The following is an 85,428-nucleotide window of genomic DNA, read 5'->3' on the forward strand; positions in this document are numbered from 1 at the left end:
CGCAGCTAAGCTGAAACAGCGCAGCAGGGGCGTCCCGTGAAAACGCTCACGTCTGGTAGCGCCCTGAAGTTGAGCCTTGGCCCCGGTGACTTCCCAGGGCCAAGGCTCAACATGTCACGAGCGGCGCTTGCTCATCTTCATGTCCATGCCATCGCAGCAGCACTTGCCCTTCTTCATGGACATGCTCGTCTTCATGCACATGCCCTTCTTCCCGCAGCAGCTTGCAGCCATCGCTGGCGACGCGGCCATGACCACAAGCGCAGCAGTGGCGACCAGAAGCTTCTTCACGGTGTTCTCCATCAGTGAGGTGAGGGTGAAGCGCAGCGTCAGTGCTGGCGCTTCTTGTGCGGCCCAGATCGGACGCAAGGCTTGGTCGAGGATTTCGGCGAGAACTCCTCGGCGATGATCAGGTAGCCCTCGTCCAGGCAGGACAGCCCGTCATGCGGATGTGCGCCAGCCTCTCCAGCGAGGCATTCCAGGGCACGTAGTACGTGATCAGCCGCCTCGAACTCGCGCTCACGCCACGCCTTCTTGAGTACCGTAAGGAGCATGGCCTCAAGGGACCTGCGCGCCGGAGCGTGGGGCATGGCTCCCTCCCGATTGGCTGGCGATGGCCGGTCGCTCGGCGCGGAACAAGCTGATCGCCAGGAGGGCAAGCGCGAACTCGACCACGGCGAACAGGGTCAGCGCAGTGCCGATGCCGACGTGAAGCACCTCACCGAATACGAGACTGCCGAGCCCGAAGCCGAGGAACAGCGTGAACACGTTGAGGCCCATAGCCTGCCCCGGCCGGGGGCCACCGAGCGTGGTAACGATGCCCGCGAACAGCGGCTGCGTCGTGTCATATCCAAGCGAGAGCACCGTCACGGCTATGGCCGCCACGATAAGTGGCGTGTCAGGGATCAAGGCCGCAGCCCCGATGGCACCGAGGGCGAGACCGAGCGGCAGGAGCGGACCACGACCATGTCGATCGGCCATTCGGCCGATCATAGGACCGAACAGGAAACCTGGGATGCCATAGCCAAGCAGGGCCAGCCCGACACCAACCGGACCGAGGCTGTAACGCTGCTCGAAGTAGAGCCCGAGCCACGTGAACACCCCGGAGTGAAACATCGAGTTCGCCAGTACGAAGCTGTAGGTACGTGCGCCGCGCGGCGTCCGGAGTAGGCTTCCGTAGCCTTGAAGTAGCGCACCGAGACCTCCTCCAGCCGCTGGTGCGGCACCGACGAGGAGGTGGCGGCGGGGGATCAGGACGAGGAGGACGGCGAGCCCGGCGAGCCCCACGGCCAGGAAGAGGCCGCGCCAGCCGACGTAGGGCTCAAGCACGGCTCCAAAGGTTGAGCCGAAGGCCATGCCGCCCGCCATCGCCCCGAACAACCAACCGAGAGGTCGGCCGCGACGCTCGTAGGGGAACAGCTTGCCGACGAGAGTGAGGGCCAACGGCACCACGCCAGCGGCCCCCAGGCCGGTCACCACGCGCCAGAGCGCGAGTTCTTCCACCGAATGCGCCGTAGCTGTCAGAGCCGTGAGGATCGCGAAGGCCAGGAGCGAACCGGCCATGATGCGCGCGAGCCCATAGCGGTCCGCCAGAAGGCCGTAGATCAGCGTGGCGACTCCGTAGGGGACGAGGTACGCCGGTACGATCAGCCCGGCATCCTGGGGCGATACCTCGAATGCTCTGGCCAGCGTTGGAATGATCGGGGCGACCATGAACGCCTGGAAGAAGATCACGAAGGTGGCCGCCGCGAGCACCCGGATTAGGCGTTCCCGTTCGATGTCCTGCTGGGTCTGCGGTGTGGCGGCCATCATCACCTCTGCCGAAAATTCATCGGGCCCCGTCCTCAAGCGCGGCCATGATCGTGCAGTCCGTCAGCCCACCTTTGCCGGGGCAAACCGACACCACGGTTTCCAGGGCAGCGCGGACGCGCTGGAGGTCAGCGATCTTCCGATCCACCTCCTCGATCTTCTGCGCTGCCTGACGGCGCACGTCAGCGCAGTCAGCAGTCGGATCGGCGCGCAGGGACAGAAGCTCCTGCACTTCGCGTAGCGAAAAGCCGATCTGCTGCGCCTGACGGATGAAGCGGATGCGCGCGACCATTTCGGTCGGGTAGACGCGGTAGCCTTCACCTTTTGGCGGCTGCTCGATCAGACCTCTGCGCTCGTAGAAGCGGATCGTCTCGACGCTCACGCCTGCTTTAGCGGCGGCCCTTCCGATGGTCAGGTGCTGCATGGTCATCCTCGAACCTCCGTAACCTCCGTACCATGGTACGGAGTCAACAGGGTCGGTGAGGAAAGACAGCAGCGCTCCTAAAGCGTCACGGGTGTACCCTGAGGCGGCATGGGTGGCCCGGTCGGAAAGCCGATCAACTACTGGGGCAAGCTTCGATCCGCGTCAGCGAGTACCTCGATCACTCGGCATTCGGCGACCCGACCAAGCCCGCAGGCGTCGAACGAGTGTTGCAACTCTTGGCGCAGCGAAACGAGTTGGGCGATCCGTTGGTCGATATCTCTGACGTGACGACGGACGATGGTGTCCACCTCAGCGCAAGGCCGGTCGGGCTGCTCGCTTAGCGCCAGCAACTCGCGCACCGCGGTCAGGTCGAAACCCAACTCGCGAGCGTGACGGATGAAGTTCAACCGTGCCACTTCGGACACGCCGTAACGGCGCTGCCGCCCCTCGGTTCGGGCCGGGACCGCGAGCAGACCCACCTCCTCGTAGTAGCGGATGGTCGGCACCTTCACCCTGGTGCGCCGCGCCAGTTCCCCGATCGAAATACCGATCATACCCCTTGAACCTCCAGTGACTGGAGATCGTACATGTAGGGCGGAAAGAGATGGCCCCGATGACCGATACCTGCTGCCAGAGTTCAAACTCAACCTGCTGCGCCCCTCCTGCGCTTGTGCTCCCGGAGCAGTCCCCGCAAACCCCGGCGAGTGCAGGATGTAGCCGTGCGACGACAGACACTTGCGGCTGCTCCGGCGGCGTGCCGGTCTTCGACGGGATGAACCCGCGCTACAAGCGAGTGCTCTGGACCGTGATCGCGCTCAACGCGACCATGTTCGTGGTCGAGATGGTCATGGGCCATCTCGCTGGATCGCAGGCGCTCCAAGCCGACGCCCTCGACTTCCTGGGTGATACCGTCACCTACGGGTTGAGCCTCGCGGTGATCGGCGCGAGCCTGCGGGCGCGGACCACGGCGGCCATGTTCAAGGGCCTGTCGCTCTCCCTGATGGCAGCGTGGGTGCTCGGCTCGACGGTCTACCAGACCCTGATCCTCGGCGTGCCAAAGGCCGAGTTGATGGGCGGCATCGGCCTCCTGGCCTTGGCGATCAACCTGACCAGCGTCCTCCTGCTGCTGCGCTACAAGGACGGTGACGCCAACGTGCGCTCGGTCTGGCTGTGCTCGCCCAACGACGCGATCGGCAACGTGGTCGTGATGGTGGCGGCGCTCGGCGTGTGGGGCACCTCGACCGCATGGCCAGATCTGGCGGTCGCCGGGATCATGGCCGCGATCTTCTTCACCTCCTCGGCGCAGATCCTACGCCAAGCCTGGGCGGAATATCGCGAGAGCCACACCCTCCCGGCTCCGGCCGAGTAGTTGACGAAGCGACGGACCACAGGGCGGCGACGAGTAGAAGTGCAAGGATCGCCAAGGCCAGGAGGAGCGCGAAGGTCGTGGAGGCGTCAGCCGCCGCCAACAGGAAGGCCGCGGCGGGCGGCGAGACCGCCTGCGCGAGCAGACCCGGCGCTGCGAGCTTGCCGACGAGCCGGGCGTACCGCTCGGGACCGAACAGAACGAGCGGCACCGCCCCGCGGGCGATCGAGTAGATGCCGTTCCCGGCGCCTTAGAGCACCAAGGCGAACGCCATGCCCGAGATCCCGGACCAGAGCATCGTGATCCCGGTCACGATCAGGATCATCGCCGCCGTCAGGGTCCAGAGCGGGTGATACCGACCGCCTCCGGCCATCTCGATCACGCGCGCGGCCACCTGGGACGGGCCGATCAGCGCCCCGAGCGCTACGGCGTTCGCGAGGGTGATCCCGCGATCCTGCAATAGGGTGAGGAGGTGTACCGACACGATCGCCGTCGTCGCGCCCGCCGCGATCTGGACGGTGGCGAGGACGAGAAACGCGAGCCGTTCCCGGCCATGAACATCAGCAGGCGGCGCATCGACGGTCGGGTCTGTCCGGCGCGCAGGAACAGGCGGGAGGAGCCCGAGGAGAAGTGGTAGGGCGACGACAACGTCGATCGCGGCGAGACCGGCGCAGGCTTCCCGCCAGCCGAGGTGCCCGCTCAGGTACGCGGTGACCGGCCAGGACAAGGTTGAGGCGAACCCGCCGAACAGGGTCACCGTGGTGATCGTCGGCCGAGCCGCACTCCCGAAATACCGGCCGAGCGTCGCAAAGGCGGCATCGTAGAGCCCGGCCCCATCCCGAGCCCGAGCATCACCCACGCTGCGACGTAGATGGCGAGGTTGGGCGCGGAGGCGAGTACGAGCAGTCCGAGGGCGAGCACGACGACCGATACCGCCAGGACTGGGCGCCCGCCGTAACAGTCGATGAGCTTGCCGACTTGCGGGGAGATGGCACCCGCCACGAGGAGCCCCACCGTCTGCCCACCGACCACCCACGGCAGCGGCCAGCCAGTGTCGGCGCTGATCGGCGCCGCCAGCACGGCCAGGAGGTAGTAGGAGGACCCCCAGGCCAGGATCTGGGTGATCCCGACGACGCTCGTGATGATCCGGCGATGGTTGCCCGGACCGGACTTCACGGAACGCTGCGGGAAGCTTAGCCGCGATCGGAGCTCGCCCGCCGATGGCCCGGTCATCACCGCGGGAAGTCCGGACTACGCGCAGCCCTCGCGGTCAGCGGGTCAGCGCGTCTCCGGCTCAGCCGCGCTTGTCCGGGTTCTGCTGGCCGGACCCGCCCTGGTTCTGCCGGTCCATCATGGTCTGCATCATCTTGTTGCAGTTCCCCATCATCTTCGACATCTCCTGCATCATCGGCATCATGCCATCACCCTGCATCATGCCGCCCATCGTCCCTTTATCCGAGGGTGCGGGGTTCGTGGCGGGTTCGGCCGAGGCAGCGGCGATGCCGGCAAACAGAGCAATGCCGAGAGCAGCGGGTGCGAACTTCGAGATCTTGGACATGAGGTTCTCCTGTTGTCCGTGCGTTTCGACGTAATCCTGCCTTCGCGCTACTCGCGCGCAAAGACCTTCGGGGCGCCGTCGCCGATCTCATAGACCGTGAACGGCTCCGTCTTCTCTCCGTTCATGCCAGGCGAACCCGCCGGCATGCCCGGCAGCGATATGCCCCTGATGGCGGGCCGCTCGGCCAGCAGCCGCTTGACCGCGGCGACCGGCACGTGTCCCTCGACGACGTAGCCGTCGATGAGCAGCGTATGGCAGCCCTGGAGCGGCTCGGGCACGCCGTGCTCGCGTTTGAGTTCCGCAAGCGCGGGAGTCTGTTCGACGGTGACCGCAATCCCGCTGCGCTGGAGTACCTTGGCGTAGGCATCGCAGCACAGGCACTCCGGGTTCTTGTAGAGAATGGCAGTCTGGGCGCCTTGCGCCGCGGCCACGGATGGCGTGGACACCGCAAGAAGAACGCCGAGGAGCGTACGGCGGTGCATCAGGCTGGCCTCCGGTCTGTTTGCGCTACTGCGCCGGGGCGATCGACTGAACAGTGTAGGAGCCTTTGCTGCCGCTCAGCGTGAACTTGACCTTCTCGCCCGGCTTGACCTTCGAGAGATCGACCGATTGGGCCGCCGGGAATTCCATGTGCATGGCCGGCCAGTTGATCGCCGGGATCGGCTCGTGGTCGAAGGTCACCTTGTGCTGGCTCGCGTTCACGGCCGCGACGGTGCCAGTGGCACTGGCCGTCTGCTGCTTTGCGCCCTCCGCGCCAGCCTTGCCGCTCATGCCTGGCATGTCGTCCATCGGCGCGGCCTGCGCCTGAACGCCTCCCGCGAGCAGCAGCGCGGCGACGATCGCAGCGAGCGCACCCTTTCGATTCGACCGACCAAGCTCGGACATCGGTGTTCCTTCTTTCTGGTCCGGCTGGCCGGAACGCATTGGGCGCCGCCGTGCCGAGAGCCTGGACGCTCCTTGGAGGTGAGAGCACGCGCGTTGAGGCCCCTTCCCATCAAACTTCGGGCCCGGCGCGAGAAAGGTTACAAGCCGCCGTCGGCTGCAACAGCATGCAAACCCTAGCGGCGGCACCGACGTCGCCTTACGGCTTCCCGGCTCGGCCGGACCGGGAAATATGTTCGGAGCGGGCGGGTGCCCCTTCGACTGAGCCGGTCATCAGGACGCCATCGGTCGGTTCCGATGTCCGGGACAGGCTCCGGTTCGCGCCCGGGAGAAAACGGCCCGGGACGTTGTCCATCCAACCCGCGGAGGCGTAGCTCGCCGCAGTCGAAGTGATGAAAACTCCGAGGAGCAGGGCAGAAAATCTGGGTTTCATGGCAAGGTCTTTCTTGAATGTGCTGGGCGCTTGGTGCGTCGAGTATAAATTCGGGGTGGCCTGGCAAACGGTTACAGTGAGAATGCTTTTCGGAGAGAGCGGCAGGGCGGCTAAGCAGATCGGATGGGGCTGACGCTGGTGGCCGACGCGGAGGGCCTCTCGACGGGAGCATGCATGGGCGGCGGGGCGTGCGCGGGAACCGGCGTTCGCCCCGCGCCGATGTCCTCAACCGCTTTTCCGCGGGGGCTGCCGGTCCCCCCGGACCCGGTGATCCGGGGCCGAGTAGCAGCCACAGACCGCCCAGGAAGCCGACCACGTGGCGCCGACCCCGACCGCCCCAACCGGAGGCGCGGTTCCAGGACCACGATGGTCATGGCCGTGGCCATGCGCACCAGCCCGAACCCGCCGCGACGGCCGCGAGCCAAGGGCACGAGGCCGAGAATGGTACCGAGCCCGATCAGGAGGACCAGCGCATGGGTAGCAAGGCCGGCCACCTGGAAAGCGTTCGGCATGCGAGAACAAGCTCCGGGGTCGAGAGCGAGCGCTGACCAAATGGTCCGCCGCGGCGGGGTCGCGGACGCCGAGGGATTTCGCGTCCGGCCGGTCGCATCGCAACGTCGCCGGTGCTGGGGCTCAGTGCCTTCTTGCGTCGGGCCGCGAACAGCAGGTGCACAGGTCCTGGGGTGAAAACGAGAGGGTGTCGTCCGGAGCTCCCCTCGGCGACGGCACCCCGCGCAGGCGGTTGTGGATCGCCGTCGCGGCGATGGCGGCCTGGCCCATCGCGACGCTGATCTGGTCGAGGCTGCGCACCACGTCGCCGGCGGCGAACAGGCCGTCGGTCGAACTGCGCTGGTGCTCATCCGTGACCACGCAGCCCTTGTCATCCAGACGGGTGCCCAGACCGCGCACAAGGTCGGACCGGGCGTCGCTGCCCAGTGCCGCGTAGAGCACGTCGAACGACCGACACGCCCCGCCGAGCATGTCGAGCGCACGGACCTGATCCCCCTCGACGACCACGCGCCTGACCGGCTCCTCGACGATCGCGATCTCGGCCTGTGCCGCTTGCCGACCCTCCTCCTCCGTCAGCACCAGGGACCGACCCAGCGACAGCAGGGTGATGTCGGCGGTGTAGGTCCGCAGAAACAGCGCCTCGTGCAGCCCGCTGCTGCCGTGCCCGATCACCGCGACCCGCTTGCCCAACGCCTCGTAGCCGTCGCAGATCCCGCAATGGCGCACCAGCCCGCGCCGGATCACGTCCGGCACGTCGGGCAGGTCCGGCTCGCGGTCGACAACCCCGGTCGCCAGCAGGATGGTCCGGGCCGGGATCGGCTCCCCGTCCAGCGTGGCCAGGAAGACGCCATCCGGCCGGCGCTCCAGGCGCGTGACGGACCCCGGGACGATATGGGCACCGTACTTGCGCGCCTGCTCCGTCATCCGGCTCAGAAGCGCCTTGCCGTGAATGCCCTCAGGAAAGCCCGCGTGATTATGCGAGGTCGGGATCAGGGCGGCGCGGCTTGCCCCGGCATCGACCACCTGAAAGCGCCGGCGGAACCGGGCCAGATAGATCGCGGCCGTCAGGCCTGCCGGTCCCCCGCCGATGACGAGGCAATCCAAGACGTTTTCCGGCATGGTTCCGGCTTTCTCTCGTCGTGTGTGATGAAGGCTTTTCCCGCTGGACGGGGCGGCGACGCCGCCCCACACTCACTCGGCGGGATTGACCAGGCGCGGCTGCACGCGAACCAGAGCCTTGCCGGGCTTCGGAGCGCCGGAACTCGGAGGGCTTCGGTGCGGAAGCCCGCGCGCCTTGACCAGGCCGTAGATGGCCGGGATCACCACGAGCGTCAGCACGGTCGAGGAGACCATGCCGCCGATCATCGGCACCGCGATGCGCTGCATCACCTCGGAGCCCGCGCCGGTGCTCCACAGGATCGGGACCAGGCCGGCCATGATGGCGACCACGGTCATCATCTTCGGCCGCACGCGCTCGACCGCCCCGACCATGATCGCCCGGTACAGGTCCGCCCGCGTCGCCTCCCGGCCCGCGGAGGCGACCTCAGCCCGCTGCTCGTCCCAGGCGTGATCGAGATAGATCAGCATGATCACCCCGGTCTCGGCGGCGACGCCGGCCAGCGCGATGAAGCCGACCGCCACGGCGACCGACATGTTGAAGCCCATCCACCACATCAGCCAGACCCCGCCGACCAGCGAGAACGGCAGCGAGAGCATGACGATGAACGTCTCGGTGAGCCGGCGGAAGTTCAGGTAGAGCAGCAGGAAGATGATCAGCAGGGTGACCGGCACCACGATCTTCAGCCGCGCCTCGGCCCGCTCCAGGTACTCGAACTGCCCGCTCCATTGGATGCTCATGCCCTGCGGCAGCTGGACCTCCTTGTCGACCGCCGCACGCGCCTCGGCCACGTAGCCACCGAGATCGCGGCCGGTCAGGTCGACGAAGATGTAGACCGCGAGCTGGCCGTTCTCGGTCCGGATCGAGGTCGGGCCGCGGGTGAGCTGCACTTTGGCCACCTCGCCGAGCGGCACGGTTCCACCGCCTGGCAGCGGCACTTGCACCTCCCGTGCGATAGATTGCGGATCCGAGCGGAAGGCGCGCGGGTAGCGGACGTTGACGGTGTAGCGCTCGCGACCCTCGACCGTGTTGGTCACGGCCTGCCCGCCAAGCGCCGTGGCGATGACGTCCTGCACGTCCCCGACCATCAGGCCGTAGCGCCCGAGCGCCTCGCGGTTCGGCGTGATGTCGAGGAAGTAGCCGCCGATAACCCGCTCCGCGTAGGCGCTCGATGTGCCCGGAACCGCCCGGACCACCGCCTCGACCTGGCGGGCAATCTTCTCCATCTCGGTGAGGTCCGTACCGTACACCTTGATGCCGACGGGTGTGCGGATGCCGGTCGAGAGCATGTCGATGCGAGCGCGGATCGGCTGCGTCCAGGCATTCGAGACGCCGGGAAACTGTAGGGCCTTGTCCATCTCGGCCTTGAGGCTCGCGAGCGTCATGCCGGGACGCCATTCAGTCTGCGGCTTCAACCGAATGATCGTCTCGAACATCTCCATCGGCGCCGGGTCGGTCGCGGTACTTGCGCGTCCGGCCTTGCCGTAGACCGACGCGACCTCCGGGAAGGACTTGATGATCCGGTCCTGAGTGGCGAGGAGCTCGCCGGCCTGGGTCACCGAGATGCCCGGCAGGGTCGTGGGCATGTACATCAGCGTGCCCTCGTTGAGGTCCGGCATAAACTCCGATCCAAGCTGGCGTGCCGGCCAGATCGTCAAGCCGAGCACCACCACGGCCAACACGATGGTCAGGACCTTCGCCCGCAGCACGCCCTCGATCACCGGGCGATAGACCCAGATCAGGAGGCGGTTGAGCGGATTGCGATGCTCGGGGACGATGCGTCCGCGCACGAACAGCGCCATCAAGGCGGGCACCAGCGTCACCGACAGCAGTGCCGCGGCTGCCATGGAGAAGGTCTTGGTGAAGGCGAGCGGCCCGAACAGCCGGCCCTCCTGGTTCTCCAGCGTGAAGATCGGCAGGAACGAGACCGTGATCACGAGCAAGCTGAAGAACAGCGACGGGCCGACCTCCGCTGCGGCCTCCACCAGGATCTCGACCCTGGGCTTACCCGGCGGCGCCCGCTCCAGGTGCTTGTGCGCATTCTCGATCATCACGATGGCGGCGTCGATCATGGCGCCGACCGCGATGGCGATGCCGCCGAGCGACATGATGTTGGCGCCAATGCCGAGCAGCCGCATGGCGCCGAGCGCCATCAGGATCCCGACCGGTAGCATCAGGATGGCCACCAGCGCGCTGCGCAGGTGCAGCAGGAACACCACGCAGACGAGCGCCACGATGACGCTCTCCTCGACCAGGGTGTGCTTCAAGGTATCGATGGCCGCGTCGATGAGCTGCGAGCGGTCGTAGACCGGCACGATCTCGGTGCCCGAAGGCAGGCTCTTGGCGACCTCCGCGAGCTTCGCCTTCACACCCTCGATGACGTTGAGGGCATTCGCGCCGAAGCGCTGGAGGACGATGCCGCCCGCGACCTCGCCCTCGCCGTTCATCTCGGTGATGCCGCGCCGCTCGTCAGGCCCGAGTTCGACCCGGGCGACGTCGCGGATCCGCAAGGGGGTGCCGGCGTCGGTCTTCAGGACGATGTTCTCGATGTCGGCGACGCTCTTCAGGTAGCCGCGGCCACGCACCATGAACTCGAACTCGGAGAGCTCGACGGTGCGGCCGCCGACGTCGGCGTTGCTCGACCGGATCGCCTCCCGCAGCTTGTCGAGCGAGATGCCCTGCGCGCGCAGCCGGTTCGGGTCGACGATGACGTTGTACTGCTTGACGAAGCCGCCGACGCTCGCGATCTCGGACACACCCTCGGCGCGCGAGGCCCCGAAGCGCACGACCCAGTCCTGCAGCGAGCGCAATTCGGCGAGTGTCCGCTGCTTGGCCACGATGGCGTACTGGTAGACCCAGCCGACGCCGGTCGCGTCGGGTCCAAGCGTCGGCGTCACGCCGGACGGCAACTTGCTTCCCGCCGCGTTGAGGTATTCGAGCACGCGCGAGCGGGCCCAGTAGGGGTCGGTGCCGTCCTCGAAGATGACGTAGACGAACGAGACGCCGAAGAACGAGAAACCGCGCACCACCTTCGACTTCGGCACCGTCAGCATCGCGGTGGTCAGCGGATAGGTGACTTGGTCCTCCACCACCTGTGGTGCCTGACCCGGATACTCGGTGTAGACGATGGTCTGCACGTCCGAGAGATCGGGGATGGCGTCGAGCGGCAGGGTACGGACCGCGTAGAGGCCGGCCGCCACCGCAAACACGGTGCCAATCAGGACCAGGACGAGGTTGCGGGCCGACCAGCCGATGAGGCGGGCGATCATCGCGGCTTCTCCTCGCCCTGTGCCTGCGGAGCCGGCGGCGTTGGGGTCGCCATGCTCTGCAGGGCCGCCTTCAGATTGCTCTCGGCATCGATCAGGAAGTTGGCCGCGGTCACGACCTGCTCGCCCGCCTTCACGCCCTCGCGGATCTCGGTGTAGCCCTCGCCGCGGGCGCCAACCTTGACCTCACGCGGCTCGAAGCGGCCCTCGCCCTTGTCGATGAGCACGACCTGACGCGCGCCCGTGTCGATGATCGCGTCGTTCGGGACTGCGACGACGGGCTTCGTCGCGCCGGTCCCGATCTCGACGTCGGCGTACATGTCGGCCAGCAGCACGCCATCCGGGTTCGGTAGCTCGATCCGCACGCGCGTGGTGCGGGTCTGCGTATTCACCTGCGGGTAGATCAGCGCGACCTTGCCGGTGAACGTGCGTCCGGGCAGCGAGCGCACGTGCACGGCGACGGGCTGGCCGACCTTGACGCTGCCGAGGTCGTATTCGGGCACATCGGCCAAGACCCACATCACCGAGATGTCGCCGATCCGAAACAGGGTTTCTCCGGCCGCGGCCTTCATGCCCTCGATGGCTGTGCGTTGCAGGATCACCCCGTCGCGGGGGGATGACCAGGTGATGGCCATCGGCACCTTCCGGGTGCGTTCCATCTCGGCGATGACTTCGGCCGGGACGTTCAGGTTCTGCAGTCGTCGACGCGAGCCGTCGAAACCGGGGTTGGCGATGAGCTGGGCGGCGGCCGCGTTGATCTCGGGGGAGTAGACGTCCACGAGGGGTTGGCCCTTGTGGACCTGATCTCCGGTGGTGACGTTCTCGACGTGGTCTACGTAAGCGTCCGAGCGGGTGGCCACGATGGTGACGCGCCGCTCGTCCAACGTGACGGTGCCGGGCACCCGAACGGGTCGGCTGATGACGCGGCGCTCGACCGGCTCCGAGCGGACGCCGGTGCGCTGGACCTTGCCGGGCGAGATCTTGACGGTGTTGCCGTCCTCGGCCTCGCCCTCGTAGACGGGGATGTAGTCCATCCCCATCGAATCCTTCTTGGGCACCGGCGAGGTGTCCGGCAGGCCCATCGGATTGCGGTAGTAGAGAAGCTTCTTGTCCCCTGCCTGGGCCATGCCGGTCTGGCTGCCGCCGGCCGGCTCCGCCGGCTTGGGCTCGAAGTCCACATCCTCGCCGACGCGCACGGGCCGGTAGTCGCGGCCGTCGGGCGTTTTGGCCGGAGCCAGCGCGTAGAGCGCCTTGTCGGGATCGCGGTAGTAGAGGACGGGTGCGTCCGGTGCCGGACCCGCCTCGTCCCTGACGAGGAGCGTGGAGACCGGGGCCGGCAGCCAGGCCGGCAGGGACCAGCGGGCCTCGCCGGCCGCCAGGCCAAGCACGAGTGCGCCCACGAGCGCGGCTGGCACGGCCACGAGCCCGATGAACCAGGAGATGAGGCTTCGTCGGGTATCCCGGCGCCCGTGTGCCTCGCCGATCTCGAACCGTGTCATCTGGTCCATCACCGTACCGCCTTGAGCGCGAGCTTGGTCTGGACGGTGCCGATCTGGCCTTGCACCTTGGCGGCCAGCGAGAGCTGCCAGTCGCCCGCCATCGTGAGATCGGTCTTGAACCGATAGAGGCCGGGCTCGGTCGCGGGCTGCGGCTCCAGCTCCGTCGTCATGGTCGGCATACCCGCGGGCGCCATGTCGAGGCGGTGTGCGAACACAACCGCATCGGCGACCGATTTGCCCGTCGATTTGTTCACGAGGCGCACCGTCAGGACCGCCTCGCCCTGCTTCACTCGGGCCTCGGTCAGCTCGAAGGCATAGTCCTTGAGCGCGACCGGCGTGCCGGCGCTGGCGGGGGCAGCCCCCGAGGCCGGCAGCCAGCCGACGAGCGCGGCGGGCACGTGCGCGGTAATCGAGGTTGGGACCGCCCAGGTCCCACGCCCCAAGCCGTAACCGAGGCCGACGGCAGCCAGGAGCATCGTGGCAAACAGAGCGATGCCCACGATCCATCTTGCTCGACCGCCGCCGGGGGCGGTCTCGAACTCCTCGAAGTCGCGAAAGGGCGTGTTCTGATGCATCATGGCACTGCCTGCAGGACGAGCCTGCCTTGGACCGGGTCTGGAAGTCCGGGGATCTTGGCCGCGAGCGTGAGCGCCCAGCCGCCCTCCATCGAGAGGTCGGTTTCGAAACGGTAATAGCCAGGCAGCGCGTCGGCCTGGAGCTCCAACGGAGCGGTCATCGCGTTCATGCCGTCAGGCGACATGTCGATGCGGCTGATGAACAAGACCGCATCCGGAACCACTTTTCCGGTCCGCTCGTCGACGAGCCGGACCAGGATGGTTGTGCCGTAACCCTGCTTCACCTCGCGCTCGACGAGCTCGAAGGCGTAACGGCCCGAAGAGGCGCGGCTGAAGGGAGACGCGAGGGTCACGCCGGCGCCCATGAGAAGCAGCACCAGCGCGAGAGCACGCCACAATGGAAGGTGCCGGGGCACGAGAGTGGCCGCGGCGCGCGCTGCGGCCAGTGGAGGCATACGAGGTGAGGCGCTCAAAACTCAGGGCCACCCGCAGTGCCGCCGAGGTTCTGCTGAGCCGGCAGGCGCTCCGGGAACTGTGCGTTTCCGCGGGTGCTGCTGCGGAAGTCTCGTCCCTGCACGTCACGCAGGCCGCGCGTGCGGTTCAGGCTGCGTGCGAGGCTTCCCGTCGTCTCCGGATCCCGCAAGGCGGCCGTGGGATATGAGGGGTGGAGGCGCGGGCCGGTCCGCGTCTGCCAACTGGGCGCGGCCGAAGCCGTGCCGACGAAGGCCAGTGTTGCGAGAGCAATACCAACAAAAGGCTTCATGATCTTGTCCACCGTCCTGTGAGGGAGCGCCCTTGCCTCAGCGCCATTGCTCATGAGTTCGGAGGTCAAAATCTTTTCGTTACATTCGGATGTGCCGGATGCCCGGCGCCTTCCCGACAGCGCCGGGATCGAACAACGGCACGCCGATGCGTGGCCTTCTCGTATCGTCGTTCGAACTCGGCTCAGAATTGCTTCTCCTCACATCTCGCCAAGCCGACATAGAGCCGGACGATCAACGGCGACCGTGCCGCCATCGGAATGGCCGGCCTGGGGTGAGTTTGTGAGGGCTTGTTGCCGACGCTTACTTGACCCAGTCCAAACTGGAGTGGGCCCCTGACGGTGGGCACGATCAGGCGGCGGTTTTGACCGTCTGCCGGGCGTGTTGCTCCTCGAACTGCACGGGGCTCAGATAGCCCAGCGCGGAGTGCAGGCGGCGAGTGTTATACAACCCCTCAGCACAAGACCCATAGTCCCGACGCTGGCGACGACGGTGTCGTCGTCTACGGGTGGCATCCGTGTGTCCGTCGTCAGATGATTTGAGACGGTTCGGGACGCTCAGGAACAGAGGCTCTGGTCCATCTGGGTGGAGAGGTTAGGCGGCCTGCGCGTGATGGCGCAAGCGGCGATCGGCGAGGGTCTGACGCTTGATCCGTGCGCGCTCGCGCAAGATGTCCTCGCCGCGGCCGAAGTAGACGTCGGCAGGGGTGAGGTTGTCGAGGCTCTCGTGAGCCCGGAGATGGTTGTAGTGCTCGACGAAGGCGGTCACACGCGCCTCCAGTTCGCCGGGCATGGCCCGGCTGGCGTCGGGAAGACGCTGTCGGCCCGGCGTCATGCCCGATGGGATGCCGCCGAGCCCCTGTTGGCGGATTGGGGTCGGCCGGCGGATCGCCCCACCATCTACGCGGCGCTCGCTCGCGCCCGGACGGCCTTTTACACGCCCGCCGTCGGCGTGACCCTGCGCGAGCTGAAGCAGGACCTGCCCCGTCTGCTGGCCCGGACCGACCGGCTCATCGATGAGCACCCGCAGGGCGAGGATGCGCTGATCGCGCGCCGCCGCGTCGAACTGATGATCGTCGACGAGGCCGAGCGCCTGTCGATGCCGACGCTGGAGTATCTGCGCGATCTGTACGACCGGGAGGGCATCGGGGTCATCCTGATCGGCATGCCCGGGATCGAGCTACGGTTGTCGCGCTATCCGCAGCTGTTCAGCCGCGTCGGCTTCGCCCACGCCTATCGACCGTTGCGCAGCGAGGAGCTGACCTTCGTCCTGACCCGGCGTTGGCGTCAGCTCGGGCTCGACCTGGACGAAGCGGACTTCACCGACGCCCAGGCGGCCGCCGCCATCGTGCGGATCACGGGCGGCAACTTCCGCCTCGTGCACCGGCTGTTCGTGCAGATCGCCCGGATCATGCGCATCAACGAGCTGAACGCGGTCACCGAGGACGTGGTCGAGGCTGCCCGATCCGTCCTCGTCATCGGTGCCACATAGCGCTGATAATCAGTGCCAAACAGCGATCAAGGTCACAGTCCACCATCGACCAGAACCTCGACCTGCAGCGCGACGCGCTGACCAAGGCCGGGTGTGAGCGCCTGTTCGAGGAGAAGAAGTCCGGCAAGGCCGGAACCAAGCGGCCGGAGTTCGAGGCGGCACTTGCCTACCTGCGTCCCGAGGATGTCCTCGTAGTGTGGAAGCTCGATCGCCTCGGCCGCTCGCTCGTCGAGATGATGCGCACCATCGACGGCCTGCGGGTGAAGGACGTGCACTTCCGCTCGCTCACCGAGCAGTTCGACAGCGCCACCGCCCACGGCCGCTTCGCCCTGCAGATGCACGGGGCGATGGCCGAGTACTTCCTCGACCTCAACCGTGAGCGCACCATGGAGGGATTGAAGGCGGCGCTGGCCCGCGGCCCAAGGGCGGCCGGCCGAAGAAGCTCTCCGAGGCGGACATCGAGGCTGGCCGGGCGATGCTGGCGGCCGGCACGATCAGCGTGGCCGACATCGCCAAGCGCCTCGGGGTCAACCGGGACACCTTCTACACCTACTTTCCCCGCGCTCGCGCCAACAGCCGAGCGCGCCAGCCTTAGAGTGCCTAACAGAACCGTTTGATCTGGTTGAGGGTGATGAGGCTTGCAGCGAGGCTAGTGAAGGCCTCGTAGATGTCGGCGCGTCGCTCGTAACGGATAGGCAAGCGACGGAAGCGGTTGAACCAAGCGTGGGTCCGCTCCACCACCCAGCGGTGGCGCCCGAGCCTCGCACTGCTCTCGACGCCTCTGCGGGCGATGCGCGGCACGATCCCGCGGGCCCGGCATTCCTGGCGGCGCGCCCTGGCATCGTAGGCCTTGTCGGCGTGCAGCTTGTCGGGCCGCCGACGCGGCCGTCCGCGCCGACCGTTGCGCAGCGGCGGGATGGCATCGAGGGTCTGGGCCATCATCACGCTGTCGTGCCGGTTGGCCCCGCTCAGGCAGAGGCCGAGCGGGGTGCCGCGCGCATCCGTGACGAGGTGGCGCTTCGTGCCCGGCTTGCCCCGATCCGTCGGGTTCGGGCCGGTGTCAGGCCCCCTTTTTTGGCCGGGACGGAAGCACTGTCCAAGCTTGCCCGGCTCCAGTCGATCTCGCTGGCGGCGTGGAGACGTTCCAGCAGCACCTGATGCAGCCGCGCCCACACCCCCGCCTCCTGCCAGTCGCGCAGACGGCGCCAGCAACTCATCCCGCAGCCGCAACCCATCTCGGCGGGCAGCATCTCCCAAGGCAACCCTGAGCGCAGCACGAACAGGATCCCGGTCAGCGCCGCCCGGTTCTCGATCGGGCGGCGCCCGCCCTTCGGACGCGGCCGGGATGGCGGCAGGAGCGGGGCAATCGTGTCCCAGAGATCGTCAGGCAGAAGCGGGCGAGCCATACTGAACAACGCCTGCAAAGCCGATCCGTGCCCGTTCTGTTAGGCGCTCTTAGAGCCCGAGCTCGGCGTGAGAGCCGAGGCGCACGAGTTGCAGCGTCTGATCGTCCGGTAGCCTGTAGATCAGCACGAGGTCGGGGCGAACGTGGCAGTCCCGGTGATCACGCCAGTTGCCGGTCAGGGCGTGATCGTGGTGGCGCGGCTCGAGCGGCCGGTCTGCAACCAGAGCATCCAGGACCACGGTAAGATCCGCCACAAGGGTCGTGCGGTGCTGCCCTTTCATTTCCCGCTTGTAGTCGCGCTTGAACTGCCCGGTGCGCTCAATCGTCCGCATCGAGGTCAGCCATCAGCGCAGCCACGCTGTTGAAGCGAGGCAAGCCTCCGGCGCGCGCATCGCGCATCGCGGCGATCGTCGCCTCGTTGGGCACGAGCGGCTCGAACGGGAGTGCGCCCTCGCGTGCCACGCGCGTCAGCATCAGCCGAACCGCCTCGGATACGGTCAGGCCCATCGCCGCGAGCACGGTTGTGGCCTCTTCTTTCAAGGCGGGGTCGATCCGGGTTTGCACGAGAGCGTTGGCCATGACCTCATCTCCTGTCTGCATGACAATGTAATGCAGACAGGCGTGTCCCACCAGTGCCGCTCGACGTCAGCCGGAACAGCGCCTCAGACCGTGTGACCGCCCCGTCCTACCGGTGCCGGTATGGGCGCGGTAGGAAGGTCCGATGTCTGCCGCGCGTGCCGGTTCTCTGCTGAGGCACCCGCGTGTGGTTTGGATTACGACAGCCGCAGCGCCATGCCGATCAGCCAACGCCAGCTCGCTGCCTCCCTGCTCGCGGCCGCTCACATCGCCGAGCGGCATGCGATCGCCGCTTTCATCGCCGACGCGGCGACAAGGCAAGCACCCAACCCGTTTCCGCAGACCAGCGTTGGAGCCGTCCGCCAGGTCTGGCGACAGCGTGCTACAGAGTTTCGATCGTTCGACATCGCAACAGCGGGTCTCACCTGCCTGCTCACGGCCCTGTCCGGCCTGAGCGTAGACGAGGCGCTCGTGCAGGAGATCCTGCGGGCTGGGCCGCATACCGCTAACGTATTCCATCGCGGCGATGGCTGCGAGATCGTCGGTGCCGTCCTCTATGGCAAGCCGGACGTCGATCTCCCGACTCTTCTCACGCCGAGAGCGACGCGCCGAGCTCCGGGCCCGCACTCACGCGCTTGTGCCACATCGGGGCAACTCGACTTGTTCGTGCACGCTGTCCTGTGATGGCGGGCACGGTCTGGATCGAGCAAGTTCCGCTTTCCGATCCCATCCTCATCCTGGATCGGAACTGACGACCTGATAGTCGCGCGGGAGCGCGACAGGTTCGTCCCCGGCCTGATTGCGGATGTGGGGCGACCACCACCACATCCGGCCGTTCCGGAATTTGAAGTGCCCCCGCACGAAGTGCTCCGCTCGTGGGCGCCCATCGGCTTGCGGGACACCATCGTCGATATCGACCTGCCGCAGACGGGCGACGTCGAGGCGGATCCGTCGCAGGTTCGGCAGCGGCGGCCGACCTTCGGCGACGCGGCGCGCATCGGCCCGCTGCGTATCCGGCGCCGCGTCGATCGTCACGACACGCGAGGGCGAGTTGATGATCAGGAACATGCTAATGAGGTCGGCGGACGCCTGCTCGTGCGGGTTCGGACCGGGCCCGTTGCCGCTGGTCGCGGCCTCGGCCACGTTCTCGCAGCGAAACCCGCTCGGATCGACGTGGATACGGCCGAGGGTACACACCACGGGCCAGCCCGTCGCTCGCTCGATCTGTAGGGCGTGCAAGAACTGACGGAAGGCGAAGCCGGACGTGTCCTGCGCCTGTTCGACGAGATAGCCGAGATGGCCGCCACCGGGACTGCTCCACTCGATCCAGGTGAGGGGAAAGGGCGGCCGTGCATGATCGAGGGCGCGCAGCAGATCGGCGAAGGGCGTCTTCTCCATGCGCTGGACCGCATCCATCACGCTCTGGTCGACGATGAACCGACCGGCGTCAGGAATGAGGTCGTTGGCTCGCGTGATGCCCTCGACGAAGGGGCTATCGCGCCAGTCACGACATCTATAGATCAGTTTTGCCAATGTCATCTGTTCGTACACTCACGCTCGATCAGGTCCTACTTACCTGCAAACCGACAGACTGTTGTTTTCATTTTCATTCGGATTTGACTGCTTGCGAGATTACAATGAGCAAAATATTACCTGTTTTGCTAAAGGTCGCGCGCCACGCGTGACCTTCTCTCAGGAAAAAACGCATACACCGACGGCCTCATCCCGAGAGACACACGCGATGCCAGATTTTTCCAAGCTTCAGCAAACAATACTGAATTCTTCCAAGGCAGAATTTCCGTACAGGCTCTATAGAGAAATCGCGGCAAACTGCTTTATGCTGATGAGTTTTCTTGAGCTACACCACGAGCGCATTCAGTACGGCGACATCGCGCGGGATTTTGCGTCACAGAGGGACGTACCTTCCCTGGAAGACGACAAGCTGATCGCCGAGGAGCGCCTTCGCAACGTGATCAACGACGAGCTGAAGACCTCCGCGACCCGCAATCAGTTCGCCACTGGGTTGGGGTGTCTGTCTTATCTATCCCAGATCAGGCCCTTACCCGGCGATAAGGTCGATCCGCTCGCGCGTCTGGAGCGAGACATCCGGGCGTCGCTCTGAGGCTGCGCGCAAACCCAACATCGGCTCTTCTTCCCGATCGGCACGGCCTCACCGGCGAGGCCGTGCCGTCGCTCAGCTCCACGCGCGGCTGAGAGGGCAACCGTGCTCGAAGCGATGCCACCCGCCTCCCTCGTGATCGACCCGTCATGCGCATGCGTCTGGCCTTCATAGCCTTCCTCGCGACCGTGCTCCTGGCCTACCCGGTCGCGGGCCTGATCCAGAACGGGCTCGACCCGGCGTATTGGCCCGCGGAGGTGATGCGCCCCGGGGTTTGGTTCGAGACCCTGTTCTCCCGGCGCGCCAGCGACGCGCTCGCGATGCCCTACCTCATGATGATCGGCCACGCGCCTGATCTCGCGAACGGCGGCCATTCCCCGGCACCGTTCCTCGCCTTCGCACCGCTCCTGATCCTGTTCGGAGCCGAGCTGCTGCGGCGTGCCAAGCCCGAGCAGAAGCGGGACACCTCCGACCTGTTCGGCTCGGCCCGCTTCGCCACCCCGGCCGAGCGCGGGCGCCTGCGCGACGGGCTCGAACTCGGCCGGGATCCCCAGACGGGCCATCCGGTCCGCGTCGCCGTCCAGGGCACGCTCGTGACCATCGCACCGCCGCGCAAGGGCAAGACCTCGGGCCTGCTCATCCCGAACCTCGCCTTCCCCGAACCCCAGGGCTGGGGCGGACCGGCGGTGGTGCTCGACCCGAAGGGCGAGGTCTACCGCGCCGTGTCCGCTCGGCGCAGGGCGCTCGGCCGCCGCGTCGTCTGCCTCGACCCCATGGGTCTGGCCGGCGGCACAGATCGCTGGAACCCACTTCAGGACCGCGACCCGGACGACGTCCTCTACCTCCAGAGCACCGCCCTGGCGCTCCTGCCCGAGGCCACCGGGGACGGCGAGGCCTCCGCCTACTTCCGCAACCGCGCCGTCGATCTGATCACCGGCGCGATGCTGGTCGCGCTGCGCCGGCCGGGGGCGAGCACGGTGGTGGAGGTCCAGGATCTCATCACCGACGAGGGCCGTTTTCTCGGGCTCCTGCAGCAATACGTCAATCGCTGGCCCGAGCCCGCGGCCTACGCGGCCATGGAGATCCTGCAGGCCGACGCCAAGACCAAGGATCCGATCAAGTCCACCGCCCTGCAGGCGTTCCAGTGGCTCGCCGACCGGCGCCTGCGCGACCTCGTCGACGGGTCGACCTTCCGGCTGTCGGAGCTGTCCACGGGCGCCGTCGACCTGTTCGTCGCGGTGCCGACCGAGTACAAGGCGGTGCTCGCCCCGTTCCTGCGCTGGTTGTTGTCCGACCTGTTCGCCTCGGTGCGCCGCCATCGCCCGGCCGAGCGGTTGATGATCTTCGTCGACGAGGCCGCGGTGCTCGGTCGGTTCGACGCGCTGCTGACCGCGGCGAGCGAGCTGCCGGGCTACGGCGCCAGCCTGTGGACGATGTGGCAGGACCGCGCCCAGCTCGTCGGCCTCTACGGCGAGGCCGGGGCCGACGTGCTGCTCAACACCGCCGAGGTCGTCACCGTCTTCGACGTCCCGGCGGTCGACCCGGACGAGGCCGAGCGCTGGTCGCGGGCGGTCGGCGACTACACCGCCTTCGTCGAGACCCGGACGGCCCCGACCGGTGATGCCAAGGGCACGCCGTCCACGACCCGGGCCTCGCAGGGCGCACGCCTGATGACCAAGGAGGCGCTGATCGCGATGCCGGGCGACGAGCTCCTAGTGTTTCCCAACAGCGGCGGCCAGACCCGCCATCCGCTGCGCCTGAAGAAGACGGTCGCCCACACCGACCCGCGCTTCCGCAAGCTGATCACCGCCGTGCCGCCGGTCGGTCGGGCGCGGTGAGCCGGGCAGGCCGTAGGTTTGATGTGAGCCGTGACGGATCGAGAGGTCCGGATCTCAGCGCGCGGCTGGTCCGGAGCGGGTCACCAGCCAGTCTGACGGCACGCGCGTCGCGGCATAGCCCTCACCAGGACGCCAGTCGCGCAGCTCGGCCATGCCGTCAGTATCCCGCATCACCGCGTAGGCGCGTCCGGCCACGAGGCGGTCGCCGGCGGGCCGCCCGTCCGGCATGACCCAGGCGACGGCCACGTCTTGGCTGCCCCGAACCTCCGCCCAGGCGGCCGGCGTGCGGCGATAGGCCAAGATCAGCGCGAGCACGAGGCAGAGCCCGAGCAGCGCGTTCCGGGTGAGCCGGCGCACGCGGAACGGCAGGTGCCCGCGCCAGACCGCGATGCGGCTCGCATGGCGCGGCGTGGGCCGAGCGCTAGGCTCCCCGTCGTCGGACCGGTCGCGGATCGAGAGCAGGAGCTCGCGCCGATGTTCGGGTAGGAGCTGTGCTGCGCCCTCCTCCAAGGCCGCGAACCGCTCGTGGATCGGGCGCGTCTTCAGCCGGGTGAGCGCGGCGCGGCTGTCCCGCTCGAACCCGGCCGCGGCCTCGCGCGCGGCGCGGTCGGCCCGCGCGAGGCGGTCGTGCACGTCTTCAGGCGTTGCGGGCACGCTTGCTCCCCCCTACCGGCGTCCCGGCCCGACCTGCGACCGGCGCCTCCTCGACCAGCCACAGGGCCGCCGGCTTGACCGCTTCCATCAAGGCGAGGCGGAAGGCGGTGAGATCGCGCAGGATCCGCCCTGCCTGAGCCTGCGAGGTCTGCTTGACCAGGGCCGCCCGGTCGAGCCGTCCGACACCGCGCAACTGTCCGGCCGCCAACACCCCGCGCGTCTCATCCTCCAGCTCGAAGGCGCGCAGGTGCGTGACCGTCGCGTCGCCGACCACGCGCTCCAGGATCGTCGGGTCGATCGCGCCGCGCACGCCGTTGGCTACGACGAACCGGGCGCCGGTCCAATCCCGTGCTGACTGCAGCAGCTTGCCCGCATCCGCGAGCGAGCCGGCCTCGGCGGCCACCACCACCACGAGCCCGAGTTCGATCCCGGCCTTGCGCAGCTCCGGCGCCTCGTCCTTCAGGACCCCGAGCAGGCTCGCCGAGGTGTTGGCGCCGATGTCGACGAGGGTGGGAGCCGCGACCTCGTAGAGCGCGTTGATCACCTCGTCGAGCTCGGACCGCGCGGCCTTGCCGCCGCTGGCCTCGATCGCCTCGCGCGTGGCGCGCATCTCGAAATAGCGCACGCTACCGGGTTCGTTAGCGGCCGTCGCGGTCATGAACTCGGTCAGGCGGTGCACCGACTCGATCTCCAGGATCGGCGCGTCCGGCACCGCCTCGGCCAGGCCGCGGGTCACGGTCGACTTGCCGACGCCGCCGGTTTCCTGGGCGACGAGGAGGACGCGAGGCATGGGTGTCAGTCCTTCTTGAAAAGGTGGCTGTGCTTCTCGGCCTGCAGCCGTCGGATCTCCACCTCGGTGAGCGGCGCATCCGTGGCCGATGGGGCCGGCGTCTCGCGATCCGGACGGAGTTCCAGTGCGAGCCGTGACGCCCGGGGGGTCGAGCCGGTCGGGGGCGGTACGGAATGCGGTGGGGTCGGCCGATCGGGGCGAGCCGCCCGCGCCTCCGCCTTGGCCGCGCGGGCGGCGGCCTGACGCCGGACGCTGGAGATGATGCCGGTGAGATTGCGCCCGGTGATCGGCTGGCCGTCGGCGGTGGTGATGCCCTGCGCCGTGAGGCCGGCCGCGACCGCATCCCAGGTCAATCCGCCGGCCTGGAGGGCGACCAGAGCGTCGAGATTGCCGCGCACGATATCCATCAAGCCCGTGGCGGGCCGACCACCCGGAGCACCGGCCGTGCGGCGGCTGCCGGGGGTCGCGGCGGCGTCTCGGGCGAGGCGGCGTAGGTCGAGGCGGGGGCGCTGGGCCATGGCGACGCTCTAGCAGATCGGGGCTTGCCAGGGCGTGCAGCCGATCGCTCGAATGCCTGGGGCGACAGCAACTCCACGTTAGGGTCCGGCCGAAGACGGTAGGCTACGGCTTAGTACGGCAGATGTACGGTAACGCGTACGGCCAGAAGAAGGGCATCACACCACACGCACTGAAGTGGCTCATCGTTAACCGAGCGGCCATTCGAGCCTCGCCCGGCCGCCGCGATCGTGCCACGGCTGCCGCCCAGTTTCACGCGCAGCAGGTACGCCGATGGTCGACCAGGTCAAGATCACCGTGACCCTGGAGGCGACCCTCGCCACTCGGTTGAGTGCTGCCGCGACCGAGCGCGGCTGGTCCCCCGAGGCATTGGCGGCCGAGTGCGTCGTCCAGCACCTGGAGGTGGCGGTCCGCCACCGCGTCCTGATCGAGCGCCTGGAGCAGGTCGACGCCGCCATCCTCGACATGGCCGAGGCCGTGGGCGAACTCGGCGCGCCCGCAGCCGCCATCGATCTGTCGAAGGTCTGCCGTTTAGGCAGGGATGTCGACGCTGCAGATCCGACCCCATGACCGCCACGCTGCACCGCCTCGGGGCGGGCTCGCCGGCCGCGCTATACTACACCAACGACAGCCAGCACGAGGCGCGGCCGGACCGGCGCGACGAGTACTACGCCTCCGACGGTGCCGGGGTGTGGTGGAGCAGCGGCGAGACGGTCGTGCGCCACGGCGCGGCGATCGAGGCGTCCTCGTTTCGCGATCTGTGCGCGGGGTATCACCCCGGCACCGGCAAAGCGCTGGTGCGCGGCGCCGGCCCGGGGCACTGGGCCGGCCAGGATTGCACGATGACCCCGGGAAAGTCGGTCTCCGTCCTATGGATGGCCGGCACGGCCGAGCAGCGTGCGGCGATCGAGGCGGCGCATCGGTCCGCGGTGGAGCGGGCGCTCGCCTTCGTGGCGGCGGAGGGGCTCGTCACCGTGCGAACGGGTGCGGGCGGCGTGCAGCGGCATCAGCCGAGCGACCTGATCGTGGCGCGCTTCGATCACTACACGACCCGCGAGGGCGATCCTAACCTGCACTGCCACTGCGTTTTCTTGAACGTCGCCGGCGCCCCTCCGAATTCGACTTCAGGTCGCTACAAGACTCAAAAACATCTCACGATTGAGGTGGAGGGGCTGTACGCTCAACAGCTCGGCGTGGGGGCCGCGTACAGGGCGGCTCTCGCCGAGGAACTGCGCGCGCGGTTCGGGCTGCACTACCGCGAGGCTGGACGCGGCCAGTGGGAGATCGCCGGCGTGCCCGAGACGGTGCTGGCCGCTTTCTCCAAACGCTCCAGTCAGATCCTCGACTATGCTGGCGCTTACGCCACGTCTGCCCAGCGCGAGATCGCCGCGCTGGCGACGCGCCGGGGCAAGCACGAACTGCCGACCGGACCGGAATTAGAGGCACGGTGGCGCCAGGAACTCGCCGGGTGCGGGCTCGATCCCTGGCAGGCGGCGCGCCACCCCGAGCTCGATCCCATCCTCATCGCCGCCGCCGTACGCGACGCCGAGCGTGAGCCCCCCGTCGATCCACCCGAGATCCCCGGCGACGGCCCAGTGGCGCGTGCCGCCTCGGCCCTGTTCCGGCACGAGAGCGTGCTCGCGCGAAAGGACCTGCTCCAGCGTGCCCTGGAACTGGCCAGCCTGCAGGGCCTCGGGGTCGATACCGTGGAGGCGGAACTCGCCCAGTTGGAGCGGGTCGGCACATTGCTGCCGCTGGCCGACGCCGAGATGATCCCGGGGGCCAGCGCGTGCTGGACCAGCCCGGGCATCGCCGCGTGCGAGGCACGGATGCTGCGCGCCGCCGATCGGCCCCTGGAGCGGACCTGGATCGCCCCAGAGGCGGCCGCGGCCGCCCTAGCGCAGGCCAGTCATCTCAGTCCCGAGCAGGGCCTGGCCGTGAGCCACGCCGCCAACGCGGACGGGGTGTCACTCCTCCAGGCCGGAGCCGGCACAGGCAAAACAACCACGGCCGCCGCCCTGGTGGCAGCCGCGCACGGTGCAAAATTGCGGGTGATCGGCCTAGCGCCTTCTTGGGTCGCGGCCGATGAACTCGCGCGCTCCACCGGGATCCCGACGCAGGCGATCGCTCGCTGGCGCCACGACCAGGTCAGCGCGCCGGCTCCGGATGCCAGTCCCAGGGCTTTCAAGCGACAACCGGAACTGACCCCTTCGCGTCACGAGGATCTGACCCCCATGCCGGTTTCCTCGCCTAGACGGGCGTGGGGTTGGGGACGATAGCGGCCCTCTGTAGAAGTCCGCTGCGACGCTTCTCGCGCAGGCGGTAGCTGTCACCGCGGATGGTGACGACGTGGCTATGGTGCAGCAGCCGGTCGAGGATGGCGGTGGCCACCACCGCGTCCCCGAACACGCTGCCCCACTCGCCCACCGCCCGGTTCGAGGTCACCAGCATCGCGCCGCGCTCGTAGCGGCGACTGACGAGCTGGAAGAACAGGTGCGCGGCATCCGGCTCGAACGGCAGGTAGCCGAGCTCATCGATGATCAGCAGCTTCGGCTTGGCATAGTGCGTCAGCCGCTCCTCCAGCCGCCCCTCGGCGTGCGCCTTGGCCAACTGCGCCACGAGCGTCGTGGCTGGGGTGAACAACACGCCGTAGCCGGCCACGATCGCCGCACGCCCGATCGCCACCGCCAGATGCGTCTTGCCCACCCCGGGTGGTCCGAGGAGCAGCACCGCCTCACCGTTGGCGATGAAGCGGCCGGTGGCGATCTCGCGGATCTGCGCCTTGTCCAACGAGGGCTGTGCGCCGAAGTCGAAGCCGGTCAGGTCGCGCACGAACGGGAAGCGGGCCAGCCCGAAGGCCATGTCGATGCGCCGCTGATCGCGCCGGGCGATCTCCCGCTCGCAGAACAGCGTCAGCGCCTCGCGGATCGTCAGTTCGCCCCGGCCGGCCTCGTCGATCAGGCTGTCGAGTTGGTCACGCATGGCCGTCAGCTTCAGGCGGTCGAGCAGTACGGTGAGGTGATCGTGTTCCTCGCTCATCAGAAGCCTCCCCCGGCGACAGCCTCGTACTCGGCGAGCGGACGCAGCAGTTCCGGCGTCGCCACGAGAGGAGGCGGGTCGCGCCGATGAGCCGGTCGCTCACGGCTACCCACGAGCCCGGCCAGATGAGCGTCGTCGACCGCACGGCCGTGACGTCCCTTCAGTTCGGCATGCGCGGCGACCTCCCGTCCGCCGTGGTGGACGCGCACCACCGCTCCGCTCACGGTGACCCGCACCCGCTCACCGATCAGCCGCCAGGGTACCGAGTAAGCGTTGCCGTCGACCGCAACCGCGCAGTCCGCTCCGACCCGGCGCACGAGATCGCGCGCGGCGGAAAACGGCGGCACGCCCGCGAGCGGCCGTAGCGCCCGAGCCTCGTCGCGGGCGAACCGCTCGCCCGGCGCCTCGCCGGTCGTGCCGTGCACGCGCCGGTCGGCGACGTCCCGCGTCCAGGCATCGAGATGCGCCTCCAGGGCTGCGAAGCTCGCGAAGCGGCGGCCGGCCACGGCATTGTTCTTGACGTAGCCGACGCCGCGCTCGTCCTTGCCCTTCGTGCGCGCCCGGTACGGGGCGCAGGCCCGCACCCGGAAGCCCCAGTGGCGGGAGAAGGCGTGCAGGCGCGGGTGCAGGACGACCTCGCGGCTCACAGGGTCGTGGTGCAAGACCAGGGCGCGAGCGTTGTCGAGCAACACCTCGTGTGGCACGCCGCCGAAAGCCCGGAAAGCGCTCTCCAGCCCGGCGAACCAGTCCTCCTGCCGTTCGTGGCCGAAGGCACGCACGTGCAGGCGGCGCGAGTAGCCGAGCGTCGCTACGAACAGGGAGACCCGAGTCGGCACGCCGCCGATCTCGACGCGCCGTTCGCCAAAGTCGATTTGCATCTGCTCGCCCGGCCGCGTCTCGAACCGCACGCTCGCCCGCGCGGCGATCACCAGATCCCGCCGCAACGGCGCGACCGCCCGCTCCACCGTGCGCAGGCTGACGTGGATGCCCTTCTCGGTCGCCAGATCCTGGCGCACGACGTCGGCGTTGCCCGCATGCTGCCGGAAGCGTTCGACCAGCCAGTCCGCCAAGCCGTCGAGCTGCTTCGAGCGCGAGGGCGTCGCGCAGGGGCGCCAATCCCCCCGTCGCAGCCACTGCTTCACCGTGTTCTTCGAACAGCCAAGCTCGGCTGCGATCCGCTTCGCGCCCCAGCCGAGCGCCTGCAGCCGCATCATCGCCGACACGTCGTCCGGCGTCTTCATCTCGGCCCTCCACGGATCGTCCATCCGCGTCAGAGCCTGAGCCTCGTTCCTGATCATCTCGACCTCCTCGCTCATCGAGGGGGTCAGATCCTCATGGCGTCAGGGGGTCAGTTTGCCGTGTCGCCTGACACAGGGCCGATCCATCGCGGTCCGATCCATCACCGGCGCTCGACCCGGACACCCTGGTGCTGGTCGACGAGGCCGGGATGGTATCGACCCGCGACCTGGAGGCGGTGCTGAGCGCGGCCCGGGTCGCCGGGGCGAAGGTGGTGCTGATCGGCGACCGGCGTCAGCTCGCCTCGGTCGGAGGTGCGAGCGCGTTGCGCGCGGTCGCCGAGGTGGTCGGGCGCTCGGCGGTGCTCGGCGAGGTCCGCCGGCAGACGGTGGACTGGCAGCGCGCCGCCTCGGTGGTGATGGCGCGCGGCGATGTCGAGGCGGGCGTGCGCGCCTACGCGGCCGAGGACCGGATCGAGCTGGTCGCCGGCGCGGAGGCGGCGCAGGATCGCGTGATCGCAGTGTGGAGCGAGCAGCGCACGGCCTACGGCGAGGACGTGCTGATCGTCACCCGGCGCAACGCCGACGCGGCGCTGCTGAACGCCCGGGCGCGAGCGGTGCTGCGCGCGGAAGGCCGGCTCGGGCCCGATCTGATCGCCCTGTCCACGCGCGACCGCGAGAATAAGCGCGTGTCGCTCGCGCTCGCGGTCGGCGACTCCTTACGCTTCGGCGAGAGCCTGCCGCATCTCCGGTTACGCAACGGCAACCGCGCCCGGGTCGAGGCGATCATGGCCGATCCCGACGGAGGTGCGCGTCTGCGCCTAGCGTTGGAGGACGGACGCGTGATCGAGACGCCGTGGACGGAGTTGGCGCGGAAGCTACGGTTCGGCCGCAAGAAATTACAACCTAAGATCGTACACGCGTGGGCGGGCACAGCGTACGCGGCGCAGGGACGTACGTGCTCCGCGGCGGTGATGTATCTCGGGGCCGGCACGGACGCGCGGGAGATGTATGTCGGCCTGACCCGGCACCGGCACGAAGCGCGGGTGGTGGTCGAGCGCGACCGGCTCGACGCCATGTGCCGGCAGCGCCAGGCGGATCCGCGGATCCCGGCTACCGACACGATGGTGCTGGAGCGGCTGTTCCGCGAGGCGCGGACTTATCACGAGAAGGCCAACGTGGTGGACTACGCCGCCGACCGGGTTGCGTTCATGCGCGACGGGGAGCTCGGCGTGCGCGAGCACGTCGCCCCGGGCATCGACGTCGGCCGGGCGGTGCGTGCCGCACGAGCACTGCGCGAGGCCGCAGCCTGGCTCGGGATCGAGCGCTTGGTCGTGCCGGCGTGGCGTGTGATCGACGCCTATGGCCGTCGTCTGACCCGGACGCCGGGGCCGGCGGCACGCGCCCTGGTCGCGCAGCTCGCCCGCCGCTTGGGCCACTCCATCCCGATACCCGACCGCGGCCGGGGGCATGGCATCGAGCGGTGAGCGCCATCGCTCGGGTGCGCCGGCCAGCCATGATCCGAACCGCGTCGGTCCAGGCCGTTCGGGATCAACCGTAGGGCCCGCGGAACAGGTCACCCAGCGCCTTGCGTCGGAACAGCGTGCGCCAGCGTCGCCGCTGATGCTCCGGCCGGTCATGGATCATGTGGCATCGCTGGCAGAACGCCGCGAGGTTGGCGGCCGCGTTGTTGGCGGTGTCGTGGTCGCGGTGGGCCGCGGCCAGGACCACGCGAGTCCGGCGCGCGATCCCCAGGACGTCGACCGTGCCGGGCGCGAGGCGCACGCGTCGGCCGCGTCCGTCGCGCCAGGCGGCGGCGACGTCATCCCACCAGCGTCCGTCACCGAGGTGGATCACAGTTCGTCCGTGCGGTCGGCCGCAGCTCTCGCAAGCCCCTCGGGCGCGCCCGAACCGGATCACCGCCGAGAGCTGTGGCCAGTCGATCGGGTAGAAGAAGCGGTGCTCGCGCCGGATCGGCATGGTGCGGGTCGGACGTCCAAGCTCGGAGCGTGACCCTAGAGTAGGACGGACCGGCCGCACAGGGGTCCGTACTCGGCCGTCGTGTGGGGCATGTTTCGACGCGTATGCCGCCGCGGGCGCCCGCCCAGTCCGGTGAGATGGGGTCGCGTTCGTCAAATCGTCCGGTGTCAGACCGTCAACGCATGGCTGTGACCGTCCTACGATCCAGGCCGATTCTCGTTTGATCGGATCGATCGAGGTCGCCCGCTGCCCTCCGGCAGCATTTTTTTGGTTCCGTTGTCCCCGATTCTGACAGGATGAGAACTTCAGTAGGCGTGCGCTGCGCGGATTTGCACCCTCCCCCCTGAGCCGAGGCGGATCGCATGTCCTCAAGACCGCCGTGTCCCGCCGATGGTTTGCGCGCCAATCGCAGCCAGGCCTGCCACTCGGGTGAGACGATACGCACGATGTTGGTGTCGTTGCGGAAGCCCGTAAGGCGTCGCTCCTCGACGGTGATGAGCCCAAGTTTCACGGCCTCGCGAACCGCGTTGCGGACCGTGGTCTCGGCCACACCGACGATCGCCGCGAGGTGGCCCACGGCCAACCGGCAGTCCTTCCGGCGCACGACCTCGGCCGCCACTAGGGCGAGAACCGCCTGCTCGGCCAGCGTGAACCGGGCCGCCAACCCCGGTGGGAGCCGCCCCGAGGCGGCCCAGCGGCGCCGGCGCTCCAGCGAGGCATCCGTGCGCGGACGCGAGCCGACAGATCTTCTTGGGGCTCCTGCGCGGTCCTGGGACGGGGGCGGAGATTCAACCTCGGGGCTGGGTTGCGAACCGGGTGGTAGACGGCGAGCTGCCGGCGCATCCGTGCGCGCCTCGATCAGCCCGGACAGCGCCTCGGCCTCGGCCTCCGTAACGGTCCCGTCCCCGTAGGCGCGCCAGAGCAGCGCCGTGACCTGCGGCAGGGTGATTCGGCTGGCCCCCTCGATCGCGCGGCGGATTTCGTCTGCAAACACGTCTCTCGGCCCTCATCGGGCCGCAACAGGTCGTTCCGGGCCGCCGCAGGGGCGTCCGGTCCACAGGGCAAAGCCTCATCGTCGCGGGAATTGGCGTTCCCGCTTGACGCCTGGAGCGTCTCATGGCTTGTGAGGAGCAGCTACGCGGCCTCACAGGCCCTTTTCGATTTCGACGGCCCTCCAGTTTGGCGACTGGGGGGCCGTTGGCTTTTCAGGGGTCGACTTGCGGCGGCGTGGTCTCCTGATGGTTCCGGCGACTCGCGCGAGGCGCGCGCCAACCGGACATGGCATGTCGGCCGGGCGGCACAGCTAAGTCAATGTTGCCGGCCAATTCGGTACCTGATGCGCATCACCTCACACCGAAACACCTCCACACAAGTGGTTTAGTGTGTTACCACCCCTGTTGACGTTGCGGCAACTTGGGCGGTCTAGGTGTGGATTTGTGGGCATCCATGCCCGACAACATGTGTGGAGGCACACCGATGAAGGTGCTTGCGTTGCTAGCTTGGAAGGGTGGGGTCGGCAAAAGTACCCTCACAATCAATCTCGCTGCCGCTGCCATTGAGGATGGCCATAAGGTGGGCATCATCGATCTGGACCCGCAATCGTCATTGTCTGAATGGTCAGACCGGCGAGAGGCCGAGCAGCCGTTCGTATCTGACGCCAAGCCCCGCGCGGTGGCTCAGATTGTTGAGGCCGGTCGCGGACTCGGTCTGGACCTGATGTTGATCGACACCCCGCCAAACGCGACAGATGAGGTGGAAGCCGCCCTGGCAGTAGCAGATGCTGTCGCGATCCCAACTGGCGTCGCCCTGTTCGATCTGAAAGCCGTGACTCGCACTGTGCGTGCTGCCACACAAGCTAACAAGCCAACATGCGTGGTGCTCAACAGGGTTGGCAATCGCAGTGACCGCGAGGCGGCCCGGATCCGCCGCGAGCTAAACCAGATCGGCATGCCAATCTTGCGGCACGTAATTCACGATTTGAAAGTGTTCCCACGCTCGGCCGATGCCGGCCAGACGTCGATTGAGGTTGAGCCGGAAGGGAAGGGGGCCCTCGACGTGCGAGCTGTGTGGAAACACATTTCAAAACAAGTTGGCTTGCGTGCTAAGACACGCACACGCAAGAATGCAAGTGAGGTTGTGTGATGGCCAAGCTGAACCCACTGTCCATGGCTGCGCAGGTGGCGGAGTCGATGAAGGCGCCGCAGACGCCAAAGGCCGCCCCATCGGTGGCAACGGCAGTAGTGGAGCCAGTTCCGGTCAAGACCACCCGCGAAGGCAAGCGGTTCCTCGGTTACTATGTTGAGCCGCAGCGGCACGAGGAGATCAAGCAAGCCGCGTTGGATGAGGGCATCCAGATCCAGGAGCTCCTCCGCCAAGCCGTTGATGCCTGGATGGAGGCGAACGGCACCGAGGCTGTAGCGACTGTAGAACGGCGACGCGCACGGCGGGCCGAGCGGCAGTAGGGAAGGAAAGAAGGTCGACCTTATAATCAGATCCATCGCCGTGACCGCTCGAAGATGACCGTTTTTGAGCGGGTTTTCTGGGGATCGACCGTCAGAAGTCCGTGTGGAGGCGGGCTGCGAAAAAGTGTGCCGGGCCACGGTCGCGATTGTAGGCCGGGTTCGCCACGAGCTGATAATCGGCGGAGACAGTCACGGCCTTCGTGAGGCTCAGCGCGTAGAACGCCTCGGCCGCGCGCTCGGCGCCGTAGGTCAAGCGGCCATCGCCGATCACCAGACCGAGGCCGCCGTTGGCGAAGAAATCCCGGTGGGAGCGGGACAGGTTGTTGATGGCAGCGCCGAGGCCGACTGTGTCGTCGGGCCGGCCCCAGGCGCCGCCCTTCAGCGAGACACCGCCGGAGACACTGCGGTCGATGTCGGCGAACGAGAGGCTCTCGTTGCGTCCGTCGTTCAGGCTGGCCCGCGCGAACACGCCGACCTGCGACGTCACGGCCTGTTCGAGGTTGAGGTAGAGCCCGCTCTTGCGCCGGTCGCGTCGGGTGGCCGCGGCCGCATCGTTGATATCGGCGAAGAAGCCCCCTTGAGTGAGGTCGACCACCTCGCGATAGTTCGCCGTGCGGGCGACGTTGGTGAACAGGCCGAGGCGGATCTTGCCGGGCTGGTCGAGCCCCGGGAGCACGTGGCGCTCCTCCAGCTCGACCGTAAGGCCGCCCTTCCGGGCGATGCGCGGGTCGAGAACGTTGCTGCTCGGTTCTTTCGGCACCTGCGTGTAGGCCGCCCGGATCGCGAACGCCTTGCGGTTGTACTCGACCATCACGCCTTGTGTGAACCCGGGCAGGTTCGCGGGGAAGTCATAGGCCCCAGACGCCCAGAGAGACCAGTTCAGGAAATCGACGCGGGGATCGTGCGCGTAGGTGTTGCCGTCGAAGAAGTCGCCGAGCGCGAACTTGCCGGCCACCACGGTGATCCGCTCGATGTCGCGGCGGGTCGCGACCTGGTTCGGGCCGTCCGGTACATCCTCGGTCTCGCCGCCGAGGCCGAAGGTCTGGCGGACGAAGTAGCGTTGCGAGCGCAGCTTCGGGAAGGGCGCGCCGGCCTTCTGCGCCTCGCCGTTGACGAAGCCGGCGACGCCGAGCGTCCGGCTCAGGCCGAAGCCCTGGTCGAATTCGGGGTTGTAGTAGAGTTCGGTGCTGTCCGTGAGCTTGAAACCGAGGAAGGCGGTCGCCGTCAGCGTGGCGCGTGCCTGGCGCGGCACGAGGCTCTGCGGCCCGAGATAGGGCGAGCGGAAGCCGGACACGCCCTGGTCCACGAAGGTCGTCTGGCCGTGCAGCGAGATGCGGTCGCTGATCGCCGTATCGGGATCGTGGGGGGCTACCTCGCCAGGCTCGGGCGGCAAGACGAGACCACCCGGATACCAGGACAGGCGCGCGAGGACTTGGTTGGAGGTGAAGGAGGCCCGCGCGGAGAAGGGGCCACCGGTGACGCCCGGAACGGTGCCGAGATCGAGCCGTCCGCTCCGGCCGAGGTCGAGGTAGCGGTATTCCAGTCCCAGCGCGAGGTGCTCGGTGATGGCATATTCGATGCCGGCACCGAGCGAGAACCCGAGGAAGGCGCGGCCCCGCCGAAGGGCCGGGGCTGACGTCGTCGCTGGATCAGGGAAGTTGGTGAGAAACCGGACCTGAGCGCCCGCAAGCCCGAAGCTGGCATAGACGAGATAGCGCTCGAACGCGTAGCCGACGCGGGCTCGGGCTGTCCCGAACACGTCGGCCTTAGCCCGGATCACAGGGAAGGCGGGGTCCAGCCCCTCGAAGCCGAACCCAGGCGTGGTCGAGGACACGGGCCGCTTCAAGTTCGTGGCGTCAACGTCGGCTTCAACGCCATACACGAACGGGCCGATCTGCCAGGCGTACCCGCCGAACAGGCCGCCGAGCGCGGTGGTCGCATTGCGACCGGCATCGTTGCGGCCCGTGGCATCCCCGGTGCGGAATTCCGGCACCGAACGGCGGCCGATCATGCCGGATCCGAAGCCGAAGTCGCCGAAGGCGTCACCGGCGCTACCCTGCCATCCGGTATAACCGCCCGCCCACGTACCGAAGGAGGGCAGGTGCGTCGCGTCGTGTGGCGTCGGCGTGGCGAGATCGGCCCCGTGGGCGCCGGTGGACAGGCCAGCGAGCAACGTCGCAACCCCTGCACCTGCGCGGAGGCGTCCTACGGCCTGGCCCCACCGGCTCATCGTGCCGCCTCCACATGCATGAACCGAAACCGCACCAGCGGTGCGGTGACCAGGACACGATGCGGCATCCGCCCAAACTTGGCCGTGCTGCTAACCATAGACGACCGCCTTCGTGCAAGTCCGCCGCCGGGTTCGCGTTGAGCTGACGACCCCGGCCGATGAGATAGCCACGCGCACGACCGAGGTGGACATCGCTCTCACGCCCCTCGCCACGCCTATGGAGCGGGAGGGTGAGAGGCCGAACTTCCAGAATTTAGGCGGCATAGTGTGTGGGTTGCTCGCAGCGACGGCAGCCATGCCGCTCTTCCCATCGGCCGTGATCACGACTGCGAACCCGCGTGCGGGTGAGGTGGGGCGGCATTCGAAACGCATCGTGGTCGTGCGCGCGATCGATCGTTCCCCGAATGCCACGGGTTCGGTTAGGGGCGCATCACCGCCGAAACAGGCGGCGATCTCCGGGTGCGCCTGTTTATCGACGGCCGATGACGGTTCGATGCCACGCGTGAGGTTCTCGGCTGCGCAGCACGGCTGGCGCGGGGTGACCGGTACGGGCTCTCCACCCCCGGCCTCGAAGCCTGCGGTGGAGGGCGTGCTTGGCGCCCATGGTCCCGTTCGAGATGCTCCCGGCGGGACAGGTTTGCGGGGAAGCGGCTTGCTCGCGAGAGGAAGAGGACGTGGCCCGCAGGTCGGCCTGTCGTCGTCCGCTGACGAAGCCCGCTGCGGCGCACCGCTCAGAAGCCCCGGGCTCAGGCCGCATCGTCATGCCCGGCCACCGAGGCGGTGATTGTCCGATCAAGGCCGATATGGCGTCGCGCCGAGCCCGACAATCTCGGCGGTTTGCGGGTCGACCGCCATCGTAGGCCCGGTGCAGACGATCGCGACCTGCTTCACGGGGTCTGCCCGAGGATCAGGTCCGACGCGTGCCGGGAGGCCGGGTGGCCTGTGGCCGCCTGGTGCGCGACCGAGCACGCCTCGTAGTGGTCGCCCCTGGCCAGCATGGTCAAGCGCCGCTCGCCGGGAACGGCCTTCCTAATGGCCAGGAGCGCGCGTCCTGACGGCCACGACACCACCTTGGCACCCGGCTCGGTTTGCGGCTGACCGTATCGCCGCACGCCCTCACGGTAGATGGCCTCGTAGCGCGACGGCAGTTCGGCCTCCGAGAGCGGACGGCTGAGCCAGATGACCTGCTGCAGGCCCTCGTCCCGACAGACTTCCAGGATGATCTCGTCCGTATCGATGCCCGCGGCCAGCGGACGGTCGTGGAAGTAGGTCAGCGCGGTGATGTTCGCCTCGCGGTCGACCATCGAGGGCTTCGGCACCGTGTCGATGGGCCCCCAGGACAGGCCAAACGGGGCTTCCTGAGCATGAGCTCCGTGCAGACATCCGAGCAAAAGCAGGGTCGACAGGGCGCTGCATCTCATCGTCGTCTCTCCCTCCGTTGATCCGCGACGCCCCTGCACGTCGTCGCGGGAGCGCGACTGAACCATGGATTGCGATCACGAGCGGTGCTTTCGGACCGAACACGAGGCTCTGCAGGAATACCCAGAGATCATTGATGTTGGGCTCGAGCACGACCGTGCGCAACCATTCCTTGCAGCGCTGGTTCTCTCGTCGCTATCCCCGGTTCCAGGGCGAGATGATCTTCTCATTGATCGCTCGGGCGGTGGGCATGATGGAGCAGATCGTCCCGCGACTGCGGACGCCACGCGCTGGCGCAGAACAACCGAAAAGGTTGTGGGCATGACCACCCCCTTGCCCCGGGAACCCCCAGCGGCTCAACACAGCTTCCGATCGTACGAGCTGCGCTCCAGATGAATACTCTCAGACGTGTGCCAGGCACCAGCTTGATGATCTCGAGCCGCGCGGTCGCCCATCCAGGCACAACGTGGATTTTGACTTATATTAATGTGGCTGAACTGCCGCACAATCTAAAATTCGCTCGAAAATGGCACTTCCAATTTGATCGGGATAGAGCCGTTCTGTCTACTCCGGTGGGATATCGGAGGACAAACGCATGCGGACACTCTCGCGACGCGGGCTACTCACGGGAGCTAGCGGCCTTGCCGCCCTCATGCTGCGACCAAAGCTCGGTTGGGCGCTCGAGAAGCGCAATGATGTCGACTTCCTGCGCGGTCCCTATAACGAGGCATTTTTCTTTCGGCACAACTTTGCATATCGCATCGGTGCCGGCATGCATTTCTTTCATTCGAAGCAGCACGATCTGCTTCAGCTGACGCCGTTCGAAGAGCATGCCGAAGTCGACGCTCGCTTCGACAAGGAGGCGACCGGATACGTCATCGATCCGCCCCTGACAGAGCCGACGATGGAATATTATTCCAGCTATATTTCACGGGCGATGTATACGCTCTTCCGTACGATCGACTGGACCCACATGCATCATGAGCAGACCTACGACATCATGTCGGACAAAGGTATCTCGTGGGTCGACAAGAAAATTTGGACGGACCGCGCGGTCCGCTACTACCTTGACGCTCAGCAGGCCGGCATTCCGCGAAGCGTCGCACCGCTCGAACTGACTATGCGCCGCGTCGGCATCATGATGAAGCCATATTTCAACTATTTCCGGAACTTTTACCCGCGCGACCAAGCGTTATTCTACGTCGCGCACTGGTGGCACCCGGCTGTCTACGAAGCTTTTATGATCTCGGGTAACCGCGACCAAGAGATCGCGGTCAAGGGCGTCGAGGATGTCATGTACCGCGAGATCCTGCCGAACCGCCCCGGCCGAATGGTGCTGTCGCGCGAGATCATGCCGCGCTACGCGCGCATGAGCCCGGAGAGCGCGAACATCTTCGACAACCTGCACATGCTGCACGGCATCGCCTACTCGATCCTCGCCTACAAGGGCTGGTCGATCGAGGAGAAGCGGGACGAGATGTACCGCGTGATCGAGGCTATGGGCTATCAGCCTGGGGACGAGGCCTACGCGACCAAGTTCCATGAGCCCTATCCTACCTACGACCCACGCACCTACCCGGCCTGGGTGCGCTCTCCTGAAGGCGCGATGGGCAAGATCATGATGGAGATGCTCATGGAGATGCTGCCCATGATGTATCCGCAGGGCCTCTCGAAGATGCAGAAGGCCGCCATCATGCAGCAGATGATGAAGAGCGGTCGGCTCGGCATCGAGCCCGGCGAGCTTCCCGGTTCTCTGCGCGACGCGATCATGCAGGTCGCCCCCGGCATGACGATGATGCCCGGTGCAACAGCGCCGGGCGAGACGCCGCAGATGATGACCGACATGATGGTCGCGAACTGGAAGCGAAAGGCCGAGCGGATGCCAAGCATCCCTCCCATCGACATGCGCGTCGAGCCGACCCTCGTAGCACCACCGGTGCCGCGCCCCGAACCCTCCGCACCTCCTCCTTCCTTGCCGGCAGCCGTGTCCCTTCTCACACCGTGATCGCGTTCACATCACTGCCCGGACAAGGAAAATCGTCATGAAGCCCATGCCACACAACAGCATTCCCGGTCGATCTATCGCTGCGGAACTCGCTCTCGCCCTGCTTGCCGCCACTTCCCTCAATCTTGTGTTCCCGGATACCGTTTCGGCCGCCGATCACACCAACCTTGAGGAAGGCCTGCCCGTCACCATCGAGGACGCCTACGCGATCAAGCAGAATGCGATCGAAGCACAGGGCTACTTTCAGTACGACCGCACGCGCCGGGATCCCGAGGGCAAGGACCGCTTCTGGGTGGTGCCGCGCCTGGAATTCGGTCCGTTGCCAAATACGCAATTCACGATCGAGGTGCCTTATCGGTTCGGCGATGCGAGCGAGACGCAGCAGGGCGAGTTCCGCTCGCAGCTTCTCTACAATTTCAATACGGAAGGCCGCGTCCTGCCGGCGTTTGCGGTTTCAGGCACCGTGTATCAACCATTTGGCTATCAGAGTGGCGGCACGGAAACCGAGTTGAAGTTTCTCGCGACAAAATCTTTGGACACATTGGACCCGAGCGGATCCTCGCCCTATTCGTATGTGCCACGACGCCTGCACTTCAACGCGTCCTGGTTCCACAATTACGATCCGCTCACCGGACCGAACGCCGAGCGGCAGGACCGCTACCGTGTCGGCGTCGCCTATAGCCAGCCGCTCACGAATGACCTGCTCCTCGTCACGGACGTGTACCGCGAGACTGATCGTGCTCGGCGCAGTGCCATCAACATCGCGGAACTCGGCGTGCGCTATCAACTGACGCCGCAGACGATCCTCACAGGCGCGGGTGGCGTCGGGTTTGGAGGGGACCGGAGCCAGGATTTCCGCTTCACGTTCGGCTTTCAGCGGACCCTCAGCACCCCGGCCGACTACCCTTATCTAATCAGGCCCACCTCGATGTTCGGTCAGCCGTAAGTTGACGCCCTTCCTATGGGTTCCTGCGCTTCCTCAACGCCGTTGAGGCTGCGGTGCCAGCCGGAAAGGTCGTCCACGTGGTGCTCGACAACTGTCGCACCCGCACCCACGCGAAGGTGTAAAGGGCCTGGCTATCGCGCTACCCGCGTTGGGTGTTCCACTTCACCCTGACCTCCGCCTTCTGACTCACCGCGGTCGAGGGCTTTTTCTCGGCGCTCTCGCGTCGGCGACTGCGGCGTGAGACGTTCACTGGGATCGTCGATTTGCAGGCGACAATCAAACCCTACATCGCCGAGCACAACGAACGACCCAGACCCTTCATCTGGACCAAGCCCGCAGCCGCCATCCTCAGCAGCCAGGCTGTATCATCCGTCTGAACCAGAGCACTAGTTTTTTGGATCGCTTCCGCCCTCGGGGCGTTTCGTACGGCACGTCGAGCCCGGAGAAACCCCATGAAACTGACACTTGCCGCATTCGCGGCCGCTGCGGCCCTGGCGCTGACACCAGCTGGAGCATCGGCACAGCACGTTGACGTTGGCCCCGGAGGAGTTGGTGTCTCCGGAGATCACCACGACGATCGTCATGAGGTTGTTCACGAGCACGAGGAACATCATGATGATCATCCAGTCGTGCGCGACCATCATGACCATCATGACGAGGGCCATCACGAGACGGTTATAGAGCATCACTGACCTAGTAGGCTCGCGGAGCGGTTACTGTGCGGTAGTGATAAGCGCACCATCTGGACGAACCAGCGCTCGTGAGGCGGGTTGAGGCGCTTCACGAACGGTGCATGGCTGGTTCATCGGAGGTCTGAGGCACAAAGATGAACCAGCCATCTAGACCGAGACAGAAGTAAGCAGAAATCAAATCGCACATGTTTGGCACGCCCCATAGTCAGTTATCGACGACAAATTATACCTTTGTTGTGCTGGAAATTTTGCGCTGAGCAAGGACAACATCGCCGATCTGTACTTCCACAAGGCATCTCCGGTTCGACGCATCTGAGTTAGTCAAGGAGCTTCTGAAAGATGGCCAGAAGCAGCTGACCGGCGACACGCCCCGAGTGGCTACGGACAGAGTGCGGGACCTGCATCGTGAAGCGGGTCGTCGAAGGAAGTCGTAGCCGATCCCTTCTCCGAGAACCGCTTGCTCAATGTGATGAGCCGCTCCTTCTGCAAGGCTTAGCTCTGTGGTGGCTTGAACGTCTTGGCGGCGCATGCGTTTCGTCCGTCTAACCTGATGGGAGGCGATGCCGAGTGACACGCTTTGAACCACTCGGGATCCGTTAACGGAGTCCCGTCGGCCGAGGACGAAGGCGCCGCAGAGGACCTTCCGTGCACGGCCTTAGCATTTTGCGACGGCACCAGAACGGAAGGTGTTTCTCGACAGCATCCACACATACGAGCCTCAAAAGGCATCAAGAGACATCTAAAGAGCGGCTGTTCAATCGAACCAGACGATCGTGACGCACTTGATCGGTCTCGTCGGGGTTATGGGATCAAAGCGTGTGTGATCGCTGACGGCGTGGACCGCGCCAGCAGGCATACGGAACCGAGTGAGGCGTGGCGTGCAGGCACCGTCACCAATTGCAGGCGATTACGGGTTCGTGGCGCTCGTGCTGCTCATGGCAGCCGGTCTCGCCTTGCTGGCCCTCGCAGCCTTCGCGCGGACACCCAGACGAGCCATCGGCGCTCCCCCGGCCTGGGCGCAGCTCCGCTTCGGCTACGCGGTCTACGCCCTGATCTTTCTCGCCTTCGATATGGAGATGATCTTCATGTACCCGTGGGCGGTCGTCTTCGCCGACGTCGGCGTGAGCGCCTTCCTCGACATGCTGGTCTTCATCGCGCTCCTCTCGGCGGGCATAGCCTATGCCTGGGGCATGGGTGGCCTGCGGTGGGAGTGATCGCCAGCGCCGCTGCCGTCGTGACCGCCCTGCTCCTCGGCGCCGGCCTGACCTGGGCCGTCGAGCGCCTCTTCGCCCGTCCGGGCTGGGACGCCGGCCCGACGCGCGGCGCCGAGCTCCGCGGCGGCCTCGACCTGCCCAACGCCGACCGGTGGCTGCTGCCGGCCGGCCCGGTTGTGGCGCTCGCCGGGGTCGCGCTCGCCACGGTGGTCGTGCCGTTCGGGCCCGGGCTGATCGGCCGGGATCTCGGCATCGGCCTGTTCTACGTCATCGTGGTCGTCGATTTCGTCGTGCTCGGCCTGGCGCTCGCCGACTGGGGCGCGAACACGCCTGACAGCGTGGAGGCCTTCTATCGCATCGTCGCCCAACTCGTCGCCTACGTCGTTCCGCTCGGGCTGGCCTATGTCGGCGTGGTCATGATGGCCCGTTCGCTATCGACCGTCACGGTCGTCGAGGCGCAGCGGGACCTGTGGTTCGTCGTCCTGCAACCCCTAGGCTTCCTGCTCTACCTCGTCACTGGGCTGATGCAGTCCTACCGCGCCCCGTTCCTGGAGCCGTTCGCGGACTCCATCGGCGGTGGCGTGCTCAGCGTGACCGGCGGCTGGTCCGCCCTCCTGTGGCGGGTCGCGCTCGCCGGGGTGCTCTTCGTCGTCGCGGCGATCGGAGCGGTGCTCTACCTCGGCGGCCCCTCGGGACCATGGCTGCCGGGCTGGGCCTGGATGCTGGCGAAGACCTACGCCCTGATGGCGCTGATGCTGGGGCTCGGGCGCTGCGTCCGGCCGCTCTCGACGGCCGGGATGCTGGCGCTGTCCTGGAAGGTCCTGATCCCGGCGGGTCTCGTCAACGTGCTCCTCGTCGGCGGGCTGATCCTCCTCGGCGTGGGACCGCGGGCATGACCGCGGCCTTCGAGCTGACCGCCTTCGGGGTGTGCGCCTCTATCGCCGTCGCGGGCGCGCTCGGCATGACCACGACCATGAGCATGTTCCGCTCGGGCATCTTCCTGATGGCCTCGTTCATCGGCGTCGCCGGTCTGTTCATCCTCCTGTCCGCCGACCTGATCGGGCTGCTTCAGGTCATGATGTACATCGGCGGATTTCTGGTCATGATCCTGTTCATGGTGCTGGTCATGCACGACCCCGGCGGGGCGATGATGGCCGGCATGGACATGGCCCCGCTGGAACGCTGGTCCAGCTTGGGGCTCGTCCCGCGCCAGCCCTCGGAGGCCGGACAAGACGGCCACCGACAGGGCGAAGCCGGCGACCAGGCCACCGCCACGGGTCACGGGGGCCACGCCGAGCCGGACGAGCCCCGGCAGGGCGGCGAGGCGCACGGCGAGCAGGCCCGCGCGCACGACGGAGCAGCGAAAGCCATGCCGCACGAGGCCCATGGCGGACATAGCGAGCAAGCCGACCGTCAGCACGGGCAAGCCTCTCACGAGCACGAGCATGGAGGCGGCCACGGCGGCATGGACATGGGTAAGATGGACATGTCGATGGTGACGCCCGTGCGCCCGCTCGCGGCCTGGCTCGCCCTCGGGGTCGGGATCGTGCTCGTGGGCATGCTGGTCCTGCGTCCGGCCTGGTCGGTGTCCGACGCCCTACCGGACCCGGACTCGGCGCGCCGGGTCGGACATCTCCTCATGGACAAGTACATGGTCGCCTTCGAGGGCGCCGGGTTCCTGATCCTGATCGGCGTCTTCGGCGCGGTGCTGCTCGCCCGGCCCTCGGCCTACCCGGACGACGCCTCGCGCGGCGCCCGGGTCGCGGTCGACGCCAAGCCGGAACCGATCCGGGGCGACCGCCTCGCGCCGCTGGCGGGACCGGACCGGACAGCTGGCGACGCGAGCGGGCACGAGCCCCACCACCAGCACGGGGGAGATGCGGGATGACCGTACCGCTGACCGCCTACCTCGTCGTCGGCGCGCTCTTGTTCGCCATCGGCCTCTATACCGTGGTCGCCCAGCGTTCGGCGGTCATGATCCTGATGGGTGTCGAGGTGCTCCTCAATGCCATCGGCCTGAACGTCGTCGCGTTCTGGCGCTTCACCGCGCCGGGCGACTACTCCGCGCAGATCTTCGCTATCCTGATCGTCACGGTGGGCGCCGTCGAGATGGCCATCGGGCTCGCCCTCGTCATGCTGCTCTATCGGCAGCGGCGGACGGCCGAGGTCGACGCCTACGCCGACCTCAAGCGATGATCGCACTTCTCACCGTCCCCCTCCTGCCCCTGCTCGCGGCCCTGGCCGCCCTCTGGCTCGGCCGGCGCCTGCCCTGGGGCGGGGGCGAGTTCGTGGTCGGCGCCGTCGCCCTGTCTCTGGCTGACCTCGCGCTGATGCCGCCCGGTGCCGCCTTGTCGGCGACCTGGTTCGAGAGCGGCGGCTATCGGCTCACCGTCGGGCTCGCGGCGACGCCGCTCACGTGGTTCGTCGCGGTGATCGTCGCCGGCGTCGCGCTGTGCGTCGGCCTGTACAGCTTCGGCTACATGGCCGGGCGGGATGACCGGCCACGCTTTTTCGCCGAGCTCGGCCTGTTCATCGGCGCCATGCTGACGCTCGTGCTGTCGAGCTCCCTCGCGCTCCTGTTCGCGGCCTGGGAGCTGGTCGGGTTGGCTTCGTTCCTCCTGATCGGCTTCGACCATGCCGCGCCCGGTGCCGCGGGGGCCGCCGCCAAGGCGTTCTTGATGACACGGACTGGCGACGTCGGCCTTTTGCTCGGCTGGCTCCTGGCGCTCGGCCTCGTCGGGAGCAGCGACATCGAGGCCCTCGTCGGCACCATCGAGGGCGGCGGCATCGCTCCAGGCGCAGTCACCTTGATCGCGCTCCTCATGCTGGCCGGCGCAGCCGGCAAGAGCGCTCAGTTGCCGCTCTCCGCCTGGCTGCCCGACGCGATGGTCGGACCGACTCCCGTCTCGGCCCTGCTGCACTCTGCGACGATGGTCGCCGCCGGCGTGTTCCTCGTGCTGCGCCTGTACCCGGTCTTCGCGGCGGCGCCCTTCGCGCTCGACGCGCTGTTCTGGACCGGGGCCGTCACGGCCCTGGCCGCCGGACTCATCGCCACCGCCGAGACGGACCTGAAGCGGGTGCTCGCCTGGTCCACCTGCTCCCAGCTCGGCGAGATGATGGTGGCGCTCGGCCTGGGCGGGCCGCGCGCGGCTACGCTCCACCTCGCGGCGCACGCGGCCTTCAAGTCGACCCTGTTCCTCGCCGCCGGCGTCGTGCAGGAGCGGACGGGCTCGCGAGCCCTCGACCGGCTCGGCGGCCTCGTCCGCCCTTTGCCCCTGACCGGGGCCGCCTTCCTCGTCGCGGCTCTGGCGCTGGCTGGCGTGCCGCCCTTGTCCGGGTACTGGAGCGAAGACGCGGTCCTCGCCGTCGCGTCGCGGCACGGGCCGGGGACAGGGGGCCTGATCCTGCTGCTCGTCTTCCTCGGGGGCGTCTACATCGGCCGCGCGGGGGCCGCGACCTTCCTCGGCCAAGGCAGGGCACGCGCCCCTGCCGCCGCCGGCATAAGCGGCTGGGCGATGGGCGCCGGCATGGGCGGGCTGGCGCTGGCCGCCGCGGGTCTCGGCTGGCTGCTGGCGGGCCGACTCGGTGCCGTCCTGCCCTTCGCCTCCGGGCCTGAAGCGGAGACTGGGTGGCGCAATCTCAGCATCGCCGCCGGGATCCTGGGCCTCGGCATCGGTGCGGCCCGGGGATGGGGCGGGACGCCCGCGCTCGGCCCATTCCCGACACGGCTGGCCGCCGGGCTGGCAGCGGCCACCGAGGCCCCGGCACGCTGGACCATGCGACTCGCCCGGACGATCCCGACGGTCGAAGACGCGCTCGACGCGGGCGCTCGCGGCATCGCCGGGGGTACTCGGCGCGCCGCTCGGACGACGGGGCGCGTCGAGTCGCGAGGTTTCGGGCGCGGCGGCGACCGTCTCGCCGCCGGGCTCGCCAGCGGCGGCGAGCGGCTCCGCGCCCTGCAGGCCGGCCGCCTCTATCTCTACACGCTCGGCCTGTTCGCCTGGACCGCGGCGGCGCTCGCCACCGGCGCGCTCATGCTCTGGCCCTGAGGGGAACGGACCCGATGCTCACCGCGACCATCCTCCTGCCGCTCCTCACGGGCCTCGCCGTGCTGGCGCTGCCACGTCACCGTCCGGACCTCGTCCGCCGCGTTGCCCTCGGCGGTTCGGTGCTGACGCTGGGCGCGGCGGTCATCCTCTGGACCGGCTTCGATCCGGGCGCCGGCAACCTGCAATGGCGGATGACACTACCGTGGATCCCGTCGCTCGGGGCGAGCTACGACGTCGGCGTCGGCGGCCTCTCCCTGGCGCTGATCCTGCTCACCGCGGTTCTGCTCACCGTGGTGATGGCCTACGTGCTCCCAGAGCACGACCGGGCGCACGCCCACGCCTTCCTCTTCCTCCTGCTCGCGACCGGGTTGATCGGCCTGTTCGCGGCGCAGGACCTGCTGCTGTTCTACCTGTTCTTCGAGGTCGGCCTGGTGCCGATGTACTTCATTATCGGCATCTGGGGCGGAGAGCGGCGGCGTTACGCGGCGCTCAAGTTCTTCCTCTACACCCGCGCCGGCAGCCTTGCCATGCTGCTCAGCTTCCTCGCCCTCTACCTCGCCATGGAGCCGCACAGCTTCTCGCTGCCGGCCATCGTTCAGGCGCGGCCGCTGGACCGGACCCCACTCGCGGGCGGCCTCGTCTTCCTGGCGCTCCTCCTCGGGTTCGGGGTCAAGCTCCCGGTCGTGCCGCTGCACAACTGGCTGCCCGACGCCCACGTCGAGGCCCCGACCGAGGGCAGCGTCGTGCTCGCCGGCCTTCAGCTCAAGATGGGCGGCTACGGCATGCTCGCCGTCCTGCTGCCCGCCCTGCCGGAGACCGTCGCCCGGTTCGGGTGGGTCTTGGTCGCCCTGGCCCTGGTGTCGCTCCTCTACGGGGCCCTGGCGGCGCTGGCGCAGTCCGACATGAAGCGGCTCGTCGCCTACACCTCGGTCAACCACATGGGCTTCGTCACGCTCGGCGTCGCGGTGGCGGCGCTGTCCGGGGACGAGGGAGTGCGCCGTCTCGCGCTCAACGGCGCCGCCGTCCAGATGGTCAGCCACGGCTTCCTGACCGGAGGCATGTTCCTGCTGGTGGGCATGCTTCAGCACCGCGCGGGCACGCGGGATCTCGACCGCTTCGGCGGCCTGATCGGCTCGATGCCGGTCTTCAGCGGCCTGTTCGGCCTGCTCGCCTTCGGCTCCCTCGGGCTCCCGGGCCTGTCCGGCTTCATCGCCGAGTTCCAGGCCGTCGGCGCCGCCCTGCAGCTCTCCGCCTGGGTCGCCGGGTTGGCCGTCCTCGCGCTCGTCGTCACGACCGCGGTCTACCTCCGGCTGGTGACCGGCCTGCTGATGGGGCGGGCGCCGGCGGATGCGCCGGCCCTGCCACCCCTGACTGCGGGCGAGGTCTGGTCGGCGGCCGCGCTCGCGGCTCTGTCGGTCGCGGTCGGGATCCTGCCCGCTACCCTGGTCGCGTTGCTCGACGGCACGACCGCCGCCCTGGCGCACCTCCCGTGACCGGCGGGGCGGCGATGGGCGGCTGCATGGATCTCGGGGCGGTCGCGCCCGAGATGGTCCTGGCCGGAACCGCCCTGGCCCTGGTCCCGGTCGCCGGCTGGACCCGGGGCCGGTGGCGCCGCCTTCCTGCCGCGCTCGCGTTGCTCGCCCTCCTCGCCGCGATGGGCTTGACCCTGCCCATGCTGACGGCCACGCCGCGCGACGCCTTCTGCGGTACCTACGCCGTCGACCCGTTCCGGGCCTTCTACCAGCTGGTCATCGAGGCCGGCGCCGTGGTGAGCTTGCTGTCGCTCGCCTCCCACTTCCGGGCGAGCGAGCAGGAGCCGCACCATCCGGTCGCACTGCTCATGGCGACCGTCGGGGGCATGGGGCTCGCGGCGGCCACCGACCTCGGCCTGATCGTCCTGTTCTTGCAGATGGTGAGCTTGCCCGCCTACCTGCTCGTGCTGCTCGTCCGGAGCGACGGGCCAGCCCAGGAGGCGACGCTCAAGTATTTCCTCTACGGCGCCGCCGCGCTGGCGGTGATGGCCTACGGGCTCACGTTCCTGTTCGGCCTCACCGGCAGCCTGAACCTGCGGGTCATCGGGGCGGGGCTGGCCGGCGCCGACCGAGCCTGGGTCGCGCTCGCCTTCGGCCTGGTCATCGTCGGATACGGCTTCGAGATGACGCTGGTGCCGTTCCACGTCTGGGCCCCCGACGTGTTCCAGGGCGGCACGGCGCCGGTCTCCGGCTTCGTCTCGGTCGTGCCGAAGGTGGCCGCCTTCGCCGGTCTCCTCCGCCTTCTGCTGGAGGCGATGCCGGGGGCTCTGGCTGCTTGGCCCACCGTGCTCGCCCTCATGGCGGCTGCGACGATGACCTTCGGCAATATGTTGGCACTCCGCCAGGCAAGCCTAAAGCGGCTGCTGGCCTATTCCAGCATCGCCCAGGCCGGCTATATGCTGATGGCGGTCGCGGTCGCCGGTCGCGTCCCCCAGGCGCTGCCGGCCATCGGGTACTATGTCGTGGCCTATCTCCTGATGAACCTCGCGGCGTTCACGGTGGTCGCGCGGGTCGAGCGCATGTCCGGCAGCGACGGCCTCGCGATGGTGCGCGGCCTCGGCCGGCGTGCGCCGTGGTCGGCAGCGGCGCTGACCCTCGCCCTCCTGTCGCTGGCCGGTGTCCCGCCGCTGGCGGGCTTCGCCGGCAAGGTGTTCCTGCTGTTGGCCGCCATCGACGGCGACCTCGCCTGGCTCGCCGTGCTCGCGGCCGCCAACATGGCGGTGGCGCTCTCCTACTATGTCGCCGTCATCGCCGAGATGTACTTCCGTGAGCCCGAGCGCCCCGAGGCGGTGGCGCCCGGTGTCGGGTACGCCTTCGCGCTCGGCCTGTGCTCGGCGGCGACGCTGGCCTTCGGCATCGCACCGAGCGTGCTGCGCGGCGTGGCGCAGCTGGGCGCGACGCTGCTGCGATAGCCGAACGCGATGCGGGCCGGGACGCTCCAGCGGCATGGTCGTGGAAACCGCCGGCCCAGGGGCTCCGGACTTGGCCCGGTCTCGGTCGGCCTTCGACCCGCGCACACCCGGCAGCCCCAGGGCCATGCACCGACGCGTGGCCGCCCTGCCGGGTGTCGCGGGGGCGCGGATAGCTCGGATCGATCGAGGTCCAAAAGATGCCGTTCAAGCAAGGGGAGGTCGTGCGATGCGCATCGGATCGGGCCAAGGAGCTGACTTCCGGATGGATAGGAATGAACGCCTCGATGGTCTCGGCGCCAAGGTGACACGCCGGCTACAGGAGGGACCCTACGGCAAGCGCGTCTTGATCGGTCTGCGTAGAGATTTGGCGGTACCATTTTCTACGCCGACTCCAAAGATACCGATCAGCCTGCGTGAGTTCCGCGTCGAGGACCTAGCGGTCTTATTTCCGGCCGCGGATGGCATCGCGGCCGAGCGTGAGCGCACAGATATTATGTGGCGACTGCGCAGTGTCGAAGACGGGATATTGCGCAGTCGCTGCTTCGTCGCCATCGATGAGACGTCGGACCGCCCATGTCATATCCAGTGGATCACCGACGGATACAGCGATGCGATCCGGATCACAGCCGCGCTCCCTGAATTGTCGCACGACGAGGCACTTCTGGAGAACGCCTACACCCCGAGCGCCTACAGGGGATTGGGCCTTATGCCTGCCGTCACGGGCCGGATCGCCGAACGCGCAGCAGAAAACGGCGTGCGTTTCGCAGTGGCCTTCATCGACCGACGTAACTTCGCCTCGTTGCGAGGTGGTCAGCGGGCTGGGCTCTTGCCCTGGCAAATCCAGACGCAGAGGCAATACGGCTTCGGACTAATTCGTAGGGTAAGCTTCGAGCCTATTCATGGCACACCAAATTTCAGCTATCATACGCAATGTAATTAGATGAGATAGCGTTCTTCGATAAATCAATTTTCATAATTGATCTTGCGCAGCCGTCGCCCAACAATAGGCATGATGATCGCGAGAACGTGCCGGGTGCCAGCTTGCGATAGGCGACGTAGGCCAATAAGCGTTGTAAGATTATCCCTATCAAGGCCGCGCCAGCAGCAACTGTCGCTGCTGGCGCGGCACTGGGGCCGACGGAAAGAATGTCGATGAGCCGTGAGGTTCGGCGACATCGGTTTGAGTCCTCATCGACCGATGCCGGATCGGGAGCGCTACGTGATGGCTGGTTGGGTCAGGTCACCACCGCAGGAGACGAGGTCCGAGCAGAGCACCGGCGAGGGTGCAGAACGCGATCGTGCCGCCATACCAGAGCGCCACGAATGGGACCGAGTCGTCCATGCAGTGCAGGGCGTATCCCATCGCGCTGATCCCGCCGGCGGCTAGCCCAACGAGCGCACCCGTCCGCATCAGGTCGGTCGGCGCGGCGAACCTCCGCACGGCCCAGACCAGGATGGCGAAGGGCACCACGGCGATGATCGGGATCGACACGAGGCATTCCAGCCACATGTGGCCGACGAGCATGCGGTTCCAGTGCGAACTCGGTGCCGAGGTAAGGCTGAGCGCGGCCAGCATTATGATCCCGAGAAATGGTCCCGCGGTGACCCAGACTCGGATCCTGCTCTCACCACCCGGACGGCCGACCTTGGCCAACATCCACCCGGCCAAGAGGACGATGCCGGCGCCGAAGGCGACCTTCAGGAGCAGGAAACCGAGCACGCCGGGCTGGTGGAGGTCCGATCGGACTCCGAGCGACAGGAGCGCAACGCAGAGCGCCGCCACCGCGCCGAGTGCCGCGGCGAGGCCGAGGCCGCGCTTGAGCCGATGTTGGTCGGTCGGCTCGACGTTCGTGCTCAGCAGCTCGATCAACTCGTTCGTTCTCATCGTCCCCTTCCTTGGCTGATGACGGCCGCCATGGCCTTGAGACCGCGGTGGACGCTGACTTTGATGGCGGATTCCGACATGCCGCATCGACTGGCCGCCTCGGCGACACTCAGGCCGTCGAGCTTCACGTAGCGGATCGCGCGGCGCATCTTCTCAGGCAACCTAGCCAGGAGCTGATCCAGGTCGTGCGCGCTCTCGGCGCCGGCATGGTCGTCCTGCGCCTCGAAGTCGCCCGCAGCCTCAATGGGCACATCGGCCATTGAGGCGCGCGTGCGGCGCAGGTAGTCGATCAGCTTGTAGCGGGCGATGGCCTGCACCCAAGGGGTGAACGGCTGGTCCACGTCGTAGGTATGCCGGCGCGTATGGATCGTCATCAGCGCGTCCTGCACGAGGTCCTCCACCTCGGCTGGGCTTCGCCCGATGCGGGCAAGCTTACCGCGATAAAAGGCACGCAGATGCCGGCTCAGTCGGTCGAGAACCACCCGGTATGCAGCCGTGTCGCCGTCCAGACTGGCCCTCATCAGGCCCCTGAGCTCTCCTTCGCTGGCGATCATAATGGCCTTACCATCAAGTTCGGAGGGTATGCGTCAACGGTTACAGTTACCCGCCCGCGCGATGGCGGTCCTTCCAATTCATGGCGGCCCACGATGCGGGCCAAGGTCCGAGGCCTGCAGCCAGACGCCGGAGCGTAAGCGGTACGGTTTCGCGCGCGTCCACGCCCGAAGATCGTTGGCCTTGGGGTTGGGGCACGGTGGAATGGCATCGATCTCGTCCTGAGTGTCGTGAGGGCCCCGTCCTCGACGAAGTTCTGAACGCGAAGTCGCGCCTGCCATAGTCGCACGCACGATGACGAGCGCGCCGGCTGGACCGGCGCACTTAACTCAGGACCGAGGTCTTGAAAGGAAAAGGATCGGGCGGCCTCCGCGAATTCGCCCTTTCATCATCTGCGAGCGCGTACGCGATTGATGTCCCGACGACCCAGGTTCAAGGGCCGGGCGGGCTGTATCACCCGCCGCACAGCCATCGCAACATTCGCAACCATCGGGCATCGGTGGCTGTATCGCCGCGACGGGCGTGGCGGCTTTCACGCCAGCCGCCTGCACAATATGCAACGCGAACCACGCCCCAAGGGCGAGGGTCAGTAACCACGCACGAGTAGAATAGGACCGCAGTCAGGACAGCGGACCGAGCGGAACAGGCAGCCAAACGCCTTGAAACCCTGCATCGAGGCGGAGGCCGCAATTTAACGCCCGTGCGGGGGCCGCAGAGCCGGACGGGCGGTGCTGCGGCGGGGCGCTCGCTCCTGTCCTGGCATCTGTCCAAGACATGCGCCTGCGCCGCCAGGGTTGCCTTTGGCCAGCGTCGTGGCGGCTGCCGACTTTGTAACGAAATGCCGGGCGGCTTCGAAATTTTCAGCGGGTTCGAGCCCGATAGGCGGATCGAGGCCGGCATTTGCGGCGGCTTATGGGACGATGCCGGATTGCCGGTTCAGGATCGAGCCGGCACGTGGAGGATCGGGGGTTTGCCGGAGAACCGGAAAAGGCTTTCGGATACAGCCGGATCCAGACTCTGCTTGTTCGGTACCGAATGGGAGCGGCATAGTCGTACGATCGCGGTCGCGTCCTGGCAGCTCCTCCTCCCTGTGGTTCATTGAACCGGAAAGATCTGGACCATGGGCTTCTACGCGCGCCGCATCTTCCCCTTCCTCGTCGACTATGCCTTGCGGAACGAAGAGGCTGCTGCCTGCCGCGCGCGGCTCGTTCCGCAGGCGCACGGCACCGTGCTGGAGGTGGGCATCGGATCGGGTCTGAACGCTCCTTTATACACGGCCCAGGTTAATCGGGTGGTCGGTATCGATCCGTCGCCGGCGTTGCTCGGCAAAGCGCGCGGCCGGCTTGGCGCGAGTGCCGCCCCGATCCTGTTGGCGTGTGCCCTTGCCGAAAGCATCCCGCTCGCGGGCGGCAGCATCGATACCGTGGTCATGACCTGGACCCTTTGCAGCCTCCGCGAGCCACGAACCGGCCTCGACGAGATCCGCAGGGTGCTGCGCTCCGACGGGCAGTTATTGTTCATCGAGCATGGCTTGGCGCCCGACGCGGAGGTCGCGCGCTGGCAACGCCGTCTGGACCCGCTGTGGACCCGTATCAGTTGTCACCTTGAGCGTCCGGTCGACCGCCTTCTCGAAGAGGCAGCCTTTGTGATCGAGGCGATGCAGACGAGTTATGTCGGCGGAGGTCCCCGGATGCTGAATTACCTCTACCAAGGTCGGGCCCGGCCCGCTCTCATATGAGCAAGACGGCTTCAGTGCAGCCCGGTCCCGTGAGACTGCGGCCCGTGGGCACTCGGCGCATGGGCCCGCATGTCTGCCGAGCCAAACATGGGGCAACCGCTGTGCAGGGGACTGCCAAGGTGGGTGCCTCAGTAGCTGCAGCTGGACCGGTGTACATCATCTTTGAGAGCCGGTTCGCTCAGGATCTGTTCTGCGCCGTGCCGACAAGCTGCGTAATCCCGCCCTTTCTCCTCGGCACAGCTTGGCTGTTCCGAGGTACCCTCGGGAAGAGAGGCTTTAGATTGCCCGATTTTGACACCGCATCGGCCCGAACCGCGGCGCGGCGTGACGGCTTTTATCTATTTACGTCGTCAGCACATAAGGGCAGCACACAAGGCTCAGGTTAATACGGATTACCGAATGATATCGAGTGCCGGCTGACGAGGCCTCTATGTCCATCAAGTGATGATCCGGCTGAGCCTATAGAATTTGCGATCATTAGGCGAGATCCAGGCCGAGCTCATTCGGGATCTGGCAAGAATTGTAATTTTACATCAATTTTCCCCTAATGCAACTTATAAAACGGCGCTCGTCAGAACGGTGCGCAGCCTTCGTTACAATTGATGACTGACCGTTCTGGACGAACAGTTCAAACGCTCTGGGCCGGATCTGTCATTTTTTATATTAAATCCGACTATCTGAGGAGTGTCTATGCCGGTTATGTCAGTCACTTTCGATTTTACGACGGAAGATCAGAGATTATATCAATCTGCGCCCGCAGAATTTGTTGAAGAGCTGCACCGTGGACGCAGACACGATCAGATACGCTTCGATGGAAACCGGTGCTTTATAAATACGCCTGAGACTATATTTGAATTTTCGAGGCGCCTAATAAACCGGAATAAGTTTATAATCGACCAGGCTCGCATCGTGATAGTTGACGAGAATTCCAGGAAAATATGTGTGCTCGGTGGGTGCGACATGCAAATTTTCGAAACCTTTAAATCCTATGAATTGATCGATATTTCGGAATGTGCATAAATAATAGCTCTCAGTAGGAAGGTTGTGTCACATTCATATCCAAACACAGGAGAAGTGAATTATATTGGTAGGTCCGTTCATAAACTCAAACGAATTTTCAACTTTCCTGCGAAATTCCTCTCCTCTGCTTGAATCACGATATGATTGACGATATTCGAGCCGCGCTTGAGGAATTAAATTGCCCAAGATACTTAGCTAACAAAACATTGAGTTCAAATGCCAAGGCCCAGCCTCCGCCAATATCATGAGTTATGAATAATCGACGGAAGCCAGTTCAGAAATTGATCATTCGCGATTATGCAAACGAGATCTATTGTTTCTCCTTTTTGATCATCATCTTCACTTCTTTGATGCTCTTTTCATTCTCCTCCATCGCCTTTCGAGCTTCCTTGCGCACGTTCTCGTCCTTGATGTGTTTCAGCGCGATCTCGGACATGTCCACCGCTCCTTGGTGATGGGCGGCCATGCTCTTGAGCCAGGCGACGTCCGGATCGGCATCCATCATCCCTTCCATCATCGCCTTGTTCATTTTGTCCATGGCGGCCATGGACTCCTTCTGCATCGGGTTCATGGTTTTCACGTCCGCGCCTTTCATATCCATGCCTTTCATGTCCGACATGGATCCACTCTGGCCCTGCTGAGCCAGGGCTGGAGCGAGGCTGGAAGCTGACAGGAGAACGGCAACCAGGCCGGTGCGCATCAGGGTCATGAGGTCGTCTCTCGCTCGTGCGGTTCGTGACCGGTCCAACCGAGCAACTGCAGAAATGTTCACGCGAGCTATTTCAAATGTGACGGTAATATCGTCGGCTGGCGACTCAACATCCTCTGTGCCTACAACGATGGAGGAGGAATTCTTGTCCTCCACGATTTCCGCCGGCGGCTGCAGAGCTGTTTGGTCATGATCGTCGGCCGGTTCGGCAGACCCTCGGCGATGGGCGGACAATCGTGGTGTGCGACGAACCGCCTGGTGTACACGGTGCACCTCTCGGCGTCGGATCAGCACTCTCCGTGCTGGAGGCGCCAGGAACCTGCGAGCCATCCAGAGTGGCAGGCCCGATGAGGAACGACAGGCGCGACGTCGCGTTCGCCCATGATCCTGCTCACCTGCGGGTGAGGCGATACCGATCTGAGGGATCTGACATGGGCACGAGAACGGTTCTGGCTATTGCAGCCGCTCTTCTTCTGACGGCACCCTCCGCTGTTCTGGCGCAAGCCGGCGGCGGAGCCGGAGGTGCTGCCGGAGGTGCTGCCGGGGGTGCTGGGTCCGCAGGCGGTGCCGGTGGCGGCGCGGGCGGCGGTGCTGGTGCTGGAATGGGCGCAGCCGGCGCCTCGGGGGCTGGATCGGCGCGAGGCGGGACTGCGGGCGCCGGTGGTCAGGCTGGCGGCGGTGGGACTGATACGAGCGGAGCCACCGGTGTCCCAGGCGGCATCAAAGGTTCCTCGACCCCCGCCGGGCGGTACTGAGCCCACGGGACAGTGAAGACCCTCGGGCCATGCGCGGAGTCTGTTCGGCGAAGCGGGGCACCTCGAACTGGGAGGCGAACGTGAGTCGAGACCTTGACAAGTCGCAAACGGCCTCACGCGGCAGCGATGCCGGGCATGTCTCCCCTGGCTTGGTGGCGCGCGTGCGCGGGCGTTCGGTCTCGCTCATTCTGGCACTGGTCAGCGCCCTGCTCGTCACCCCGGCGGATGCGGGTCCTTGCAGTCAAGAGGTTGCCGCCTACGAACAGGCCATGAGCGAGCTGCCAGGAACAACCGGACACCAGAGTGTCCGCGCTCAGCTGCATCGCCAGCCGACCCCGGAGTCCTTGACCCGCTCCAGAAGCCGGGCCGCCGAGGACGAGCGCGAGGACCGTGCGGCGCTAGAGCGAGCTCGGGCTGCGGATGCCAGAGGTGACCGCGCAACCTGCCTGAAAGCCCTGTCTGAGGCACAACGGCCCTGAAGGGTCTGCGTCGAACGAACATCCCGCCCGACACGCGGATCAAGCCAAAACATCGAAGGCGTCTTCCGTACCGCAATAAGCATATTTTAGAACCTGTGCGTTTGAGAGTGCAAATGTATAAATTATAAATTCTCGTTCATGTCGTGTTCAAGCGGTGAGGCGGATCCTTTTTCTCAAATTTCGTGACAAAGTGGGCATTTCAATTAGAGGATAACATCAATGAACATGACCCGAGAACTAAAAGTATTCCTTGGCGTCATCTTGACGGTTCTTGCTGTCGGGGTGAGCTTTGTCACGAGCTCGAACCCAGCATATGCCCAGGGCTTCGGCCATTATGGAGGCGGGCACCGGGGACATGGTGGCCATGGCGGATATGGCCACGGCTTCTACGGCGGTCATGGCGGATATGGTCACGGCTTCTACGGTGGCCACGGCGGATATGGTCACGGCTTCTACGGCGGCCACGGCGGATATGGCCACGGCTTCTACGGCGGCCACGGTGGATATGGCCACGGCTTCTACGGCGGCCACGGCGGATATGGCCACGGCTTCTACGGCGGCCACGGTGGATATGGCCACGGCTTCTACGGCGGCCACGGCGGATATGGCCACGGCTTCTACGGCGGCCACGGTGGATATGGCGGCCATCACGGGTGAGGCTCCGAGCTTCAAGGCTACGGCGCTGGTGCTTGATTGCGGCTGGCCTGATCGGCGGCCCGGCTCTCGGAGCCAGGCCGAAATGCCTCTATCCCGGTCACGGTGAGCGCGGCACGCGGCGCGTTTGATCCATAACCGCGCCGACCTCTGCCGTCTGAGATCGCGTGCGAACGGATCCTTTCTCGTCGGTGGGACGTTGCAGCGATCGGTTTATCCCGAGGAGTTCATAAAGTGATCAAGACAGCGTCATTGATAGCCCTCCTGGCCGCCTCCGGCTTCGCGCTCGCGCCCGCTGCGGCCTCGGCGCAGGCCATCGAAATCGGTCCGGGCGGCGTCGGCGTCCACGGCGACCGCCACGGCGACGATGTGCATCATACACCGGCCGTGGAACGGCACGTGGTCGAGGATACCCACACCGATCACGGCGGCGGTCATGTCGAAGAGCGCCATGAGACGAGTCACGAGGGCTCTCACGGCGATCGGGATCATCACTGATCGCAGAGGCGATCGATCCGAGATGTTGTACAAAGGCCGCCCCAATTTGGGCGGCCTCCTCTCCACACGATCCGAGCGTTGAGCCACGCGCTTCCGTGACGGCCGATTTTGAACGAAGCCGAATGTCAGGCGTTCTGAGCCTTGCTCATGTCGAGTCAAACCCAGGTGGGGTACTCTCGCCTCAGGATCCAAACCATGAAGATGTTGACACTTGCGGCCGGTCTGACGGCGCTCACCCTGGCTGGTGCCGCACAGGCGGCCCCAGTTCCGGTTCAGCCCGGCGTCGACGCAGCACGGGGGGACGTCATCCAAGTGCGCGACCGTTCGATGGGACATGGGAGCATGCGGGGCATGAGCCACGGCAACAAGCGTGGCGTGCGCCACGGCAACATGGGCCACGGCAGCATGCGTGGGATGAACCACCGCATGTAAGCTGAAGACTCGACTCCATCCTCCCTGTAGCTTAGGCATTTCAAGCGACAGGTTCGAGATCAGTCGTCTCTCTTCCAATCTCCCGCCGAAATCGAGCGCGCGTGATCGCAGAGTTCCGTGCGATCACGCGTTACATAAAATCTCAAACCTATTTTGGTCTGCCGGGATCGTCTCATTCATCGGTGTGCAGAGCGTGCGTGTTATCGATCGGCAGTTCGGTCGCGACGAGCTCTCCTTGCGATGGGAGACTCCGCACATCCCAGCCGCCGCCCAGCGCCCGGATCAGCCCCACGACATTGGTGAAGCGAGCAAGCTGAAGCTGCAGCACCGCCACGCGGCTGTTGAGTTCGATCGCCTGAGCCGTGATCACGGTCGTGTAGTTCTGTGTTCCGGCGCGATACTCGTTGAGCGCGATCTCGACCGCACGGATCGCTAAAGCCGCGGCCGCCTGTTGGACTTGCTGTTGCCGCTCCAGGATGCGTGCGCCGGCTAGGCCGTCCTCGACCTCGCGGAACGCGGTCAGCACGCTCTGGCGGTACGTCGCGACCGTCGCATCGTAGGCCGCCCGTGCCGCTCGCAGAGCAGCGGAACGGGCACCGCCGTCGAACAGCACTTCCGTCGCGGCGCCGGTCACCGACCAGAACTGGTTCCCGGCCGCGAAGAAAACACCCGTCGGATCGCCGGCGATGCCGCCCGAGGCCGACAGGTTTACACTCGGATAGAACGCCGCCACGGCTACGCCGATCCGCGCACTCTGCGCCTGCACGAGACGCTCGGCCTGCGCGATGTCGGGGCGCCGCTCCAGCAGTCTCGAGGGCAGGCTTCCGGGTATGCTCGGCAGCCGCGAGGCGAGGCGGCCTTGCGGCACGGAGATCTCCGAAGGGGGATGCCCGGTCAGGATCGCGATCGCGTGCGCGAAGGTCGCTCGACGCAGCTCAACGGCGATCGCCGCGGCTTGGGTCGTCTGGAGCTGCGTCTCTGCCGTGATCACGTCCGAGCGGGCGGCGACGCCGGCGGCGTACTGGTTTCGGGCGATCTCGAGGCTCTTCCGGTAGGCCGCGATCGTCTCGGTCAGGAGACGTTGCAGCGACTCCTGGTAGCGCAATTGAAAGTAGTTCGTCGTCAGTTCGCTCTGGAGGGTCAACCGCACCAGAGCGACGTTGGCGGCGCTGGCCTGCGCCGAGGCGGCGCTACTCTCGATCCCACGCCGAATGCGGCCAAAGAGGTCGAGCTCCCAGCTCGCCGAACCCTGTAGCGTTAGGGTGGTGCGTGCGACATTGCCGTTTCCGGATTGCCGAATGCTCGGTGCACCGATGACGGTGGGAAACAGTTGGGCGCGGGTTTGCTGGACCACGGCTCTCGCCTGTTCGTAGGCGGACAGGGCTTGGCGCAAGCTCTGGTTGTCCACGTCGATCAGGCGGACCAGACGGTCGAGCTCCAGGTCGCGGAAAACCGACCACCATGCGCCGCGTGGGGCGGCATCGTCGGGCAGGATGGCTGTCCAGCCCTTCGCCGGAGCGGGGATCGCCTCCTTGAAGGCCAGCGGCGTTTCGACCGAGGGCCGGGCGTAGTCCGGACCGACGAGACAGGCGGAGGTCAGGCAGGCGAGGGCGAGCACGGCCGTGGTGCGACAGAAGCCGGCCATCCCCGTCCTGGATAGGGGGTTGGGGTTGTCCTGAGAGCCGCCGGCCTAGACTGAAGCAGAGAGGCCGCGAACCGCACAGGCCATCAGGTCCTTGTCAAAGCCCAACCTCGACGCCCAACCTGGTGCGGGTGCCGAGCGCCCTGATGATGATGCCATCTCCTGCACGCCGCGTGTCGTCGTAGCGGGAGCCGAGGAGAGCCGACGAGCAAGGCTTTCTTCAGGCGGGGCCGCATCCAGCAGGCTCGGCGGCGGGCGCGACCATCGCCGCGTAGGCTCCTTCGCAGCGTCTCACAAACCGCGGGCGCTACAGCCTGAACTGTTCGACGGAATGAAAAACACGAAGGGCATCGTAAACCGAGCGGTGATCCCGCGCCCATCACACGATCACCGCACGAGCCCGGAGCGGCCGACAGGCATCGAGGTATATCGGCTCAGCGATGACGGCTCTTCATAGATTTCGCTTCACATCAACTATGAAAGCTCTGAACGAGAGAGCCGACGAGGAGAGACCATCCATCCACAAGAACGAAAAAGATCAGCTTGAACGGCAAGGACACGCTGGTGGGCGGCATCATCATCATGCCGAGCGCCATCAGGACCGAGGACACGGCCAAGTCGATGATCATGAAGGGAATGAACAGCAGGAACCCGATCTCGAACGCGCGGCTTAATTCCGAGATCATGAACGCCGGGGTCACGACTTCGAGCCCGATCTCCTCCGGGCTCGCCGGAGGTGGCGTCTTGGCCATCTTCAGGAAGAGATCGAGATCCTTCTCGCGCACGTTCTTGAGCATGAACGCGCGGAATGGCGCGAGCGTCCGCTCGAAGGCCTGCCCTTGCTGTATCTCTCCGGCCAACAGCGGCGCGATGCCGGCCGTATAGGCCTGGCGCCCGACGGGTGCCATGACGAACGCGGTCAGGAACAGCGCCAGGGCGACCAGGACCGCATTCGGGGGCGCCGACTGCGTACCGAGTGCCGAGCGCAGGATCGAGAATACGACGACGAGCCGGGTGAAGGAGGTGACCACTACGAGGGCCGACGGTGCGAGAGAAAGGACCGTGACGAGCGCCACGAGTTGCAGAGCGCGTTCGCTCACGCCGCCGGAGCTCAGATCGATCGTCAGGGACTGCGCTGAAGCAGGTGTGCTCCCGAGAAAGCTGGCGCAGAGAGCGCCGATCAGCAGCCAAAGGGGCTTTGCCACGCCGTTTGCCCGCATCGTCGCCTGCCACGCAATTGCGCTCACCGCCGTATCCCGTGAGCCTGAATCACCTTGCCCGAACATCAGCCTTATGGGCTCACGATCGATGCTTCACAAACCGTGGACCGGGCCCGAATGGCCGAGATCGAGGCCCGGAAATAAGACGAACAGTCGTGGCAGTGTGGGCTGGCGAGCCGCCAGCGCGAGGGTGCCGACCCGGTCGAGCTCAGTGCGAGGCAGCCATCGAAGCAGATCGGCGGAAGCGACGACATCCCGGTCTTCCTCCTTGGCTCGTCGCTCTATTCTCGACAAGTCGTTCATCACAGGCCCAAGGACCGTGAACTCGGCGCGACGGCCATCGTCGAACACGCCGGCCAGCACTGGACCGCAATGCAACGCCGCAATGATCCGAAGCGGAGGTAGAGCGGCATGGCCACGCTCGTCGTTCAGCTTAGCAAGGTTTCTGAACGCGGCCTCGACCGCTGCCAGCGCCTTCGCGGCCTGTTCAGCCTGATCGCCGCCCAGGAACAGCGCGAGGACGCCATCCCCAACGTACTTGTCGATCACGCCGCCATGAGCGCTCACAGCATCATGGATAAGACGCCTGAACTCCAGCAGCCAGCCGACGGATACCGCGGGCGGATAGGCTCGCGCGATCGCCGAGGAGCCGCGAAGGTCGACGCTGAGCAAGGTGGCGTAGCGCTCGGCGACGGAGGCGGTGCCGCCCGCTCGAACAACCTCGGAGGCCACACCGGCCGGAAGAAACCGCGAAAGGATGATGCGTTCCTCCTGAGCGCGCAAGGCCGAGGTGGTGGCATGGCGCATCCAGACAGTGGTCGCAAACACGAAACCAGACGCCGCCATGAAAGCCACGAAGTTCATGGCTTGCTGGACAAAAACGTCACCGCTCCAGACGCCAAAGCCGACGGAATTCGATAGAATGGCGATTGTAGAGATCCATCCTGCTCCGACAAGCAGGGCGAAGACCGCGGTCAGACGAGGTTGTAGTCGCATGCCTGTTTGCAGGACAAACAGGAGCGCCGGGAGAAGGCTGAAACTCTCGGTGGCCAAATGCGTATCGGCAACCTGCCTCGGAACGTGTTCGGCGATGACGTAGACGGCGATGACCGCATCGACGCAGGTGGTCGCGAGTGGCAGCCATGCCTGGACACGGGCGGATCGCGCGCACGTGCCCGCCGCCGCCACGACCGTGACGACCGCGTAGGCCAGGAGCACAATCCAGTGAACGGTACGCGGGCCGTGCCCGTAATCTGCAAGAGCGCCGAGGAGTAGAAGCACGACAACGCCCAAACGCGGGACTAACGCGCGACGCTCGAAGCCCTGCTGGATCAACGTTGGAAGCTCGGCGACGGCAGGGTCGAAGAAGATCAGACCCTGCCTGAGCCATGGGAGTCCCATATTCATTGGACCGTATCAGCCAAATTTTGTCATAAAACTGAACACCGGAACGCAACTGACCGAAGTTTCGTGCTGTCTGCGATCAATCCAAATCGATCGCAACCGCTATTTTCGAGAGTGAATATCATTATGCCGAATTTTAATCAACAATCATGGCAAGGATATTATGTTGATACAGTAAAATAACCATCTGAACAACATATAGACTGACGGCGACGATCTTGTTTTTGCAGTCCACATGCGAGTGTCGGTTTGGCCAGCCAAATGGCATTTGGTACTCGATGCCTGCCAGCTCGGACTAAACTCGACTTTGGCCATCTGCGGCGCATCGAGTGGGCGAAGGTGACAAAGCAGGCAGGCAGGGGCAGCATGGCTGTGTCTTTTGGCGGGGACGAACCAGCCTACCCGGCACGCCCGCTTCATCACCTCACACCCTCGATGACCCGTCCGATTGGACAAAATCGAGCTTATGCGTTCTTGAAATGTTCCTTTTCAGACCGTTTTTCCCAGACTTGACCGATCATTTTTACCAAGTTTTCCCCTGTCCGATGTCGGACGATGAAATCCCGGTCTGGGATTTTCCACTGGTGGATTATATCATAGCCGAAAATCTCACGGATGTTTGCGAGAACATCCGTGGTCACGACCCGATGTGGCATCCGTCCGGGACCAAAATCTTCCAGCGTATAAAACTCCTCGTCCGACACCGCGAGCCTGTTAAGGATGATGGTGTGAGGACGATGCAGCATTTTTTCAAGAATGTGGTCGAGATAAAACTCACAATATTGTAGAGATCCGGCGCATAGCAGAACGTCGCAGGAATCGATTTCTTTGAGGTCATCATGGTAACTCAGGCTTTCATCGCCTCTCTCCAGCTGCCTGCGTCCCTCATCGCAGACAGCTGGCACATCGACGATTTTCCATTTGAGTTCTGGAGGGAAGGTCATTATGCTGCGGTAAGCGTAGTATTTTGCGCCCACATGTCCGCCGAAATCGACAACTGAATGCAATCTCCCTTGATAAATTAGTTCCCGAAGAACATACATAACGGGCCAGTCAAATAGATGAACACTTCTGAATAAATTAAAATTGATTTTTACAACTTCGGAATTATCGTAACTGATCCTTTTTGATGACCTTAGAAATTGCTCCGCGTCTGACCGTGAAAGGAATTTGCCCCAAAATTGACCGTACCCGAGCCGCAGGGCGCTGTTGAGTGAGCTAGATTTCCGCACCTGTTTGAAAACAGGTAAGGACCAAAGATTTGCAATCCTACCGATCATGAGGCATTCTCCCGTCAACAAGTATCTACATTCAGCCAGTCTTAATATATAGCATGCGTCTGCGCGCCTAAGCACAGTGGGACGGGTTGCGGATTTCCTATCAATGCAAATATATAAACATTGCAATCAATAATACGAAGACTTTTGAGGTGATTCGACGGCTCGTGACTCACATTTTACGATACTTGGTCCGAAATTATACGTCAAGAACTCTTCCTAGATGTATGGTCCTGGGATGTGGTGTGACGGGTCGAGCCTGAAGCGTTCAGGCTCTTTCGTCCAGACCTGACGGACATGCTCGCAGGGTGTGAGGCCGCGCAGCGTCTTGAGCTGACGGGCATGATTGTAGGCGTCGATGAACAGATGGGGGTGGGCTCGGAGCTGTTCGAGCCTGTCGTAGTGGAAGCGCTTGGCCGCCACTCTTACTCGCTCTTGACGTAGCTGTACTGCGCGACGGACTGCCTTGTATCTCTGAGCTGCGCGCTGGCGCGAAGCCAGTGAGGCTAAAGGATAAGGTCAGCCCGCGTTTGCCTTGGGCTTGCAAGCCCGCGACAGAGCATGGTGCGGCCGTCACAGCCACACTCCCGACCCCGGACGGCCGCTCGGGTCCGAGCCCGCATTTGTAAGGCAGGGTCATGGACGAACAACAACTCAGCATCTTCGTCGCGCTCGCGCGACGTGCTCTCTTGCCCGGCCGGTGATCTCACCGGGAACCCGGGATCGTGCCGACGCTGGAAAGGGACCACGACGCCAACTCACTCGCAGCTGAGCCGCACGCGTCAGGCAGAATTTGTCATTTGCGAGAACACCATTGAGCGGACATTCAGTTGGATCAGCCGCTGCCGCAGGCTGACTCGCGACCACGAGGCGACCCCGTCCTCCACACTCGGCTTCCTCGTCTTGGCTGCCGCGATGATCCTCATTAGACGGCTGGCACGAGCATTATGAAACGAAGTCTAACTCTCCTGAAAACACCATTTTCAAATCATCGCCTCATACCGGTCCTGCCAAGGAATTCGGAAGGCAAGCGCCGATCGTTACAATGAAATTGGATTGGTCGCCACCATGTCCCGACGCCGATGAGCCGCCCGCACACCGAGCGGCCCTACCGCAGACCGAAGACTTCGAAGCGCAACTCAAGTCACAAGACCGACCTGGCTCTCTGGGGTGGGCTGCCGATGGCTGCGCCCACCCGAGTCTGGGTCATGGCATTACCTGCACTGGATAGCTCGCAGACTCTTTTACTTGACTGCATTCATCAGCTGGTTCAGCCGTTGAGCCCCGTTCAGGAGGCCACCGATCACCGTAGACCGCCTCAGTTCGAGTGTGACCTTCAGCGATAAGTGGCGCGTTTACTTCAGAGCTTGGTGACACACCCGCCGGTGCGCCGGGGACGCCGATGCGATCAGGCAGGTGCGGTCGCGTCCCTGATCCTCAGAATAGTCTGCCGGCTGGTTTTGAAGGTCCGCGCCAGGGCCGACACGCTCGCGCCGTCCCCGATCTGGCGCGTCACCGCCTCGCGCTGCTCGCCCGTGAGACTGGCCGGCCGGCCGAGCCGCCTGCCTTCCGCCCGCGCCCGGCTCAAGCCAGCCTGGGTGCGCTCAATCAGGAGATCGCGCTCGAACTCCGCGACGGCGTTGATCACGTTCATCGTCAGCTTGCCCGTCGAACTCGTCAGGTCGACCCCACCCAGCGCCAGGCAGTGAACCCGCACCCCGAACTCCTCGAGCTTGGCGACGGTGGCGCCCACGTCCATGGCGTTGCGCCCGAGCCGGTCGAGCTTGGTCACCACGAGAACATCGCCCGCCTCCAGCCGGTCGAGCAGGCGCGCGAAGCCGCGGCGCTGGCTGGCCGCGATGGAGCCCGACACGGTCTCGGTCACGAGGCGGCGCGGTTCGATGGTGAACCCGGCCGCTTGGATCTCGGTAAGTTGGTTGTCCGTGGTCTGACCAGGAGTGGAGACGCGGAGATAGGCGAAGGTGCGCGGCATGAGGCGAATTCGTCCGAAAACCATGACCGGAACTAGACACCTGTCCGGAACTCGAAGAAGCTAGTTTGTGAACAGGTCGCGTGACCTTGTCCAGAACCGGTCGGTTCCGGACAGGCCTCGTCCTGTGACGTGCGGGTCAGGGACGGCCTCATGCGGAGCGACACAGCCGCAGCATCCCTCGTGGAACTGACCGAGCCTCAACGCCAGCGCGCCATGGCCCGCTTTGCCGTGCTCCGGCCGACCCTGGAGGAGGGCGTGCCTCTGACCCGGGCCGCCGCGGACGCCGACGTGCCGCTGCGAACGGCCCGGCGCTGGCTGACACGATTTCGACGCGACGGACTGGCGGGCCTGGCCCGTGCCGTCCGTTGCGATGTCGGCCGTTACCGCTTGCCCGCCGACCTGGTCAGCCTGATCGAGGGGATGGGCCTGAGAAAACCGCGATCCTCGGCCGCCGCCATCCATCGCAGGATTACGGCCGTCGCCGAGGCGAAGGGGTGGCCCCCGCCTTCCTACGGTACGACCTGGGCCATCCTCTCCCGCCTCGACCCGGCCATGGTCACCCTGGCCCTGGACGGACCGACCGTCTTTCGGGACCGCTACGAGCTGATCTGCCGACATCGGGCGAGCATGCCCAACGCGCTCTGGCAGGCCGATCACACCCTGCTCGACATCATGGCTCTCGACGAAGACGGCAGGCCGGTCCGGCCCTGGCTCACGACGGTGATCGACGACCACTCACGGGCAATCGCGGGCACCATGCTGTTCCTGGGCGCGCCCTCAGCGCTCAACACCAGCCTCGCACTCCGTCACGCGATCTGGCGCAAGGCCGATGCGGCCTGGCCGGTCTGCGGCATCCCGGACGTGCTCTATGTCGACCACGGAAGCGACTTCACGAGCCGCCATCTCGATCAGGTGGCTGCGAGCCTGCACATGCAAATCGTTCATTCCGGCGTCGCGCGACCGCAGGGCCGGGGTAAGATCGAGCGCCTGTTCGGAACCATCAACACCGAACTCCTCCCCGAGCTGCCCGGCCACCTCGTCGCGGGCGGGCCGGTCAGCCCACCAGCCCTGTCACTGGCGGATCTGGATCGCGCAATCGGCGCCTTCATCCGCGACGCCTATCATCGGCGCACGCACGGCGAGATCGGGCAAGCGCCCCTCGACGCATGGCGGGCGAACGGTTTCCTGCCCCGCCTGCCCGAGAGCCTGGAGGCGCTCGACCTCCTGCTGGTGATGGTCGCCAAGCCACGCTGCGTGCGTCGGGACGGCATTCACTTCCAGGGCCTGCGGTACGTCGCATCGACCTTGGCAGCCTATGTCGGCGAGACCGTCACGATCCGCTACGACCCACGCGATGTGTCGGAGATCCGGGTGTTCCACCGTGAGCGCTTCCTCTGCTGGGCGGTGAACGAGGAGCACGCTGGAGAAGCTCTCAGCCTCAAGGACATCGAGGCGGCGCGCCGTCTGCACCGCCGCAGCCTTCGCGCTGCGATCAACGAGCGCGTGGCGCGCGTCGCGGACTTCCTGCCCGATCCCGTCCGTCTCAACCGTCAGATCGCCCCGGCCCGCTCGCCGCCGCGGCTCAAGCTGCGCGTGTATCAGGCAGAGGACGAGGGATGACCGCCAGATCGGGCGCCTTCATCGCCACCAAGGAGCATCGCCGCTTCATCGAGTTCGCCGATGCGGTGCGCAAGCACCGCTACATCGGCCTCTGCTACGGGGCGGCCGGGGTCGGCAAGACACTCTCGGCACGTCGCTATGCGCGCTGGGAGGTGGCCGAGCCCTTCCTCGACACCTGGGGACCGCGACAGCCGTCGGACGCCAAGATCTATGGCGTGCTCGCCCAGAGCTGTAGCGTCTTCTACACTCCGGCGGTCGCCTGCTCGTTGCGGGTGCTGCGCAACGAGGTGACCTTTCTCACCGTGCGGATGGATGCCTGTCTCGGCGAACACCATGCGAGCGGGGAAGGGAGGCCAACGGGCTTTGCGCGCGGGTTGACCGAGCTCCTGATCGTGGACGAAGCCGAGCGACTCTCGACCACGGGCCTGGAGCACCTGCGCGATGTCTTCGACCGGACGGGGATCGGCGTGATCCTGATCGGCATGCCGGGGATCGAGAAGCGCCTGTCGCGCTATCCTCAGCTCTACAGCCGTGTCGGGTTCGCCCACCATTACCGTCCCTTACAGGGCGACGAACTCACCTTCGTGCTGACGCGCCACTGGCGTCAACTCGGCCTTGCCTTGGACGACGCGGACTTCACCGATGTGCAGGCTGTGGCCTCGATCGCGCGGATTACGGGCGGCAACTTCCGGCTGCTTCAGCGCCTGTTCGTGCAGATCGCACGCATTCTCAAGATCAATGAGCTCAAGGTGATCACGGACGATGTTGTCGAGGCCGCGAGGAGCACCCTCGTCATCGGTGCCACATAGTGCTCCAAAAACACTGCCATTTATCGCTGAAGGTCACACGAAGCCGGTTCCGACGCCGCTTTCTTGCGCGACAAACCCTGTCGGATCGTGGCATTGTACGGCAACGTCTATTTTTGGGTTTTTCGCACATGCTGATCGGCTACATGCGTGTCTCCTCCGCCGACGAGCGCCAATCGGTAGACCTGCAGCGAGATGCACTCCTCGCCGCCGGCGTCGACGAACGTCACCTGCACCAGGATCGGGCGTCGGGCGCGCGCGATGACCGCCCAGGCCTGAAGGCCTGCCTCGCCGACCTTCGCTCCGGCGACGTGCTCGTAGTGTGGAAGCTTGACCGACTCGGGCGCTCACTTTCCCATCTCATCCGCATCGTCGAGGCGCTCAGGGAGCGCGGGGTCGCCTTCCGCTCGCTCACCGAGGCGATCGACACCACTACGGCGCACGGCGAGTTTCTGTTCAATCTGTTCGGATCGCTGGCCCAGTACGAGCGGGCGCTGATCCGGGAGCGGATCACAGCAGGCCTTGCAGCTGCGCGTCGACGCGGGCGAAAGGGGGGACGGCCGCCCTCCATCAATTCGGAAACTGTCGAGCAGATCGTCGCGGCGCTCGACGGGGGCGCCAGCAAGGCGTCGGTGTGTCGAACTTTCAGGGTACCGCGTTCCACGCTACTGGACACATTGGAGCGCGTCGGATGGGCCGGCGTAGGAGCAGACGCTCAGTCGGCGAGGCCCTTCGCATCTAAGAGGGCCACTCGACGTGAGAAGCTCGCCAGATCGGCTTGAGAGCATTCTTCGAGTGTAGGGCCGAGGTGCCCATAAAAGCCCGCCTCACGAGATCGGGCTCGTCGCGCTGATCATCACCACCGCCTGCCGCCGTTGTGCTTAGCAGTTCCGAAGCAGACCCACGTTGCACCTGCCCCATCTTCCCTGCAAGGCGAACCATCGCAGGCCTACAGGCTAAATTTAATTTAGGGATGCATACGTCTGGACACAGTTAAAGATGATCCCGATGACGGCAAGCAACAGTATGATGCGATAGAAATCGCGCGCGGCTCCGCGCGCGACGAACGCTCGAACGCGTCGTCGCTTGCGCGGACCCTTTGCGCCGCCGGTCGTATATTGTAGACGGGCAAGTTTCTTACTCATGCCGGCCCCCTACACCTTACCGTTTCGACCGAGACGATTGCATGGCTGCAGCCGCGACCACCGTGAAAACCGACGAGAAATAGGACGCCTCCGCTGAAAGCCTCAGCTACCTCTCATGATACGGGCGGCCCTTTCCGCGATGGTTCGGACGCGGGCGGCATGCTCGGCCCACAACCGCGCTGTGACCGCGGCGAGGACCGTTGCACGGCGACTTGATTGCCCAATCGGCGGAGCCACGGAGCGGCTACCTGCCGAGCTCTGCGCTGCTGCAGGTAGGACGGCTGCCGCTAGCGGCGAGCCCGCCGTCGCCAAGCGATCGCGCACCCTCCGGCAATACTCGACGGAACGCACGGTCATCCGCTCCTCGCCGTGCCCGGCACGGTATTTCATCAGGGCGCGGCAGAGATCCCCTCCTGCAAGCGTCCAAGCCCGCGCGAGGTAAGTAACACCGAAACGAACGTTGGTCTCTGGATTGAGGAGGTCTGCGGCCGGCCCGGTATGCCCGAGCATCGCCGCCGTGGCCGGCCGGACCTGCATCAACCCGAGTTCGCCGACGCTACCGACAGCGCTGGGATTAAAGCCACTCTCGACGAAAGCCACGGCCTCGGCAACCGCAGGCGGCAAGCCCTTGGCCATCGCCTCCCGCGTAAGCAGGTCGGTGTACTCAGTTCGGCCGATGCCGAGCGCCTGAAGACCTCGTGCGGTATCGGTCAGCGAAGCCTGTGTGGGCGCAGCCGTAGTTCGCGCGCTCGTGAGGTCCCGTGCCATGGCCACAGACGGGACTCCGAGAATGGCTGCGCAACAACATCCCGCTCGAATAGCCGAGATGCCGAACCTCAGCATCGCTGCGTTGCAATCCCTTCTGCCGCAACCTGCCCATGCAGAGATAGTCTCCAGGCGCCTCATTTCACCTTTTGGATCCGCGTGACGGCGATGGCGCCATCGACGCGATCGGCCGAAAATCGGACCTTTTGACCGACCTTCAAGTCCTTGAGCATGGCCGGATCCTGAACCTTGTACGCCATCGTCATCGCGTCCATGTCGATGTTGGGGATCCGCTCATGATCGAGCGTCACCTTGCCGGCAGCGTCGTCGATCTTCTGCACCGTGCCCTTGACCAGAGGCGTGTTTGCGGTTGAAGCGGAGGCGGCGGGCGGCTGTGCCGAAGAGGGAGCCGCCTGCGCCTGGGCCGGACCGGCTTGTGCCGGGCGGTCGAGCGGTCCCTCACCGGACGGGGTCCGGTTCGGTTGCTCCCGGTAGCCGGGCTCGCGGCTGCGCACCTGCCACTTCTTGAGCGCGTCGATCCGCTCCTGCTGCTCATCCTGGATCTTCTGTGCCACCTCCCGCAGCTCGCGATCACCGCCGTAGTTCAGCTGAGCCTTGGCCAAGAAAAGCGTCTCCTCGAAGCTGGCGATGAGCAGGGCGGCAAAATCCTGGTCCGGGTCGCCCGTCAGCTTCGTCGTCTTGAAGCGATCCGACATCACGCTCCGCACGCGCTCGAACTCGCCCGCCGCGCCCCTGGCGGGTTGGGCCTGTGCGAACCGGGCGATCCCGAATGGCGCAGCTGTCACCAGGACTACCGCGAGAAGGGCAGCGCGGGACGTCGTACGCGTCATGGTGTTCTCCTATGGTGGGACGAACCGCTGCGCGGGCCCCGTGAGGGGCGGGTTGGACGGCCCGCGCAGCGGGCTTCGGAACGGGCATGCCCGCTTCCGAACTGTTGAGCCGGCGGTCCGAGCGGCGGCCGAGGATACGACCGGTCCGCTCGTCGACCACCCTGCGGCTCAGTGGTTCTCGTGACCGCCCGAGTTCGAGGCGGTGCGGCGCGTGCGCGGGTCGACGACGTGCAGGTCGGTCTCTCGCGCGCGCTTGCCCCGCGGGGTCTTGGGATCGCGGCTCGGCTCGGGCAGCGGATCGCCCGTCCACTCATAAGCCAAGGTGCCAGGCGGGTGCTGATACCAGCCGGGATCGCGGTAATCGTTGGCGGCGAGCCCTGCCCGGACCTTCAGCACCGTGAACATCCCGCCCATCTCCACGGACCCGAACGGACCCGCGCCGGTCATCATCGGCAGCGTGTTCTCAGGCAGAGGCATCTCCATCTCGGTCATCATGCCGCCGCCAGTGGACCCCATCGGCATGTAGCCCGGCGCGATCTTCTGGATCTGCTTGGCCGTGCTCTTCAGGTTCACGCCGATATACGTCCGCACCGAGTGGCCCATGGCGTTCATGGTGTGGTGCGATTTGTGGCAGTGCATCGCCCAGTCGCCGAGGGCGTCTGCGTTGAACTCGATAGCGCGCATCTGCCCGACCGCGACGTCCACCGACACCTCCGGCCACTGCCTGTCCTGGTCGATCCAGCCGCCGTCCGTGCCGGTGACCTTGAAGTCGACGCCGTGGACGTGGATCGGGTGGTTGGTCATGGTCAGGTTGCCGAAGCGCATCCGAACCTTGTCGCCCTGGCGAACGACGACCGGGTCGATGCCGGGCCAGACGCGGCTGTTGAAGCACCACATGTTCATGTCGAGCATCGTGTTGACCTTGGGCACGTACGACCCGGCCTCGATGTCGTAGGCGTTCAGCAGCCAGACGAAATCGCGGTCGACCCGCCGCTCGGCCGGGTCGCGCGGATGCACGACGAAGAAGCCCATCATGCCCATCGCCATCTGGATCATCTCGTCCGAGTGCGGGTGGTACATGAAGGTGCCGGAGCGCCTCAGGATGAACTCGTAGACGAAGGTCTTGCCCGGCGGGATGCCGGGCTGGTTCAGACCCGCCACGCCGTCCATGCCGTTGGGCAGCGTCTGCCCGTGCCAGTGCACGGCGGTCGCCTCCGGCAGCTTGTTCGTGACGAAGATGCGGACCTTGTCGCCCTCGACCGCCTCGATGGTCGGTCCCGGGGACTGGCCGTTGTACCCCCACAGCCTGGCGTTCATGCCGGGTGACATCTCGCGCACGACCGGCTCGGCGATGAGGTGGAACTCTTTCCAGTCGCCGCGCATGCGCCATGGCAGCGTCCAGCCGTTGAGTGTCACCACCGGCTGGTAGTCCGGCCCGCTCGTCGGATAGAGCGGCGGCTGCATGGTCGCCTTGTCCATGATCGGGGCCTCGGGCAGGCCCGCGGCCTGGACGCGCCCGCTGATCATCGACGTGCCGGCGAGCACGAGGCCGCCCGCCCCCAGGATCCCTCTGCGCGAGATGTCGGTCATCGCTGCTCTCCTGTAATGTCCGCGACCGGATCGCGCCGGTCTCGCTATCAACCACCCGGCGTCGCGACGGCGAGGCTCGTGCCCGGGGTTCCCCCTGCGGCCTCACCGCCGAAGTTATCCGCCGAGAACCCGCCGCCGACGATCGCCGCCTTGAGGTCGGTCGCCGCGATCCAGAAGTCGCGCTGCGCCTCGATCGCCTGGATATTGCTCAAGATGCGGGCCCGCGCATCGATGATCAAGGTCGTCACGTCGATCAGCATGCCGCTGTACTGCAGCAGCGACTGATCCAAGATGGTCTTGCGCAAGGGCAGGACGCTACCCTGGTAGTGCCGGGTGATGTCGTACTGCCCGCGGTAGCGCTGATACGCCTCACGCACCTCGGAACGAGCGTTGACCGCGCGCTCGGCGAGGCGATTGGCGGCTCCGAAATAGGCCTCCTTCGCCCCACGGACGGCGATCGTCCCGAAATCGTAGATCGGGATCACGACATCCAAGGAATACCCGTTGAGGCTGCTGCTGGTCGGTTTCGGGGCGATGCTGCCTTGGCCGCCCGACTCTGATGAACTTGACCGCGTGTACTGGTTCGTGAACCCGACATCGAACACGCTGATGAAGCCGCTGGCCTGGTTGAGCCCGTACTGCCCGACCAGCGACTGCAGCTCGAAACGCGCCGCCTGAACATCGGCCCGTTTCTTCAACGCCTCCGCCTCGATCTGTGGGCCGGTGACCAGCCGTCTCGGCAGGGCGGGAAGGCCGTTCGGGAGCTTGAACTCGATCTCCCGGCCCCAGAGGCCCAGCAGGCGGATGAACCGCTCCCGTTCAGCGCGTTGCTGGACCCGCGCCTTGCCCAGTTGGGCCCCGAGCTCGCTGTAGAACGCTTGCTCGCGCGCCTGCTCCAGCTTGTTCAGCGCGCCCGTCTCGCCCAATTGCTTGGCCAGGATGGACGCGGATTCCGAGCTCGCCAAAGCCTGCTCAAGGTAGGCGGTCGCCTGGTTGGCCGCCACGGTGCGGTAGAATTGGCGCCGGGCTTCGCCGGCCAGCCGCAGCAACTGCTCGGTCGCCCGGTACTGGTCGGCTCGGAAGCGCTGGCGGGCGATCTCGGCGCGGAGCGGAAGCGTCACCAACTCGAGCAGGCTCGCGACCACCGAACGTTCGATGTCCGTGTTGAACCCCGTCCCATACTGCGTGATCGTGAGCCGCGGGACCGGCGGCAGCGTGGCCTGGACGAACTGCGCCTCGGACACGCCGAGATCGTTGAACGCTGCCTGCAGACCCCTGTTCTTGAGGAGCGCGATCTGCACTGCGCTGTCGGCGGTCAGGGGCCGCCGGAGCAGCTGCTCCACCTCGGCTTCCGCGGTGAGGGCGATGGCCTGGTCGTTGACCTTGACGATATCTTTCTTGAGCTCGAGCGAAGCATAGTTCCTGGCCACCGACAGACCGCCATCCTCCGAGAAGCTGGCGCAGCCCCCCAGCAGAAGACCGAGACCGACCAAGCCTGCAACTGCGCGCGCTCGACGGCCGACCGCGGGCGCGCAGTTCAAGGCGTTGCCGGCCGGCATCAGATCCAACAGGGTGTCCATCGCCGCATATCCGTATTCGGTGTTCGAGCCCGCGCGGTTACAAGCGTCCCGCATCACCGCCCCCCGTGTCGCGCTTGCCGCCCATGCCGGGCATGTTCATCCCGGGCATGCTGGCGTCGTCCTTCCCGCCGTCCCCCTGGGATTTGCCCATGCCGGGCATGCCCTTCATGTCGCCGTGATCCGACTTGCCGTTCATCCCCGGCATCTTGGACGAGCCCATTCCCCCCATTCCACCCATGCCGGGCATTCCCCCCATGCCGCCATCACCCGGCTTGGGCGTGACCGCGCGATTGAGCGCGCGCCAATCCTTCGGGTCGACGACATCGAAGCGCTTCACGCCTGCGACCACATTGGTGTAGCGCGGCGCCCGTACGGCGAGATTTGGGTCGGCTGGCTGAACCAGGAAGGTCGGCGGTGTACAGGCGCCGAGCAGGCTCGAGCCGAGAAACACGAGGGAGAAAGACGTTCGCATGGATTGATCTTTCGATCTTTTTTGGTCGCGCTCGCAGGAGCCGGGACCGTGTGTGTTCGATGCACGCGCAGGAGCGCGGAGTTGCGCTTCGAGATGCGCGACGCTGGAGGTGCAAGAAGCCGGGCAACTTCCATCCGGCAAACAGCCACCGACCCCGTCAGGGCCGACGCTGGCTCAGCCCCGCTTGGGCGGCCGCTCGAATCCGCTCAGGTGCGTCGACGACGGGCACAAAACCGATACGCGATAAGCCGGGCCGATCCGGCGAGCGTCCCGGGAAAAGATCCATTCCGGCCCCATCGGCAGTCCGAAGACGGCAGGCGCAGTACAGCAGGGCAAGTGCGTATTATGCTCGCAGGACTTGTCTTTGCGGGTGTGCCTGCAAGGTATCGCGTCGGCATGGGGCTTTGCAGCCTGCGCGACGGCAGATTGGCCCTCCGTTGGCCGAGCGGATGCGACGCTCTGTGTCTCGCCCGACATCCACGCGCCCGCGGCGATGCGCAGCCCCCCCAGCGGCACGAGGGCTGCCAGGGCCAGGAGCAGGACAACTATGGTGCGCAGCGAACGCAACGTCGGGCAAACCCCTTCATCGCTGCCACGGTCCCACGCGCCCAACTCGTTAACAATCCATCGACGTGCCATCCGCGCCGAAAGCGTGGGTGTGTTGAGTTCCTGCCACAAGCCTATGTCAGTAAAATACGTCCAGCCGTCACAGAATAAGGACGGGCGCCGCTCACGCATGCGGCAAGGACACCGCGTCCTGCAGCCGACCGCTGATTGTCGAACCGGCCGGCAGAACGCGCTAACGTTAACGATCCTTCAATGGCGATGTGGGACGCATCGATCCGAGCGTAACCACATTGACGGACCAGACGCGAACGATGTCGGCGAGAACGCCCCTCCTGCTCGCGTGCGGCCTGCTGAGCGCGATCACGCTGCGAGCGGCACACGCCGCCGACCTCCTGCCGAGCGCACCGTTACCCGAACTGCGCGGAAGTCTGACGCCGGACGTTGAGGTCTCGGGCTTCTATCTGCGCGGGGACATCGGGTTCAGCAACCAGTCCGTGGAGCGGCTCTCGAACAGCCTGGATGCGCTCGGCACCATCGAGAAGGTCAACCTCGGCTTCGCCGGAGCGCCGCTCGCGGGTGTCGGCGCCGGCTACCGGTTCAACCGATGGTTCCGGGCCGACGTCACGGGCGAATTCCGCAGCGCGGCCACGTTCACAGGCCTGGAACGTTACCGCGATGCGAGCCTGCCGCTCGGTTATGGCACAGACGAGTACAGCGCCACGAAGCGCGATGCCGTCGCCCTCGTCAACGGCTACGTCGATCTGGGGCAATGGTACGGTCTCACGCCGTTCCTGGGCGCCGGCGTCGGTGCGGCGCAGGTCACGCTCGACAACTTCAAGGATACGAACGTCGTCACGCAGGGCCTCGCCTACGCGAAATCCACGTCGAAGACGAGCTTCGCCTGGGCGCTGCACGCCGGCATCGGCTACGCGGTGACCCCGAACTTCACGATCGAACTCGCCTACCGGTACCTCAATCTCGGAGACGCCTCGACCGGGACCGTCTACAACTATGCTGGACAGTGCCGAACCTGCGAGGCCCTGACTTTCAAGAACACGGACTCGCACGACGTGAAGCTTGGCTTGCGCTGGACACCCGGTGCCTCGATCAGCCCCGCTGAGCCGGCGACGTTGGTGCGCCGGTACTGAGTTTCGTCTTCCCTCCGGTGGCGTGACCCGGCCACCGTCTGCACAGGTGGCACTTGGCCAGAGCCATATAGCTCGCTGGACCGCGCCGAGTTTCCCAGACGCTCCAGATCTTGCGAGGATGGAGCCACGACGAAGCGAACCCCACCTGGGGTGGTCCCGGTATGACAGCGCACGGCGATGGGCCACGCTCGGTCACCCTCAGCCGTGATCTGATCCTTGGAGTTGCGGTCCCGCACAGACTCGCCCGCTTCGGCTCACGGTTCGCGATGATCCTCTCTGGCGAGATCATCCAGAGTCTGTTTCACCTCGTGCTTAACATCCTGCTGGCGCGGAAGCTCGGCGCGCACGACTACGGCCTGTTCGCGATCGTGTTCACGCTCGGCGCCGTGGGCGTCACCTACATCCGCGCGCTGATGGCGGTGCCGGCGACGCTCTACCTCGCCCAGAGCCGAGGCAGGCCAGCCGCCCGCGGCTACGCCGTGATGTTCGGTGCCGGCACGGCGGCCGTCTCTGGGCTCATGGCGTTCCTCGTCGGCACCGCACTCGTGCCGGTGATCGGCCTCGGTGCACTCGCCGGCGGCGCGTTCGTAGGCCTGTATGCCTTCCGCAGCTACCTGCGGATCGTGCTCGTCGCCCGGGGACGGGCGTGGGCAGCGAGCCTGAGCGATGTCGTCTACGCCGGCTGCGGTATGATCTTCGTCGAGCTTGGCCTACGCGCGGAAGGGCCGGCGCTTCTCGACCGAGCCTTCCTGGCGGTCGCGCTAGCGCACGCGCTAGCCATCGCGGCGGCCTACGGGGTCCTGCGCGAGCGCCTGCGCGTCTCGCTCCATGCCCAAGCCAGACGGCGCTATCTCGCGATCTGGCGCCCGCTGGCATGGTCGCTCACCGGTATCACTGCTCTGACCGTTCAGGGGCAGGGTCTGACCCTGCTCTTGGCCTTCGTGATTGGTCCCGCCGCCTATGCCCCGATCGCCGCGACGCTGGTGCTGTACGCGCCCCTGCGCATCGCGACTGTGGCGTTGACCAACATGCTCCTGCCCGACCTCACTGGTCTCCTGGCGAGCGATCAGTTCGAAAGGGCGCACCGGTTCGTCGTGCGGTCCATCGTGAGCATCGGCGGCATTTGTGTCGCCTACGGAGCGCTGATGCTGGTCGCGCTGCCGGAGATTGAAGCGGTCCTGTTCAAGGGCCAGTTCGTGGGGGAGCCGATGGGCTGGATTGGGTTCGTTGTCTGGGGCATCGTCACGCTCGCGCTTCTCTACACCATCCCGCGTGCCTTCCTGGAAGCGTCTGCGGCCTTTCGCACGATCACCGAAGTGGCGATCGCCAGCGCCGTGCTTGGCTTCGTGATCATGGTACCGGCTTTGATGTTGCTGCCGTCGGCCTACGCCCTTCTCGGTCTTGCCGTGTCCGAGGCCGTGACCCTCGCCTGCTCAGTATGGGCGTTTCGCGACCGCGTGCTGGGACACAATGAGCCTGTTCCGGAAGCGGCCGGTCTGACCAAACCGATCCGCGCCTGAACGAGGTTCGATCCCCGCAATTTCGATTGGCCTCTCCGCGCGCTATCACGCTCAAACTCGCCGGTCATGGGCAGCGTCGTGGCGTTGCAGGTCGGCGGCACGACGTGAAGCTTGGCTTGCGCTGGACACCCGCGGCCTCGATCGGCCCCGCTGAGCCGAGGACGTTGGTGCGCCGGTACTGAGTTTCGTCTACCCTCCCGGTGGGATGGCTACGGCTCCATCTCCACCCGCGGAGCTTGGCCAGATCCACCCGGCTCGCATCGAAGCGCGGGACCGAGCCAAGGAGTGAAATGATGAGACGATTTGCTGTGCCGCTGCTGCTCACCCTGGCGCTGACGCCGGGTGCCGTTTCGGCGCACGGGGAGGCACCCCAGGCAATGCACGGCGGCCTGATCAAGGAGGCGCAGGAGCTTTGGGTGGAACTCGTCGTGAAGGGGGCCGACGTCGCCGTCTACGTCGTAGATGAAGCCCGCAAGCCCGTCCCGGCGAACCAGGTCTCGGGCACCGCGACCGTGCTGGTCGGCGGCCAGAGCTACAAGGTCGAGCTGAGCGCGTCCGGGGGTGATGGCGTTCAGGGCAAGCTGCCGGCCCCGGTCACGGGCAACGTCGTGGCCGTCGTGGCGTTGAAGGTCGGCGGCAAAGCGGTCTCGGCCCGGTTCACCAGCAAGGCCTGATCTGACACGCGCGCAGGCCTCCGGAGAGTCATTCGGCGATCCGGCGTACACGACGCCCGACGGCTCGATCGCGCGCCGACCACTCTTACTTGTGACTGTGCCCTGCCGGGGGCGTCTGCGCGCTCCCGGCACCCGCGCCCGCAGGTCCAGCGCCGTCCATGTTCATCGCGCCGTGGTCCATGCCGCCTTGAGCACCCGCCGCCTGAGCCTGGATCCACAGATCGTTGTAGGCGTCGTCCGACATCTGCGGCAGCTTTTCCAGGAACGCCACGGTCGACCAGAGCATCGCGTCGCCGTCGCTCTCCATCGACGGCATGCCGCTCATCTTGATCCCGTGCTTCAGGATCCAGAACAGCTCGCCCGGTGTGTAGCGGCCCGCGGCCTCCTTCAGATTGGGAGGGCGGGGATACATGCCCTCGGCCAACTCGCTCTGCTTGGCGCCGGGCGCGCCGTGGCAGGTCGCACAATGCTCAGAAAAGTGCCCAACCGCCGCGACGATGTTGTTCGGCGCGTCGTAACCGGCCGGTGGGGCGAGCCCGGCCGCGTGAACCTGGATCGAGCGTACGCGCGCCGTTTCCAGAACCCAGTAGGTCGCGGACCAATGCGGGTCTGTGGCCGCCACGTTGAACAGGCCTGCGTAGATCACCGTGGCGGCGATCAGGATGGACAGGACCCCGGCCGACAGCAGGGTGATGAGGACGATCTTGACGGTTCTCATGCCGGCGTAGAGCGCATCTGGTTCGGCTGCCGTCAAGAGCGCCGATGGTCCAGCCCTTTGCTCGGGGCAGGCTTGATCCGACGATCAGAACAGGTACCAGTAAGCGAGGTATGCAGCCGCGAGCAGGGTGACGACTACCGTGACACGCGCACCACGCGTGATCCTCGAAGAGGTCCTCTTGATCGGGACCTCCTCGTCGCAATCGTACCAGAGGGGGTTGTCACCATTCATCGGCTCGGCTCCCAATCGTCGCCGACGACGACCATGATGGTTCGGATCGGTGCGCCGCGTGTCGCAGAGGCAGCAAATCTACCCGCGCTTCCCTAACGCGGTCTTTCGATGCTTGAAGAGGCGGTGTGAGCCGCGGGCGAAATCAGACGGGGCGCGCCGTCGGGAAGGTGACGCCTGGGGCCGTAGGCTCGTCGTCCGCGACGGCGAGACGGACGAAGCGCAAGGCCGGCGCGACAGCGAGGTCGCAGGACCGCTTATAGGTAAGACAGTCCCGGTCGAAGAGCTTGGGCAGAGATCGGACGCCGTGGACGACGCCCACCCCGTAATTCCCAACCGACCCGGGGGACTTGCGACTTGGCTCGGAGCGCGGCGGGCGGACCGTCGCGGTTCGTTTCGTTGCAGGACATCCAGAGTGCAGTCCCTGCATCACGGCTGCCGCGATGGGGTCGATGGCAAAGCCGGACTGGAGGCCGACGAATGGAGGGCCGGCACGCGTGAGAGGGTCGCGGTCGAACGGGAGCGGTGCTCCATCAGCGGTCCGGAGAATGCACGTCTCGGGGCAGAGCATCGCATAGACCAACACGTAGCAGCTGCCCTTCGACAGAGTATGGTCGATCAGGTCCTTGCAGCGAAGTCCTGAGCTTGCCGGCTCTGGGCCAGTTCTGCGCCTGGCCAGATCGTCAGCTGAGTGCGCCTGTCGAGATCGTCAGAGGTCATGGAGACTTCCTGACTTCTGCTGCGCAGGGCTAACGTGGGTCCAGGACGTCTGTGGGGCGGACGTGTTGCGCCTCTGTGTCCGGCTTGCCCCCGTCCTCGGAGACGGACTGCCGATCGCGCCTTCCGTTCAGATGCAGTTCAACGGCTTGCGCCGAGGCTGAGGTCACGACGACACGCGGCTCGTGCCTCTAACTTTAGGAGAGAAGGCCTATGACGCCGACACCTCGCTTCAAGCCGGTCCTGATCGCCGGCCTGCTCGCCCTCGTACTGGGCACCGGCTTCCTGGTGATGTCGGACCCGGCCTTTGCTCAGGGGCACGGCTATGGCCGGCATGGCGGCTATGGTCAGCATGGCGGCTTTGGTCGACACGGCTATTTTGGCGGCCACAGAGGGTCCTACGGACGCCACGGCGGCGATGGTCGCGGACACGGATACGGTCGCGGCCACGGGCGCTCCTTCGGCGGCCATGGCGGATATGGAAGCCACAGCTACTGACGCAGGTCCGGATTGCCTGCCCCCGCGGGATGCGGGCGGAGCACACCGGGAGCGGCGGCTTGTGGAGATCCGCCGAGGGCAGCGCCCGCCAAGGCGCTGCCTGAAAGCTCCTGCCGGGCCATCTCTTCGGACGGCTCAGGTCTGCAGAAGCACCGTCAACGCGGTTGAGCTGCCCACAGGTGCGCCAAGACCCGGCACCTCGGCCGCCGCCGACGGCTGGTCAGTCACCGCGGTAAGCCATCGTTGCAGCGTGATCCGGCCGCCCTCGCGCGGCAGAGCCGGATGCCAGGGGACTGAGGTTCGCGCAACCTCGACAAACCCGCTCCTGGCGTACAAGGCCCGTGCAGGGACGTTGTCGGCCCAGACCTGCAGCTGGAGGGAGGCAAAGCCCTTCGAGCGGGCTGTCTCGACGGTCAGTTCGATGAGGTGTGCAGCAATGCCACTCCGCCGGTACGGCTCCAGAACCGCGAGGTTGTTGATGACGTAGGAGCCGAAATCGATCCGGTTGTCGCGCCCCAGGACGTGCGCCTCGCGCGGGCTCGGCTGATAATCCGGTTTACCGCGCAGGAGCTCGGCCGGGAAGGCGTTCACCACGCCCACGATCTCACAGCCACGCTGCGCCACGAGGCAGCGTCGATAGGAGTACTGACCCGCCTTCAGCCCTACCATATACCGGTAGAGCGCGCGCGCGTTCATGCCGGGAGCAAGCTCATCCAGGATGAACTGCAGCGCGTCGCCGCCTGCCTCGAACAGCAGCGCGGCAATCGCCTCGATATCTCCTGGCGCTGCCTCACGAGAGATGAGGCTCAGTTGTCGGTGCGGGCCGCTGCCCCGCCTGGCTGATATTCTGGCGGCCGCGCTCATGCCGTCGTATCGGCCAGTCTGCTGATGGCGGTCCGCATCAGATCGTGCAGCGCCGTGATCCGGGCCGCGGCCGTCTGGTAGGCCCCGGCGACCTCGGAGACCTGCCTCAGCTCGGTGAACGGGTTGACATTCGAGCGCTCGAGCGACCCGACTTCGAGGCGGCTCGCCGGCGCCCCCCTGGGCGGGGTTGAGGACTGGTAGAGATTGCCCCCCGCACTCACCAGGCGTTCCGGGTCGGCAAACTGCACGAGGCGGAGCTTGCCCGACGGCCCCTGCTCGGTGCTGATCGTGCCATCCGTTCCGATGCTGATCTCGCGCGTGTTCTTGGCGAACCGGATCGGTCCGGCGGTGCCGAGCACGGTGTAGCCGTCACTGGTGACGAGGTCGCCCGCGGCATTGAGCTGGAAGGCGCCGTTGCGGGTGTAGCGCTCTCCGCCCGAGGTCTGCACGGCGAAGAAGGCGTTCTCGTCCCGCAGCGCCACGTCGAGCGGACTGCCGGTGCGCTCGATCTGGCCAACGGAGAGGTCGAGCGGGGTTGCGGCATCGACCACGTAGGACAGCCGCCGGTCGCTCGGCCGGGCCGCCTCCACCCGAGCGCCCGGCATCAGGTACTCGCGAAACTCGGCGCTGCGGCTCTTGAAGCCCGTGGTCGTGACGTTGGCGACGTTGTTGGCGGCGACCTCCATCGCACGCTCAAGCGCCAGTTGATGAGACAGACCGATGAGCAGGGTGTTGTTCATGCAAGCCGTCCGCGAGCGGGCTGCCGAAGCGGCTAAGAGCGGGGCCGGCGCGGCCGGAGGTCATCGCGCCCGTTCAGGCCCCGATCACGGATCGAGGTGCGGCAATCCTGAACGGCGCGTCGGACCGGGCGCAGGCGCGTTTAGCTCAGCGCCCGCCGTGGGTGTGGCCGTCGTTCTTGTCCTGATGCGTATGCGTATGACCGGGATCCGCCTGGGCGGCGCTGCTCACGTAATCGGCTGCGGCCGTGAGGAGGCCGAGGCTGGCCAGGGCCGCGAGGAGGAGCGTCTTGACTGGATTGCGCATCGTGCTTCGTCTCCGAACGTGCTCTGCCGAGCACAGAGCGGAGATGCGCCGGCAGGGTAAACGAGGCGTTAAGGCTTTTGGCGGTCAGGGCGGATAGCACCGGAGCAAAGAGCCGGTTTCAGCCCGCGTCGTCATGCAGGGCAGGATCGCGCGGCGGCCGAAGTTCGCCACGGGCGACGTCGTCGAGGGCGTCGATAGCGCTGGTGCTTGGTATGAGGACGGCGGCGCCGCGATCGGGCCGGGACGCCGGTCCTGGTGTAGGATGCGACCATCCGGGACAACGACACCGGAGGCACGAAGGTGCGGGCAGGGTCCCCGATGGGCCGATCAGTTCCAACAACGTTCCGACCCTGTTGGCGAATTCCGAGCGGCGGTGGGCTGGGTGTAGGGTGGCTGTCCCGCCCGAAGGCTTCTTATGTCGCTCCGCCCGCAATCCGTGCTCCCGCCTGTGCCTGAGGACACGGCCAGGATCGCTCGAACCGTGTTCCGCCGCGGCAATCCCTACCTGCTGCTGCGGGACCACCTCGGTCCCATCTTCGCCGACACGGCCTTTGCCGATCTCTATCCGGCACGTGGCCAGCCCGCCTACGCACCCTGGTGTCTGGCCCTCGTCACGCTGATGCAGTTCCGCGAAGGCCTGAGCGACCGCCAGGCCGCCGACGCCGTCCGAGCCCGGATCGACTGGAAGTACCTGCTGGCGCTCGACCTCATCGATCCCGGCTTCGACCACAGCCTCCTGTGCGAGTTCCGGGGCCGGCTCCTGCATCACGCGGCCGGCGAACGCTTGCTCACCCGCATCCTCGACACCGCGCGCGATCAAGGCCTGCTCAAGGCGCGTGGCCGTCAGCGTACCGACAGCACGCACGTGCTCGCGGCCGTGCGAGACCTCAATCGGGTCGAGCTCCTGGCCGAGACGCTGCGCGCGGCCCTCAATGCCCTCGCGACAGCCGCCCCGGCTTGGCTGCGTGCTCTCGCTCCGCCCGAGTGGCACACACGCTACGACCATCGGGTCGAGGAAACGCGTCTGCCGGAGACCGGCGCGAAACGCGAGGCTTACGTCCTTCAAGTCGGAGCTGATGGCTATCGCCTGCTCGGCGCCCTGGACGACGCGGATGCGCCGCCGTCGGCCGCTGCTTTGCCCGCGGTCGCCGTGCTGCGCCGGGTGTGGATGCGCCATTTCGAGCAGGGGAGCGGCAACGATGGCGACGCCGCCTCGGTGCGACTGCGCGAGGTGCGGGGACGTGGTCCAGGCGACCGTGTCGAGTCGCCCTACGACATCGACGCTCGGTTCCGGGCCAAGTCAGGAACCGACTGGACCGGGTACATGGTCCATCTGACGGAGACCTGCGACCCCGGCCTGCCGCGGTTGGTCGTTCACACCGACACCACGCCGGCCAACGTGCACGAAGCCGTTCGCACCGGCGCGATCCACGAAGCGCTCTCCGAGGCAGGTCTGACCCCGTCCGAGCATCTGGTCGATGCCGCGTACGTGAGCGCCGAGCAGCTGGTGGTGGCCAACGTACGGCACGGGATCGACCTGATCGGCCCGGCGCGGTCCAATCACAGTTGGCAGCGGCGCAGTACCGAGGCGATCCAGGTGGCGGACTTCACCGTCGACTGGGAACGCCGCCGCGTGCGCTGCCCGGAGGGTCATGAGAGCACGAGCTGGGGCGAGTACCGAGAGACGGCTAATGGCCGCCCGTTCATCCGAGCCGGCTTCAGCCCGGGCGATTGCCGTCCCTGCCCGGCCAAGCCGCGCTGTACCCAGGCTGCGAGCCGCCGGCTGACCCTACATCCGCGTGCCGAGCACGAGGCGCTGGCGGCGGCGCGCAAGCAGCACGAGAGCGAGCAGGGGCGGCGCCTATACGGGCAACGGCAGGGCATCGAGGGCACGATCTCTCAGGGCGTGCGCAGCTTTGGCTTGCGCCGAGCCCGCTACCGCGGGTTGGCGAAAACGGCCTTCCAAGGCATGGCCACGGCCGCCGCCCTCAACCTCGATCGTCTTGCCGCTTGGTTCGAGCACAGACCGCTGGCTTCGGCGCACACCTCACGCTTCAGCGCTCTCGCCGCATAGCCACCGACTTCGCCAACAGGGTCCGAACGTTACGCCGACAAGGGCATCGACGCCTTTCACGGCGAAGCCCGGTTCACGGGCCTCACCGCCCTCGATGTCGCCGGAACCGCGATCCAGGCACGGCACATCCTGATCGCGGCCGGGGCAGTACCGGTGCTGTTCGGCATTCCTGACGAGCATTATCTGGCGACGAGCGAGGAGTTCCTTGCTCTGGAACACCTGCCGCATCGGATCGTCCTCGTTGGCGGCGGCTACATCGCAGCCGAGTTCTCGCGCATCGCGGCACGAGCCGGGGCACAGGTCACGGTACTTCAGCGGGGCGAGCGGATGCTCCAGAGGTTCGATCCCGATCTCGTCGGCTGGCTCATGGAGGCGTTCGACGGAATGGGTGTCCATGTGCGCACCCGGACAGCCGTCACGGCAATTCAGCGGGCCGGTGATATCTTTCGGGTCGAGGCATACTCCGACGCGGGCCAGGAGACCTTCGAGGCCGATCTCGTCGTTCACGCAGCCGGGCGCAGGCCCGCACTTGACAAGCTCGATCTGGCCGCCGCCAAAGTCGCGGTCGAGGAGAGGCGACTCAAGCTGAACGACTTTCTCCAGAGCGTCACGAACCCGGCGGTCTACGCGGCTGGGGATGCCGCGCTGGTTGGGCCGCCGCTCACGCCCGTGTCGAGCCACGATGCGAAGGTGGTCGCCGCCAACCTGCTCGAAGGCAACCACGCGAAGCCGAACTACGCGGGCGTGCCGAGTGTCGCGTTCACGTCGCCGCCCATTGCAGCGGTTGGTATGTCGGAAGTTGAGGCGCGGGAGAGCGGCCTGCGCGTCAGCATCAAATCCGAGCGCACCTCGGGCTGGTTCACGGCGCGGCGCGAAGCCGAACGGGTCTACGGCTACAAGACGGTGGTCAAGGAGGGGAGCGGGCGCATCCTGGGTGCCCATCTCGTCGGTCCGCACGTGGACGAGGTGATCAACATCTTCGCCTTGTCGATCCGGCACGGGCTCACCGCTGATGATCTGAAGTCCACGATATTTGCCTATCCGACCGGAGCATCGGATATCGGGTCCATGCTCTAAAGCTCATCCGGTGTGGTCAATCATGTCGAGCACCGGGCATTCCGGTGCAGCCTCGCCAGAGCACTGCTTGATGGTCCCGGCCAGGAGCCGTTCCAGCCGGGTCAGGTCGGTGATCTTCGCGCGCACCCGGCCGAGGTGGTGCGTCGCGATCTCCTGTACCTCGCAGCAGGACGCCTTGCCCGGCTGTCGCAGTTCGAGGAGCGCGCGAACTTCATCAGGGGTGAACCCAAGTTCGCGCCCGCGCCGGATGAAGGTCAGGGTGCGCTCGTGCTCGGTGTCGTAGGAGCGATGGCCGCCTTCGGTGCGTGGAGGAGCAGGGAGCAGGCCCACCTTCTCGAAATAGCGGATGTTCTCGATGTTGACGCCGGTCCGCTGCGCCAACTGCCCGATGGTTAGGGCTCCGCTTCGTGCACCCGTGGTCGCACCCATGAAGATTACCCTTGATCCTGTAGTTGCTACGGGGTGCAGGGTAGCTCCAGATCACGGTGGAGACGAGACATGGCCCTCGATCAGGCACGGCCCGCCGAACGACCCGCCTACGAACCGGCAGCGGTCGGTGTCGGTAGTGTAGCGGCTTTCGGCGCGATCACGGGGCTCGGTGCCTTCGTGGCCTCGTCGTGCTGCGTACTGCCCGTCGTCCTGGGTGGGCTCGGTGCCGGTGCCGGGGTCTTCACGGTGCTCGGCGTGCTCGCGCCGCTTCGTACCCCGCTCATGGCCGCCAGCGTCGTTGCCGTAGTCGTCGGCTGGTTCTTCTACGCGCATCGGCGGCAGGCTGCTTGCGGACCAGATGGGGCGTGCATGGCTTCACGTCGCTCGACCGCAGCCCTGGTGCTTCTCAGCCTCGCGACACTTCTCATCGCCGCCGCTGCGGCTTGGGGCTACTTCGAGCCTGCCCTGATCAAGATGCTACGGACCGCCTGATGAAACTGACCTCGACCCTGACCTGTCCACACTGCGGGCATCGCGCGTCGGAGACGATGCCCACCGACGCCTGCCAGTTCTTCTACGAGTGCACCGGCTGTGGCACCCTGCTTCGTCCGAAGGAGGGTGACTGTTGTGTGTACTGCTCGTATGGCGATGTCCCGTGCCCGCCCATCCAGGAAGCTCGGGATCGCGGCAATGGCGCAAACTGTTGCGCCTGAACTTCGATGACATGGAAGACCTACTTGCGCGAGCACCTGAGTACATTGGCAAGGGTGGTGCCCCCGCGATGAGCGCGGCGGTGATTTGCTCGCGATCCACACAGCATGCGCTTCAGCTTGCGCCATTTCTGTATTGAGCTATTTTTGTACGACTATACTCGTCCGGCATTGAGAGAATCCGGTCAACCGTCTGTGCTTTTCTCAGGGTCTCCAGCCTCGTCCGCCCTATCGTCGTCTCGGCACTCGCCATGACTGCTCGGCTGCTTTGG

Annotated in this window: 81 protein-coding genes and 8 pseudogenes; 37 read left to right on the top strand and 52 right to left on the bottom strand. The window is 66.2% G+C overall.

The features are described from left to right. Positions 1-114: 114 nt before the first annotated feature. The 5 genes from ABC766_RS33190 to ABC766_RS33210 all read right to left on the bottom strand — a co-directional run bounded on the left by ABC766_RS33190 (position 115) and on the right by ABC766_RS33210 (position 2,781). On the bottom strand, positions 115-288 hold the full coding sequence (locus ABC766_RS33190; RefSeq protein WP_345823005.1) for a hypothetical protein: 174 nt from the start codon (positions 286-288) through the stop codon (positions 115-117). A gap of 38 nt (positions 289-326) precedes the next feature. Further along, positions 327-551: a hypothetical protein gene (locus ABC766_RS33195; protein WP_009867068.1), complete on the bottom strand. Its 225-nt coding sequence runs from the start codon at positions 549-551 to the stop codon at positions 327-329. 4 nt (positions 552-555) lie between these two features. Next, positions 556-1,806 carry an MFS transporter gene (locus ABC766_RS33200; RefSeq protein WP_345823006.1) on the bottom strand — a complete coding sequence of 417 codons (1,251 nt, stop codon included), beginning with the start codon at positions 1,804-1,806 and terminating at the stop codon, positions 556-558. A gap of 19 nt (positions 1,807-1,825) precedes the next feature. Next, positions 1,826-2,236 carry a MerR family DNA-binding protein gene (locus ABC766_RS33205; RefSeq protein WP_009867449.1) on the bottom strand — a complete coding sequence of 137 codons (411 nt, stop codon included), beginning with the start codon at positions 2,234-2,236 and terminating at the stop codon, positions 1,826-1,828. Positions 2,237-2,367: 131 nt separating this feature from the next. After that, on the bottom strand, positions 2,368-2,781 hold the full coding sequence (locus ABC766_RS33210; RefSeq protein WP_345823017.1) for a helix-turn-helix domain-containing protein: 414 nt from the start codon (positions 2,779-2,781) through the stop codon (positions 2,368-2,370). A gap of 62 nt (positions 2,782-2,843) precedes the next feature. Between ABC766_RS33210 and ABC766_RS33215 the strand changes: the two genes are divergently transcribed. Then, positions 2,844-3,599, top strand: coding sequence for a cation transporter (locus ABC766_RS33215; protein ID WP_345823007.1), 756 nt, complete (start codon positions 2,844-2,846; stop codon positions 3,597-3,599). Here the strand turns inward: ABC766_RS33215 and ABC766_RS33220 are convergent. The 11 genes and pseudogenes from ABC766_RS33220 to ABC766_RS33270 form a co-directional block, all read right to left on the bottom strand. Then, positions 3,520-4,739, bottom strand: a pseudogene (locus tag ABC766_RS33220) (MFS transporter). The gene ABC766_RS33215 and the pseudogene ABC766_RS33220 overlap by 80 nt on opposite strands. A 151-nt stretch (positions 4,740-4,890) precedes the next feature. Next, the gene (locus tag ABC766_RS33225) at positions 4,891-5,154 is read right to left on the bottom strand and encodes a hypothetical protein (RefSeq protein ID WP_009867443.1); all 264 of its coding nucleotides are present in this window, start codon (positions 5,152-5,154) and stop codon (positions 4,891-4,893) included. Positions 5,155-5,201: 47 nt separating this feature from the next. Continuing rightward, complete coding sequence (locus ABC766_RS33230) at positions 5,202-5,636, bottom strand: DUF411 domain-containing protein (RefSeq protein WP_009867442.1); 435 nt, start codon at positions 5,634-5,636, stop codon at positions 5,202-5,204. A 25-nt stretch (positions 5,637-5,661) separates the two neighbouring features. Beyond that, positions 5,662-6,039 (bottom strand): copper-binding protein, encoded by a 378-nt coding sequence (locus ABC766_RS33235; RefSeq protein ID WP_009867441.1) that lies wholly within the window; start codon positions 6,037-6,039, stop codon positions 5,662-5,664. A gap of 1,063 nt (positions 6,040-7,102) precedes the next feature. After that, positions 7,103-8,098 carry an NAD(P)/FAD-dependent oxidoreductase gene (locus ABC766_RS33240; protein ID WP_192284808.1) on the bottom strand — a complete coding sequence of 332 codons (996 nt, stop codon included), beginning with the start codon at positions 8,096-8,098 and terminating at the stop codon, positions 7,103-7,105. Positions 8,099-8,170: 72 nt separating this feature from the next. Further along, positions 8,171-11,365 (bottom strand): efflux RND transporter permease subunit, encoded by a 3,195-nt coding sequence (locus ABC766_RS33245; RefSeq protein WP_192284803.1) that lies wholly within the window; start codon positions 11,363-11,365, stop codon positions 8,171-8,173. Beyond that, entirely contained in the window at positions 11,362-12,870 is a 1,509-nt protein-coding gene (locus ABC766_RS33250) for an efflux RND transporter periplasmic adaptor subunit (RefSeq protein WP_192284804.1), read from the bottom strand. Before ABC766_RS33250 ends, ABC766_RS33245 begins: the two co-directional genes overlap by 4 nt. Continuing rightward, the gene (locus ABC766_RS33255) at positions 12,870-13,439 is read right to left on the bottom strand and encodes a FixH family protein (protein ID WP_192284805.1); all 570 of its coding nucleotides are present in this window, start codon (positions 13,437-13,439) and stop codon (positions 12,870-12,872) included. The genes ABC766_RS33250 and ABC766_RS33255 overlap by 1 nt, the downstream gene beginning before the upstream one ends. Next, positions 13,436-13,813: a FixH family protein gene (locus tag ABC766_RS33260; RefSeq protein WP_345823008.1), complete on the bottom strand. Its 378-nt coding sequence runs from the start codon at positions 13,811-13,813 to the stop codon at positions 13,436-13,438. Before ABC766_RS33260 ends, ABC766_RS33255 begins: the two co-directional genes overlap by 4 nt. Positions 13,814-13,905: 92 nt before the next feature. After that, positions 13,906-14,268, bottom strand: coding sequence for a hypothetical protein (locus ABC766_RS33265; protein ID WP_192284810.1), 363 nt, complete (start codon positions 14,266-14,268; stop codon positions 13,906-13,908). Positions 14,269-14,791: 523 nt separating this feature from the next. After that, positions 14,792-14,989 (bottom strand): annotated as a pseudogene (locus ABC766_RS33270) (integrase core domain-containing protein); the annotation flags it as partial. Here ABC766_RS33270 and ABC766_RS33275 point away from each other — a divergent pair. Together ABC766_RS33275 and ABC766_RS33280 are read left to right on the top strand one after the other, a co-directional pair. Further along, a pseudogene (locus tag ABC766_RS33275) lies at positions 14,987-15,688 on the top strand (AAA family ATPase); the annotation flags it as partial. The pseudogenes ABC766_RS33270 and ABC766_RS33275 overlap by 3 nt on opposite strands. 8 nt (positions 15,689-15,696) lie before the next feature. Next, positions 15,697-16,283, top strand: a pseudogene (locus tag ABC766_RS33280) (recombinase family protein). Positions 16,284-16,288: 5 nt separating this feature from the next. Here the strand turns inward: ABC766_RS33280 and ABC766_RS33285 are convergent. From ABC766_RS33285 to ABC766_RS33295, 3 genes are all read right to left on the bottom strand, one after another. Then, a protein-coding gene (locus ABC766_RS33285) for an IS5 family transposase (protein ID WP_345823009.1) occupies positions 16,289-17,094 on the bottom strand; the annotation gives its coding sequence in 2 pieces (ribosomal slippage) (positions 16,289-16,764 and positions 16,764-17,094; 807 coding nt in all). A 49-nt stretch (positions 17,095-17,143) separates the two neighbouring features. Beyond that, positions 17,144-17,425, bottom strand: coding sequence for a type II toxin-antitoxin system YafQ family toxin (locus ABC766_RS33290; RefSeq protein ID WP_009861360.1), 282 nt, complete (start codon positions 17,423-17,425; stop codon positions 17,144-17,146). Next, complete coding sequence (locus ABC766_RS33295; RefSeq protein WP_281397067.1) at positions 17,412-17,672, bottom strand: type II toxin-antitoxin system RelB/DinJ family antitoxin; 261 nt, start codon at positions 17,670-17,672, stop codon at positions 17,412-17,414. Before ABC766_RS33295 ends, ABC766_RS33290 begins: the two co-directional genes overlap by 14 nt. 213 nt (positions 17,673-17,885) lie before the next feature. Between ABC766_RS33295 and ABC766_RS33300 the strand changes: the two genes are divergently transcribed. Next, on the top strand, positions 17,886-18,353 hold the full coding sequence (locus ABC766_RS33300) for a hypothetical protein (RefSeq protein WP_192285014.1): 468 nt from the start codon (positions 17,886-17,888) through the stop codon (positions 18,351-18,353). 48 nt (positions 18,354-18,401) lie between these two features. Here the strand turns inward: ABC766_RS33300 and ABC766_RS33305 are convergent, their stop codons facing one another. Then, positions 18,402-19,208 carry a hypothetical protein gene (locus ABC766_RS33305; RefSeq protein WP_192285003.1) on the bottom strand — a complete coding sequence of 269 codons (807 nt, stop codon included), beginning with the start codon at positions 19,206-19,208 and terminating at the stop codon, positions 18,402-18,404. 85 nt (positions 19,209-19,293) lie between these two features. Here ABC766_RS33305 and ABC766_RS33310 point away from each other — a divergent pair, with 85 nt between their 5' ends. Continuing rightward, positions 19,294-19,791 (top strand): hypothetical protein, encoded by a 498-nt coding sequence (locus ABC766_RS33310; protein ID WP_192285004.1) that lies wholly within the window; start codon positions 19,294-19,296, stop codon positions 19,789-19,791. A gap of 146 nt (positions 19,792-19,937) precedes the next feature. Further along, positions 19,938-21,626, top strand: a complete 1,689-nt coding sequence (locus ABC766_RS33315; protein WP_345823010.1) for a type IV secretory system conjugative DNA transfer family protein — start codon at positions 19,938-19,940, stop codon at positions 21,624-21,626. A gap of 54 nt (positions 21,627-21,680) precedes the next feature. Here ABC766_RS33315 and ABC766_RS33320 read toward each other — a convergent pair whose 3' ends face one another. The 3 genes from ABC766_RS33320 to ABC766_RS33330 are packed head-to-tail and all read right to left on the bottom strand — an operon-like array spanning position 21,681 to position 23,588. Continuing rightward, positions 21,681-22,280 (bottom strand): hypothetical protein, encoded by a 600-nt coding sequence (locus ABC766_RS33320; protein WP_192285005.1) that lies wholly within the window; start codon positions 22,278-22,280, stop codon positions 21,681-21,683. Then, entirely contained in the window at positions 22,264-23,070 is an 807-nt protein-coding gene (locus ABC766_RS33325) for a chromosome partitioning protein (protein WP_192285006.1), read from the bottom strand. Before ABC766_RS33325 ends, ABC766_RS33320 begins: the two co-directional genes overlap by 17 nt. Before the next feature lie 5 nt (positions 23,071-23,075). Continuing rightward, a complete protein-coding gene (locus tag ABC766_RS33330; protein WP_009867685.1) occupies positions 23,076-23,588 on the bottom strand; it encodes a hypothetical protein in 513 nt (170 codons plus the stop codon). Between the two features lie 271 nt (positions 23,589-23,859). Between ABC766_RS33330 and ABC766_RS33335 the strand changes: the two genes are divergently transcribed. Together ABC766_RS33335 and mobF are read left to right on the top strand one after the other, a co-directional pair. Further along, the gene (locus tag ABC766_RS33335; protein ID WP_009867686.1) at positions 23,860-24,156 is read left to right on the top strand and encodes a hypothetical protein; all 297 of its coding nucleotides are present in this window, start codon (positions 23,860-23,862) and stop codon (positions 24,154-24,156) included. Beyond that, complete coding sequence (gene mobF, locus ABC766_RS33340; protein WP_345823011.1) at positions 24,153-25,865, top strand: MobF family relaxase; 1,713 nt, start codon at positions 24,153-24,155, stop codon at positions 25,863-25,865. The genes ABC766_RS33335 and mobF overlap by 4 nt, the downstream gene beginning before the upstream one ends. On the opposite strand, the gene istB is transcribed toward mobF, so the two are convergent. Next, entirely contained in the window at positions 25,837-26,625 is a 789-nt protein-coding gene (istB, locus tag ABC766_RS33345) for an IS21-like element helper ATPase IstB (protein ID WP_127991182.1), read from the bottom strand. The two genes, mobF and istB, sit on opposite strands and share 29 nt — an antisense overlap. Further along, positions 26,625-27,923, bottom strand: a complete 1,299-nt coding sequence (istA, locus tag ABC766_RS33350) for an IS21 family transposase (RefSeq protein ID WP_427902312.1) — start codon at positions 27,921-27,923, stop codon at positions 26,625-26,627. Before istA ends, istB begins: the two co-directional genes overlap by 1 nt. 119 nt (positions 27,924-28,042) lie before the next feature. On the opposite strand from istA, the pseudogene ABC766_RS33355 reads away from it, so the two are divergent. Further along, a pseudogene (locus tag ABC766_RS33355) lies at positions 28,043-29,347 on the top strand (AAA family ATPase); the annotation flags it as partial. Between the two features lie 64 nt (positions 29,348-29,411). Here the strand turns inward: ABC766_RS33355 and ABC766_RS33360 are convergent. Together ABC766_RS33360 and ABC766_RS34275 are read right to left on the bottom strand one after the other, a co-directional pair. Continuing rightward, positions 29,412-29,840: a hypothetical protein gene (locus ABC766_RS33360; protein ID WP_192285008.1), complete on the bottom strand. Its 429-nt coding sequence runs from the start codon at positions 29,838-29,840 to the stop codon at positions 29,412-29,414. 175 nt (positions 29,841-30,015) lie between these two features. Further along, positions 30,016-30,504, bottom strand: coding sequence for a hypothetical protein (locus ABC766_RS34275; RefSeq protein ID WP_427902343.1), 489 nt, complete (start codon positions 30,502-30,504; stop codon positions 30,016-30,018). A gap of 812 nt (positions 30,505-31,316) precedes the next feature. On the opposite strand from ABC766_RS34275, the gene ABC766_RS33370 reads away from it, so the two are divergent. Next, a complete protein-coding gene (locus tag ABC766_RS33370) occupies positions 31,317-31,982 on the top strand; it encodes an AAA family ATPase (protein ID WP_192285016.1) in 666 nt (221 codons plus the stop codon). Beyond that, positions 31,982-32,302 (top strand): ribbon-helix-helix domain-containing protein, encoded by a 321-nt coding sequence (locus ABC766_RS33375; protein WP_009867111.1) that lies wholly within the window; start codon positions 31,982-31,984, stop codon positions 32,300-32,302. Before ABC766_RS33370 ends, ABC766_RS33375 begins: the two co-directional genes overlap by 1 nt. Before the next feature lie 91 nt (positions 32,303-32,393). Here the strand turns inward: ABC766_RS33375 and ABC766_RS33380 are convergent, their stop codons facing one another. Further along, positions 32,394-34,532, bottom strand: a complete 2,139-nt coding sequence (locus ABC766_RS33380; RefSeq protein ID WP_192285010.1) for a carbohydrate porin — start codon at positions 34,530-34,532, stop codon at positions 32,394-32,396. An 887-nt stretch (positions 34,533-35,419) separates the two neighbouring features. Further along, entirely contained in the window at positions 35,420-35,836 is a 417-nt protein-coding gene (locus ABC766_RS33385) for a hypothetical protein (RefSeq protein WP_009866219.1), read from the bottom strand. 710 nt (positions 35,837-36,546) lie between these two features. Between ABC766_RS33385 and ABC766_RS33390 the strand changes: the two genes are divergently transcribed. The 3 genes and pseudogenes from ABC766_RS33390 to ABC766_RS33400 all read left to right on the top strand — a co-directional run. Next, complete coding sequence (locus ABC766_RS33390; RefSeq protein ID WP_345823012.1) at positions 36,547-37,956, top strand: hypothetical protein; 1,410 nt, start codon at positions 36,547-36,549, stop codon at positions 37,954-37,956. 37 nt (positions 37,957-37,993) lie between these two features. Continuing rightward, positions 37,994-38,902, top strand: a complete 909-nt coding sequence (locus ABC766_RS33395; protein WP_345823013.1) for a hypothetical protein — start codon at positions 37,994-37,996, stop codon at positions 38,900-38,902. A 20-nt stretch (positions 38,903-38,922) separates the two neighbouring features. Next, positions 38,923-39,279 (top strand): annotated as a pseudogene (locus tag ABC766_RS33400) (IS630 family transposase); the annotation flags it as partial. 9 nt (positions 39,280-39,288) lie between these two features. Here the strand turns inward: ABC766_RS33400 and ABC766_RS33405 are convergent. Next, positions 39,289-39,591 carry a hypothetical protein gene (locus tag ABC766_RS33405; protein ID WP_345823014.1) on the bottom strand — a complete coding sequence of 101 codons (303 nt, stop codon included), beginning with the start codon at positions 39,589-39,591 and terminating at the stop codon, positions 39,289-39,291. A gap of 881 nt (positions 39,592-40,472) precedes the next feature. Between ABC766_RS33405 and ABC766_RS33415 the strand changes: the two genes are divergently transcribed. The 8 genes from ABC766_RS33415 (at position 40,473) to ABC766_RS33450 (ending at position 48,741) form a co-directional block, all read left to right on the top strand. Next, entirely contained in the window at positions 40,473-40,808 is a 336-nt protein-coding gene (locus ABC766_RS33415) for an NADH-quinone oxidoreductase subunit A (RefSeq protein WP_244537695.1), read from the top strand. Continuing rightward, positions 40,799-41,704, top strand: a complete 906-nt coding sequence (locus ABC766_RS33420; protein WP_345823018.1) for a complex I subunit 1 family protein — start codon at positions 40,799-40,801, stop codon at positions 41,702-41,704. Before ABC766_RS33415 ends, ABC766_RS33420 begins: the two co-directional genes overlap by 10 nt. Further along, a complete protein-coding gene (locus ABC766_RS33425; protein WP_345823015.1) occupies positions 41,701-42,696 on the top strand; it encodes an NADH-quinone oxidoreductase subunit J in 996 nt (331 codons plus the stop codon). The genes ABC766_RS33420 and ABC766_RS33425 overlap by 4 nt, the downstream gene beginning before the upstream one ends. Then, on the top strand, positions 42,693-43,004 hold the full coding sequence (gene nuoK, locus ABC766_RS33430; RefSeq protein WP_345823016.1) for an NADH-quinone oxidoreductase subunit NuoK: 312 nt from the start codon (positions 42,693-42,695) through the stop codon (positions 43,002-43,004). The genes ABC766_RS33425 and nuoK overlap by 4 nt, the downstream gene beginning before the upstream one ends. Further along, positions 43,001-44,857, top strand: a complete 1,857-nt coding sequence (locus tag ABC766_RS33435; RefSeq protein ID WP_345822978.1) for an NADH-quinone oxidoreductase subunit L — start codon at positions 43,001-43,003, stop codon at positions 44,855-44,857. The genes nuoK and ABC766_RS33435 overlap by 4 nt, the downstream gene beginning before the upstream one ends. Positions 44,858-44,871: 14 nt before the next feature. Further along, positions 44,872-46,350 (top strand): NADH-quinone oxidoreductase subunit M, encoded by a 1,479-nt coding sequence (locus tag ABC766_RS33440; protein ID WP_345822979.1) that lies wholly within the window; start codon positions 44,872-44,874, stop codon positions 46,348-46,350. Continuing rightward, positions 46,347-47,801: an NADH-quinone oxidoreductase subunit N gene (locus ABC766_RS33445; RefSeq protein WP_345822980.1), complete on the top strand. Its 1,455-nt coding sequence runs from the start codon at positions 46,347-46,349 to the stop codon at positions 47,799-47,801. The genes ABC766_RS33440 and ABC766_RS33445 overlap by 4 nt, the downstream gene beginning before the upstream one ends. Before the next feature lie 226 nt (positions 47,802-48,027). Continuing rightward, a complete protein-coding gene (locus ABC766_RS33450; protein WP_345822981.1) occupies positions 48,028-48,741 on the top strand; it encodes an N-acetyltransferase in 714 nt (237 codons plus the stop codon). 300 nt (positions 48,742-49,041) lie between these two features. Here ABC766_RS33450 and ABC766_RS33455 read toward each other — a convergent pair whose 3' ends face one another. Both ABC766_RS33455 and ABC766_RS33460 read right to left on the bottom strand, forming a co-directional pair. Further along, entirely contained in the window at positions 49,042-49,686 is a 645-nt protein-coding gene (locus tag ABC766_RS33455) for a DUF1109 domain-containing protein (RefSeq protein ID WP_345822982.1), read from the bottom strand. After that, on the bottom strand, positions 49,683-50,240 hold the full coding sequence (locus ABC766_RS33460; RefSeq protein ID WP_345822983.1) for a sigma-70 family RNA polymerase sigma factor: 558 nt from the start codon (positions 50,238-50,240) through the stop codon (positions 49,683-49,685). Before ABC766_RS33460 ends, ABC766_RS33455 begins: the two co-directional genes overlap by 4 nt. A 1,118-nt stretch (positions 50,241-51,358) precedes the next feature. On the opposite strand from ABC766_RS33460, the gene ABC766_RS33465 reads away from it, so the two are divergent. After that, complete coding sequence (locus tag ABC766_RS33465; protein ID WP_345822984.1) at positions 51,359-51,976, top strand: class I SAM-dependent methyltransferase; 618 nt, start codon at positions 51,359-51,361, stop codon at positions 51,974-51,976. 1,330 nt (positions 51,977-53,306) lie between these two features. On the opposite strand, the gene ABC766_RS33470 is transcribed toward ABC766_RS33465, so the two are convergent. Next, the gene (locus ABC766_RS33470) at positions 53,307-53,705 is read right to left on the bottom strand and encodes a DUF305 domain-containing protein (protein WP_009866023.1); all 399 of its coding nucleotides are present in this window, start codon (positions 53,703-53,705) and stop codon (positions 53,307-53,309) included. A 1,516-nt stretch (positions 53,706-55,221) separates the two neighbouring features. Here ABC766_RS33470 and ABC766_RS33475 point away from each other — a divergent pair. Beyond that, positions 55,222-55,596 (top strand): hypothetical protein, encoded by a 375-nt coding sequence (locus ABC766_RS33475; RefSeq protein ID WP_345822985.1) that lies wholly within the window; start codon positions 55,222-55,224, stop codon positions 55,594-55,596. 246 nt (positions 55,597-55,842) lie between these two features. Here the strand turns inward: ABC766_RS33475 and ABC766_RS33480 are convergent, their stop codons facing one another. Beyond that, positions 55,843-56,085, bottom strand: coding sequence for a hypothetical protein (locus ABC766_RS33480; protein ID WP_345822986.1), 243 nt, complete (start codon positions 56,083-56,085; stop codon positions 55,843-55,845). 201 nt (positions 56,086-56,286) lie between these two features. On the opposite strand from ABC766_RS33480, the gene ABC766_RS33485 reads away from it, so the two are divergent. After that, entirely contained in the window at positions 56,287-56,523 is a 237-nt protein-coding gene (locus tag ABC766_RS33485) for a hypothetical protein (RefSeq protein WP_345822987.1), read from the top strand. A gap of 172 nt (positions 56,524-56,695) precedes the next feature. On the opposite strand, the gene ABC766_RS33490 is transcribed toward ABC766_RS33485, so the two are convergent. The 5 genes and pseudogenes from ABC766_RS33490 to ABC766_RS33510 all read right to left on the bottom strand — a co-directional run. Beyond that, a complete protein-coding gene (locus tag ABC766_RS33490; protein WP_345822988.1) occupies positions 56,696-58,168 on the bottom strand; it encodes an efflux transporter outer membrane subunit in 1,473 nt (490 codons plus the stop codon). A 467-nt stretch (positions 58,169-58,635) separates the two neighbouring features. Beyond that, on the bottom strand, positions 58,636-59,385 hold the full coding sequence (gene fliP / locus ABC766_RS33495) for a flagellar type III secretion system pore protein FliP (protein WP_009864350.1): 750 nt from the start codon (positions 59,383-59,385) through the stop codon (positions 58,636-58,638). Positions 59,386-59,478: 93 nt separating this feature from the next. Next, entirely contained in the window at positions 59,479-60,792 is a 1,314-nt protein-coding gene (locus ABC766_RS33500) for an adenylate/guanylate cyclase domain-containing protein (RefSeq protein ID WP_345822989.1), read from the bottom strand. A 461-nt stretch (positions 60,793-61,253) separates the two neighbouring features. Then, positions 61,254-62,069, bottom strand: a complete 816-nt coding sequence (locus tag ABC766_RS33505; RefSeq protein ID WP_345822990.1) for a methyltransferase, TIGR04325 family — start codon at positions 62,067-62,069, stop codon at positions 61,254-61,256. 216 nt (positions 62,070-62,285) lie between these two features. Further along, positions 62,286-62,480: pseudogene (locus ABC766_RS33510) on the bottom strand (IS3 family transposase); the annotation flags it as partial. A gap of 399 nt (positions 62,481-62,879) precedes the next feature. Here ABC766_RS33510 and ABC766_RS33515 point away from each other — a divergent pair. Next, a pseudogene (locus tag ABC766_RS33515) lies at positions 62,880-63,017 on the top strand (IS5/IS1182 family transposase); the annotation flags it as partial. A gap of 457 nt (positions 63,018-63,474) precedes the next feature. Here ABC766_RS33515 and ABC766_RS33520 read toward each other — a convergent pair. Then, on the bottom strand, positions 63,475-64,059 hold the full coding sequence (locus tag ABC766_RS33520) for a recombinase family protein (protein WP_053621441.1): 585 nt from the start codon (positions 64,057-64,059) through the stop codon (positions 63,475-63,477). Positions 64,060-64,272: 213 nt separating this feature from the next. Between ABC766_RS33520 and ABC766_RS33525 the strand changes: the two genes are divergently transcribed. From ABC766_RS33525 to ABC766_RS33535, 3 genes are all read left to right on the top strand, one after another. Next, positions 64,273-65,679 (top strand): Mu transposase C-terminal domain-containing protein, encoded by a 1,407-nt coding sequence (locus tag ABC766_RS33525; RefSeq protein WP_083460988.1) that lies wholly within the window; start codon positions 64,273-64,275, stop codon positions 65,677-65,679. Next, on the top strand, positions 65,676-66,488 hold the full coding sequence (locus ABC766_RS33530; RefSeq protein WP_053621440.1) for an AAA family ATPase: 813 nt from the start codon (positions 65,676-65,678) through the stop codon (positions 66,486-66,488). The genes ABC766_RS33525 and ABC766_RS33530 overlap by 4 nt, the downstream gene beginning before the upstream one ends. Before the next feature lie 128 nt (positions 66,489-66,616). Then, positions 66,617-67,267: a recombinase family protein gene (locus ABC766_RS33535; RefSeq protein ID WP_053620539.1), complete on the top strand. Its 651-nt coding sequence runs from the start codon at positions 66,617-66,619 to the stop codon at positions 67,265-67,267. Positions 67,268-67,732: 465 nt separating this feature from the next. Here ABC766_RS33535 and ABC766_RS33540 read toward each other — a convergent pair whose 3' ends face one another. From ABC766_RS33540 to ABC766_RS33565, 6 genes are all read right to left on the bottom strand, one after another. Next, on the bottom strand, positions 67,733-68,398 hold the full coding sequence (locus ABC766_RS33540) for a transglycosylase SLT domain-containing protein (protein WP_345822991.1): 666 nt from the start codon (positions 68,396-68,398) through the stop codon (positions 67,733-67,735). Positions 68,399-68,532: 134 nt separating this feature from the next. Then, positions 68,533-69,246 carry a copper-binding protein gene (locus tag ABC766_RS33545; protein ID WP_009866987.1) on the bottom strand — a complete coding sequence of 238 codons (714 nt, stop codon included), beginning with the start codon at positions 69,244-69,246 and terminating at the stop codon, positions 68,533-68,535. 168 nt (positions 69,247-69,414) lie between these two features. Next, positions 69,415-70,836 (bottom strand): copper oxidase, encoded by a 1,422-nt coding sequence (locus ABC766_RS33550; RefSeq protein ID WP_345822992.1) that lies wholly within the window; start codon positions 70,834-70,836, stop codon positions 69,415-69,417. A 47-nt stretch (positions 70,837-70,883) separates the two neighbouring features. Further along, positions 70,884-72,416, bottom strand: a complete 1,533-nt coding sequence (locus ABC766_RS33555; RefSeq protein ID WP_427902344.1) for a TolC family protein — start codon at positions 72,414-72,416, stop codon at positions 70,884-70,886. 37 nt (positions 72,417-72,453) lie between these two features. Next, entirely contained in the window at positions 72,454-72,888 is a 435-nt protein-coding gene (locus tag ABC766_RS33560) for a hypothetical protein (protein ID WP_345822993.1), read from the bottom strand. A gap of 174 nt (positions 72,889-73,062) precedes the next feature. Next, entirely contained in the window at positions 73,063-73,566 is a 504-nt protein-coding gene (locus ABC766_RS33565; protein WP_345822994.1) for a hypothetical protein, read from the bottom strand. Between the two features lie 200 nt (positions 73,567-73,766). Between ABC766_RS33565 and ABC766_RS33570 the strand changes: the two genes are divergently transcribed. The 3 genes from ABC766_RS33570 to ABC766_RS33580 all read left to right on the top strand — a co-directional run bounded on the left by ABC766_RS33570 (position 73,767) and on the right by ABC766_RS33580 (position 76,797). Then, positions 73,767-74,603: an outer membrane beta-barrel protein gene (locus tag ABC766_RS33570; protein ID WP_009867631.1), complete on the top strand. Its 837-nt coding sequence runs from the start codon at positions 73,767-73,769 to the stop codon at positions 74,601-74,603. 266 nt (positions 74,604-74,869) lie between these two features. Further along, entirely contained in the window at positions 74,870-76,123 is a 1,254-nt protein-coding gene (locus ABC766_RS33575; RefSeq protein WP_345822995.1) for a hypothetical protein, read from the top strand. Positions 76,124-76,416: 293 nt separating this feature from the next. Beyond that, the gene (locus ABC766_RS33580; protein ID WP_345822996.1) at positions 76,417-76,797 is read left to right on the top strand and encodes an adenylosuccinate synthase; all 381 of its coding nucleotides are present in this window, start codon (positions 76,417-76,419) and stop codon (positions 76,795-76,797) included. Between the two features lie 85 nt (positions 76,798-76,882). Here the strand turns inward: ABC766_RS33580 and ABC766_RS33585 are convergent, their stop codons facing one another. Then, positions 76,883-77,515, bottom strand: a complete 633-nt coding sequence (locus ABC766_RS33585) for a c-type cytochrome (RefSeq protein ID WP_009867628.1) — start codon at positions 77,513-77,515, stop codon at positions 76,883-76,885. Positions 77,516-77,599: 84 nt separating this feature from the next. Further along, the gene (locus ABC766_RS33590) at positions 77,600-77,746 is read right to left on the bottom strand and encodes a hypothetical protein (protein WP_345822997.1); all 147 of its coding nucleotides are present in this window, start codon (positions 77,744-77,746) and stop codon (positions 77,600-77,602) included. Positions 77,747-78,673: 927 nt separating this feature from the next. On the opposite strand from ABC766_RS33590, the gene ABC766_RS33595 reads away from it, so the two are divergent. Continuing rightward, a complete protein-coding gene (locus ABC766_RS33595; protein WP_345822998.1) occupies positions 78,674-78,958 on the top strand; it encodes a hypothetical protein in 285 nt (94 codons plus the stop codon). A 135-nt stretch (positions 78,959-79,093) separates the two neighbouring features. On the opposite strand, the gene ABC766_RS33600 is transcribed toward ABC766_RS33595, so the two are convergent. From ABC766_RS33600 to ABC766_RS33610, 3 genes are all read right to left on the bottom strand, one after another. After that, positions 79,094-79,822 (bottom strand): GNAT family N-acetyltransferase, encoded by a 729-nt coding sequence (locus ABC766_RS33600; RefSeq protein WP_345822999.1) that lies wholly within the window; start codon positions 79,820-79,822, stop codon positions 79,094-79,096. Beyond that, entirely contained in the window at positions 79,819-80,562 is a 744-nt protein-coding gene (locus ABC766_RS33605) for a flagellar hook-basal body complex protein (protein ID WP_345823000.1), read from the bottom strand. The genes ABC766_RS33600 and ABC766_RS33605 overlap by 4 nt, the downstream gene beginning before the upstream one ends. A 145-nt stretch (positions 80,563-80,707) precedes the next feature. Beyond that, entirely contained in the window at positions 80,708-80,866 is a 159-nt protein-coding gene (locus tag ABC766_RS33610; RefSeq protein ID WP_009867359.1) for a hypothetical protein, read from the bottom strand. 415 nt (positions 80,867-81,281) lie between these two features. Here ABC766_RS33610 and ABC766_RS33615 point away from each other — a divergent pair, with 415 nt between their 5' ends. Beyond that, positions 81,282-82,940: an IS1182 family transposase gene (locus ABC766_RS33615; protein ID WP_345823001.1), complete on the top strand. Its 1,659-nt coding sequence runs from the start codon at positions 81,282-81,284 to the stop codon at positions 82,938-82,940. Positions 82,941-82,985: 45 nt separating this feature from the next. After that, positions 82,986-84,017, top strand: coding sequence for an NAD(P)/FAD-dependent oxidoreductase (locus tag ABC766_RS33620; protein WP_345823020.1), 1,032 nt, complete (start codon positions 82,986-82,988; stop codon positions 84,015-84,017). Positions 84,018-84,020: 3 nt separating this feature from the next. On the opposite strand, the gene ABC766_RS33625 is transcribed toward ABC766_RS33620, so the two are convergent. Further along, a complete protein-coding gene (locus tag ABC766_RS33625; RefSeq protein ID WP_345823002.1) occupies positions 84,021-84,446 on the bottom strand; it encodes a helix-turn-helix domain-containing protein in 426 nt (141 codons plus the stop codon). A gap of 69 nt (positions 84,447-84,515) precedes the next feature. On the opposite strand from ABC766_RS33625, the gene ABC766_RS33630 reads away from it, so the two are divergent. Both ABC766_RS33630 and ABC766_RS33635 read left to right on the top strand, forming a co-directional pair. Further along, positions 84,516-84,938: a mercury transporter MerT gene (locus tag ABC766_RS33630; protein ID WP_345823003.1), complete on the top strand. Its 423-nt coding sequence runs from the start codon at positions 84,516-84,518 to the stop codon at positions 84,936-84,938. After that, positions 84,938-85,159 (top strand): GDCCVxC domain-containing (seleno)protein, encoded by a 222-nt coding sequence (locus tag ABC766_RS33635; protein ID WP_345823004.1) that lies wholly within the window; start codon positions 84,938-84,940, stop codon positions 85,157-85,159. The genes ABC766_RS33630 and ABC766_RS33635 overlap by 1 nt, the downstream gene beginning before the upstream one ends. Positions 85,160-85,428 lie beyond the last annotated feature (269 nt).

It is taken from the genome of Methylobacterium fujisawaense (assembly GCF_039619325.1).
Classification (GTDB): Bacteria; Pseudomonadota; Alphaproteobacteria; order Rhizobiales; family Beijerinckiaceae; genus Methylobacterium; species Methylobacterium fujisawaense.

Coding starts and splice junctions, on each gene's coding strand:
- ABC766_RS33195 (WP_009867068.1), bottom strand. CDS start 551: ATGCTCCTTACGGTACTCAAGAAGGCGTGGCGTGAGCGCGAGTTCGAG.
- ABC766_RS33200 (WP_345823006.1), bottom strand. CDS start 1,806: ATGGCCGCCACACCGCAGACCCAGCAGGACATCGAACGGGAACGCCTA.
- ABC766_RS33205 (WP_009867449.1), bottom strand. CDS start 2,236: ATGACCATGCAGCACCTGACCATCGGAAGGGCCGCCGCTAAAGCAGGC.
- ABC766_RS33215 (WP_345823007.1), top strand. CDS start 2,844: ATGACCGATACCTGCTGCCAGAGTTCAAACTCAACCTGCTGCGCCCCT.
- ABC766_RS33225 (WP_009867443.1), bottom strand. CDS start 5,154: ATGTCCAAGATCTCGAAGTTCGCACCCGCTGCTCTCGGCATTGCTCTG.
- ABC766_RS33230 (WP_009867442.1), bottom strand. CDS start 5,636: ATGCACCGCCGTACGCTCCTCGGCGTTCTTCTTGCGGTGTCCACGCCA.
- ABC766_RS33235 (WP_009867441.1), bottom strand. CDS start 6,039: ATGTCCGAGCTTGGTCGGTCGAATCGAAAGGGTGCGCTCGCTGCGATC.
- ABC766_RS33240 (WP_192284808.1), bottom strand. CDS start 8,098: ATGCCGGAAAACGTCTTGGATTGCCTCGTCATCGGCGGGGGACCGGCA.
- ABC766_RS33245 (WP_192284803.1), bottom strand. CDS start 11,365: ATGATCGCCCGCCTCATCGGCTGGTCGGCCCGCAACCTCGTCCTGGTC.
- ABC766_RS33250 (WP_192284804.1), bottom strand. CDS start 12,870: ATGGACCAGATGACACGGTTCGAGATCGGCGAGGCACACGGGCGCCGG.
- ABC766_RS33255 (WP_192284805.1), bottom strand. CDS start 13,439: ATGATGCATCAGAACACGCCCTTTCGCGACTTCGAGGAGTTCGAGACC.
- ABC766_RS33290 (WP_009861360.1), bottom strand. CDS start 17,425: ATGCGGACGATTGAGCGCACCGGGCAGTTCAAGCGCGACTACAAGCGG.
- ABC766_RS33295 (WP_281397067.1), bottom strand. CDS start 17,672: ATGGCCAACGCTCTCGTGCAAACCCGGATCGACCCCGCCTTGAAAGAA.
- ABC766_RS33300 (WP_192285014.1), top strand. CDS start 17,886: ATGCCGATCAGCCAACGCCAGCTCGCTGCCTCCCTGCTCGCGGCCGCT.
- ABC766_RS33305 (WP_192285003.1), bottom strand. CDS start 19,208: ATGACATTGGCAAAACTGATCTATAGATGTCGTGACTGGCGCGATAGC.
- ABC766_RS33315 (WP_345823010.1), top strand. CDS start 19,938: ATGCGCATGCGTCTGGCCTTCATAGCCTTCCTCGCGACCGTGCTCCTG.
- ABC766_RS33325 (WP_192285006.1), bottom strand. CDS start 23,070: ATGCCTCGCGTCCTCCTCGTCGCCCAGGAAACCGGCGGCGTCGGCAAG.
- ABC766_RS33330 (WP_009867685.1), bottom strand. CDS start 23,588: ATGGCCCAGCGCCCCCGCCTCGACCTACGCCGCCTCGCCCGAGACGCC.
- ABC766_RS33335 (WP_009867686.1), top strand. CDS start 23,860: ATGGTCGACCAGGTCAAGATCACCGTGACCCTGGAGGCGACCCTCGCC.
- mobF (WP_345823011.1), top strand. CDS start 24,153: ATGACCGCCACGCTGCACCGCCTCGGGGCGGGCTCGCCGGCCGCGCTA.
- istB (WP_127991182.1), bottom strand. CDS start 26,625: ATGAGCGAGGAACACGATCACCTCACCGTACTGCTCGACCGCCTGAAG.
- istA (WP_427902312.1), bottom strand. CDS start 27,923: ATGATCAGGAACGAGGCTCAGGCTCTGACGCGGATGGACGATCCGTGG.
- ABC766_RS33360 (WP_192285008.1), bottom strand. CDS start 29,840: ATGCCGATCCGGCGCGAGCACCGCTTCTTCTACCCGATCGACTGGCCA.
- ABC766_RS33370 (WP_192285016.1), top strand. CDS start 31,317: ATGAAGGTGCTTGCGTTGCTAGCTTGGAAGGGTGGGGTCGGCAAAAGT.
- ABC766_RS33375 (WP_009867111.1), top strand. CDS start 31,982: ATGGCCAAGCTGAACCCACTGTCCATGGCTGCGCAGGTGGCGGAGTCG.
- ABC766_RS33380 (WP_192285010.1), bottom strand. CDS start 34,532: ATGAGCCGGTGGGGCCAGGCCGTAGGACGCCTCCGCGCAGGTGCAGGG.
- ABC766_RS33385 (WP_009866219.1), bottom strand. CDS start 35,836: ATGGTCGACCGCGAGGCGAACATCACCGCGCTGACCTACTTCCACGAC.
- ABC766_RS33390 (WP_345823012.1), top strand. CDS start 36,547: ATGCGGACACTCTCGCGACGCGGGCTACTCACGGGAGCTAGCGGCCTT.
- ABC766_RS33395 (WP_345823013.1), top strand. CDS start 37,994: ATGAAGCCCATGCCACACAACAGCATTCCCGGTCGATCTATCGCTGCG.
- ABC766_RS33425 (WP_345823015.1), top strand. CDS start 41,701: ATGACCGCGGCCTTCGAGCTGACCGCCTTCGGGGTGTGCGCCTCTATC.
- nuoK (WP_345823016.1), top strand. CDS start 42,693: ATGACCGTACCGCTGACCGCCTACCTCGTCGTCGGCGCGCTCTTGTTC.
- ABC766_RS33435 (WP_345822978.1), top strand. CDS start 43,001: ATGATCGCACTTCTCACCGTCCCCCTCCTGCCCCTGCTCGCGGCCCTG.
- ABC766_RS33440 (WP_345822979.1), top strand. CDS start 44,872: ATGCTCACCGCGACCATCCTCCTGCCGCTCCTCACGGGCCTCGCCGTG.
- ABC766_RS33450 (WP_345822981.1), top strand. CDS start 48,028: ATGCGCATCGGATCGGGCCAAGGAGCTGACTTCCGGATGGATAGGAAT.
- ABC766_RS33455 (WP_345822982.1), bottom strand. CDS start 49,686: ATGAGAACGAACGAGTTGATCGAGCTGCTGAGCACGAACGTCGAGCCG.
- ABC766_RS33460 (WP_345822983.1), bottom strand. CDS start 50,240: ATGATCGCCAGCGAAGGAGAGCTCAGGGGCCTGATGAGGGCCAGTCTG.
- ABC766_RS33465 (WP_345822984.1), top strand. CDS start 51,359: ATGGGCTTCTACGCGCGCCGCATCTTCCCCTTCCTCGTCGACTATGCC.
- ABC766_RS33470 (WP_009866023.1), bottom strand. CDS start 53,705: ATGACCCTGATGCGCACCGGCCTGGTTGCCGTTCTCCTGTCAGCTTCC.
- ABC766_RS33480 (WP_345822986.1), bottom strand. CDS start 56,085: ATGATCCCGATCGCCGTGAGAGCCCTCGTGACTCGTCTCATGGCGCTC.
- ABC766_RS33485 (WP_345822987.1), top strand. CDS start 56,287: ATGAAGATGTTGACACTTGCGGCCGGTCTGACGGCGCTCACCCTGGCT.
- ABC766_RS33490 (WP_345822988.1), bottom strand. CDS start 58,168: ATGGCCGGCTTCTGTCGCACCACGGCCGTGCTCGCCCTCGCCTGCCTG.
- fliP (WP_009864350.1), bottom strand. CDS start 59,385: ATGCGGGCAAACGGCGTGGCAAAGCCCCTTTGGCTGCTGATCGGCGCT.
- ABC766_RS33500 (WP_345822989.1), bottom strand. CDS start 60,792: ATGAATATGGGACTCCCATGGCTCAGGCAGGGTCTGATCTTCTTCGAC.
- ABC766_RS33505 (WP_345822990.1), bottom strand. CDS start 62,069: ATGATCGGTAGGATTGCAAATCTTTGGTCCTTACCTGTTTTCAAACAG.
- ABC766_RS33520 (WP_053621441.1), bottom strand. CDS start 64,059: ATGCCGCGCACCTTCGCCTATCTCCGCGTCTCCACTCCTGGTCAGACC.
- ABC766_RS33525 (WP_083460988.1), top strand. CDS start 64,273: ATGGCCCGCTTTGCCGTGCTCCGGCCGACCCTGGAGGAGGGCGTGCCT.
- ABC766_RS33530 (WP_053621440.1), top strand. CDS start 65,676: ATGACCGCCAGATCGGGCGCCTTCATCGCCACCAAGGAGCATCGCCGC.
- ABC766_RS33535 (WP_053620539.1), top strand. CDS start 66,617: ATGCTGATCGGCTACATGCGTGTCTCCTCCGCCGACGAGCGCCAATCG.
- ABC766_RS33540 (WP_345822991.1), bottom strand. CDS start 68,398: ATGGCACGGGACCTCACGAGCGCGCGAACTACGGCTGCGCCCACACAG.
- ABC766_RS33545 (WP_009866987.1), bottom strand. CDS start 69,246: ATGACGCGTACGACGTCCCGCGCTGCCCTTCTCGCGGTAGTCCTGGTG.
- ABC766_RS33550 (WP_345822992.1), bottom strand. CDS start 70,836: ATGACCGACATCTCGCGCAGAGGGATCCTGGGGGCGGGCGGCCTCGTG.
- ABC766_RS33555 (WP_427902344.1), bottom strand. CDS start 72,416: ATGGACACCCTGTTGGATCTGATGCCGGCCGGCAACGCCTTGAACTGC.
- ABC766_RS33560 (WP_345822993.1), bottom strand. CDS start 72,888: ATGCGAACGTCTTTCTCCCTCGTGTTTCTCGGCTCGAGCCTGCTCGGC.
- ABC766_RS33570 (WP_009867631.1), top strand. CDS start 73,767: ATGTCGGCGAGAACGCCCCTCCTGCTCGCGTGCGGCCTGCTGAGCGCG.
- ABC766_RS33575 (WP_345822995.1), top strand. CDS start 74,870: ATGATCCTCTCTGGCGAGATCATCCAGAGTCTGTTTCACCTCGTGCTT.
- ABC766_RS33580 (WP_345822996.1), top strand. CDS start 76,417: ATGAGACGATTTGCTGTGCCGCTGCTGCTCACCCTGGCGCTGACGCCG.
- ABC766_RS33585 (WP_009867628.1), bottom strand. CDS start 77,515: ATGAGAACCGTCAAGATCGTCCTCATCACCCTGCTGTCGGCCGGGGTC.
- ABC766_RS33590 (WP_345822997.1), bottom strand. CDS start 77,746: ATGAATGGTGACAACCCCCTCTGGTACGATTGCGACGAGGAGGTCCCG.
- ABC766_RS33595 (WP_345822998.1), top strand. CDS start 78,674: ATGACGCCGACACCTCGCTTCAAGCCGGTCCTGATCGCCGGCCTGCTC.
- ABC766_RS33600 (WP_345822999.1), bottom strand. CDS start 79,822: ATGAGCGCGGCCGCCAGAATATCAGCCAGGCGGGGCAGCGGCCCGCAC.
- ABC766_RS33605 (WP_345823000.1), bottom strand. CDS start 80,562: ATGAACAACACCCTGCTCATCGGTCTGTCTCATCAACTGGCGCTTGAG.
- ABC766_RS33610 (WP_009867359.1), bottom strand. CDS start 80,866: ATGCGCAATCCAGTCAAGACGCTCCTCCTCGCGGCCCTGGCCAGCCTC.
- ABC766_RS33615 (WP_345823001.1), top strand. CDS start 81,282: ATGTCGCTCCGCCCGCAATCCGTGCTCCCGCCTGTGCCTGAGGACACG.
- ABC766_RS33625 (WP_345823002.1), bottom strand. CDS start 84,446: ATGGGTGCGACCACGGGTGCACGAAGCGGAGCCCTAACCATCGGGCAG.
- ABC766_RS33630 (WP_345823003.1), top strand. CDS start 84,516: ATGGCCCTCGATCAGGCACGGCCCGCCGAACGACCCGCCTACGAACCG.
- ABC766_RS33635 (WP_345823004.1), top strand. CDS start 84,938: ATGAAACTGACCTCGACCCTGACCTGTCCACACTGCGGGCATCGCGCG.